Consider the following 115,343-nt stretch of genomic DNA (forward strand, 5'->3'; position numbering starts at 1 on the left):
GGAAGAGATCACCATCCGGACGAAAGGGCAAAACTACACGAAGCAGGACTTCGAGGACATTATCATCGTCAGCCAGAACGACGGCTCGCAGGTTCGGCTCGGCGACATTGCCTCGGTGGAGGACGGCTTCGACCAGAACTCGGACCTGATTACCCGCTTCAATTCCGAGAATACGGCGATCCTGAACATCTTCCGCACGGGAGACGAGCAGGTGCTCGCTATCGAGGACCTCATCAAGAAGCATCTCGACGAGGAAGTCCGCCCGGCACTTCCGGCGAACTTCGGCGTCGCAATCTGGCAGAACCAGGCGGAAAACCTCCGGAGCCGACTCAACCTGCTGATCAAGAACGGTCTGCTGGGTCTCTTCCTCGTTATTATTGCGCTGTCTCTGTTCCTCGCTCCGCGCCTGGCGTTCTGGACGTCGGTCGGTATCTTCCTGTCGTTCATCGGCACGTTCATGGTGATGCAGTACCTGGACGTGTCGATCAACCTGCTGTCTCTCTTCGGCTTCATCCTCTCCATCGGAATCGTTGTGGATGACGCTATCGTCGTGGGGGAGAACGTCTTCTCCGAGCAAGAGAGCGGGCAAAACCCATTGCAGGCGGCGATCAAGGGCACAAAGCGGGTCGGGGTCCCCGTGATTTTTGCGGTGTTGACGACGGTTGCTGCGTTCATGCCGCTTCTCTTTGTGTCCGGCACGATCGGCAAGTTTCTTGGTGACATCCCAACGATCGTCATTATCGTGCTGCTGCTGTCGCTCGTGGAGGTGCTGCTGATCCTGCCGAACCACCTCTCGCACGTGAAGAAAAACGACAAGCCGTCGAACCCGGTCGCGCGGTACATGGACCGGGCCCGCCTGTGGGTGGCCGCCCGCCTGAAGCTGTTCATTCGCGGTCCGCTAACGAAAGGGCTCGCGTTCGCAACCCGGCGATACGGACTGACGCTTTCCATCGCGATCGCCATTCTCATCGTTTCCTTCAGTTTCGTCGCGAATGGCTACATCAAGTTCAACTTTTTCCCGCAGGTGCAGGGCAAGCTCGTCACCGCCCAGCTGGAGATGCCCGCGGGTGTGACGGCGGAGGAAACCGCGAGAGTCACACGCGAACTCGAAGAATCGGGGCGATCCGTGCTCCGCGAACTGGAGGAAGAATCCGGACAGCGCCTGGGCGACAATGTCTACGTCACGGTTGGCCAGCAGCCCCGCGCGAACAGCGGACCCAACAGCGCAGGCTTCAACGCGACGAAAGCCAATATCGCCGAGGTCAGCTTCGAGCTCATCGACCCGGAGGAGCGCGATGTGACGTCGACGCAGTTTGAGGACCAGTGGCGTGAACGAACCGGAACGCTCGCGGGCGTCCGGTCGCTCGCCTTCACCGCCAACGTCGTTCAGGTCGGCGAGCCGGTATCCGTGCAGCTCTCTGCGTCCACGTCTGACGAGTTGGATCGGGCCGTCGCCGCTGTTCGAGATTCCCTCCAACGCTACGAAGGCGTTTTCGACATTCAGTCGGACCAGGAGCAGGGAAAACAAGAGGTGGAGCTTCGCCTCAAACCCGCGGCTCGAACGCTTGGATTGACGCTCAGTGACTTAGCCCAGCAGGTGCGCGCGGCGTACTTTGGCGTCGAGTCGTACCGTCTGCAGCGCGGCCGCGACGAAGTTCGCGTCTACGTTCGGCTGCCGGACGAGGAACGCAACGCCCTCAGCGACCTCGACGAATTCCGGATCCGTGCACCAAACGGGGCCGAGGTCCCGCTGGAAGAAGTCGCGACCGCCTCGCTCGGATTTGGCCCCTCGCAGATCAACCGTCAAGATGGGCGGCGCGTGATTACCGTCACGGCTGATGTCAACCCGTCTGTGACGACCGGACAGGAGGTGACGAGCAGTCTCACGGCCAGCGTGCTGCCGAATCTGCAGGAGTTGCTGCCGGGGATGACGTACCAGTTCGGCGGTCAGCAACGCGAGCAGCGGAAGGCGCAGAGCTCCCTTGCGATCGGATTTCTCCTCGCGCTGTTCTTCATCTATGCACTCCTTGCGATCCCCTTCCGCTCGTACGCGCAACCGCTCATCATCATGAGCACCATCCCGTTTGCCTGGATCGGCGCCATCATTGGTCACCTGGTCCTCGGACTGTCGCTCGGCCTCCTTAGCGTCTTCGGCATCGTCGGACTTTCAGGCGTTATTGTGAACGACGCGCTCGTGATGCTCGACTTCGCCAACGAGGAGCGTGCAAATGGGCATGACTGGGAAGAGGCACTCATTCGCGCCGGGCAGGCTCGCTTCCGCCCGATCCTCCTCACGTCGGTGACGACCTTCCTCGGCGTCTTCCCCATCATCATCGAGCAGAGCGTCCAGGCGCAGTTTCTCATCCCGATGGCCGTCAGCCTCGGCCTCGGCATCCTGTTCGGCACGTTCGTGCTAATGTTTATCGTCCCGGCCCTCGCCATGCTGCAGGAAACGATCGCCGCCTTCGTCAGCGAACGGATGCTTGGACGCGAGCGGTCGCTCGACTCGTTCGGTCCGTACGCCGCGCAGAGCGGTTCGTCGCCGGAGCCGTCGGCAGCATAGTACCTACTTGCACCTATACTGCTGATAAACGTTAATCAAACTAAATTTCAATAAGTTGACTCGTATGAATCCATTTATTATACTTAATTCCATCGCAACATATAATATATGTATTTCATCCATGATAGACTGGTTTAAAGTGTTACTGCTTTTCGTTTTGCTAAGTATCGGTTTGGGGTCGATGCGACTTGCTTCTGCACAGTTAGCCGGTGCAAGGTCCATGAGTACGAGTGACCCGAACCTCAACTCATCGTGGGATTGGACCCAGTGCAGGCGCATCGATATATACGCCACCAGCCGCACCTCGAAATACCAACCTCTTCTGCCGTTTTGTAACAACGACTCACCTGTATTTGTCGATATCACATCAGGCGACGTCGAACCGTCAGACGGCTGGAGATTGATGTATCGAGATTTCGGCACGAGTAGTTCTAGGTCCTCGGAGCCTAGATTCATCCTCTACAATCGCTACACAGGCGAGGTTCGAGTTTTCCTCTTCAACACAAATAGTTCTGGATCGTATTCGCGCGCTCTAGCCTCTGTCAAAATCGATAACGCTGGGAGCAGTCAAAATACTATCCCGCCCTATCAACTTCTCGACTTCTACAACACCAAGGAGGTTGTAGCCCCCATAAACTACGTTAACGAGCGATGGGTTTACTTTACTTTTTTTGCCAAGGACTACATCAAGAATATTGGAGATAGTAAATTTACAGATGCTATTTTCGTGTTTGAGGTTTATGGAATACAGGATACCTCCTTCGACTTTAGTGGCGGCATTACGCTTAATGCTGCATATTCCAATGACGGGAACTCAACCAATTTCTTCAGTAAAGCAGGAAGCCTGCTTAGTGCCATTGGTGGAGAGCCAACAGCAAACTTCATTCGGCAGTTCAAAAATACAGGTGAAGTCGAACCGCCCGAAGATCCGAAAAGCACTAGGAACAGGATTATCGAACTCGCCGCTGCCGGTCTTGAAAGCTATGTTCCTGGAATCGGGCAAGTTGCAGGTGCTATTGGGAGTTTCATTGGCGGAACCTCTAGTTCGCGTCTCACGCAATTAAGTGGAGATATTACACTTAAGGGGACTTCACAGTCGATCCGTAGCAACCTGAATTTCTTCACGAATCGTATCCCTGGCGCGCAGCGATCTAACAACCAAGGCGCTCCGCTATTTGACGATCCTCTTGGCGTGTACTCGTTGTCTGGAGAACCAATTAAGCATGACTTCTCGACAATTTGTTCATACTACTACTGTACCTTTAACCTTGACATCTATGGACAAAGCGTCAGCTTTGACGTCAACTCTCAGCAGTTAGTTGGTAGCAGTAGTGCGACAGTGGATGTGTCGTACGCAATCACGAACGAAATCACAGGTTTCGTCAGGGAAGGAGGGGCTTATCCATCAGATGGGTATACATCAGACCCTACCGACTTCAATATTAGATGTAGCGAAACGTATCAACTCGATGAGTGCAATATCGGGCGCTATAAGAAAGTTGTGCGTGCGACAGTAACCCCAGACCCTCTCCCCTCTCCAGATTTCGTTCCAGTTGAGATTTTCAAAACGACACAAATCGCCGCTGGTAATTACCAGGCGTACGACTCTGGCAATACACAAACGTACAGCAAAAGCCCATCGGCAGATGATTCTTCAGCCCGAACAAAACAAGTTGAAATCAAACGGAAAGGAAACGCTCCGAAACAGACTATGATTGTAGGAAATTTTCCGAATCCCACACAGAGTCGTTCAACGATCGAGTTTAAACTCAGCAATGCAGGGCCTGTACGGATTGACGTATTCGACATGATGGGTCGACGCGTCTACACAGTAACAGACAAATCTTACCCAATAGGAAGCCACCGAGTCTCTGTTGATGTCACTGGCCTGTCTAGCGGCGCATATCTGTATCGACTTCAGACCGAACAGACATCTGACAGTGGTCGGCTGACGGTCATTCGCTAACCGGCACGTTACACTTGTTGGTCACTCAGTTACTACCCATCGGGATCTGTTAGGGCAGCAGTACGCTATTGCTCCTAACGGATCCTTCTGACGCTTCTATGAGTCAATGTGAAGGTACGCGACTGACACTTACCATCGAAGAACCCCACTTCCAAGTCAGAATGCTAGGTCGCGTGGGCACCTGACTTTTATATTGGGGTGATGTACGTTCTGGCAAAAACTGGGGTTGACCACGGCCACCGGGAAGCCCACCGCTGCGAGAGCCGCAGCTACCGCATGCTCCAAGCCGCCGGTTGCCTCCAGCACGAGAAGCTGGGCTGTGGATGGCGTCAGTTGGTCGAGCACATCGTCGATGCCTTCGGGTGTGTACGGGAATCGACCGATCGCCCCGTCCACGGTGACGAGGTCCAGGTAATCCTTGGAGATATCCAGTCCGTAGTATGGCATACCGTATCCGACGGTTGATCCAGAGCGAAGCTCCGGATCGGTTCATGAAAGCCCGTCCTGAACGCCCCTCCTTGTCACCTCCGAGCTCCCCGACATCCGGCGCCGCGGGCTTCATCAACTGTTTGGGCTTCAGTACGGAAGGAGATGCTGCACCCTTGCTCAAAAACGGTCTCAAGGACCCAGGTGTGATCGAGCTACAGCACCGTGTTTAAGATACAAGGTGTGAAAGTTCGTCACGCACTGTCGAGGGTGAGGTCGGCGATAATTTCTTCAAGTTCCAGCATCGCAGCGGTCCCGTCGATCAGGTTGCCGAACTCCAGCAGGTCTCGGTGTCGGTAATGCACGGTCACCGGGCCATTGCCGGTTGTCGCGCTCATCTCCCACACGTCCCCCGGATCTGCCTCCGCTTCTCCGATTGACTGGAAGACGGACTGTACGACGGGCAAATCGTCCTCTGTTAGCAGGAACGGAATGCCGCGAAAGGTGACCTCAATGCGGTCGCAGCAGGCGCAACGAATGGCCGAACCGTGCGCGGTCGTGAATAACGTGGAATCAGACATGCCTCAAGCGATTGTGAGCAGCCAGACGTATGATTATGGGCTTGTGATGTTAATTTAGACTGGTTCTAAACAAAATGCAATCGATTAAAATGAGAGGGGAGCCGACAACCGAGTGCGCCCACGACTTCGGGGGCCAGATCAATGCCCAGGGCCCTCGTCGATTGTAAATGGTACATGGTTGGTTGGATTATCCTCGGTAGGCATCCGGCATAATGCCCAATCCCGAATCTTCAATCCTCAATCCTTAACCCCCAATCCGTCCAACGCGTCCACGATCAAACGCTTCAACGCACAAACGTATCATCGCCTCACATCGAACCGCCCGTTTCGACTGGCCCGTTCATACCCGTCGGATCAGGCGGCGATCGTCTTTTTTACTTCCAAATAAGGTTCATGTCATGTTTTGATAACATGGAAGATTGAAATTACATGGAGTCACATGATTTTTCCTTCTCCTTCCCCTTCACTTCAAGGGATTTGGGCGATTCGACATGTGCGTTACGTGACTGTTGGCTAACTATTACAGCGGAGTAAATAACATCTCACGACGCCTCAAGAATCCACCTTATGAACCTCCGCTACCGATTTCTGGCCTGTCTGGCCATAGCCTGTCTTTGGATGGCACCGTCCGTCCTCGCACAGGGAGTCACCTCCGCCTCTCTCAATGGATTGGTCGTCGACGAAACCGGGGAATCCCTGCCCGGCGCGAACGTCGTCGCCGTTCACGAACCTTCCGGCACACAGTACGGCGTGTCGACCCGCTCTGACGGCCGCTTCGCATTCCCCTCGGTCCGCGTCGGCGGTCCGTACACCGTGACCGTCACTTTTGTCGGCTACGAAAGCGTTCGCAAAACCGGCTTGCAGCTCCGCCTGGGTCAGGAGCGCTCGCTCGAGTTCACGCTCTCGCCCAAGACCGAAGAGATGGACGAAGTCGTCGTATCCGGCGAGTCCGACCCGAATGCCGATCGCGCTGGTGCCGCTACGGCGGTAAATCAAGAGCAGATCGATGCGCTGCCAACGATCAGCCGCTCTACGCAGGACTTCACGCGCCTCACGCCGCAGTCCGACGGACTGAGCTTCGGCGGTCGTAACACGCAGTACAACAACTTCTCCGTCGACGGCTCCATCTTTAACAACCCGTACGGCCTCGACTCGCCCGTGCCCGGCGGCCAGACGAATGCGCAGCCCGTCAGCCTGGACGCGGTGGAGCAGGTACAGGTCTCGATCGCCCCATTCGACGTGCGCGAAGGCGGATTCACCGGTGCCGGCGTGAACACCGTCACCAAGAGCGGGACCAACGAGTTCAAAGGGACCGCCTACTACTTCACGCGCAACGAGAACTTTATCGGCGACCAGGTTGCCGACACCAAACTCTTCGAGTCCGACCTGTCGTTTGGACAGTACGGCGCGAGCCTCGGCGGACCCATCATCGAAGACAAGCTCTTTTTCTTCACGAACGTTGAAATCGTGCGTCGTGATGATCCAGGGTCGACGTTCCGAGCAGCCGCTCCCGGCGTGTCCGGTGCCAATGTGTCTCGCGTGGAAGCCAGCACAATGGACGCGATCCGCGACCGCCTGATCGACGAATTTGGGTACGATCCCGGCACGTACGGTGAAGGTTACAAACTTGCGACCGAGAACGAGAAGTTCCTCGCGAAACTCGACTACAACATCAGTCCGGGCAACACGGCGAGCCTCCGATTCAATTACCTGAATGCGGCCCGCGACCTGAACGCGAACCCGGTGGCCTTCTTCCAGAGGGGGCCGAGCACGACCGCTCTCCCGTTCTCCAATTCCGGTTACACGATCAATAATAAGATCTACTCGATCGTCGGGGAGACGAATCTCACCATCGGAAACCGATTTGCCAACAAAACCATCGTCGGGTTTACCGCCTTCCGAGATAGCCGCGATGCGTTCAGCCCGCGCCCGTTCCCGACCGTGGAGATCGCGCAAGATGGTCAAAACTATACAACAGCCGGCTTTGAGCCGTTTTCTGTCAACAACCTGCTCGATCAAGATGTCATCCAGTTCACGAACAATCTGAGCATCTTTGCCGGCACTCATACGATCACAGCCGGCGTGAACTACGAGCAGTTCATTTTCAATAACTCATTCAACCTGTTTGCCTACGGCAACTTCGCAGCACCGGCACAGGTGGGCGGCACCCGTTTCCTCTCGATCGATGATTTTTTCGACTACACCGATCCAGCGCTCGCCGGTACACGTCCCTGCCTGGACGACGACGGCAACCTGATCCAGTATCCCAACGATCCGGCCATCGGCTCGGACGGTTTTGTTGAGAATCGGAACGCGTGCTACCTCGATCTGAATGGCTTCGCCGACCGCGCGTCTGGTGACTTTGCCCTCGACGAAACCAACGTGGCACAAGCAGCGCTATACGTGCAGGACGAATACCGTCCGACCGAGGACCTGAAGCTCACGGCCGGCCTGCGCGTCGACCTTCCACTCTACTACATGGACATCCCCACGAACCAGGCGATTGCAGACCTGACCTTCCGTAACGGACAGCGCCTTGATACCGGCGACCTGCCGGATGTCGCGCCCCTGCTCTCGCCGCGCCTCGGCGTCAACTGGGACGTGTTCGGTGACCGTAGCACGCAAGTCCGCGGCGGCACCGGTATCTTTACGGGACGCCTTCCGTTCGTCTGGATCGGCAATCAGGTCACAAACCAGGGCTTCGATGCCCCGGGCTGCACAGGTGACGGATGCCTCGGCATCGTGAATGGCCTCGACGAGGACTTCACCTGGCCGCAGGTTTGGAAGACAAACCTCGCGGTCGACCAGCGCCTTCCGGGTGGTGTGATCGCGACGGCTGAGTTTCTCTACAGCAACGACATCAACGCCGTCATCGCGAAGAACATCAACTTGCCGAATTCGACGGGCACGTCCACGCTTGACGGCCGCCCCGTCTTCGGCAACGCAACCGGCGATCCCACGGCGGTCAACTCCCGTGTGCAGGGCGCCTACGTGCTGGACAACAGCGACGAGGGCTACGAAGTCACCTTCACCGGTGAACTCAAGAAGTCGTTCGACTTCGGTCTCGACGCGCAGGCTTCCTACACGTACACGAAGGCGAAAAACAAACTGACGTCGACAGAGATCGCCCAGGTGCTCTTTCAGGGCAACCCGATCGCCGGCGACCCTAACAACCCCGGGCTCGGCTTCTCCGAGTTCGGCCTGAAGCACCGCTTCGTGGCCGCGGCGAATTATCGCTTCGACTACGACTTCGGTGGCTCGGGCGTCGCGACGACGATCGGCATGTTCGCCGAGATCGCCAAGGGCGACCGCTTCAGCTACATCTACGGCGGCGACTTCAACGGCGACGGTGTCGGCAACAACGACCTGCTCTACATCCCGGAGAACCCGGCGAGCGAAATGACGTTCGCGCCGACCTCTTCGATGACGCCCTCCGAGCAGGCCGCAGCCTTCGACGCGTACATCGCCCAGGACGACTACCTGAGCGAAAACCGCGGCTCAATCGCGGAGCGTAACGGCGCGCTGAGCCCGTGGTACTTCAGCATGGATCTTCGCGTCGCACAGGAGTTTCGCCTGAATGTTGGCGACACACCCAACCGCGTCCGCGTCTCCCTGGATATCCTCAACGTCCCGAACCTGCTGAACTCGGACTGGGGCGTGCGAGAGACCGTGCAGAGCAATGCACCCGTCAGCGTCGTCGACAACGATGCCAACGGCCCGGTCTTCCAGTACGTCGGGACGAACAAAACCTTCCAGCCGAATCCGATCCTGGATTCGCGCTGGCGCATGCAGCTGGGCGTCCGCTACATCTTTAACTAGCGGTCCCTGAGAACCACCCGTCGGCCACGAGGCCGATGCAATAACAAACGGCCCGGCGCTGGCAACAGCGACCGGGCCGTTTCTAGGTTGAAGGGTGAAGGTCGAAATGCGAAGTGATGCGTCGTGAGTGGTGTGCGGTGGATTGCATTCTATTCCGAGGGAATAATCCAAACCCCAGTCAACAAGTCCACGTCACAATCGCCAATCCTGAATCCGTAATCCCGAATCGAACGAACCAACACAAAAACACCGTCTTTACAGTTCTCTACGATTTCGCCACGGGCTGCGCGCAGGCGCACCGTCCCCGGTCGCAGCAGCCACTTCCGTCGGCTTGTCGTCGCTCACGGCCTCATACAGCGTCGCAGCGAGGGCGGCCAGGTCATCCTTCGAATCGGCGTCGACCGACAGCGCGTCCGGCGTAAAGTGCTGGTCAACGAAGTGGGTTGAGAACTGCCCACTTCGGAAGGCGTCGTGCTCCATCGCAAATCGACAGAACGGGATCGTCGTCTGAACGCCAGCGACCTCGTACTCGTCGAGCGCACGCACCATCCGGCGGATGGCCGATTCCCGGTCTTTGCCCCAGGATGTGAGCTTCGAGATCATCGGGTCGTAGTGAATCAGGACGTCCCCGCCTTCCTCAACCCCCGAATCGACGCGCACACCGAAGCCGGACGGAGCGGCGTGGCGATGCAGCGGTCCGGGGTCCGGCAGAAAGTTGGATGCCGGATCCTCCGCATACACACGACACTCAACGGAGTGGCCGTGGATCGACAGATCGTCCTGCTGGATGTCCAGTTCGCGCCCTTCTGCGACGCGAATCTGCTGTTCGACGAGATCGATACCCGTGATCCATTCCGTCACCGGGTGCTCCACCTGTAGACGCGTGTTCATCTCCATGAAGTAAAAGTTCGCGTCCGCGTCTACGAGAAACTCGACGGTGCCGGCATTTCGATACCCGCAGGACTTCGCAGCGGCGACGGCGGCTCCTCCCATCTCCTCGCGCAATTCCTCCGACAGAATCGACGACGGCGCTTCCTCGATCACCTTTTGATGACGACGCTGGATCGAGCACTCGCGCTCGAAGAGGTGGATGGTGTTGCCGTGCGCATCCGCCAGAATCTGAAACTCGATGTGACGCGGCTGCTGAATATACTTCTCGATGAACACACGGCCGTCGCCAAACGCTGAGGTGGCCTCGCTCTGTGCCATTTCCATCGAGCGCTTGAACCCTTCCGCCTCCTCCACGACGCGCATGCCTTTCCCACCGCCGCCCGCCGCAGCTTTGATCAGCACCGGATACCCAATCTCTTCCGCCACTCGTGCACCCTCCTCCGCATCGGTCACCGCATCTGTGGTGCCTGGCGCCATCGGCACGCCCGCGTCTTCCATGAGTTGACGCGCCGCCGTCTTATCTCCCATGGCCCGGATGGCCTGTGGCCCCGGCCCGATGAAAATAACGCCCGCCTCCTCACAGGCTTCTGCGAAGTCGGCGTTCTCCGACAGAAAGCCGTAACCGGGATGGATGGCATCTGCGTCGCTGCGCTGCGCGACCTCCAGGATTTTGCTCTGGACCAGATACGACTGGTTCGCCGCGGCGGGCCCGATGTTGTAGGCTTCGTCCGCCATCCGCACGTGGGGCGACGGGCGATCCGGATCAGAGTATACGGCAACCGTCTCAATGCCAAGCTCACGACACGTGCGCATGACACGGACGGCAATCTCGCCGCGATTTGCGACGAGGACCTTGCGAATCTTGCGGGCTTCAACCGGCGAATCAGTCATTTCGTCTCGAACTGCGCAGTGGCATGGATTGTGTTCAAGTAATGGTGACGGGCTTGTATCCCGGAAAGCAGGCCAAGATCGACGATTCGTCTGCAGAATCGGCGGATTTCTGTCGTCGTCTGCTGCATCATTCGTCAGACTGGCAGCCAATCTGGCAGTCTGCACGTTCCAGCCACGCTGGAAAACCTGTTTCTTCGCTCATCAAGGCGTGTCGCACAGATATGCCTCAGACTAAAGACTACTACGACATACTGGGCGTCAGCGAGGACGCAAGCCAGTCGGAGATCAAGAAAGCATATCGCTCCCTCGCACGCAAGCATCATCCGGATCGCAACCCGGATGACGCCGCCGCCGAGGAACGTTTCAAGGAAATTCAGGAAGCGTACTCGGTGCTCTCAGACGAGGAGAAACGCCAGCAGTACGATCAGCGCCGGAAGTTCGGTGGCTTCGGTGGCAATGGCTTCGGCGCGGGACGTGGCGGAGCGGACGTTCGCTTCGAGCAAGGCGACTTCGAGGATATCTTCGGTGGGCGCGGTGGACCTGGCGGCCGTGGCGGCGGCTTCGGAGATATCTTTGAGAGCTTCTTCGGAGGGGGCGGCCGATCTCAGGCCCGAGCCCGCGACCCGTTTCAGCAGCAACGTCGGCAGCAGGCGTCACGAGGACACGACGTTGAAACGACGCTTCGCCTCTCGTTCCGTGAGGCCCTGCAAGGAGGCAAGCGGCAGGTCAAACTGCCGACGGGCGAGACCATCCGTCTAAAGGTGCCGCAGGGTGTGAAGGACGGCTACAAGGTGCGTCTGCGCGGCCGTGGCCAACAAGGGCCCGGCGGGCAGGGCGACCTGTACGTGACGTTCCGCGTTGGCGATCACCCGCGGTTCCACCGCAAAGGCGACGACATCCACCTGACGGAGTCTGTACCCGCGTTCGATGCTATGCTCGGCACCACGCGTCAAATCCCTACTCCCTATGGGCAGAAGATCAAGGTGACCATCCCACCGGGCTCGCAACCGGGAGAAAAACTTCGTCTCAAGGGACAAGGCGTCAAGACCGACAGTGGGCAGGGAGACCTGTACGTCGAGATCGACATCCGCATTCCGGAAGACCTGACCGACAAACAGAAAGAGGCATTGCGTGCAGCTGCCAAGGATGCGGGCGTACTCTAGCGGTGCGCCGTTCGCTCAAACGAAGGCCGTCCGGACTCATCCGGGCGGCTTCTTTTTGTGCCATTGAAATGGAGCAGAAACCCAGAGATTCGCTTTTCCAATTGAGTACCACCCTCGCACAGAGCTTGCTGGACCATTTTACCCGGTTCATCACCACACCGCACGACCGGATTGCATGACCCGTTACTTTCCCTTCCTCGCAGCGCAATCGATTGTTACTGCCTGTAGTTCATCTAAACTCGCAACGGGTCGTGGGCTTTTTTCGCAAACTTGGACACCTTCTAGTCAATCACTTGCATTCACCTTAGCTGCCCCTCATATTTGAGCGGCGTATGCGTCGTACCGCGGACATGTTTACGCGTGTCGGGATCCGCATTCGACGCCTCCTCTCTCTTTCGTGTGCTCATTTGTGTCGGGCACGAACGACGGTCGTCCGGGGCTTCCGCCCTCGCATCATGGGCACTCTGGCCACGGACTGCGAAGCCGCACGTCATCGTTCTCTATTCGGATTGTCTTGCCCGTCTGCACCTGTTCTTTTCTTTCGCCTTCTCGCGCATCCATCGCGCTGGGATAGGCCATGATCTTCTTTTGATCGCTTCTTCCCCGCTACGACACGGCATCTTCTCCACCATGACTGATAAACCCAAGAACGTTTTTCGTATTGACATTGAGCCTACGGACGAGCATCCGGATAGGCATCCGACGCACGGCTGGCAGGTTCGCATCAAACGCCAGAAAAAACAGCACACGAAGTACTTTTCGGACAAACGATTCGGGGGACGCGAGGAGGCACTCTCGAAGGCAGTGGCATACCGGGATGAGTTGCTCGAAACGTTGCCGGATCCAATGGACCCCGTTCGCCGCTCGGCCGAAGCCCGCTCAAAGACCGGCGTGATTGGTCTCAACTTTTGCTGGAAGGATGACGGCAGCGGGACGCCGAAGCCGTACGTTCAGCTGAGCTGGCTGGAAGGCGACGGCACGCGACGCAGCGCGGCCTACTCCGTCCGCAAGTGGAACCTTCGTCGAGCCGTCTGGAAGGCATGCGTCCGGCTTCACAAGGCGCGCGAGGAGCACAACAACGAGGTCGACGAGGTCAACGACATGTTCCAGACCGCGTACCCGAACATCAAAGAGCAGTATGACCTTGGCCCCGACGGCAACGGGGTCTCTGAGGAGGAAATGGAGAAGTCGACAGCCGAACCGGAGGTGGCTTCAATGGATGCGTGAATATACATCTTCGATGGATGAATATACATCTTTGATGTATGAGTGTGCCTCTGCGAGGCATGAGTGTGCCTCAGTGAGGCATGAGTGTGCCTCAGTGAGGCATGACTGTGCATCCTTGATAAGTCCACGTTGTACGTAGCATGCACCGCGCACGTCCTACTGGGATGTGCGCGGTTTTTTGTGGGATCATGTGCTACGTCGTATGTTGACGGCCGCCTCGGTACACCGCTCGATTTTTCTTCCCCTCTCCGTCGCGCTATGTCTTCGCTGGTATCGGATCTTCGTAATGCGCGTTCGGGCACCGTTCTCGTGCAGTGGATGCGGGGACTTTCACTGCCCTTCCGATCCGTCGCTCTGCTCTGGCGACATCGATCGCTCTGGAACTGGGCTGCGGCGCCGGCAATCATCGGTATCCTCCTTTTTACCGGCGTGGCCGTGGCCGCCGTCGCCTACTCCGACGACCTGCTCGCCCTGTGGTGGACTCAGCCGACCTCCGAAGGGCTCTGGGGCGGCATCCTTCTCCTCGGATGGATCATCCTCTATGTGATCTTGATGCTGCTTGGTGTAGCCGGTGCCTACCTGACGGCCCTCCTCCTCGGCGGCATCGTCGCCAGTCCGTTCAACGATGCCCTCTCCATCCGCGCCGAAGACATCCTCACCGGCGATTCGCCTTCTCCCGATGAGGTCTCGATGTGGACCGGTCTCGGACGCTCCCTCGTGAGCACGACGGCTGTGACGGTCGTCTACGTCCTGTGTGCGGTCCCGGTGCTGGCCCTCAACATCATTCCATGGATCGGCCCGCCCGTCGCAGCGGTCCTGCACGCCGGACTTGCGGCGTTCTTTCTCGGCCTCGAGTACGCCGATGTCGCCCTGGCCCGCTACGGACTCCGGTGGAAAGAAAAACTCGATCTGCTCAATCGCCACCGTCCGCTGGCGCTGGGCTTTGGCCTGAGCACGAGCCTGCTGTTCTGGATCCCGCTTCTGAACCTGGTGGTGATGCCTGTCGCCGTCGTTGGAGGGACCGCCCTGGGCCTCGCGCTGCATGAACCGAAATAAGGACGGGGCACTAGGATAAAGACGGCCTCAGATCGTCCGGCCCTCTACATTCCCGATCGCTCCTGAAGAAACCGGGCGGTGTAGTCATTTAGCGCGTGCGGATCCGCGTCAAAATGACGTGGTTTCGCCTGTGCGACTTCGGTGTCCCTGCGGGTCATCACAGTGATACAACGACTCGCGTTCAAATTGACCTCCTCCCTCGTGCCGTGCCTGACTCCAACCACGACACATACCTCGAGCAACGCGGCTTCAAACCGGAATGCAGCCTGCGTATCTTCGACCGGTCCGAGCGACGCGACCTGAAGCGGTACGGCCACTGGTTGCAGGCACTCGCCGATGGCACCATTCAGCCGGAATCGGAGGACCAGGAGCAGTTCGTCGACCTCGTCCATAACGACGAACGCCCGAACCCTGAGGAGGGAACGGGCGCATACTTCGCCGATCTGTGGTGGCGCTATCAACACCGCATCGAATGGGAGAAGGATAAGGCGAAGCACTAAATTCGAAGTGCTAAGTCGTTTGTTGTCGGTCGTTTGTGTTGAGCCAACCGAAAGAGAAATTCGCCCAACATACAAACGTACGAACGCTCAAACGCATCAACGTTGCTACGCTGCCGTATTCGCGCGCTTGCGCTCCTTCGGATCGCGGTGACGCTTGCGCAGACGAAACGACTCCGGCGTGATTTCGATCAGTTCGTCGTCACGGATAAACTCGATCGCTTCCTCCAGCGACATGTCGCGCGGCGGGGCCAGTCGCTCGAGCTCTTCACCGGCAGCGGCCCGCATGTTCGTCAGCTTCTTCTCCTTCGTCATGTTGACATCGAGGTTCTGCGGACGATTGTTTTCGCCCACGATCATGCCTTCGTAAACCCGTTCGCCCGGCGCGACGAAGAACTCGCCCCGATCCTGCAGATTGAGGAGCGCATAGGCTGTCACCTTCCCTTTCCGATCGGCGACGAGAGCCCCGGTGGTGCGATGCGGAATCTCTCCTGCCCACTCGCCAAAGCGCTCGAAGCGATGCGTAAGGAGACCGGTGCCCTTCGTGTCCGTGAGGAACTTGGACCGGTAGCCGATCAAGCCACGGCTCGGCACCTCAAAGACGAGGCGCACTCGCCCACTTTCCTGGTGCTCCATGTGCTGGACCTGCCCCTTCCGTTCGCCGAGGCGCTCCATCACGACGCCGACGTACTCGTCTGGCACGTCGATCTCCGTCCGCTCGTAGGGCTCGTGCTTCGTGCCGTCGATCTGCTTGGTAATAACCTGCGGCATACCGACGCACATCTCATACCCTTCGCGCCGCATCTGCTCGATCAGGATCGCCATCTGCAGCTCGCCGCGGCCGTACACGAGGAGGCGCTCCGGCGTGTTGGTGTCCTCCACACGAATCGCGAGGTTGTTGCGTGCCTCATCGAACAGGCGATCGCGGAGCTGGCGAGATGTGACGTAGTCACCCTCCTGGCCGCTGAACGGACCATCGTTCACGCGGAACTCCATCGACATCGTGGGCTCGTCGACGTGGAGCGGCTCCATCGGCTCCGGATCCTCCGCGGTCGATAGACTCTCGCCGAGACCAATGCCCTCCACCCCGGCGATGGCAACGATGTGGCCGGGACCGGCTTCTTCGGCTTCGACCCGAGACAGGCCCTCGTAGGTAAACAGAGCGGTGACTTCCGCCTGCTCGAAGGAGCCGTCGCGATGGCATAGGCTAATCTTTTGCCGGTTCTTGAGCGTGCCCTGCTCGACGCGCCCGACGGCGACCGGACCGAGGTAGTTGTCACGCTGAACGCTCGTTACAAGCACCTGAAGCGTCTCATCGGCAACCCCCGACGGAGCGGGGACCGTGTCGATGATCGTTTCGAACAGCGGGCGCAGATCCGTGAGCTCGCCATCCGGTTCGGTGGCACACTGTCCCTCCGTCGCGACGGTGTAGAGCACCGGGAAGTTGATCTGCTCCTCCGTTGCACCGAGATCAATGAACAGGTCGTAGATCGCGTCCAGCGTCTCGTCCGGACGTGCATCCTTCCGGTCGATCTTGTTCAGAACCACGATGGCAGGCAAATCCAGCTCCAGCGCTTTTTGCAGAACGAAGCGCGTCTGCGGCAGCGGACCTTCAGCAGCATCCACCAGGAGCATGATCCCGTCGACGAGCCGAAGCGTGCGCTCAACCTCACCGCCGAAGTCGGCGTGCCCCGGCGTGTCGACAACATTGATCTTGAAGTCCTCGTAGCGAAGCGCCGTATTCTTCGCCATGATGGTGATGCCTTTCTCTCGCTCCAGATCCATGGAGTCCATCACGCGCTCCTGGACCTCCTCATTGTCACGAAAGGTACCGCTCTGCCAGAGCATGGCGTCGACCAGCGTGGTTTTGCCGTGATCGACGTGAGCGACAATAGCGATGTCGCGAAGATTCTGTTGCTGCATGGGGACGAGACACGAGGGGCGAAGATTGCGTACAGCCTATGTCAACGTCCGCCCTACTCGATGTTTCCAACCGAGATGCGCGTTTGTTACGAAGATGGCAGGCCAGATCGTGTGGACGGACCGTCCAGGATCGGATGCGTCTACTGTTGAAAGGGCTTATTGGCTATAACAAAACGTGCTTCGATGAGCGAGAGCGAGCGATGCGGCTCAACGCCGAAACCAGTCGGTGCAGCGCCCCGGAGGAAGTGCCCTTGGGGTGCCGCACGCAGTTCCAATGAGGGCTGGTTAGGGCCTCTTAGTTGCGTGGCTTCCTCGTGCGCGTGATGACCGGCATCGCGTCGTCGTACACCAGATCTACGAGTCGGGATGCGAGATCTTCTCGCCGTTCGCCAAAGTTCTCTCGGATCGTTTGATTGTTCAGGCTGACGACCACAGCATCTCCGGCTTCAGCCAGCCTCGGAAACGATAGCAGAGAGGCGAAGGTGTCGATCGTGTTCAGATTTTCCCGGCGGGGCAATCCGCCGTTCATGAGCACGTCTCTGGCGATCGGATTGTCGGTTCGCACCGTGAAGATGGAGATGTCCTCCTCATTTGCATTGGGCGACCGGTAAATGAAGTGTAGCTCCTCGATCGTCTCGATGAAGTCATCCTCGACGACGGCAAACTCATACTGGATAAACACATGCGTCGCGCTGACGAGACCAAGCCCTGCCTCGTACAGGTCGTCCTCCAGTTCGCGGAGCGATTGCGTGGAGTCGCCGGGCTCTCGGCGGACGGTAACCGTGTCACTGGCCGACTCGAACGCCAGGACGAGAGAGTCGAGGAGGGCATATGCGGGCCCGTCCTCCTCGATGGGCTTCAATACCTCCACTCGCTGGCTCCAGCGCTGGGCCTGAGCCGGAAGAGCGGTCGCCCAGAGGACCAATATGCCGGCCACGAGAGCTATGGGCAGCTGTCGGCGGATGCTGATCTCGCGAAAGAATGTTGACATAGTGCGGGGTGGCAATTTGGGTCGGCGTGGAGGGGTGCAGGATAACGATACGTAAACTCACACCGTACCGCGTGCTCGTATCGACCGGAGTGACCGATTCCTTTTTCTTCCCACCACTTCGTCCTATTGCCGCTGACGGTATCATCCTCAGGCGCATGCAAAAAGAATCGGCAGAGAGCGGTCCGCCCTCTGCCGTCTCGACCCGATATGAGGTGAATGATTCCACCCGTGCCATCCACCTATTGTTGATCGGCAAGGATGCGGGTGTGATAGACCTTGTCCTTGTCGTAAATAAACGCTTTAAGTTGGCGCATGAGCACTTTCCGACGCTGATCAAACCCCTCTCGCAGTTTCCGTTCAGCCACGCTGATGACGCGGACATTCTGATCGAGTGCGAGAGAAGGAAAAGAAATCTCATTCACGAAGTAATGGACGGTATCCAGGTTTCGCTCGTCCGGGATCCCCGAATTCCGCAGCACATTCGCAACCAACTCGCGTTCCGCGTCCAGGTAGAGGATCGGAATATCCCCTTCGCCTGAAGACGCCGGTCGGTAGATCAGCTTGATGTCCTGGATCTCCTCGATGAACTCATTGTCGACGACCTCAAACTCGTAGTCGATAAACAGCCGATTCGCGCTGTAGAGACCAACGCCTTCCTCCAGGAGAGAATCCGTCAGCGTCTGGATGTCCATCAACTCTCCCTCCTTGGTGCGCCGCACCTGCAGTGTGTCGCTATTCCGCAGTCGTGCCGCGACCGTATCGATGAATGCGCGAGTCGACTGCCCCGGATTCACGTCCGTCATGACCGTCGCCCGTTGACGCCACTGCTGCGCTTGTGCTGGCTGCAGCGCGCTCATGAGAAAAACACCCATCGCCGCAAACGCGACGATCCGAAAGAACCTCGTGCGGGTCCACTGATGCGTAGCGCGGAGGAAGGATTTCATAACTGATCGTCCATCCGTTCGAAGAATACCGTTCGTGTCCGTTTGTGCGCGGTATTCTTCGCCGACCATGCGGTTTCCCGTCCGCCCAAGTCGTTGAATGACTGTTAGAAATGCTGTGCGCGCTCCGATCCGTTGATTCACAGCACCGGTTGTCTCCGTGCTCCCGCCGCCGGGAACCACATCAAGAGTTCAGAGCCACACCTCCCCGACGCACCGGCCCCGCCGGAAGCTGGATCGTAAAGGTGCTTCCTTCTCCTTTCGTACTTTCCACGTCGATTGTCCCACCCATGAGATCGACCAACCGGCGCACAATCGTCAATCCCAGCCCGCTCCCCTCATGTGAGCGTTCCGTTCCGGTGGACTCCTGTCGGAAGGCGCCAAAAAGTTGAGGGATCGCTGACGGAACCATCCCGATCCCCGTATCCTGAACGACTACAACGACCATGTCATTCTCGGCGCGCACAGAGACGTTGACGCTTCCGCCTCGCTCTGTGAACTTGATCGCATTGTTCACCAGGTTGCCCAATACGCGGAAAAAGGCCATGGCGTCGAGCTGGCCTTCGACTGCATGGTCCGGCATCTCGACATGCAAATCGACTTCTTCCTCCTCGGCCCGAGGCTCCATCAGGGTAATCACCTCGCGGACTTCCTCGATGATGTTTACGGGCTCCGGGTTGAGTTGAAGATTCCCGGCCTCCAAACGCGACAACTGGAGCACGGAGTCGAGCGTCTCCATAAGACGGTGCCCGCTCCGAGAGATGAGGCGGGCAAGCTCATCGTGCGGCGATTGCGCCTCCGTCGCAAGTACATCCGCGAAGCCAAGAATGGCCGTTAGCGGCGTTCGGATCTCGTGACTCATATTCGCAAGGAACGCAGACTTCAGCCGGCTCATCTCTTCCGCCTCCTCCTTGGCTTCGACGAGATCCTCTTGATACTGCTTCTGCCGCATGGCCAGGGCAATCAATCGGCCCACCTCGCGGGCAATGGCGACATCGTCGAAGGTAAAGGCATCCGGTTCATCATGTGCGATATTCAGGGCACCGACCGTGCGATTTTCCACGATCGCGGGAACGGAAATGAAGGACTGAATGCCCATTTTCTCCAATCGATTCAGGAGCGGGGACGACGTCGACAGTGTGTTGAGATCAGACACCCAACCGTCCCGACCGTGCCGAAGGTCATCGTAGGTGTGAAGCCACTCCAACGACAGCACGGTACCCTCATCGATCTCCTCATCACCGGGACTGCGTACGGCCAGCACCTCCGCATACCCTTTCTCTTCATGAAACGCGAGGATGGATGACCGTGTCTGCGAAACTGCGCGGGCGAGCGTATCGAGCGCGACCTGGCAGACGGTTTCAAGATCCGTCGTTTGAAGCGTAGCCTGGCTGATGTCGCTCAGAATTCGTAGTCGCTGGGCCGCAAACCGCAGTACATTCTCCGACTCGACCTGCAATGTCACGTCACGAGAGGATGCTACGTACTCGATTCCCGCATCCGTCTCAGGATCACGAACGAGACGACCGGTCACCTCCAGCCACACGTAGTGCCCATCCTTGTGCAGGAAGCGGACACGCTCCTTGATGCGTGCATCTTCATCAAGGGCACGCCCGATCTGTTGATACAGTCCCAGATCCTCCGGATGCGTGATGTCGATAGCACGCGTCCCCATCAACTCCTCCGGCGTGTAGCCCAGTACGGACTCGACCGAGGGAGAAACGTAGTGGTACGTCGAGTCCATCGCATGGCGCGTGACGATATCGACGGAATGCTCAGCCAGAACGCGATAGAGTTCCTCACTCGCTTCCAGCGCAAACTGCGTCTCCTTGAGGTCTGTGATGTCGACAATGATGTTGTCGTAGAACCGTACATTGGCATCTTCACCGTACGCCGGAAGACTCGTAAGAAGCCCCCAGAACGACGTGCCGTTACGGCGTCGAAAGTGGACCTCCTCCCGATGCAAGAGCCCTTTCTCGCGGCGCTTCTCACGAAGCGTTTTTGCGTGCGAAGGGTTTACCAGTAACTGATCCGCATCGGTCGTACGCAGTGTTTCCGCCGAATACCCGAACAGACTGACCATCCCGGCGTCCGCCGCGAAGACGCCGTGCTCGGAAGTGCTACGATAGCGGCCAACCGTCTGACCAAGATCCCCGACCGTATCGACCGGTTCGCCGACTTCACTCGTTCGCTGGGATGCCCGCTCGACAGAACGATTGGGCCCAACCACCTGCTCCTCCGACGTCTCAATCCGATCGTCATCCCGAGAGACAAACGGAAAAGAGGTCCGCGTCAGAACGAAAACGACGGCGGGCGCCCGCTCGGTCGACGCATTGTGCGTTGATGGCCGGTGTGGATCGAATTCCACCCACTGAAGCGGTCGATTGGGACGCATCAGTCCTCGGATGAAGGAGCCGCTCTCGCCGCTGAACCCAATCGGATCATCGGGGGAAACGGCTCGGCCGTCCGGGCACAAACACGGACCGACCAGCTCGTGCACCGGACGCCCGACGGCCTCTTCCGGTACGCAGCCGAACATGGCGGCCGCTCCATCGCTGCACTCAAGGATACGTCCATCCGACGCACAGACCAGCACACCGTCGGACATGGACGCCACGACGCTATACCAATCGATATCGTCCATCCAAGAACGGCCGTCCATGAGTCACAGCTTCCAGAAGAGGAGACGACGCAGAGATTCGGGAAGGTGCCGCACGATCCTGACCGCGGATTCAACGACCATAGAGTCTTTTCTCACGAATACAAACCCCCGAACGGTCGTCCGTACGGACTTCTTCGGTTGGCTCGGTAATATAGGAGGCCGGCTACTCACATTCATCTCGGTAGCGAGAATAGCGGCCAAGCAGCTTTACAGCGCCTCGGATGGAGCGCGGGAGAAAGGGAGCTCGGGCGGTCCGTACCGTTGGATGGCCGAAGGCTGTCCGGCAAACGGGTTGTGAACGTACAAGAATGGTCATCCTGGACGCCTTCAATTTCCGGGCGTGATCGCGTACGATGACGGTGGAGCGCAATGTATCCAGAGGTCACGCCCCGCGTGGGAGAATCTATCACGTCAATCATGCGGAAAGCCGCACGTCGTACGTGTCCATCCGGCTTGACGGTCACGCGACCCATGTGTATCGTGTACCTGCCTGACGATGTCGTCTACACCGACGGCCACGTAGGGCCTACGGACCGATCTTGCCTTCTTTCTACGTGGTCTTCTGCGGGAGACGAAATGCAAGACCATCCGCCCGAGCCTTTGTTTTGCCATTTCCTCATCAGATGATCTACCGATGATGGCTACGTCCGCTGTGCAACCGATTGCCCCCCCTGATTCAAATCCTGTTTTTTCGGACGCATTTTGGAAGCGCTTCCAGGACGACGAGAAGTTAACCCAATTCGTACCTCTTCTTACCCTCGATTCTGAGGGTACAGTTCAGTCGATAACTCGCTCGGCACGGTCTCTCCTGGAATACGGACCGTCTCAGACCTTTGACCCTTATTTTTTCACGCACGTCCACGGACGCAACTTAAGGCGCGTCATGCAGGACCTCGCGCACATGGTCTGCCAACGGAAACAGCATGCTCGCTGGCTTCTTCGCCTTCGAACGGGGACCGGCCGGTGGCGGTGGTATAGAGCAACGGCCCTGAACCGACTGGACGCCCCGCAAGAACGTGTCTTCGTCCGCCTGGAACGGATTTGACGAACCTCCCAGTGACATTTCAAATGCAAAACGGCGGACCCGGGTCGGATCCGCCGTTTTCTGTTGTGTGGAGGCATCCCGTACTGCGGCCCCAGCCCCCTCCGAGTGCGATGTGCGCAACCGGCGTCGCGGCAATCGCGGAACAGATTAGTCGGCCGGATGAAGTCGCTCAGATGCAGAGATCGAATCTGCCGCGCACGTCGGGGGAACGCGTGGGGAGTCAGCAAAAGAGACATCGCGCTCCATCGGGTGCAGCGCAGGTCGGTTGAGCGTGCCTGCAATCTTGCGCAGACTTGGCAGTAACGATGGAGCTCCGTACGCACGAGAGACGCAAATGTCGGCCCCGGCCTCCTGTGCGACGGAAGGCGTTAGACCAGTCTGAAAGGCGGTTGCCACGAGAATTCGGGCATCCGGACACTGAGAGCGGAGGGCTCGAATCGGGGCATCGCTCGCTCCGGCAAGACCCATCAGCACAATGTCCGGCTTCTTCCTGGACAGATCGTGCATCGCGGACTTGTATGTAGCAGCCGTCCCCACAATGGTTAAATTTGCCATTGGTCCCACAAGAAATCGAAAGCTCTCGCGGACCGCTGGATGCGGCTCAATGATGTAAATCCTGCGCGCCATATTTTCGTCTTCCCGGCATCAGCGCCATAAAATTAGAACTGCGTTCTCCATCCATTTCTCCAAACTCTGTGCCACCAGAGTCGACAACGTGAAGTTACGTACTAGTCGCCATGCAGGCATTGGCGTTTCATCTTGAACCACACCGCCTGAGTAACGCGGTCATTCTTCCCAGACCAGACGGTACGACCCACGAAAATCGTCTTTTGGAGGCGACGAGGACGAATTTGGATTCATCCAGCCCGCGTGAGGTGCATCTCGCCTTCGCCCGAACATGTGTATTTAATGATCAATCTCACACATTATGTGATTTATTGTGATCGCTACCCGAGTACGGGGTGTTGTGTCATCATATCAAACACCGTGTCCGCTAAACACGCATTGTGTGACGCCATCGAAGAGAAGACAATCGATCATGCGCCCGTGGATGATAACGCGCGGATAGCCGACGGTTACACTTGAGTTACTCCCTCTCGCCCTCTGGCTCTCTTTGTCCATGACCGCTCCGCATTCGTCGTCCAGTCCATTCGCTGGTGATGCAACCGTCAGCGAACGCGTACTGCTATTGCTGCCGGGCGTATCTCGAACACCTTCAATCCAATCGACGCTCGATGACGCTAGAATTTCAACGGAGAGCGTCGAGTCCATCGAGGAGTTGTACGCGGAACTACGGCATGGGGCCGGAGCGGTCATCGTAACAGACGAAGCGGTGACGGAACATGCCGTCCAGCTCTTACTGCGCACGCTCAGTCGCCGACCGCCGTGGTCCAATTTGCCGATCATCGTGCTCACCCAGCGGCAGCCTCAGTCGCTTCCCGGGCTGGGCACACTCGACCTGTTCACGTCTGAAACGGGAGGCAACCTGACCGTTCTGGAATACCCGGTGCACCCCGTTACACTCACATCCGTCGTACAGTCCGCGCTCCGCGCCCGAAGACGTCAGTATCAGGTCCGCGATTTACTTGAGTGGTTGGAGGAAAAGAACGCAGCACTCGAAGCCAGCGAGGAGGCCCTGAGAGAAGCGAATCGCACGCTGGAGCAACGGGTCATGCACCGCACAGAGCAGGTCCGCGAGTTGGCCATGGCGGTCACCTCCGCTGAGCAGCGAGAACGCAACCGGATCTCCCACATCCTGCATGACCACCTGCAGCAAATCATCCACAGCGCGAAGATGTGGGCGGAACTGGCTATTTCGGAGCCCGAAACGCGTGATGAGAGCCTTCCGCGTATTGTAAATCTACTCGGCGAAGCGCTCGACACCACGCGGTCTCTCACCGTCGACCTGAACCCGCCAGTGCTCGAAAAAAAGGGACTCGCTGCGGCTCTCCGCTGGTTATCCGACCGGTTCAAAAACCGACATGGTCTCACCGTTCACGTAGAACTCGGCGAGGACGTAGACGTGCCCGACAGCAACATACAGAACCTTCTCTTTCAACTCACGCGCGAGTTGCTCTTCAACGTGGTCAAGCACGCCGGCGTGGAGGAGGCCACCGTTCGCGCCCAAATGATTCCGGCTGGAGACGTGCGCCTTCAGGCGCCGTTGGGGCACGATACAGGTCCTAGGGAGCTACAGACTCAACTGAACGAACATCAACAACACATCCGGATTGTCGTCGAGGATAGAGGGACGGGCTTCGACCCGCAGAGCCAGTCTCCCATCGGACAGGGCCTCGCGAATGTCCGCAAGCGTCTGGAGCTTGCCGGGGGCCACTGCGAAATCGAGACCACTCCCGGCGACGGTACGACCATCACGGTCACGGCACCCGTACAGCAAGCGCGCACCCGATCGGACGCGTCAGCCTCGGAGGAGTCGTAGGCTCGATCAGCTCCCTCTTGCACGTCACGTAGACGTGGGCTCTTCTTCGATCGTATTGAGCGCTGCGACCGAACCTCCCGTATGGATCGCTGCGATCGCCCGCGCTACCCGTCCCGATGCATCGCACACCTCGAGCTTGGCGTGAGCTTTTGTGCCTTCCAGACGAAACGGTGGGATCGTGTTGGTCACGAAGGTGCGACTCAACAGATCAGTGCCGATATTTTTCGCCGCGTTCCCGACGAAGACGCCGTGCGTCGCGACCGCATAGATCTCCTCCGCTCCCTCTCTCGCACAGGCCTCCGTCGCGCGGTGAATGGTTGTCCCCGTGCTGATCAGGTCATCCACGATGACCGCCACACGTCCGTCCACGTCGCCGACCAGACTTCCGCCCGTCAGCCGATTGTCCTGGCGAACTTTTTCTACGAATGCAACCGTCACCGCACGATCACCCCGCACACGCAGGGCCTTTGCAAAACGGTGAGCCCGCTTTACTCCGCCCTCATCCGGTGAAATCACGACAACCCCTCGTTCCCCAACCTCCCGAAGCACATGGTCGACGAGCAACGGACGAGCCTCCAGGTGATCGGTACGGACGCGGAAGGCATTCTGAAAGGCAGCTAGATTGTGGACATCCATCGCCAGCACCCGGTCGACCCCGACCGCTTCGACCATCGCCGCCAAATAACGGGTCGTGACGGGATCACGTGGCTTCGACTTTCGGTCTTTTCGCTGATAGCTGAGATACGGGAGCACCGCCGTCACGCGTGCCGCGGCCGCATCGCGCAGAGCCCCGCAGAAAAAAGCAAGCCGACAGAGCTTGTCATTCACGCTCAACTCGGGCGCGTCGTACATGGACTGCACGACATACACGTCTTTATCACGCACATTCGTGAGCGGACGCGTCGCGTGCTCTCCGTCGTCAAAATTATCTTCTGCGTGGTCTGAAAGCTCGGTGCCAAGGGACGTAGCAACCGAGCGACCGAATGCACGGGTTTCACTGAGGGCAAACAGGCAGAGGTCGTCCGTCATCAGTAACGTTTGAAAGCAAAATGAGGGCGAAGCACGCACGTCCACAGTGTACAACCCGCCGCGGTAATACTGAATCCAAATGATCGTGTCCGGATTCCGTGCCTCGGATGTAGGGTCGATTCGATCGAAAAAGGGGAAGAGACGCAGGAATCAACGTCTTCTGACACTTTCACAACCTGTTTGGCGGATGGATCGCGAAAACGTGAGCGCCGTCTTTTATGGTGATTCGCAGGCCTGAAACGGGGAGCCTTTCACAATGACGTAGTCGACCCGGCTCGCGAGATCAACCAAGCCTCGTATTGCAAACGGAGCGAGGACCGACCGGCGGGAGGTCCGTACTGTTGGATCGCCGAAGGCTGTCCGCCAAACAGGTTCTCACGTCTGCGAAACGCTTCCACAGATGATCTTGACCCCGACATTGTCATTTGGATTTGGTGTAAGTGTCGATCAGGCTTCACTGAAGACGATGATTCTCGTTCCGCAATCGCCTCGCATTGTCGGCGGACGATCGAATCGCGAATCGCCGAGCAGCGGTTTCGGAACCGGGATTGAGCGACGCAAGACACCTCAGGGTACGCGTTATGCGTCGGCCTCGGCACGCATGTTTACGGCTTGAAGTGCCTTTTGCGTTGCCTCTGTCGCCACACTGCTCGCGCCGCGAATTTCTTGAAGTGATGTGTGAGCCTCCTGCAAGAGTCGGTGCGCGTGCTCAAGCGAATCGCGTTCCAGAGCAATTTCACCGCGGATCCTCTGGAGCACATATCGACGCCAGTGCTCCTGGGCAGGGAGATCTTTGGCGTACAAGCGCGCACGACCTGCAATAGAAGCGGCACGATCGAGATCCCCGACGGCCGTAGCAATGTCTGCCCGAAGGAGACGCCCCCGAAAGAGTTCGACCTCCGACGTGTCGTCCTCTGTGCGGAAGTGACCTAGAGCCACCGTGGCTAGGGAATCAGCATCCTCATGACGCCCTTGCTCCAGCCGTAGTCGCCCCATCCGAAGAAGGACATCTCCACAGTCCGCGTTCGGCTTCTGGTTCAGAGACCGAAAGGCGTCTCTACTTTGCGTCAGGACACCTTCTGCATCACTCAGACGGCCGAGATGCAAAAGGGTGGATCCATACTCTGCCTGCAGACGGGCTATTCTTTGGTCTGGGGCATCGTGAACGACCTGCATCATCTCCAACGCTTCCGCAAACCGTCTACGGGCCCGGGCGAGGTCGCCTTGTTGATGCGCGTTCACCGCCAGATTGTGCAGTATGAGAGCGGTCTGAGGATGTGGGCCATCTCTTGTTTGTTTCTCCATGTCGAGCGCACGCAAAAGCAGCGAATCCGCCGATTTATATTCGAACTGATTCGTGTACAGGCTACCCAGGTTGCTCATCCATCGAGCTCGCCTCGGATGATCTCGGCCGTACAGCGCGGTTCCCTCATCCAGAAGCCGAATGTACAGGCTTTCTGCCGCAGGATAGGCTCCTCGCTTGGCTTGCAGGATCGCAAGGTTGTTCAGGTTTGCGATCCGCCCCGGATGTGGACCGTCTGTGAGTGAATCGACGAGATGGAAAGACCGGCGCTGCACGGGCAGGGCCTCGTCAATTTTTCCCTGTGTCTTGAGAAGTGCAGCCAGATTAAAAAGAAGCTCCGCGGTCAAGATATTCGCTGTGTCCTGCCGGCTCCGATGCGCGCGGAGAGCCGTTCGAAGGCGCTGCTCGGCTGCCGGGGTATCTCCCAGCTTCCGGAGAATGAATCCGTGAAACATGAGTGCCTGAACGACGGTCGAGTCCGATCGCCCGCGGACGGCACGACGACCGGCTACGACGCGCTCCATCAACGTATCGGCCGCCTCGTATCGACCCTGATCGCGTTCGAGCAGACCGAGTGCCGACATACTCTTGAGTGTGGCCGGGTGGTCGTCGCCCCGCAGACGGGTCCGAAGCCGGACAGACGTCTGTAAAAGGGCTCGAGCCTTCTCAAATTCGCCAAGGCGACGGTAGGTCTGCCCGAGAACGTGCGCCATCTGACCTTTTACGGACGGGTCATCCAGCGTCTCAAGCCTCTTTTGTCCCCGCTCGAGGAGCATACGAACGGACACCGTATCACCGGGTGCCAGATTGGGGTCGGCTGCTTCAAAAAGCCGCACGAGAAAGGCAGATACCTGCTCCGCTTTCTCCGCCTGGCGCTGGGCTGCATTCCGTTCCTGAACGATGACACTGGCAAAGGCGAGGGCGAGACAGATGACCGCCACACCCGTTGCCACGCCCCATCGATTTCGCCGAACGAACTTTCGCGTTCGATATCCCCATGTTGCCGGGCGGGCTTCAATCGGTTCCGCGTCTTGATAACGCTGCAGGTCGCGCCGCATTGCATCTGGAGAGGCATAACGGCGGTCAGGTTCCTTCCGTAGCGCCTTCAGAACGATGGTGTCGAGGTCCCCTTTGAGGCGATGGGCATCGCCTCCTGTCGCTGCTCCCCGCGACGAGGGTGCCTCCGGAGGCGTCTCCAGAATCTCTTTGTCAACCTGACCCCGGCTTTTGTCTCCTTGACCGAACGGCGGAGTACCCGTAAAGAGCTCGTAGGCGAGCACGCCGAGCTGGTAGGTATCGGTGGCAGTTGAGATCTCACGTTCCGTGATTTGCTCTGGCGCCGCATAGGCCGGCGTCATCAGGGCGCGCCCGGTCTGCGTCACAGGTCGCGTTACCGGCAGGTCGCCACCGAGAATTTTGGCGATTCCGAAGTCCAGTAGCTTGACGCGTGGCCCCGTCTCCGTCTCGGTCACGAGCACGTTCGACGGCTTCAGGTCACGGTGAACAATCAGGTTCTGGTGAGCTGCGTAGACAGCAGTGATGACTTGCGTGAGCAAGTCTACCCGCTCGCTCATTGTTAACGCGTTGTCATCCGCATAATCGGTGATGGGCGTACCGTCGACAAACTCCATCACGAGGTATGGACGACCGTCTTCGGTCACCCCTCCATCGATGAGGCCAGCGATGTGCGGATGATCGAGGCTGGCGAGGACCTGTCGCTCCGTCCGGAAGCGCGTCTCCGTATCAGGGGAGACGATGCGCCGGCGAAGGAGCTTTACAGCAACGGGACGCTCGAACGCGCCGTCCGCTCGCTCGGCACGATAGACGACGCCCATTCCACCGGCGCCGATCTCCTCAAGAAGTCGGTAGCGTCCGACGACGGGTTGATTCTCCGCCACCGTTCGTGCACCCAAGCCGACGAATGGAAAAAGGCCTTGTCGGTGGGCGTCGTCGCCCGGTTGGGATGTACCCAGCCAGGCGGCCGCCCCTGCCTCCTCGTCGATTTTCCCATCTCGGAGTGCGTAGTAGAGGCTTTCCACCTCGGACCGGAGTGCCGGCTCCCCCGAGCAGCGACTATCCAGCCATCCCCCTACATCATCCGGGGCCGCATCCAGAAGGTCATTCAGAATCTCCTTCGCACGCTCCCACTGCGTTTCGGTCATTGGATCGGTACGGTGAGACTGGTTACAGCAAACAGACGAACACAGGTTTAGATGCGGAATCAGCCGTGTCTGGTGGCGCTTCCCGAGTTAGCGTCTCGTGACGTTGGTTTACCGCTTGCATGTGCGTCCATCTCTCGGTTCAGCCACGCACGTGCGGTGCGCCAGTCACGATTGACCGTGGACGACGACACACCAAGAACATCGGCGGTCTCTGCGATCGTGTAGCCGCCGAAGAAACGGCACTCGACCACCTTCGCCATCCGCTCATCCTGCTCTGCAAGACGGTTGAGGAGATCATCAACAAGTACGACATCCTCCGGCCCAAGGTCGTCCCGCAGTGTTGCCTGCTCCAGATCGATGCGCGTACGGCTGCCGCCCCGTTTGTCGGCTGTCCGACGCCGGGCGACATCCACCAAAACTTGCCGCATGGCGCGCGCCGCCACGGCATAAAAATGCTGGCGATCCTTCCACTCGACCGCATGATGATCGACGAGCTTCTCGTACGCCTCGTGCACCAGTTCGGTGGTCTGAAACGGGTGATCGTGTCGCTCGCCGTGAAGCTGATTATGCGCGATCCGTCGGAGCTGATCGTACACAGCCTTCATGAGATCATCCAGAGCATCCACGTCGCCACCACCAAGTAGTTGAAGAAGCTCGGTGACATCACGGGATTTATCGCTCATAGAACACCTTGATATGCGCTGTAGACCGTGGACGAATGGACGGGAAGACATCGGTAATTGACAGGTCTTCACCGCTTTCAGCCCCCGCACCGTCCTGCTTAAAGGAGTCATGCGCCGACTGGAGACCTTCATAACGACCTCGTCCAATGGAGAGTCGATGTCTACAAACACCTCGTTACTCCTTCGTACATCAACCTCCCACTACGGCTTCTCGGTATGTTCACAAACCGAGTGGGAGAAGCGATCGCTTTTTCGCGCATTAACCAGAGGCATGTCGCGGTCTACGAACCTGCTTGACAAAGCGCGACCGTGCCGAGGAATGGCCTTTGACCAAGGACGTGATATTCTGCCTCTGGCTTTTGTGATCCGTACGCCCAACAGGAGGCGAAGGCCGTACAGCCTGGACCGATGGATCGGTCATCTCTCACGGAATTATGGATTCGACATCAGATTCCTGTACGTTTAAACTCGACACGCAAGGCACGGGCTGACAACCGATCGACGGCTGCCGCTGCAAAAGCGGTACAGACCACGGGAATCAAGCGACCCGCCTGGTCCCTACCACAGCACGCTTCCCTCACTTCCCCTCTTCCCCTACATGTTCAACCTTACGTCTTCTGTAGCGGTCCGACGCGGCCTCGTACGCGTTGTATGCATCTTGCTTTTTGCTGCCGCCCTCGCCCCCGCGCAAGATGCGTTGGGACAGCGAAGCGAGCGGGCCCTCACCCGGCACGATGTGCGCGACTACATTCGCCTCCGTATCGATATCCATCAGAAGCAGGAGGAGATGAAGGCTAACGCTGATCAATACGACGGCGTGATCCACGCGTTCTTTCAGTGGCAGTCCGAATTTCTTCAGGAGCGAGGCCGCACGCGCAAGAGCTTCGAAGCGCTCGAAGAACGAATCATGCGTGCCGAAACAGCCCTAGAGATGGTTGCCGACTCCGCTGAATACCAGGCCGAACGCGAGCGAGACCTGAAAAGCATCGAGATGTCGAAGCACATGACCGAGTCCGAGAAGGAAGAGATGCGCGCTCAGATGGCACGCATGGACTCGATCCGTCAGGCCCGGCACATCGATCCTACGCGCCGAGACTGGCCGGCGGTGCGCCCGTACGTTGAGGCCCTCGCCCACATGACCGACTACATTGCGCTCAATCGCCCCGACCCGCCCAACCTCGACAACTTCCCTCCGGCGCGTCAATAGTTTCGCCGCTGTCGGCTTTTGCGGGGACGACTTTTTAGACGGTTCGACGGCCCCGCGTCCAGGCTCTCGAACAAAGACGCGTCCGCGGTCAGCGCACGACCGTCAGTTTGGTGGTCTTCACATCGCCGCCGCTCTTGAGCCGCAGGAAGTAGACGCCGCTTGCGAGGTCAGACACGGTGAGCGTGCGCTTGTGCCTGCCGGCTTCGACTCCCGAAGCGACAGAGGCGACGCGGCGTCCGAGCACGTCGTACAGGTCGAGACGGGCCTCTTCGGCCTGCTCCGGGATAGCAAACTCGACGGTGGCGCGCGTCCGGGCCGGATTGGGATAGGTGCCCAGCAGCCGTGCCTCGTTCACCGCTGATCGGTCGATCACAATCGGATCAGACACACTCTTCGAACCGTCAACGTCGATCTGCTGAAGGCGATATGCCACGGAGTCTGCTGCGAACGGAAACGTCGCATCCTCGAAGCGATAGGCCTGCGCCTCCGTCGTGGTGCCGCCGGACGCACGGCTTTCCACAAAGCCTACCTCTCGCCAGGGCCCCATGCCGTCCGATTGCCGCTGGACCCGAAAGCCCGCGTTTCCGGACTCCGACAGGGTGCGCCAGGTCAGACGAACCCCGTCTCCATCGCGCACGCCAGAGAAGTCGGCGAGTTCGACGGGAAGCGGGCTCGACGCACCACCGAGCGTCCACCGGCTGAAGGTGGTAATCCCCGAGAGGGTGACCGTGTTGTCCCCCGTCGATGCCGTACTACGGGAGTCCGCACCTTCCGGCGTCCAGGATGCTCCGCTATCGGTCGACCGAAAGAGCTCCAGGTCCGGCTCTGCGAGGCCATTCAGCTCCGCATCGTGGTAGGTAAACGCGAGCGTCGCATCGAGTCCGCTGCCGCCCTGTGTCGAAGAGACGTCGTAATACCGGCGGATCGACGTGTTGCCGTTCGAGGCGGTTTGCACGGCGTGACCGCGCGTGATGGTGACGTCCCCAAGATCTGTAGAGGCTGTGAGGATCGCTCCCAGGCCCGCGGGATTCGCCGACGCAGGGTTCGAGAGGTCGCGTGTTGCAATGAGGATCCCACCTGCGACGCGGCCCGCGGAGACTTCATTCAGACGAGCCGTCGCGTTGACCCCACCGAGATCCATTTCACCTCCTTCCAGGTCAAGGACAGCACCGTTCTGAACCTGCAGGGTCGCACCACTTTCGACGTTCAGGGTCTGAGCGGTGGCTGGCCGTATGTGAAAGAGACCGAGCGCCAGAATCGTGAGCGCCGTAGAGAGCGTCAGCGACAAGACGGAAGAGACGTGTCGACGCAAAAATTCCATAAGAGCGTTGGGAATGAAAATACAAAAGCTGTTGGACATCGAGATGAGCAGACCGGGCAAATCAGGAGCGGGCCTGGGGAACACGTTCGGTTCGGCGCGACAGGAGGAGACCGCCGATGCCACCAACCGCGCAGGCCAGAAGCATCGCAACGCCCCACGGTCCCATCATTCCAGCTAGGTCCGGCGTCGGCGCCTCGACCTGTTCTTCCAAGGCGTTGAGGCGCTGTTGAATGGCGGCGTTCTCCGCTTTGAGCGCGTCGAGCTGTGACTGCTTCTTCTGAAGTTTGGTCTGGAATCGTCGCTCAAGAGCTGTTTCGTGCCCCATGCCTACAGCGGCCACCACGGTACCGGTACCCTCCGTGGCTTTCTTCGCCCACGCTCGGCCGGCCACGGGACCGTGTTCGTCCATCCGGTATGCTTCCGGCGCGACGGCACGGGCCGTTCCGTCTGCTTGACCGCTGGCAACAAGGAGATCTCCCACGGAGACCGTACCTCGCACCTTCACGGGGACCTGTCCGATGAAGGCCACCGGAACGCGATCGCCGCTGGCGTCCGGCTTGACATTCCCCGTCATCGCCGCCTGGTCGCTCACGATCATGAGTCGGTCTGCACCGTTCGTGTTGAGCTTGACCTGACCGCCGCGAACAGCCACCAGATCTCCAGCTTCAGGACGGGACGCACCTGTGGCGACGGGCAGTTCCTCCGCGAAGTCAGCGCCAGCAGAGGTATAGTTGACACCGCCAGACCCATTGCCCTCGACTGTGCCGACCGTCGTGCCCGACCCGTCGTAGAAGCTAACGTAGGTGACGCCGCTCCCCGGATTCTGCGGTCCCGCCTGCAGACCGAGGACGTCGGGTTTGGAGCCGCTGCTCGTGTTCTCGAAGAGCACCATGTTGGCCTTGGGGCTGTCACCAACGCCCGCGTTGCCCTTATCCTTCGCGACGTAGAGGCGAAGATCTTCCGGATCGGAGGGGCCGACCGCGAGATCGCCATCCCTCTTCAGGACCATAGCATCAGCGCGGCTACCGGAGGATCCGTTACCAGCCACGAGTAAGCTGGCATCGCTTGACGTGTTGGCACTGTTGTATGAACCGATCGAGACAGAGTGATCGGAGGTCGCGATCGTCGACACGCCCATTGCTACGGCAAATTGGCCACTGGCCTCCGTTTCTCTACCAGACGAGAGAGATGCAGTACCACTCGCAGTCGCACGATCTCCCACCGCAAACGCGCCGTACGCGCCGCTTGCCGTCGCATAATTTCCCATTGCAATGGAGCCAAACACGCCGCTGGCGGTCGACGCATTACCGATGGCGAACGCGTGGGACGCACTGGCCGTCGCATGCTGCCCTATTGCGGTGGAAGCAAAGGCGCTAGCCTCGGTGTCGTATCCGACCGCGAAGGAGTGATGCCCAACATTTGATGCATTCCATTCAGAACCGCCGGGATCGGTTATTTCTCCTGCACGGAATGCAGCTTTTGCCGGATACCACATCAGGCGGGTTCCGGCCCCTTCTGCCGGAATCGAATCATTCTCGGTCCCGTCGTCAACGTACGTGCCCGGAATGTAAAACCCTCCGTCAGCGTTGAGCTGGAGACGAGTATCTCCGTTACCGTTTTCAATGGTCGTTGTCGGGGTCTGCCCATAGGCCACGCTCGTCAGAAGCAGCGAAAATGCGAACAGTAGAGTCGCGCGTATAATCGTGCGCATAGTATGGAAGGAGGTGGAAGAAGATTTGCACGCGAAAGACGGAGAGACGGATTTACAGACGGCGTCGCACGAACAATCCTGCACCGAGCAGGCCGACGACGAGGACAGCCAGTAGACCTGTACCAGATTTGGTCAGGCCGGCGAGAAACGAATGACCTGTTTCAGACTCAAGGCGCGCCATCCGTTCTTTCAGATGAGCGAGTTCTTGCTGTTCTTTCTCGACGCGCTGAAGCCGCTGTTCCAGCGAGTCGATGGTTGACTGCTGCTCCTGCATGCCTTTTATGAGGACAGCTGTCAGCTTCGAATACGAAAGAGAGAGATGATCGTCTTCCTTGCCGCTGACAAGTGCAGGAAACTCTTTCTGTACGTCCTGCGCGATCAGACCGATCTGGTCACCGGCGGGATGCGTCGACTGATTTTTAAACTGAAAGCGAACGGGACGAAGCCGCGATAGCTTCTGCAGCGCGCCGTCGCCGAGTGGCTGAATCGACGATTTGAGGCGGCGATCCGAGCTTTCGGTGAGCGAACCACTGATCGTCATATCGCCACTTGGATACAGCACCAGTGCGTCCGACGGCGTGCCCGGAGTGCCGTTTCCGGCCACGAACAGTGGACCCGTGAACGGGTCCGAGTCATCATTTCCCCGGTTTTTGTCGTTACTCGCGCCGATTGTGAGTGAGTTCGCCGTCGCGGCGGTCGTTCGAAGTCCCACTGCTGTCGCAGCGAAGGCCGTGGCACGTGAAAAGTTGCCCATAGCTACCGCCGCCTCAGCCGTTGCCCTCGTTTCTCGGTTCATCGCCACGGAATAGTCACCGCTGGCCGTCGCGAAGCTACCCATCGCTATGGCAGCCTCTCCGCTCGCGCTCGTGATTTCACTTTCGCTCTGACCGGGCCCACCGATCGCAACGGAGTGTTCGCCCGTTGCTTCGGTTCTGTTGCCCGCGGCCATCGAGGCGATGCCACTTGCCTTCGTGTTCACCCCGAACGCAGCAGAATAGTCTCCGACATTGGGCGGATCCCAAAACACATTGTAGTCCGGAGCAATGAGGGGATCGATGTCGAACACCCGTCCGGCTCGAACGGCGGCCTTCGCCGGGTACCACATCAGCCGCGTCCCCTGGCCCGTGGTGGGAATCGAGTCCGCCGGCGTCGCTGACCCAAATGCTCCGGGGACAAGCAAACCTCCGTCAACATTCACCTGCAGACGGGTATCCCCGTTGTCATTCTGGATCGTGGTCACAGGGGATGGACTCTGCGCCTGTGCGGGCACCGAGCAAAGAAGAACGATTGCTAGAACGGCGAGCAGCGGACCGCAAATGGGCCCATCGGTGAGCAGACGACGAGAAGGCAGACGGGTCCCGAGGGAGGTCATAATTGGCAGGCGGAGCAATTCGAAGGAGGTAACGGAGCGGCACCGAAGCGGAACGAGCACGAGCACCATGCCTCACGTAGAGGCTCGCGTTCCACCTGGGTAGCGCCGGGGGCTAGATCGAAGGAGAGCCCTGATCTAGCAAGTACTCCTCCAATGGGTAATGCGTAGCGCCAATCAAACCTCTCCCACTACAAATGTAACGGATCCGTTATCCCATTTTTATCCTTCCTCGTCTTCCATAGAGCCACTCTCGTTATGCACCTCTGCTGTCAGGCAGCCTGCCTTCTCAGAATCTTTGGTGCAGGCAATCACACAGCTCCTTCGGGAAGCTGTGTGCACGCTCGTGACTCGACGCACAGGCTATCAACGACGATTGTCCGTAGGTCTTGCTTACGGATGGACGTTCTTCTTCCTCAGCACGGATGACGGCAAGCGCCTTTGGTGATCAAGCGACCTGGCTCGACAGAGAGAAGAGATGCTAGACTTATCCGAATCTAATCTACTCAGAGCCGTCTTGCTCAGAGTCAGTCGCGAGGCCACAGAAAAGCGCCGAGCTCAAGGTTGAACTCGGCGCGGCGGGAACGACTCTAAATGTGCTGTGGTGCGGTCTCAACTGTTCTTGGCACTGAGCGCCTTCCGCACCAGCGCATCCGCGGACTGCACGCCCGGATCGTCGCGAAGTGCCTTGCGGATCGCGCGCTCGGCGTCCGCGCGGCTGAAGCCTAGCTCACGGAGCGCCTCTAATGCATCGGCCCGAGCGCTCGCGCGGGCTTCCGATCCCCCCGTCAGCGGAGCGCTGCCGTCGAACACATCGAGGTCCTCGAACCGGTCGCGCAGCTCAACGATTAGGCGATCCGCGGTCTTGCGGCCCACACCCGAGATTTCGGTGAGCCGGCTGGAGTCGCCTTCGACCACGTGATCCCGCAGCTCGGTCGGCGTCATCGCGGACAGGGCCGACAATGCGAGTTTCGGCCCAACGCGGGAGACCCCCAGCATCGTCTCGAACACGGCTTTCTCCGCGGTCGAACTGAACCCGTACAGCGCCTCCGCATCCTCGCGCAGGTAGTGGTACGTGTGCAGCTTCACGTCCTCGCCTTTCTTGGGAAGAGAGTCGTACGTCGACGTCGGAATCTGGACTTCATACCCCAGACCATTCACATCGATAATGACGGACTCCGGACTCTTCTCAACGAGGGTGCCAGATACGTAGGCGATCATGTAGGAAAAGGGGCGTGCGGGGAAATGAAGGTGCGTGTGCGTCAGGGTAGGTCGCGCAGTCACGTACGGACAGACGCCGGAAGCGTTGCCGGTAAAGGATCAGGCGCGTTCAGCATGCTGCGAGTGAAGCCGGGACAGAGAACCGTACGAAAAAAGCGCCTGCTGCCGCGAGGGCAACAGGCGCCTGAATTCCGCAGTGCGTCCTGCTCAAAACGACCATTTCGCACTTCGACTTTCGACCTTCCAATTTGCTACGCCGTTTGTCCGGCTTCGACGTCTTCCAACTGGAGGCCCTGAAGCCCCATTGCGTCGTACGTCGCTCCTTCGAAGGCGGGATTCGTGGACTGCAGTTCGTCCATGATCTGCTTCGGCCCCTTCTCGTAGTCCATCTCGGATCCGAGGCGGCGAGCAATCTCCGGGAGGCTCTCCCAGCCGGGCTTGCAATTCACCCGATTGCTCTCATTGTGCCAGCGGTCGAACGGCGTGCCGTGTTCATCTTCGCGGCTCTTGCCCATCTCGAGCATCAGCGTCCGGTTGACGCCCTGGATTTCCTTCGCCGGGCGCACGCGCTGAGCGCGACCATTCTGGTTGATGTAGGTGCCAACCGTTTCGACAACCATGGCCGCCGGGATCGCTACGTTCGTTGCCGGCAGCGTCTCGTTCGTCGTGTTGTAGTAATGGAGGATGACGTCGACATCCGCAAGCTCGTCGACCGAGCAGAGCCCCGAGCCGACGAGATCATCTTCGAGAACATAGACCGCATCGTACTCGCCATTCGCCAGTTGCGTGCCGAGCAGCTCCGTATCGACAGCCGTCATTCCGAGGCGTTCACAACCCTGAGCGTTTGGCGTCTTGTCATCCGTGATGAGCCAGTCGTCGCCGGCGCCTTTTTCGACGTGCGGAATATACTGCGGCGTATCGACGCCGAGCGCCTCCGCGAGCTGAACCAGCAGATAGTTGTCCTCGACTGTGGCGTTGGCCGAGCCAAGCAACAGCGTGCGCTCCGGATCGGCTTGGCCGAGCATGGCCGCTGCGCGTGCGTAGGCCTGTTGCCAGGACACCGACTGTAGCTCGCCCTCCTGACGCACTTCCGGCCCTTCGGGACGATCCTCGTTGAAGCGATCGTAGATGAGGCGGTCTTCATCCGGCAGCCAGTACTCGTTGACGTTCAGGTTCTGGCGAGGCGTAATGCGCAGCACCAGGTTGTCGCGGACCCAGTAGTGGCAGTTGGCACCCGTCGCGTTCGTCGTCACAATGGACGGCGTCGAACTCATCTCCCAAATCCGCGCCTTAAAGCGGAAATCCGTCGCGGTAAGCGCGCCGACCGGGCAGATATCGATCGTGTTCATCGAGTACGGATCGTCGAACTCTTCGCCCGGAGCCGTAACCGGGTAGTTCTTGACGCCGCGCTGGTTGATCGTCAGCTGGCAAGAGCCCGAGACCTCTTCGGTAAAGCGCGTGCAGCGCGTGCAGTTGATGCAACGCTCCGCATCGAGCGTGACGCGCGGACCGAGCTTGACGCGCTTGGGCTTGTGGACCTTGCGGAATTCAAAGCGCGACCCTTCGGGGCCGTACTTGTACGCCTGAATCTGCAGCGGACAGTGCCCGGCCTGGTCGCAGATGGGGCAATCGAGCGGGTGGTTGATCAGGAGAAACTCGAGCGTGTCCTTTTGCGCCTCCTCGACCTCCTCGTTGCTCCGCTGGGTCTTGACGACCATCCCGTCCTGCACATCAACCGTGCAGCTGGCCTGCATCTTGGGGAAGAACTGGATGACCGGCTCCCCGTTTTCGTCTGTTTCGACCTCTCCCGTGGAGCGGTCTTTCTTCGGCATGCCAACCTTCACCAGGCACTGGCGGCAGTTGGCCGGGATCGACATCGCCGGGTGGTAGCAGAAGTGCGGCAACTCGATGCCCTGGTCCAGACAGAACTGGAGCAGCTTGTGCTCCCCTTCATACTCGTACGTCGTTCCGTCGATGGTTACGGTAGGCATAGTCGGTCCAGTCGGTTCGTTGTGCCGGGACAATGCCCCAGCCGGGGTCGATAATGTGGGATACGGTAACGTACGGCAGAGACGGGTTAACGCTCCACCATTTCGTTACGGATTCAAAGGATGTTCCGTTTTTCCAGGCGTTGCAACTGCCGGTTCCGTCTCGCACCGTGCGTTCCGTTCGGAACGAAAAGCAGTGCGAATGCGCGGGCTAACGATCAGTTAAGGCGATACCTCGGGCGGCGATCTGAACCTCAACGCTGTCGGGGCGCGGCGCACCGTCGGCCTCGTAATGATCGCGTTCCCGTTCGGGGAGTGTGTGAACACGCACTGTGCCCTTCACGACCGCGGTACCCGTCGCCTCGGTCGGAAGTGTGAACGCGTATCCGCCGCTATCACGGTGCGGGACAAACACACGAACCGGCGGCTTATCGCCAGCATCCATGGCCATCCAGCACCCTTTCTTCTGACATACCTGTGCGATACGGCCCCGCGTGGTCACGGACTCACCGTCGTACGCGGTGGGTCGTTCTGCGATGCTCGCAACATCCACCGCCGCATCCGGGTCAACGCTCTCACCGAACGTTTTGTCCACAGGGATCGGCCCCGGGTCGTCCGGATCCGTCGCCTCCGGTTCACTCCGGCAGCCAGCAAGCACCAGTAATACCGACACCGTCAGGATCGTAGCATACAGGCCAGAGGCAACACGAAGCTTCATCAGCGAATACCGGTCGAGTGGAATTGTCGGTCGAGTCTCTCGTGCATCGCTGTGATAGAACAGCACGTAGAGTCCGCTATCAACGTCAGTTACGCTTCGGTCGCGGGTGCAGCACTTTCCGTTCCGGACGACACATCCGCGCTGACCGGGTGAACGGACGCTTTGCACTTCGCTTCAAACTCTTCGCGGAAGCGCTTGAGCGTGTATTGCACCGGCCACGCGGCGGCATCAGCGAAGGCGCAGATCGTCCGGCCTTCCATCTGCCCGCAGAGATCGAGCAGCAGGTCGAGGTCGCGCATCTGCCCTTCGCCCTCATCGATCCGCGTCACGATATTCTCCAGCCAGCCCGTTCCTTCACGGCACGGCGTGCACTGCCCGCAGCTCTCGTGCGAGTAGAAATGGGTCACACGGCGCAGGTAGGACACCATGTCGGTATCCTCGTCGAGCACGAGCATGCCAGCCGTACCCATCATCGATCCGGCTTCTCGAAGGCTCTCAGCGTCCATCGTCACGCCGTCGCACTGATCCGCGCGAAGGGGCGGCGTCGAGCTTCCGCCCGGGACCAGAGCCTTGAACTTCTTGCCGTTGCGCATCCCGCCGCAGACCTCATCGATGAGGTCGGAGATCAGCATGCCGGTCGGGTATTCGTAGACGCCCGGCCGGTTGACGTGACCACTGATACCGTACAGCACCGGTCCCGGGTGCTTCTCCGCACCGGTGTTGGCGAACCAGTCCGCGCCCTTCTCGATGATGAGCGGGACGCAGGCGAGCGTTTCGACGTTGTTGATCGTCGTCGGCTTGCTCCACGCGCCAACCTGTGCGGGGAACGGGGGCTTGTAGCGAGGATAGCCACGCTTGCCTTCGAGCGAGTTCAGCAGGCTGGTCTCCTCGCCGCAGATGTACGCACCGGCGCCCTTGTGGATGACGATGTCCATGGAGAAGTCTGTCCCCATGATGTTGTCGCCAACCAGGTTCTGGTCGTAGAGCTTCTCCAGTTCCTTCTCCATGTGCTGGATCCAGTCGGCGTACTCGCCGCGGACGTACACGTAGCAGGCGTCGATCGACATGGCGTACCCCGCAATCAGGATGCCCTCAAACATGAGGTGCGGGTTGTACTCCATGAGCTGCCGGTCCTTGAACGTGCCCGGCTCGCTCTCGTCCGCATTACAGGCGAGGTAGCGGGGGCGATCGTCGGGCTCCGGCATAAAGCTCCACTTCATGCCCGTGGAGAAGCCGGCGCCACCGCGACCGCGGAGACCGGATTCCTTGACCGCATTGGTGACATCGCCCGGCTCGATCGCTTTCTCCTCAAGAACCTTGCGGAGACGGTCGTAGCCGCCCTCGTTTTTGTAGACCTCCAGCTTGTGCAGGTCACGGACTGGGGGCAGGAGGACGCGTTCGTAATTGCGCCAGTCCCCGGCTTTTGATTGCGGACTCCCGTTGGTGGCTTCCATGGATCAGAGGTTGAGTCTCGGGTGGGGAATGTCGGTAAAGGTCGGAAGGTCGGTGTGGCCGTCGTCCCGCTAGGTCAGGCTGCGGTGTCCGCAGTGTCGGCCGGGGTGGAATTAGGGGGCGCTGGCAGGTCGGCGAGGACGCTGTAGCAGAGTCGCTTCTTGCGCCAGTCGATGTACACGTAGGCGGCAATGGCCATGTGAACCGCGGCAATAGCACAGGCCGCTGCAATCACGCCGATGAGTTCGATCGGTTCGAGGTTGTTTACGCGGCGAAAGAACTCGTAGAGCCCTGCGGTCGGGAGCACGACGGACATCACCGTCATGATGATGCCGAGCGCGTACACGTACGTCTTGCTGTCCTCCAGCGACCGGAAGCGTCTCTTAGCGTAGGGTACGTCGCCCCCACGAAGTCGGTCGGCCGTGTCTTCATCCGCCCCCAGCGCATCGACCAATCTCACGCGTGCTGATGCGCAGTCGTCGAGGTCAGGTGCACCCGAAGGATCGGAGAATGCGCCAGCGTCAGATGCGTCCATGAGCATACCGGATCAGGTACGGCGACGGCGTCGGTGTCTACTTGATCGCTTCCGAGCGCGGCTGCGTCTTGTACGTCTCCGTCGTCTCAGCATCGGAACGGCGGTTGCCGCCCATCTCGTCTTCGTCCTGCGGCAGGGTTACAGACGTAAACTTCGGCATCTCGCCTTTCTTCAGTTTGTCCACCAGTTCGTCCACCTTTTCCTTCGTGAGGTTGTGGACGTACGGGCCGTTCGTGACCTGCATCATCGGGGCGGAACCGCAGCAGCCGAGGCATTCGACCTCCTGCAGCGTGAACATGCCGTCGTCGGTCGTTTCGCCGGCGTGGATGTCCAGTTTCTCCTCCAGGTAGTGGAGAATGTCGTAGCCACCGGTAAACTGGCAGGTGAAGCACGTGCAGACGTCAAGGACGAATTTGCCCTGCTCCTCCTTGTAGTACTGCGTGTAGAACGTGGCAACGCCGAATGCCTTCGAGAACGGCATGTCGAGCGTGTCCGCGCAGAGCTGGATCACCTCCGGCGGGAGGAAACCAAACTTCTCCTGCGCGATCCAGAGAACCCGCATAATCGCCGCGTCCGGCTCCGGGTACTGGGCCTTGTAGCGATCGATCTGCTCTTTCTCCTCATCCGTCCAGACGAGCTCGTCTTCAGAAAAGACGGGATCTGGATTCTGGTCCGGAAGCTCGACGACCGGCCGCTGAATGTCGAATTGACTCATGTTGTACGCGCGAAGGTTGGGAAGAACGAATGTGTGAACGTGTGAACGTGAAGGCCCTCCACTCCTTCAGACACTCACACATGCGGACTTATTTGTCGGCTTCGCCCATCACGGGGTCAATCGAGCCGATAATGACGACGGTATCTGCGACGAGGGAGCCCTCCATAATGTACTCCATGCCCTGCAGGTTGGTAAACGAGGGCGCATTGATCCGTACGCGGAAGGGGCGGCCGGTGCCGTCGCTCGTCAGGTAAAAGCCGAGTTCGCCTTTCGGACTCTCGACCGCGTGGTACGCGTTGGCCCCCTTCGGCGCCTGCGTGCCCACATCGGTGTACATGAAGTCGTGAATCATGCCTTCCATCGAGTAATAAACCTCGTCCTTCGATGGATACGCCTGCTTGGCGTCGTCGGCGCGGACCGGGCCCTCCGGCATCCGGTCGAGGCACTGCTCGATGATTCGAATGCTCTGCTCCATCTCCTCCAGGCGGAGGAAGTACCGGGCGAGGCAATCGCCTTCCTCGCGGATCGGGATGGTGAAGTCGACTTCGTCGTACTTGAGGTACGGCTCGAAGCGGCGAATGTCGTACTCAACGCCGGAGCCGCGCAGGTTCGGCCCGGTCATACCAAGCTCGATGGCCTCCTCCTTCGTGATCCGGCCGACGTCCTTATTCCGCTCGATCCAGATGCGGTTTCGGTTCAGGAATTTCTGCCAGCGGGCGAGCTCCTCCTTGAAGCTGTCGCAGAAGGCGCGGATAAGCTCGAACGAACGCGGCGTCAAATCCGACGCCACCCCGCCAATGCGAGAGTGGCTGACGGTAAACCGTGCACCGGCAACCTCGTCAAAGATCGAGTAGATGTCCTCCCGCTGCTGGAAGGTCCAGAGGAAGCCGGACACCGCGCCCGCGTCCATCAGACCCACACCGAGCCAGAGGCAGTGCGACGAGATTCGCGCCAGCTCGCACATGATCATGCGAATCCATTCGGCGCGCTCCGGGATTTCGATGCCCGCGAGTTTCTCCACCGCCAGGCACCAGGCGACGTTGTTGGAGTAGGGCGACAGGTAGTCCATGCGGTCGGTGTACGGCATGAACTCCTGATACGTCTTCGACTCGGCCAGCTTCTCGATCCCGCGGTGCAGGTAGCCGATGTCGAGGACCGCCTTCTCGATGGTTTCGCCGTCGAGCTTGACGACGCAGCGGAGCACACCGTGGGTGGCCGGGTGCTGCGGTCCCATGTTGAGGATCATCTCGTGCTCGAGCGGATCGACCTCCGACCATTCGGTCGCGGCCATCCCACCGTCACCCTCCGCCGCGCGTTTTTCCTCGATCCACGCGTGCTTGGCGTCGAGGCGCTCGTAGATCTTCTCGTTATGCTTCGGCCAGAAGCGGAACTTGTCGCCGAAGTCGAGACCGGGAAATTGAGGGGCCGTGGCCATGGGGAGTTGCTATTGGCGTGTGGTGCGTTTCAACGCTCAGACGGTAGCGCGTCTCGAACGTTCGTTATTCGTTATCCGTGTCGTCGGCGTAGTCCGACTTCGGCTCCAGGTAACTTTTCGTGGGCTTCGAGCCGTGTGCTGCGGCGAAGGGGTCCATCGTGAGCTCGCCCTCCGGCGTCTGCGGTGGAAGCGGAAGCGAACCCGGAACGCCGAGAAGCGGAAATTCCTTGCGGAGTGGGTGATACTCGAAGTCCTCCGGCATGTACATGCGCCGCAGGTCCGGATGCCCGTCGAATTTGATGCCGAGCATGTCGTAGGCTTCGCGCTCGTTCCAGTTCGCGGCGCGGTACACCTGCGTGACGCTCGGCACGCTCAGATCGTCCTCCTCGATGCGGATCTTGACACGAATTCGTTTGCCACGCTCCAGCGAGACGAGGTTGTAGAACATCTCGTAGCGCTCGTCCTCGGTGAAGCGGTCGATGCCGCCACAATCGGAGAAGTAGTTAAACCCCAGATCGTCGCGGAGGAACTGGCAGACCTCGCGTATTTTCTCCTTCTCAACGAAGACCGTGTCTTCGCCCGCGTAGGTTTCCACGTTCCAGACGACATCGCCAAACTCGTCGACGAGGGCCTTGATGACGTCCGGGATCCGGGTTGCCCCCTTGGCATGTGGATTCGACTCCGAGTCGTCGGCCCGGGCCTCATCCATCGGGGTGTAGTAGAACTTCAGCGCTTCGTGCTCGCGCTTCTCTTGTTTCGGCTGTGCGTTGCGTTCGTCGTCGCGCATGAACGGGTGCGGGCGCGAATGGAAAATGGTGCGAAAGGGGGCAGCGTCGGATCCGCTGTGCTACGCCTTCATCGGCGCCGTTTTCGACTTGCGGGTCGCGTCGTCGGCTTTGGCACCGGGCGCTTCTACGATGAAATTCGGCGTCTTCGGCTTCTCAAGCTGACCGGGGAACTTGCTGCTGTTCTCGTGCACGATCGGTGCGCGCTCGACCAGCGGGCCGTCGGTGTAATCCTGCAGCACCGAGTACTCGTTACGGATTTTCTCCTGGATGTCCATTAGTGCGTGCAGGACGGCTTCCGGCCGCGGCGGACATCCGGGGATGTAGACATCGACCGGCAGGAAGTTGTCGATACCCTGAACGACGCCGTAGCAGCGGTGCATCCCGCCCGTCGACGCGCAGGCTCCCATCGCGATGCACCACTTCGGATCCGGCATCTGGTCCCAGACGCGGCGGATCGCGTGGCTCATTTTGTAGGAGCACCAGCCGGCGACGATCATCAGGTCGGCCTGACGGGGAGAGAACCGCATGGCCTCACTCCCGAAGCGTGCCGCATCGTACTTCGGTCCGGCAAACGCCATCATCTCGATCGCGCAACAGGCCAACCCCATAGGCATCGGCATCAGCGAGTTGGAGCGCGCCCAGTTGAGAACCGCATCGACGCGTGTGGTGAAAAAGCCCTCACCACCGGACGGAGTCATTCCAGCCATGATAATATCTGCATTGGTGTAAATATCGGCGCCTGCTTGTACGACACCGCATGACCCGAAGATGCATGAGCAGGTCGAATTCGGGGCAACCGTGCGATGCGTTCGGTTCCCGGCGGACGGGCCGGGTGCGGCGATGAAAATCTCGGCGTGGGGGGTGAAAGCGAAGGGGGCGCCGTTGGAAAACGAGGGGATCCGTTGCGCCAGACCGCTTCCGGCCCTGAGCACTGCTGGTATGGTCAGTGCCGTTTCCCTGTTTCAGCCAAGAGTGAAACGAGATCGGCCATTACACGGCCTATTCACGGACTGCTGCCGATCCGGGCGGCCGTAAGACGCGCCGGCCTTCCGCCTACTGCTCGAAGTCCAGCCCACCTTTCTTGATATCGTAGACGAGCCCGATCGCGAGGATGGCCGCAAAGATCGTAACGACAATCATCACGCCGAGGGCTGCTCCACCTGCGATGAAGTCGTGGAAACTCACCGCCCACGGATACATGAAGACGACCTCGACGTCAAAGACGATAAAAATCATTGCGACGAGGTAAAACTTCACGGAGTACCGTTCGCGGGCACTGCCGATCGGATCCATCCCACTCTCATACGGCGACTGCTTGATGCGATTGGGACGCTTCGGCCCCACGAGCTCGGCCGCCTTCAGCAGTGTGAGGGCGAGGCCGGTGGCAATCGCAATGGTGATGTACAGCGGGATGAAATCTCCAAACATGACTCGGAGCGGGCAGAAAACCAGGAAGGTCCATCGGATAATCGCACCCATCGTGCGCCCCGCCCAGTCAGGCAGGATCGGAGCAGGCGTTCCGTGACGCAAGGATGCGATAGGCAGGTATGCATGGTACGCATCTGCTTCCACGGGTGCAAAAGCCGCACCTCTCTGCATTCCGAAGAGCACATGAAATGGGAGTCTGGCAATGCGAAGGGCTAAGTGCGAAAAGGAGAATGTGAATGGTCGATTGTGGATTGAGGATAGTGAATTGGACCGATCTTTCGGGCGTGATGCAGTCCTCCGCCTCCGGAGTCTTGATTGTTTGTCGTCGGTGGTTCGTGGTCTATGGGATTGGCTTCTAAGCGCGCAGATACGTTTGAACGTTTGCCACCCGATCGTGCCTCCACCAGATCGCCGTAACTCTCAATCCCTAATCCGCAATCCCAAATACGTAATCCTCAATCCTTAATCCGTAACCCCTAACCCAAAATCCCCAATCCTTAATTCGCAATCCCCAACGTCTCAACGAATCAACGTTCTAACGTTGTAACGCAAAAATGCCAGGCCCGACCGGGGCACCCCCGACCGGACCTGGCAATCCCTTCGCACTTCAAATTTCGCACTTCGCACTAGAAGCTGTATTGCATCCGGCCGAAGACGGCCAGGCCGAGCTCCGGTGCACCGGCGAATTCTCTGTGCTCATTGTTGAGGATATTCTTGCCTGTGACGTCGACGCGCAGACCCGGGATCGACTGCACCTTGTAGCCCATGCGGGCGTCGAGCAGGAAATACGAGTCCACGGACCCGACGTACGGTCCGGTTTCCACCGGGAAGCCTTCGACGTAGTTACCGGTCATCCCAAACGAGAAGCCGTTGTCGAAGCGGTAATCGAACCCGCTCTTGAATTTGAACGCCGGAGCATTGAGCGCGAGGCTCAACGACGTGTTGGTCTCGTCGAGCTCTTCGTTGTCGAAGAAGTCATCGCTCAGGAACGACGTGTTCGCGAAAATGGCGAACGCATCCGTTGCCTGCAGTGTCACGGAGATATCGGTACCGTAGTACGACACCTCACCGAAGTTGCGGTAGCTGAGGAAGCCACCCACCTCATTGCCCGCACCGCCGCCGGGAAGGACTTCCTGATCCGGTTGGATGATGCCGGTCGGCGTGTCACCCAAACCATTTCCAACGACCCCACCCAGAAGGTCGGCAACGTCCCCGGGAGCAAGGCCACTATTCGCCAAATCGTTTAGTAGGCTTTGCACCGTACCATCGCTCGTCGTGCCAAAAATCTCATCCAGTTCGCCGGCAACATCAGCCGTCAGTCCCTGTGCCTGCAGGTACGCGAGCGGGCTTTCGATCACCAGCGGACCGACGAAGTCTTTTTTCGTCTCGTAGTACCCGTCGATCTGCACGATGAGTCGATCAGAGACAATACCCTTGTAGCCGACCTCAAAGGTCTGCGTCGTCGTCTGTTCAATCGGAGCGATATCAACCGGCCCATCGACGACCGAGTAGCCCTGTGCACTGGCATCCGGAATTCCAAACACTACGGCCTCGCCGTTTTCGTTCACCGTGCGACCGCCGAAGAAGCCAAGTCGGTTGGGCTCCTGGGCCATGTAGCCGAAGAGCGATCCGAGAAGACCAATTTGCTGTGACGTCAGACCCGCACCGGATAGCTGTTGCTGCACTCCCTGTGTAAACTGCCCCGTCTGCGGATTCAGGGATCCCTGCGCAACTGCAGCATAATACGGCAGGAGAGGCAGATTATTCACGTCCAGATTCAGCCCGAAGAATCCCTGAACTGGAAACGAGTACTTGATCTCATTCGACTGGCGGAAATTGTCGAACGTGTACCCGTCTGCCGCGCCGAGCCCCCGGAAAACAAGGTCAAACCCACCGGGCAGCGGCTGCCGCTGTGCTTCTACGTCGAGGAAAAGCGAGTTGGTACCGGGCGAGGAAAACGAACGGTTGTAGCTTCCTCGCAACGTGTTCGTCGGCGTCGCCTTGTAGACCAGCGCGACACGCGGCGACAGTTGCACCTCCTCCACCACGTTGTTGTAATCGGCGCGAGCGGCGAGCGTGAGTGCAAATTTCTCGCTCAGATCCGTCGTCGTCTGCGTATATGCGCCGTACTCCTGAATCAGATCGTCGTCTTCGTTTCGCCCGACGATCTGACTGTTCGTTCGCGGCACCGTGATGTCACTGTCGGCACCAATAATAACCTGCGTGCTGATCGATGAGGCGCTGAAGTCATACTGAATCTGGTTGTTATACTGCACGCTCTGGTCGCGCACCAGGTTGCCGCCACCGTACACGTAGGTGTCGGGGCCGCCGTCGTTGACGTTGATGTACGACTGCGCGAAGAGCCCGCCCGACTGTACGCGCAACTGGCCATAGTAGTAGCCGAATCCTTCCGCCTGCAGCGTACCGATCCCGGACTGCACAGCACCCGTCAGTTCGGCGTAGCCACCATTGAGCGAGATCGTCGTATTGTCGCCCGGCTGGTACTGCAGCAGGCCGTTCACATTGACCTTGCTGTAGATGTCCTCGCGACGGAGCCGGGCTGCGTCTGCCTGACCGTCGCCATCCGTATCGATGCGATCGAAGCTGCGCCCCTCGAGTGCCGGATCATCCAGGTCCTGGTACACGCGGTAGCGGGAAATCTCGAGCGAGTCTGGGCGATCGTTGATGTCAAGCTCCCAGTCCTCGGCGCGGGCGTACTGCCCCGTGACCTTATAGCCCCAGTTATCGCTGAACGTACCGGCGTGGCGGAACTGCCCCCCGAAGAACTGACGCGACCCACCCGATACCGCGACGGTCGTGCCGGGATAGTTGAACGGGTCCTTCGTGAAGTAGTGAATCACGCCGCTGTCGACGCCTGGTCCGTACAGCGCTGACCCCGGTCCGCGCACGACCTCCACGCGCTCGACGTCGACCGTCATATTGGGCATGATGCTGTGCACGTTCACGCCGAGCGAGGGAACCGACGCCTGCCGATAGTCGGTCAGCACGAACGCGGAGCCGCTGAACGCCTCGTTGAATCCACGAAGCACCACCTCGCGCCGGTCGATGCCGGTCTGCGCCATGTCGACACCTGGCGTGGCGCGGAGCACTTCCACCGACGAGGTCGACACCGTCGCCTCGATCTCATCCGGCTGCAGCACCGAAATAGAGGCCGGCGCATCCAGTATCTTCTCCTGACGACGCGACGCCGAGACGACGACCTGATCCAGGCTGGCCGTCTGAATCTTGAGCGCCACAGCGAGCTCGGCCATCTCGCCCTCTTCGACTGTCACCGGCAGCTCCTGCGACTGGTAGCCCACGAAACGAAACTCCACCAGGTACCGACCGGGATCGATACCGGAGATCGAGTAGGTGCCATCGGGATTGGTGGCGGTGCCGCGGACGATGTCGGGCGAACCTTCTGCTCGAACGGCAATGTTGGCGCCAACCAGCGGCGATCGGTCGTCGGCGTCACGAACCATGCCCTCGATTCCGGTTTGCTGGGCATAAGCGATGTCAGGGGCACCGGCCATCCAGAGGAGCAGCACCAACGCTGCGAGCCACGGGGGGACGAAGGGGGTCAAACTCACGCGTGCGTTCATGTTTGCTAGTATCGAGGGGTCAATCAACGAATCCGGATTGTGGAGAAAAGCGCTTCCTGCTGACGTTTCGATTCGGAAATATCGCTACAGGAAACGGGCAGACGTGGGTATGTAGGGAAGCGAATGAAATGCGTAATTCACCATGCGACCGCACGACACAATCTTAGTGACGGCGACAACTCTATGTACGAAATGAGAACTCCACAATCAAAGAAACGTGAAGATTCTCCCGGTGTCCGAGCACGACCACCATTCGTTTTGCCACGATGATGGGCGTTTAGATGGAGCACGGATGAACACGATCAAGCTTTGAGGGATCCAGGTCGCCCGTAAAGGTGTGGAGGATCAACCCGGGTCTTTCTGGACCATTCTCTAAAAGAAAGGCCCCCCGGAAATGAACACACTGGATAGCGCCACAGAGGACCGCTCCCGCCACGCGATAAAGTTCCTTCCCAACCCAGCGCCGAGGGTCGATTCGTTTTGTCATTGCCAACGGCGCACGCTGCTTTTCACCGAACCGGCAACGTACGTCGGAGCAGCCGAACGACGTTGCCGCCCATAATCCGACGGATTTCGCTTTCGGAAAACCCTTCTTCCAGTAATGCGTCCGTCAATACAGAGAGTCCGCCCGCATCGAATGGGGGAGTGACCGTCCCATCGAAGTCGCTTCCGAGGGCGACATGCTCCACGCCGACGAGATCGGCAACATGACGCATTGCTCGCGCAATCGCAGATGGATCGGTGCTGCACACGACCGACGGCCACGTCCCGACGCCAATCACACCATCTCGGGCGGCGATGGCGCGAATCTGCCGATCCGACAGGTTGCGCGGCGTATCGCACGTGGCACGGACGCCGGTATGTGACACAACAACCGGGCGATCGGTCATCGCCAGAACCTCGTCGATCACCTCTGTCGAGGCATGCGCCAGGTCGATGAGAAGCTTCCGCTCCTCCAGCCTCCGCACGACCGAGCGGCCGAACGGCGTCAGTCCTCCCTTCTCCATTCCGGTCGCCGATCCGCCAAGTCCATTGTCGTGCAGGTGAAGCAGGCCCATCATCCGGAAGCCGGCATCGGCCAGCACGTCCACGTTGTCGATATCTCCCTCCAGCGCGTGCAATCCCTCGATCGCGAGGATACCAGCAACCCGGTTCGGCTCATCAACCCGGGCCATCATGGCGTTCTCCAGATCTGCCTGCGTGCGAACGATGGTGAGCTTATCGCCAGAGCGGTCGGCAAAGTCATGCAGGCGCTTGGACTGATAGAGCGCGCGCTGCAGTAGACTCGTCCACGTCCCGATCGGCCACCGCTGGGCGGCCACGAGGTAGGTGATTTGATCCGAATCGGACGGCGTGCCCTGGTAGCTTCCCGTCGGCACCTTCGTCACGACCGAAAAGGTCTGGAGTCCGACATTTCCGGTTTGAAGCCGATCCAGATCTGAGTGGCCCCGCTCGTACGACGACAGCAGATCTCGATTCCAGAGTAGAAAATCGTTGTGGAGGTCCGCCACCATGAGACGCTCGTGCAATGCCTTACCGGCATCCGACGCCCGAAACGGTGGCTCAACACTTGTATCGTTGTACCGCGCATCGACGAGCGGCGCGACGACGAAGAAAAACCCGATGACAGCCAGAAGCAGAAGGACGGAAACGACGTACGCAGCAACTCGAAGCATAGACATTTTTCGGCATCGTCCGGGGCTCACGCGAAAACGAGTGGTTTCGCGAACATACCGCTTCTTTTCCTGAATTGCAGGTGTTGTACCACATCGACCCGTTAGTTCTGCATCGCCAGATCTGAAAGTGTCAGTCGACGAAGGGTGTAATACTCGACCCAGAAATTACGGAGCGTTTGCGCATATGCGCGCCGGGCCTGGTCTTTCTCACGCTGCGCGTTGAACAGGTCCGTGATGCTGATTTTACCGACCGTGTAGCGATTCCGAGACACCTCAAATCGGCGGCGCGCGACGGTCGCCGCCCGTTCCGCCGTCTGCACCTGATCGCGAAGCTGCTTCACGCGGAGCACCTGGAAGTACACCTCGTCCTCCAGCTCCTCGCGCTTCCGTTCGTTATCGATGCGCGTGCGCTCCAGCTCAGCCTCCGCCGCTTCCACGCCCTCGCTGCCCCGCCCCCAGCGGTACAGCGGCATGCGAAAACTGATGCCGAATTGCTGCTGATCCAGCGGATTCCGGTACGCATCGTCAAGGGATGGCGCCGACTGGTTGAGCCCGTATCGCGCGATGAGCGTTGCCGAGAATCCGGTGCGTCCCTTCGCCTCGGCGACGTCGCTCTGCGCCAGCACCATCCCCCGTTCGAGTTCGGCGAAATCCGGGCGTCGTGAGCGTGCCCGCTCCACGGCCACGTCCGGCGAAATCTCAACCGGGGGCAATTTTTCGGGCGGCCGAGCATGTGCTAGACTTCGCGCCTCCCTTCCAAGCGTGCGCTGAAGAGCCTGACGCGCCTGCTCGAGCTCGATCTGAGCCTCCTGCCGGGCGGTCTTCGCATTCAGCAACTCCAGCTCCGTCTGTAGCAGCTCGTTCTCGGCAATGCGTCCGATGTCGAATCGTCCCTGCGACAGCGTGTAGATCGTGTCGTTGACCGCCACGTTGAAGTCCGCAATCTCTGCGTTGATTTGCGCGATGTAGAGCGCGAAGTAGCGGTCGGCCGTGGTCACGGCTACGCGAGCGAGATCCTCATTGAGCGTCTTATTCGCGACCTCAAGCTGGAGCGGAGCGAGGCGGCGACCCCAGCGGTCGCTATTGTACTGAAAAAGCGGTTGCTCCAACCCAATCGAGAATGGCGATGTCTGCCACTGCTGGAAATTGGCACGGTCCCCAAACTGATTTACGCGGCTGAGCCCGGACCGAACGTTGATTTCCGTTCCGGTCCACGGGAGGACCTGCTCCAGGCTCAGGTTTGCTCTCGAAAAAGTCCGGCTCTGCTCAACGTAGCGGACGGAACCATCATCCTGAACGACGTCCGTAATGGATCGCTCAAGTCCCGGTGCGCTTCCGGTTAACGCAAGTGACGGAAGATAGGCAGCCTGCGTCGCGTTGAATTGCGCTTCATCTGATCGGTATGCCAGTCGAGCCGAGGCGGCAGCGGGGCTCTCCGACTGTGCGCGGGCGATGGCCGCCTGCAGCGAAAGGGAGTCGGACGATGCCGGACGTATCTCCGAGCGGAGGGAGGGCTGCTGTGCCCACCCGTTCACTACGCCGGGGAGAAGACAGACGAAGATGAGAACAGACACTCTCATATGAACCGGGACGAAGCGAATACGGGTAAACACGGGACGTTCGGGCATGCGCGGATGGTTTCGCGTGCCGACGTATTATTCGTGGCGAAGAGCGACCACCGGGTCACGCTCCGCGGCCCGCTTGGCAGGCAAGTAGCCGAACAGGAGCCCGACGCCAGCAGACACCACGAAGGCGAGAAGCACCGCGGGTAGCGTTACGATCGTCGGGATGTCGGTCGCAGCCTCGATGCCAACGCTAATAGCGATTCCGAGGCAAATGCCCACCACGCCGCCAATGCTCGAAATCGACAGCGCCTCGACCACGAACTGAACCGTGATATCCCACTGCGTCGCCCCGACGGCCCGACGAACTCCGATCTCACGGATGCGCTCCATCACCGACGCCAGCATGATGTTCATGATGCCGATGCCACCGACGATGAGCGAAATCGACGCAATGGCGGCGAGGACAACGTTGAAAACGGTTTGCGTGCGACGCTCCTGGGCAAGTAGTTGCTCGGGGACGACGACCTGGTAGTCGACGACATCATTGTGCCTTCGCTTCAACATACGATCGACCACCTCCGCTACAGGGCGAACGTATCCCGATCCCGCCGTGCGGACAACCAGCCGGTCGATCTGATGGCCGACCTCCATCTCCGCCCCTCGGTAGCCGCGCCGTTGCGCGAAACGGGTCGAGTTGGCATCGCGAGCGGCCGCCTCAAGATCGCGACGACTCAGGCGCGACCGGTCGACATACCGGGTAAGTAGCGTCGACAACGGCGTGTAGATATCGTAGTCGTAGTCGCGCAACCCCAGCGACTGCCGACTCTCTTTTGACAATCCCCGCGGCTGCATGACCCCGATCACGGTCAGCCAGATGTCACCCACCTTGATTCGTCCGCCGATCGCTTCCTCTTTGGGGAAAAACCGGGCTTTGACCTTCTGCCCGATGACGGCGACAGGTTTTGCGGTGCGAAGATGGTCGTCCGTAATGGCCGTTCCCTCCGCGACGTCAACCGACGAATGGAAGTATGCCGGCGTCACGCCCACGATCTTCGTCGTGCGTCGAATCCCCGCCTGAATGGCGGTCGTCTCGAAGACCGTTTCCGGACTGATGCTTTCCACCCCTGGCACGATGTCCTCGATGCTTCGAGCATCCGCAAGCGTGAGTCCGGGTGAGTAGGGGCGCGAGCCGTCTTCTTCTGCATCGTCCTCCGATACCGTGCCCTGCTCCTGCTCGACGATCGGCGTGACGATGACGTTCGTCGCTCCGAGAATGCGAATCTGCCGCAGGATCTCCTGCTCTGCGCCATGACCGATCGCGAGCATCGCGATGACCGAGCCCACCCCAAAGATGATACCGAGCGAGGTAAGAGCGGCGCGGAGCTTGTTTTGCGCGATGGCCTCGAACGCGTTCGTAACGTTGTACGTCAGTTTTTCTAGCACGACGAAGAGGGAAGCGTTGACTCAGTTCGGGAGGGACACGCTACCTGCTTCCGCCGGGGGGCGGCAGAGGAGAATTGACAAACAGCGCCCCGGTCCCCCCGCTGCCAGACCCATCGGCGGACGCCGAACGGGCGTCCTCAGAACGCGGTTGCGCAGCCTTCAATCGGTGAAGAGGCAAATCCGACGTATCCCGTGGGATGGAAAGAAAAATTCGATCCTTCGGCTGCACCCCCTGCTCGACGATGGCGCTGTTGTCGTTAATCAGTCCGACGTTCACTTCCTGGCGCACGACGCCGCTGCCTTCGCGGAGAAAAACATACGTCAGCGAGTCGCCCTCTGAATGCAGCGTTTCGATTGGGACGTGAAGCGCGCGCTCCCGCTGTGCGACCAGGATCGTGTTGCTCGTCGTCATCGCTGGGCGAAGCGTCGAGTCCGACCCGGCAATCTCAACGATGACCTCGAACACCTTCGCGTCGCTGTTTGGGCGCTGCTGACCGATGTTCGCTACTTTCGAGACCCGACCGGACAGCTTCTTGTCCGGATCGGCATCGAGCCCGATCGTGACCTGTTGCCCCGGCTGCAGCTTCTGAACGTCGACCTCGTTCACGAACGTCACCGACTCCATCACCGACAAATCCGGCAGCGTTGCCACGACCGGATCACCGTAGCGCGTGCTGCTTCCCTCCGTTACCTTATCGCCCTTCCAATCACGGTGATAGACAACCATTCCAGACGTGGGCGCACGGATCGTGAACTTGTTGCTCAACTCGTTCAATTGCTCCATCTGCCGCCGGTCTTCAAGCAACTCCGCCTCCACCTCGCGCATCGTCGCCTCCGCTCGCCGAACCTTCGTCTTATAATTGACCTGGGCCTTCTCATAATCGCGCTGCGCGCGCTCGTACTCGATCTCTGCCCGGCGCTGCACGGACGGGGCCTCGTACTGCGACTGCTCTTTATTTAACTTCGCCTCCTCCATCACAAACCGGAGGTCGACGATGGCATCACGAGCCTCGCTGAGGGTAAGCGTCGTATCCAACTGCGCCTGTTCGAACTTCGAACTTGACTTCTGGAGACTGAGCCGCGCCTCTTCCGTTTTCTCCTGCAGGGGCGAACGGTCCAGCTCTGCCACAAAATCTCCGGAATCAACCTCCGTTCCTTCATCTACAAGCTTCGCAATCTCCATTTCAAAAATACGAACCCGACTGGCCCCCGACGGGCCCTTGATCTGAACCGAGTTCTTCGCCTGGAGCTCACCGGTCGTCGTCACCTCCACACGAAAAGGTCCCACATCCGGCGTCGTAGTTAACGGCTTCGACACGACACCTTCGTCGCCCGTCCACCACCCAACGCCGACTAGCAGGACAAGCACCAAAAATCCGATTGCGTACGTACGTCTTTGCATCGGTCGTTCACGCGGCAACACGGGGGTAAAGATGGGAATGCGCACAGGACAGCGTCCCTCGCGCCGTCGTCAATACGCAGGCTATACATCGACAAGACTTCTGCCGAACGATACTCTGCCATGACCCGCCCACAATTTCGAGACGAGTTGAATAACACAATTAGCACAGCAGTCCTTCTGACAAGTATACCATATAAACGTTCCACAGAATCTTTCGGCTAAGCTCATACACTGTATGTATTTCTGAATAGAGCATTAGCGCACAATAAAATATCCAATCATCACTGCCCGCCGGGTAGACTTCTACGTAGTTTACTATGTCGAGGCGACAGGCTCTCCTTGCCGGACGGGTTCGGGTTGCGCGAGCTTGATCCAGCCTTCGGATACCGGCAGGAACTGGCAGAAAGACGCACGGGTTGGCGGACACGAACCTGTCGGCCTTCCCCCTCTCTCCCCGACGGGCCCCGGTTCGTTCCCGCTTTTCGTACAACTGTCCTTATGCGTCACGACTCGCTAGACGCCTCTCTCCCCGGTCAACGATTTAAAGTTGGAGACTGGACGGTGGAGCCGTTGCTCAACCAGGTGACCCGCAACGGAGAGAAGCATCGACTGGAGCCGAAGGTGATGGATGTGCTGTGCCTTCTGGCCTCCAAGGTGGGAGAAACGGTTACCAAAGAGGAGTTCATGGACGTCGTCTGGGCAGACACCGTCGTCACGCCCGACGTCCTCTCGCGCTGCATCTCGGAGCTCCGCAAGACCCTCGGCGATGATTCCCGAAATCCGAGGTATGTCGAAACGATTCGAAAGACCGGGTATCGCCTGATTGCCCCGGTCGAACCGCTCCCGTCGGATGCGTCGGATGCCACGTCCTCGTTTCGCACGGAAGAATCGGGCGTGGAAGAGCCCGACACACCGACGGACACAGCACGGAGAACCATCTCATCGATCAGCCGGCCACTTGCGTCGAGCGACTCGATTCTCACGTCGCCGCACACGTGGGTTGTCCTCGTGCTCGTCCTCATCGCTGCCGGCGTGATCGCATGGCGCGTGCTGCTCCCCGCCCCGCCAGCCGGCCCGCCGCCGCAGCCGACGCCGCTGACGAGCTTCCCCGGACAGGAGCTATACCCGGCGCTCTCCGCCGACGGCGAACGGACGATCTTCGCCTGGAATCGTGATGACGAGCCGACCGCCCTCTTCCTTCGTCAGGCCGGCGCGGAAACACCCCTTCAGCTGACAAACGGTCCACTCGACTGGTCACCCGCATGGTCACCCAACCGACGGTTCCTCGCCTTTGCCCGGGAAGAAAGCGGTCGAAACGGCGTGTTCGTGGTCCCATCCATCGGTGGTAGCGCGCGCCAGATTGCGGATCTCGGCGTTCGGGAGATCGACCGTGTGGCGTGGTCGCCGGACACCTCGGCCAATCATCTCGTTATTTCCGCTCAGATCGGCCCGTTTCGCCCGTACGCACTCTTTCTGGCCCCCCTCGACCGCGATACCCTCGTTCAGTTAACGTCGCCCCCAGCGCAGAGCCTCGGGGACCGGCACCCTGCCTTTTCTCCCGACGGTAAGCGCGTCGCCTTCACGCGTAGCCTTTCCACGCAGACGCAGGACACCTACCTGCTGTCGCTGTCGGACACGACCATTTCGCGCGTCACGCAGGATAGCTCGGTCATCACGGGACTGGACTGGCTGACCACAGATGAGCTCGTCATCGCTTCCCGCCGGGGTGGTTCGTCCGCCCTCTGGCGCGTTCCGCTGGACGGCGACGATCCGGCCTGGCTCACCGACGCCGGCGAAGGGGTCGATATTCTGCATCCATCGATCGCACGGGATGTCGGCCAGATTGCGTACGCGCGACAGATGCTGCATACCAACATCTGGTCGCTTCGTGGCACGTCGGCCGAGGCCCTGATCTCGTCAACGCAGTGGGACTCGCACCCTGACATTTCACCGGACGACGAGCACGTCGCGTTCGTATCCCAACGATCCGGGAGTCCGCAGGTCTGGACGGTGGCGGCCGACGGCGAGAGCCCGTCTCAACTCACCTCAATGCGTTCGACCGCCATCAGCACACCACGGTGGTCGCCTTCCGGAGAGAAGATCTGTTTCGTAGCGAGGGAAAACGGTCGGTCGAGTCTCTTCCTCGTTGATGCTGAGGGAGGACCTGTAACGCGTCTTACCTCGGCTGAAACGGTGGACCGGATGCCGCACTGGGGTCAAGATGGCCGGCACATCTACTTCAGTTCCGCACGCAAGGGTGCATGGTCCGTCTGGCGGATTCGCGTCGAGGACGGAACGATCCAGCGGGTGACTCCCTTTCCGGCACTCGCCGCGCAAGAGCATCCGGACGGTTCTTCGCTGTACGTCGTTCGCCCCGACACTCTTGGCATCTGGCGCTATCCGCTTCGCGAGACCGTTGTCGACACGGCGAGCTCCGATTCTCTCGCGGTCCCCTCCTCCATTCTCGACACGTCTGCAGCACCGATCCGTGTCGTCCCGGATTTTTCGCCACGCGAATACGCTAACTGGCGCGCTACGAATGTCGGGGTCGTTGCGCTCGATCGTTCCCGCGATCAGATCACCGTGCGGCGGTATCCTCCAGGCGGAGGTGAAGGCATCGTCCTCCACGTGCTGGGTCACGTCCCTGAACACCCGGCTCTGGCGGTATCACCCGACGCGCGATGGGTACTTCTTTCCCGTCACGACCAGCGGGAGAGTGATATCGTCTACCTCGATATGGACTCGGACGAGTAGAACAGCTCGCCCTTTTTGACCCGATTGCGACCGGCTCGCGGTTTCCTCTTTCTCCGCGACCGTTTCTTTATTCCAACATTCTAACCCGCGCTTACTCTTTCCTTAGAACCTTTAGGTTCATGAGGATTGCTACTGAATCTACTGAGCGCAGATTTAGGATGTCAGATCGCAAAAGTCTTAGGTCGGCGAAAAACGAATCATCAGGCGAATTACGGCAAACCATTCGGCCATCCTAAGAGCATATCCGCGAACGGCCCGGTTGCAATGAGCGACATCAAACGAGATATACCTGCAACACTCGTTCCGTCCTTCTACCGTACCGCTTATAGCGACCGTCATGCCTGCACATTCCGCATTGCAGTCCCGACTCACTTTATTCACCGCGTCACTGATCGCGACGATCGTAGCTGCGCTCGTCCTGCTGCCCGTCATGGCTCATGCACAGAACGAAGACGAGCCTCGTAAGGACCGGTCGAATCAAGCCACATCCGATGCTCGCATGCAAGATGCAGCACAATCGGGTACCAAGCCATTGCTTGAAACGCTTGAAGAGAAGCAGTCCTACAGCACGTTCGTCGATGCGATGAAATCGACCGGTCTTGCCAACGCGCTCAGCTCCGGCGGCCCGTACACCATCTTTGCACCGACTAACCAGGCGTTCCAATCGCTCGATACAGACCTGTCCAGCCTGAGCGACCAGGAGCTTGTCACGATTCTTCGTCGACACATCGTGGTCGGCAACGTACCATCCGGTAAGCTCAATGGGCAGTCGACGCTTCGCGTGACGACGGGCGATCAGCTTGCTATCGGTGAAAACGGTGCGACGGTCGGAGACGCCCGCATTGAAACGCCCGACATCAAAGCGACCAACGGCGTCGCGCACGGTATCGATAAGGTCCTGATGCCGGCGGCGAACGAAGGCGGAGAGCAGGTGCGTCGTCCGTCCGAGAAACCTCCGATGGATAAACCGGAGAAGCCCGAAGAAGACACGTCCACCGCTGGGACTCCGCCGATGATGAGCGACCTTCGGATGCCAGCTGTACGGATAGACACGACCGAAAAAGACACCACGGAGAAAGACACGACAGACACGACCGATGCCGTCATCGGCAGCATCGCCGTCGATCGTCAATCCCTTGCGGACGCCGGCTTGATGCGTTAGCTCACGCATCTTCGGCTTAGCGTCCGTACGTCGCCCGGTCTGGAGTATCGGGTAACGGCTACTGGAGAGAGGGCCGTTACCAGTCTCCGACCGGGCGTTTTTTATCTGCATCGTCCGCGGGTCACCGCGATGGTTGTTCTCACATTCCCCTACATGAGACACAGATCATGAGCCTACACGTAAATCCTTCGCCCCGTACTTCTCGTGCCCGGATCGTCTCGGACCTGCGACTCACCGGAGCACGGTCAACGTCGCCATCGATCACGCCGCGTCGCGGCTCCTCCGAGGTGACCGTTCAATTCGCCGGCATCTGGGATAGCAGCACACGCGACACCGTCCTTCGAGCCATCGGATTCGTAGAAGATCAATTCACCGACCTCTTACCGCAGGACGATCCCCGCTGGGTCATCGTTCGGAGTCGGACGCCGAAAGGCTTTCACGTTGTGGGACATCGCGTCGGCATCTCGGCCGTCTTTGAACACACCGACGTGAACGGGCTATCACTCGCGATCCGCCACCATTTCACAAGCCGCTTAAAGGCATAATCAGATGCTCGCCCTGGATCCGGCCTGCGGATTTCTGACGAACCCGACACGTGTCTCGACAACACGCCGCGAGTTCGGACCCGTGGTACGGGGGCTAAGGTAAGGACAGCGTCGTATTTGCTTCCCTCGACCTGTCTGCTTCATGCCCGACGCCTCATCCTGGATTGTTCTGAAGTTCGGTGGTACGAGCGTTTCCACGCCGGACCGCTGGAAAACCATCGCCCACATTGCTCGACGCTATCGCGATGATGGAGTCCGCCCTCTCCTCGTGTGCTCGGCATTGTCCGGTATTTCCGACAAGCTGGAGATGCTTGCCGATCCCGATGCGGAGGCGGCGCCGGACGATGTACTGGCTGCCATCCGAACTCAACACCTGGAATTGGCGGAGCGCATCGGCGTGGATGGCGAGACCACGCTCGGTGCTAGTTTCGCTGTGCTCGAGGAACGAGTTGAGGCAGTGAACGCGTCCGGCCGAATCCACCCGCAGCAGCACGCGGAGATTTTGGCCATGGGCGAGCTCATGTCCACGCGACTCGGAAGCGCCTTCCTCGCTACGCAGGGCCTCACACCGCACTGGATGGATGCGCGAGAGGTCCTGCGGGCTGAGGATGAAGCCCACGTGGCTCCGGCCCGACGCTATTTGTCGGCAACCTGCGCCGCGTATCCCGACGGTGTCCTCCAGAACCACCTCGACGGCCAGGACGCCGACGTTTTCATCACGCAGGGCTTTATCGCGAGCAATCCCGTGGGCGAAACGGTTCTCCTCGGCCGCGGAGGGTCGGATACATCCGCCGCGTATTTCGCCGCCAAGCTCGAAGCAGAGCGGCTCGAAATCTGGACGGATGTCCCGGGCATGTTCACCTCGAACCCGCGCGACATCCCGTCGGCTCGCCTCCTGAGGCAACTCACGTACGCCGAAGCCCAGGAGCTGGCGACGATGGGAGCGACGGTCCTCCACCCGCGCTGCCTCGCGCCCGTTCGGCGATATCAGATCCCGCTCCACGTCCGCTCGACGGACGCACCAGACCTGGAGGGAACGGTCGTTTCAGATGCCGTGCCGCACGACGGTCCTGAAGTCAAAGCCATCTCGTCGAAAGATGGAGTCACCGTCGTCTCGATGGAGACGCTTGGCATGTGGCAACAGGTCGGATTTCTGGCCGACGTCTTCCAGATTTTCAAGCACCACGGACTCTCGGTCGACCTCGTGGCCACATCCGAGGCCAACGTCACGGTCACGCTCGATCCGATGGCGAATGCGCTCGACCCGGACGTGCTCGACCGGCTCCTTCACGACCTCAGCGCGTACTGCGAGCCGAAAATCATCGAGTCGTGTGCGGTGGTGAGCCTCGTCGGCCGTCACATTCGTTCGATGCTGCACGAGCTCGGCCCGGCCTTCGAGGTCTTTGACGAACAGAACGTACATCTCGTATCGCAGGCTGCCTCGGATCTCAACTTCGGCTTCGTCGTCGACGAGGACCAGGCCGAACGCCTCGTGCGACAACTCCACAGGCAGCTCTTCGCCACTCGAGCCCCGGACGCGACGTTTGGACCGAGCTGGCAGGAACTCTTTGACGCCGAGCCCTCGAAGACGAGCGGCGCCTGGTGGCGCGATCGTCGCGATGAGCTGCTCTCGATCGTGAAAGCATCCGGAGAGCCGTCGTACGTCTACGACGAGGACACGCTGCGACGAAACGCACGCCACGTCCGACGCCTCGGCGCACTCGACCGGACCTACTACGCGGTCAAGGCCAACCCGCACCCGCGTGTGCTGGAAATTCTGGCTAACGAGGGCATCGCCTTCGAGTGTGTCTCGCCTGGTGAAGTGCAGCGGGTACGTGAGGTACTGCCCGATCTACCGGCGGATCGCATCCTCTTTCAGCCCAACTTTGCGGCGATCCACGAATACGCGGACGCATTCGACGAAGGCGTCCACGTGACGCTCGACAATGTCGAGCCGCTCGCGCGGCACCCGGAGGTCTTTGCCGAGCAGGATCTGTTCGTGCGCGTTGATCCCGGCCGGGGTCACGGGCATCATCGCCACGTCCGAACGGCCGGGGCCCAGTCCAAATTCGGCATCGTCCCAGACGAACTGCCCCGCCTCCGCCGCCTCGCCAACCAATGCAACTGCACGGTCCGCGGACTGCACGTTCACGTCGGCAGCGGCATCACAGATGCCGGCACGTGGCCGGATATCGCCGGTTTCCTGGCGTCGCTTGCCGCCGACTTCCCCAATGTACGGACGCTCAACGTGGGCGGCGGGCTCGGCGTACCCGAACGCCCGAACGCAACCCCGCTCGACCTCGGCATTCTGGACAAGCGCCTCAGCGAGTTCAAACAGCAGCATGCGTACGATCTCTGGATGGAACCCGGTCGCTTCCTCGTTGCCGAGGCGGGCGTCATGCTCGCGCCGGTGACCCAGACGAAATCGAAAGGTTCAGTCCACTACGTCGGACTCGGAACGGGCATGAACAGCCTCATCCGTCCGGCACTCTACGGCTCGTACCACGAGATCGTGAACCTGTCGCGCCTGGGCGAACCGCTCTCTATGACCGCGGACGTGGTGGGACCTATCTGCGAGAGTGGCGATGTCCTCGGCCGCAGCCGCCGACTACCAGACACCATGCCGGGCGACATCATCCTCATCGCAACGGCCGGAGCCTACGGCGCGAGCATGAGCAACCACTACAACCTCCGTACGCCGGCGCGGGAAACCATCCTCGAGACGGTTTCGGCCTGATCATGCATTTTCCAACAGCGGCACGCTGCTCGAACGGAGCAGAACGCCATCCGGTCGAAGACGAATCCTCCCGTCATCCACTCGATGCTTTCTTTCGGCGCGTCGAAAGACCAAAGGGCAGGTAGATCGGGCAGGAACCGACGCTGCTGGTCAGTATGAAGGCAATCGCGATAATGCCGAGGATGGTGGCGGTCAGACCGGAGATCTGACCGGTAACGTAGAGCACACCGATCAGCACGGCGATGCTCACGCGAATGATTCGGTCGAGGGTACCCATGTTCTTTTTCATAACAATCGGCCTTCCGTGGGTGAGAAAAGATGGACTCGTATCACACCGTCATTATACGAGGCTTTCGACGCCACGATCTGTGATCTGTGTCACATAGACAACGTCGCGGGCCCGCTGTACCCTATGACCGACTCTGACGCTTAAGAGTTGCAGCGTTGATTTCCATTCTCTAGCATCTACGCTCCGCACCGCAGCCCTCATTCGCTCTGGCGAACGAATTGACGCATGAGGCGTGCGAGGTGGATGCCTCTCCTGCTCTGCCTCCCGGACGCTTCCTTCTCCCTGTGGTCGATAGCTACTTTACGTTGCGCGCCCTCGTCCGTGAATGGCAAACGGACCTCATCGGCACGACCATCATCGACGCGTACTCGCAGTCGAAAAATGAGCTGACGCTCGCCATGGCCGATGGAAAAAACGAGTGGATGCTGCGAAGCTCGATCCAGCGGCCGATGATCTTCATCTTCCGCACGGACCGCTACTCCAAAGCGCGCAGGAACGTCGCCACCCTCTTCCCAGACGCCTCCGACCGGAAGATCACGGATGTCAGAATCGCCGATCGCGACCGGATGCTCTACCTCGACCTGGAGGGTGGATACCGGTTTCAGTGGCAACTCTTCGGGGCCCGCGCCAACGCGTTTCTGATCGACGAAAACGACAGGACCGCCGAAGCCTTCCAGAATGACGAGAAATATTCGGGGGACGAGGCACCCAGTCCACGAGCCGCTCCCATGCCGGAGACGTTCGCCGACTTCGAGGATCGCTGGCGCACCAATAGAAACTCGACGCGGCAGGCGATCCAGTCGGCCGTGCCTCTCTTCGGCCGGCTCCCAGCGCAGGAAACGGTTTTCCGCGCGGGCGTCGAGACAGACGACCCGGCCGACACAACCGAAGACGAACGCCGGGCTCTCTTCGACGCGTCGCAGGACCTGATTGCCGACTTCGAGAACCCGTTGCCCGTCATCTACGGCAGCGGACAGTTCCCCGACGCGTTCGCCCTCGCCCCGATGCACCATCTAGACGCGAATGGCGCCAAATCGGAGACCTTCGACACCGTCGATCACGCGGTGGCTTCGTTCGTGAAACGGAAGCTGGCCGAACGGCACTACCACCGGCTGTACGACTCGCTCGAGAACGCACTCCGCGAAGCCGCCGAGCATTACCGCGAGAGCGCGGACCGCATGCTGGAGGAGCTCTCGAATGAAAGCCGAGCCGACCGCTATGAGCGCTGGGGACACCTTCTGATGGCGCAGCAGAACGCCGTCGATCCGGGCGACGAGGAGGTCACTCTGCCGGATCTGTTCGAGGATGGACAACCGGTCACCATTCCGCTCGACCCCGCGAAGTCGGTCGTCGAGAACGCCCAATATTACTACGCTCGCGCCCGGCGAACCCGGCGATCTCGAGAGGAAGCCGAGTCCCGTCTGGAGGAGACGATGGAGCGGGCCGAGCAGGCGAAGGCCCTCCACGATGAGATTTCGGAGATCGACACGCTCAGCGGCATAAAGGACTTTCGCAAGGAGCGGGAGGCGGATGTCGCGCCGTTCGTCGATCGCCAGGACACGAACGTCGATACCTTTCCCTTTCGGCGCTTTGATCTGGGCGACGGCTTCGAGGTGTGGGTGGGCAAAAATGCACGGCAAAACGACGAACTCACCTTCCACGTGGCGCAGAAATACGACCTGTGGATGCACGCTCGCGGCGTTCCGGGCTCCCACACGGTCTTGCACCTACCCAACCGCGATGCCGAACCCGGACGGCGCCGAAAGCACGTCGCCGCATCGATCGCCGCCTACTATAGCAAGGCGCGCGGCAGCGGCCTCGTGCCGGTCATGATGACGCGACGCAAGTACGTCCGCAGCCCCAAAGGTGCCGCACCGGGGGCGGTACGGGTTGATCGGGAAGAGGTGCTCCTCGTCGAGCCAGGACTTCCTTAGGGTTCAGGGTTCAACGTTCAGGGTTCAACGTTCAAGACAAACCACCGTCGCACGGCCGTGCGACGGTGGTTTGATACGTTCATAATCTGCTTGGCGGATGGATCACGAGAAAAACTGAGTGCTAAGGTTCACGTCCCAGGTCATCGTTCGCCACGGACGCAGTCGACACGGTGAGCGACATCCACGACGTCTCACTGTTGTGATCGTCGAGAGGACCGACCGTCGGGACGTCCGTTCCCTTGGGTGGCCGGCAACTGTCCGCCAAACAGATTCTCACCAACCAACGAGTTAACGTCACGTCCAACGGTTCAACGGTACAACGTCTTAACGACCCAACATCTCAACTCACAATCCACAATCCACCATTCACAGTCGACCATAAAGAACAGAACGCGAGGCCTGAATCTTGCGTAATCACTGTGCGGAATCTCCCTCTATTTTGCCAGTTGCTCTTTTCTGAATGACCGTTAGCAAGCGCCTTATTTACGTTGCGGCCGGGCTCGTTGGGCTCGCCGCTCTCCTTGCCGGAATCGGCGCGTGGATCGTCTTCGGCCCGAACACCCCGGCATACGAGGGCGAACGCACGGTCACAATTCCCCAGCGGGATTTCGACGCAGCCGTGGACTCCCTCGATGCCGCCGGTCTGCTAGCGTCGGAGTCGACGTTTCGCCTGGTTGCGAACGCTACCGGCTGGGACCAGCAGATCAAGCCGGGCCACTACGCCTTCGCCTCGGGCGTCTCATCGTACGACATCCTCGACACGATCCGGAAAGGACTGCAAACGCCGGTCCGCGTAACCATTCCGCCCGGGCGTGGTCCCCGCATCGTGGCCGCGGTGATGGGGCGCAACCTGAAGTTCTCGAAGGATGACTTCCTCTCCACGCTTCACGACAGCACCCTTGCGCGCGAGCTCGACGTAGACCCGGGTCATCTCTTCGGATACATGCTTCCGGCGACCTACGAGTTCTACTGGCAGACGCCCGCAGATGAGATCGTCCGGCGCGTCAAACAACACTTCGACGCGTTCTACCAACGCGAGCTGGCCGATGCCGCAGCCGATGTCGGACTCACGAAGCTCGAGGTGCTAACGCTCGCATCCATCGTGGAATGGGAGGCGTACGTCGAGGAGGAAAAGAAAACGATCGCCGGCGTCTACATGAATCGTCTCGAGGATCAATGGCCGCTGCAGGCCGACCCGACGATTCAGTACGTGCTCATCGATACGAAGGGAAGCCGCACGAGCCGCGTGCTGTACGAACACCTCGAAATTGAGCACCCGTACAACACATACATCAACGGCGGCCTGCCGCCCGGACCGATCACCAATCCGGCACGATCTACCCTTCGGGCGGCGGCCAGCCCGGAATCGCACAACTACTACTTCTTTGCTGCGGACGGCTCGGGCGGACACCGGTTCAGCCGAACGCTCCGCGAGCACAACCAGGCGGCCCGAGAATACCACAGGAAGCTGGACGAGTGGGAGCGCGAGCGGGAAGAACAGGAAGAATAGTCGACCCCCCACTGCGCGCAATCCGTGGCTACAAGTGTCGAAACGTGCGCGCACCCCAATCAAAAGCACCGCCGCCCCTGACCAGGACGACGGTGCCGCGACGTGTATCGGTTGTTTGCTTCTGAGGCGTGTCGCTAGAATTTAAACGTCATGCCGAGCATGAACAGGTTGCGCACCAGGTCTTGCTGAATGGTCGGCGGCGCATACACTGCAGTGTCGAGCGGCGGCTGGACGTTGCCGAGATTACCAGTCGCGGTCGTATTGTACGGTTGAAACGAATCGTCCATCCGCTCCTGCATCCAGCCCACATCAATGCGAAACTGATCGTTGACCGCGTAGCCGAGTCCGCCGGACACATACAGCCGGTCCCGTTCCGTCGAGTTAGCGACCGCACGTCCTTCGCGCGGATCCGGACGGTAGGCCAGTCCACCTCGAAGGGCCAACCCCTGCTCCAGTCGGTACTCCACGCCACCGCGCAGGTTAAAGACGTACGAGTAGTTGTCGTCGATAGCGTCCTGGATCGAGGCAACGCCAAACGCAGGACCCGTCGTCGCCTCATCGACATCGAGTTGCGACCAGTCCACAAACTCGACATCAGCGCTCAGCAGAAGGTTGTCGGTGTCATACTCCATACCTGCACTCAGGCGGAGGGGCGTTCGCGTTTCATACTCGATCCGCCCTCGTCCTTCCGACTGAAACGTGTTGTCCATCCCATAGGACAGCACGCCGCCCTGGTCGAACGTCGTCTGGACGGCTGCCAGCGTGTACGTCCGATCCACCGAGGTCCATGTCGGAGACTCGAACGACACCCCGAACTTGATCGCGTCGGCGAGTTTTGCTGAGACGCCCAGGCGCATGTTGAATCCAACGATATCGTCCTGATATCCGTCCCGATAGAGGATCTGGTCGAGTCCCGTGTAGACCGTATTCCCGCGGATGACCTCGTAGTTGTCGTTGCCGCCCTGATCGATCTCGATCAGCTCCTGTCGAAATTCGTAGGAGCCGAAGATAACGTTCGCACCTCCACCGACCATAACGTTTTCGGCCGCCTCGAATGCCGCACCAAAAGCTACCTCGTTGATGCTTCCATCCCGGTTCACTTCGCCGATCTGACGGATTTGCGTCCCTGGAAAGACCGCTGGTTCGAAGGGATAGTCGCCGTTTTGAAAGGCTCCGTTGAAAAACTCGATGGCCCCACCCTCATAAGCGATGAACGCCCTCGGCGACTCGAAGAAGTCGATTTCGCCCGTCGGGAAGCCAACGTCCTGAATGTTAGGCAACAGCGAACCGGTGACCGACGTCCCTTCGGCCTGCCCCTCGTACTCCACCTCCTGTGTAAAGTCTGCCGAGCGGTGATAGGACGCCGCAAAGGTCAGACTGCCGCGAACCGTCGGCACCTTGTAGACGGCATCGAAGTTCGAAAGTGTCGTGTTCGGAGTGCTGGCCTCCAGATCGAAGCCGGAACCCGACCCCGGAGGTTGATAGGCCGCGTTGGTCTGCGCCGTCAGAATGCTGAATCCTCCGCCGGCCTGCGACGACGACGCCCAACCAAGTCCAGCCGGGTTCGTGTACAGCGCGCTGGCGTCGCCCGTACCGGCGACACCTGCACCGGCGCGCCCGATCGACCGAGCCGTCACACCCGGAAGACGTTCCGAAAAGCGAAAGATGTCATCCGCATCCGGTACGTCGGTCCGTGCGTTTATCAGGCCGCGATCGCGCACCTGCCCGACGGCCGGTGCCACATCGGCCACCGCGAACAGGAGAAGGACGAGCGTTAGACTCGTGCACCAAAACCACTGCGAGCGGCAAGAGCCTGAATCATCGGAGTACTGTGTGTCGGTTTTCATAAGTCGATTGAAACCGGTGGGTTACAGACAAGGGGAGTTGAAAGCCAAGGGCATAGAAAGGGCCCGTGGCACGAGTACACGGGCCCGGATGAAGCGTCACGTAGCGGTCCGCTGACCGTGCGAACCAGTGTTCACTGTGCGGGACTAATTGTCGTTATCGCGACTGGAGGACCGACGCTTCGATGAGCGGTCGGAGGAGCGGCGACTGCGACTGGAGGACGCTCGACTTTTCGAGCGCGTCCGGCGCGACGATTTTGCCTTGCTCCGGCTGCGAGAGGTACGCGATGTCGCCCGGCTACGGGTTCGACGACTCCGTGACTTTGACGCGCGGCTGCGATCTCGCGTTGAACGGGTTCGAGCAGAACGGCTGCGTGTTTTTGTGGCTCGGCTACGCGACTTCGTTGCCCGGCTCCGCACGCGGCGAGACGAACGACTTTTCACGGCATCGTCGGAGCGCCGGGACTCGCGGGTCGTCCGGGCCGAACCATCGGAGCGCGAGCGCCGCGTCCGGTCGTAGCTACGGGAACGGTCGCGGGAGCGGCTGCGATCATAGCTCCTCTTATCGTCGCTTCGACGGGAGCGGTCGTAACTTCGGTCGTAGCTGCTCGAGCGATCGTAACGTCGAGACCGATCATAACTACGTGAGCGGGCATCGGAGCTCCGGGACCGGTCGTAGCTCCGGTCATAGCGTGTCTCCGAGGATGCGCCCCGTCCGACGCGGCCGGATCCTGTTCGGACGATCCCACGCTTGTCGTCGCTTCGCCGAGATCGTGCAGAGCGCGATCCATCGTCCGAGCGTCCACTACGCCCAGTACGAGCGCGTGAGTTGTTGCCGTCGTCGCGAGACGAGCGGGCATTACCCGAGCGGCCAGCATCACCGCGGTCGCTGCCTCGGTTGGCGGATCGACCCGCGCGGCCAGAGTTCGACGAGCGACCCGTGCGAGCAGCGCTCCGATCATCACCCGAGCGGGAGCTCGAGCGGGCAGATCGTCCGTTACTGCCGGAACGGCTGCGGGTGGTGCCGGCGGATTGACCGTCGTCGCCGCCGCGCGCACTTCGTCCTACGCGACCGCTGCTACCGGAGCGGGATGTTGCAGATCGTTGTTCACTTCGCGCGCTCGATGCTGAGGAGCGACCCGTCCGGCCCGATGTCGCGGTGCGGCCAATACGTGCGGTTCGGACGTTGTTGTCCGTCTGGCGGCCCGCCGTTGCGCTTCGCCCGGTGCGACCCGTGTTCGTATTGCGCGGAACCGTGTATCGGTCGCGATCGCGGCGGTAGTTGTAATAGCCGTCGCGGTACCCGCTATAGTAGTAATCGGACGGTCGATACCAGCGGTACCGATTCCGCTGATAGTACAGGCCGTTCCAGTAATAGCGACCGGAGCCGTAGTAGTAGCGCGAATAGGAGTAGTAGGGGGAATATCGATGGTACGGCCGGCGGTAATAATTGTAGTACGGATCGCCCCAGCGGAACGACACGGAGAAGCTTACCCCGGAATAAAACGGATCGTAGACGAAGGGGTCGTAAAACGGGTCGTAGTAGATCGGGTCATACAGCGTCAGATACCGATAATGGCGGACGCGATACCGATCGTAGGCATCATGTCGGTCGTACCGGCGGTCATATTCGCGACGGTATTCATCTGCATATCCTCGATCCGCGTACACCCGATCGTCGCGGCGCTCCTCCTCGACCGTGGCGAGTTGCGTATAACACCCCGTCAGACTCGTCGCAGCTACGAGAATAGCAAGAACACCCGCCAGGTGGCGAAGTCCTCGAAATGTGGGAGTCGGTAATCGTGTCATGATGGGGCCTCGCATGTGAGCCGCGATCCGTTTTTCTTAGTTAATGCTTAGACGCATTTGTTTTCCCAAAAGTTCGCGAGATGGGAAGGCGTCAGATCTTTCACTTTCTTAGCCGCTTCATCACCGAAGAAGGTAACATGGCTTTTGATCCGGAACGGACACACCGTCGCATCACCGGCGTCCCCTGGTCCGGTCTACTCTTCCTACCCGGTCGTACCGAGCCCGTTGGCGATAGCATTGACGGTCAGCAACAGCTTCAATAGCAGATCCTCATTCTCGGCCCCCCGACCCGCTCGCCATTCTCGAAGCAGATCGACCTGCTGATGGTGAAGCCGGTTGAGCCCTTCCTGGCGCAGGTTCAAAAACTGCTGCACATTGGGCCGCTTCTCCGCCAGCGAACCGGAGTAGATGCACTCAAGCATTCGGCGCGTCCGATCGTACTCGTCTTCGACCTTTGTCATGACACGCCTGCGGAGGTCGTGGTCTTCCACGAGTCCGGCATACTGCCGCATAATCTCTGGATTCGCCGTGGCCAGGCTCGTCGCGACGTTGCTGATGATGTAGTGCAGCGGCGACCAGATGAAGTTCTGCTCCTTCACCGTCTCGAATGCATCCGGGTGTTCGTTCTGCAGCCACTCCAGTGCCGTCCCGGTGCCGTACCAACCCGACAGGTAAAAGCGGGCCTGACTCCAGCTGAACACCCACGGAATCGCCCGCAGGTCGGCGATGGTCTGCTTGCCTGTTCGGCGTGCCGGACGCGACCCGATCCGGCTGGCTTCGATTGCGTCGATCGGCGTCGCCTTCCGGAAGAACGGGACGAATCCATCTGTATGGATGAGACGCTGGTATGCCGCGCGGCTCTTCGCTGCCATGTCGTCGAGCGTCGACTCCAGTGCGTGCTTCTTTTTTCGAGTATGACGCTGCCGAGCCGTGGCGCCGGTGGTGCCGGCGATCAGCAACTCGAGGTGGTAGGCGGCATTCAGCCGGTTCGCATACTTCTGTGCAATCGTTTCGCCCTGTTCGGTGAGTCGCAGATCTCCCTGAAGCGAGGAGTGCGGGAGCGCGTTAATGAATCGGTGCGTCGGTCCGGCGCCCCGGCTGATCGTTCCTCCGCGTCCGTGGAAGAAACGAACACGCACGCCGTGCTCTCTTCCGACACTGGCGAGGGCATCCTGCCCACGATAGAGATTCCACAGACTCGAGACGATGCCGCCGTCCTTGTTGCTGTCACTGTACCCGATCATCACCTGCTGCACGGGCTCGGTGGTGCCTTGCTCCTCCTGAAGGTGGGCGAGACTCCGCTGCGTAAGCGAGTGCGATAGGAAATCGTCCAGGATGTCCGGCGCGTTGTGCAGGTCGTCGATTGTCTCGAAGAGTGGCACAACCGGGAGGCGACACACGAGCCCGTCCTCCGTCTGCGCTGTCAGACCGGTCTCACGCGCCAGGAGGTACACCACGAGGAGATCCGAAAGGCTCCGCGTCATACTTATGATGAGCGCCCCAATTCCATGCGGACCGTACTGTTTGATGTACCACGACACCTCTCGATAGGCATCGAGAACCGCCTGCGCCTGCGGCCCGAGCTCCATGTCCGGGTGCGTCAGCGGGCGCGGCGAGGACAGCTCCTCATTTAGAAAGTTGAGGCGCTGAGCCTCATCCCACTCGAGAAACGCCTCACCGTCCATGCCAGCCGCCGACATGAGCTGGGCGACGGCCTCATCGTGAAACTGGCTGTTCTGCCGGATGTCGAGTGCGGCCAGATGGAACCCAAACGTCTGAACGGTTCGCAAGACAGGATCAAGATCACGGTGCGCGATGCGATCTGCCTTGACGGCCAGAAGCTGCTCCCGCAGAAAAGACAGGTCGTCTTCGAGTGCATCGGCTGCGTCGTAGGCCTGCGGATGATCGGACAGCGCCCCATCCTCGATCGGAAGACGTGCGATCATCAGGTTGACGAACTGACGCCACGGTTCGTCCGGATTCCGCTCCACCGCATGCCGCCCTCTTTTCCCAAGGGCATTGGCGACCGCCTCGACCTTTGCGTGGAGAGGCTCCGGCGGATCTTGCAGGAACTCCGACAGGCTGAGCCGCCGCGTTAGGTCCGTCAGCTTTTCCTTGAGAAGCTGCAGCGCGTTGATCCGAAGCTCAGCGAGCGTTTCGCGCGTGGTGTCGGACGTGACGAGCGGGTGTCCGTCCCGGTCGCCTCCCACCCAGTTGCCGAAGCGGAGACTCGGCTGACCATCCGGACGATCCAGAAGGTCCGCATCGAAATCCATCTCGTCCCACGCCACCCTCAGCCGGCGATCCAACTCCGGGAGGGCGTCGGGGAAGACATTGCGGAGGTAATGAATGACGTTGCGCCGCTCCGACGCCAGATCTGGCTTTTCCAAATAAATCTCGCCGGTCCGCCAGAGGCGCTCGAGCTCCAACTTCATCGACTCCCGAATTTCGCGGCGCTCGGACGGCGTCCACATGTCGTTTTCGCGCTCCACGAGCAGCAGGTATATCCGGCGGTGATGCTCCAATACAGTTGCCCGTTTGGCTTCCGTCGGGTGCGCGGTGAGGACGGGCTCCACCCGCACATCCTCGAGTACCTCCGCGATCTCTTCGCCCGATAGGCCTCGCTCCTTGAGGCGCTGTAGATTTTGCTGCCACAGGCCCGAGACGTTGGCCAGTTTGCCCTCATGCTCAAGGCGACGCCGAAGCTGGACCGCCGCATTTTCCTCGACCATGCTCAGGAGTTGAAACGCGATCGAGTAGCTCTGCGCGGTCCGCCGTGGGCGGCTCGTCTTTCCGGCCGACTCGCCCTGTTCGCTCCAGGGCAACCGCTGAGCGAGTTTCTCTTCGCCGAGCTCCCGCAACACCTCGCGGAAACAATCCATCACAAACTGCAGATCCTGATGAATCTTCTCCGCGCTCTCTTTAAGCCGTGTACGGGGAATCATGGGCTCGGTCGCGTCTTGAATCGAGGGCATGTGAGTCGTTCGAATCGACCGTTTATCTCCCCCGTTCCGCCCGTAGCGCGACGCGTTCGTATCTTAACGTGGAGGCTATGCAAACTGGATTCCTTCACCGGAATACACCTTGCGACGTGACAAGCAGAGCGACTCAGAAGTTTTCCTACATCAACGGTTTCCGTTGTCCATGTCAGCCGCGATGAGCCAGCGGCCGTCCGGTCCCCGCTCCAGCGTGAGAATGAACTTGCCCGCATCCGGCCACTTCGGCGTCGACGTGTAGCCTCCCACAATGTAGGCGACCGACCCGGATTCTTCGTACGATAGCGCACGCAGGTGCAGCCGCCCGCCGGACTCCCGGTAGGCCTCTTCGATGGCCTCGCGTCCCCGCACCGGCGGGTGACCGGGCCGTAGCACGAACCCATCCTCCGTAAAGAGCACCGCCAGAGCCTGCGCGTCGTGATTGCGCCATGCCTGCTCGTAGTCGCGGAGCACACGGTCGAACTCGGGCGGTAGCGTGATGGACGCGTGTTGGTTCGTCGCCGAGGAATCCGCCTCCTGGGAGAACGCAGTAGACACCGAGATCAGGCTGCAAAGCATCACGATCAGAAACGTGCGCATGGGAAGCATTCGATCATGTTCATAGAATAAACAGTCGTGTCAGAGAAACGTGGCGCTATTCGGCCAGGCGAGGGCGCAAATATCGCCGGCTCGACGACACAGAGGCGAGCCCGAGAATAGCCAGCCCCAGCAGACCGTATATCGGCTGGAGCGGCGGAGTGGGCTGGTAGCCGATCACCAATATCTCGACGCCGATCCAGACGACGAGGGCGAAACCGACGGAGAGCGAAGCAAGCCACGCCCCCTGCCAGCGCTGCCGTATGCCGTACCAGACCACGACCGGGTACAGGCCAAGCACGATAAAGAGAATGACGCCCGGCATCAGGTAGGAATCAAACGGGGAACCGTCCAACCACTCGATCGGGATGGCGAGGGACGCACCGCTCGGATCGAGGATCAGACCGATTCCACCCGCGAGGCCGCTCACACCTTGGAACAGAACCGCTGCGGCAAGGAATCGAACGGATACGGGTCGTCTATTTTCAGTCTCCATGATCGTGTGATTCGGGAATCGAGGTCCGGGTCCGAAACGCTATTCCTCATCGTCTGCCTGCCAACTCCGGTGTAGTGGGCAGTCCGTGGGGTCGCTGAAATACCCGCAGTCGTCGCAGCGAACGACACCCGGTTCGTGGCTCAGGTTCGTCTTTACGACGAGCGAAGCGGCGCGGCGACCAACCTCCGGGCGAATCCGGTGGCACTGACCGGGCGGGAGCACCGCCGTCTCGTATTGCTTCACCTCGCGGGTCTGCAGAGCGCCGTCGTCGAGGTACTCCATCGTCAATTGACCCTGGAACGTGACGTAGACCTCGGTGCTGCCGGGATGATAGCCGGGGACGGCGGCTTTGGGATTGTCTTCCGGAAGGACCGACAGCAGCACGCCAACGTCTTCACTCCCGAAGCAAAAGTCGTTGTCTACCCGCGAGCCACAAAGGTAGACAGCCGACTCCCCGCTCGCCCGCATCCCCTCCAGTAAAACGTCGAGGCCGTGGCCGTCCGACGCCAGCGCCTCTCGGATAAGCTCCGACTGCGTCTCGTAGCGTTCCTCCTCGCTCCACTTCTCCATAGTTCGATGCTATTGACTGGATGAGAGATCGCGTCCGAGTGGTTTATGGCAGCGTCGGCGCATAGTAAGGAAATAGCAGGTCAGCGCACGTGATCGCACAATCCACCCGAGGCGTACGCATTGTCCCTACCGTCGCATGGCCGTGCGACGGTAGGGAGGTCACATCGACCGGTCTGCTGCGTTCATCTCCAACCGGCGAAGCCAACATTTGCATCAACCAGAAAGTAGACTGCCGATTGCTGCAAAGACAAGAAGTGCGGGAGACTCGCTCAAGCACAAGATCACGTATGGACGAGAGAGGACGACCAGAAATAAACCTGCTGGGCCAACTCACACGGAAAAGAGATGGCTATTGGCTGATCTGTAAGCAGTGCGTGTCGCAGCAATCACTCCGCTTCTCCGGGTAGCACAAGCTCATCTAGCGAAACAGAAGACGGACCCGATCGCCGTTTGACCCGGCCTGTCTCGCGCTCGCCACATTGTAGCCAACAGCCGGCAGACTATATTACAACCGAATGAACTAATGTATAGTTTACCTTCTTATGTCGTACAATAACAAGTACAACAACCCCACCTACTGAACCTCGGCATAGAAACGGGAGACGCTTCCCTCTGTCTTCTGCTATCTTTCCTGGCAGACGGTCCCGCGCGGTGTGCACATCCCGGCGGATCCATTGTTCAGCGAACGCACCGGCCCGCACCAAAGGCTCTCTTCGCTCCAATCTGATTTGCGCTTCATGTCCATTTTTTGCGCTCCCGCACGTGCTGCCCGTTCGATGGCTCTCCTGTGGATGCTCCTTCTTCCATTCTCGTCCGTTGCCCAGACCCAGACGATGACGCCGTCCTCGGAGAGTCGCCTTCTGATCGAACAGGCGTCGAAAGTAGCCAACCTCTTCAGCGACAACCCCAGAGAGAGACTTCGGGAAACGCTCGGAGAGCCGGAACCGGACGTTCCGGATGCAGACGCGGACAGCTATCGTCGACTGTTTTCTCCCGGCTTCCTGGCCAACGTTTCTAGCGTTCAGTTGACGACTATCTTTACAGAGTACCACCAAAAGTATGGCGTTGTCGACGACGTCCAGCTCCGACGCGCCGAAAATACGACGACCGGATCCTTCTACTTTGTGTTCAGTGAGGGATTTCGCATTCCGGTCAGGACGTTGAGCATCGAGTCGCGTCCTCCTCACCGGATTACGGGACTGTTTTTCGGACCTGCCGAGCCCGTTCAGCGAGCGTCGTCTCTCGATGAGATCACCGACCGGTTTGCAGAGCTACCTGGCCACGCCTCGTTTGTCGTGGCCCGAACTGATTCAGCAGGTCGTTCGAGCGTCCGCCTGGAGGAGGAGACACAGGATGACGGCGCGTTGAGCATGATTGCCTCATACCAGGAGAAAAACTCGCTGGCCATCGGATCTGCTTTCAAATTGTACGTGCTCGGCGCGCTGACGGCGGACATTGAGGCGGGCCGCCGGTCGTGGGACGACGTAATCATGTTGACCGAAGATGCACGGTCGTTCCCTTCCGGATTTCTGCACACGTGGCCTGGCGGCTCTCCGCTCACGCTCCGCACACTTGCCACCCTCATGATCTCGCAGAGCGACAACACAGCCACGGACGCCCTTATCCGAGAACTCGGGCGACGCGCCGTTGAGGAGATGCTTGAGCCAATGGGCCATGCATCGCCGGGCCAAAACACTCCGTTTCTCACGACGCGGGAGTTCTTCGCGCTGAAGCACGACTCGACGCAGGCCGACGCGTACGCTGCCGCTGCCGTCGAGCAAAAACGCCAGATGCTCGACGGCGAGATCGCGCAAATGAGTCATGAGGACATCTCCATCCAGTTTGCGAGCCCCAACCGAATCGACACGGTCGAGTGGTTCGCTTCCGGCGCCGACCTCGCGCGGGCTCTTGCCTGGTTCACGAGGGACACCGACGCCCGCACGGTCGCACGCGAGATCCTCTCGGTAAACGAGGGCGTGGACTTCGAGAACGACTGGACATACGTCGGCTTCAAGGGCGGCTCCGAGCCCGGCGTGATGAGCGCAAACGTTCTCCTCCGCTCCCCGAACGGCCCATGGTACACCCTCAGCGTGGTGCAAAACAACGCGGAGGCCGACATCGACCCGTCCTCCCTCTTTAGCCTCGCAAAACAGGCTGCTCAGCTTGTCTTCGAAGCGTCAACCGACCGCAAAGACTGACCGCCTTCGCAGGCGGCCTCCATTCTGAAAGAACGGTCTCTCCCGGAGATTACTCGACGGCCTGAAGATAGCGACTGGAGGCGAAGTAGAGCCGACCGTCGCGAATGATCGCTGTCGAGCGGACGCCGTCTTCTACAGCAACCTTCCCGATCTGCTTGCGCGTCTCTGCGTCCACGGCATAGAGGCCGCCGGCTCCCCCAACGTAGAGGACCCCACCCGAACTGGCGAGGGCCGTGACGTACGGTTCGACATCAAATTCTGCCTGCCACAGTTGCTGGCCGGTGTCGGCCTGAAGCGCAGACAGACACGTGCCAGCGTCGCAGGACGTCCGGTAATACAACACGCCGTCGTACAGGGTCGGAGAACGATGAATCGCCCCCGAAAGGGAGGCCTGCCATTGCTCCTCCCCGGTACTCTCATCGAATGCATACAGGCGCCCCTCCATGTTTGCCGCGTAAACAGTTCCCTGGGAAACCACCGGAGAGCCGATCGGGCGCGTCTCAACGTCTGGATGCACGCTCCACGTTACGTCGCCCGAGTCTAGGCTCAGGGCAAAAAGCTCCGCGTCGCCATTCATCACGTAGAGCCGCCCGTTGGCGAGAGCCGGCGCATGCTTGACCTGGCTCCCCGCGTCGAATCGCCACTGTTCCTCCCCGGTGGCGTGATCCAGCGCGTACACGTGGCCGTCGAGATCTCCAAACAGGACGATGTCACCATGGACAATGGGATCGCCGCTAGCGAGTCCCTCTTCATATCGCCACATCTCCTCCTGCGTCTCCACGTTCACGGCATACAACGTGCCGCCGCTCCCGAAGAAGACAATGCTATCGGCGAGGGCGGGTGCATGCTCAATGCTGGCCTGCGTGTCGAACGCCCATTTCTGCTCCCCCGTCGATCGATCCACCGCGTAGAGGTGGCCGTCGTAACTTCCGACATACACCACGCTGTCGCCAATCGCTGGGGCCGACTCAATACGTCCGTAGTCGTCCCCCGAGCGTCCCGGCGCCTGAAATGTCCACACCGAGGTGTTCAACGTGGGAGCTGCGCCAGGATACGCCCCCGTTCGCTTCAGGTCATTGTCTGTAATCGTCGGGGTGACGGTACCCGAACTGCACCCGGCGAAAAGCAATCCGACGGCGAGTACGACGAGCAAACGCCCGCTGACGAGAATGCGAATTGGTGATATCATCGTTCTGGAATAGACGTGACAACCATAGCGAGCGTCGCAGTGTGGCAACCGGACGTGTGGGAAAGACTGCAGACCGTAAGACGGTGAAGCGAGCAGGGACGCGGTACCGACGTGCGAGGGACACTCGACAACACTCCGACTGGGCTGCACAATCAATGGTAATAAAACGTTGTGCGATTTGTAAACAAATGGCACCGCTGATGAGGCAATGGAGCGCGAATGCTCGTTTCGGCGAGCCGTCCTGGCAAGAACAGCCCCCTCCATCCCCGCCGCGGATGGTCTGCTGAGGTCCGGGGCGGTCGCGCTGACGCAATTCAGGCTACCGTCGCGCGGCCGTGCGACGGTAGGGTCGCGCTTCATGTCAGGACAGAATCGCGAGGCTCATGACTGAAGTCGTCCAGATCAGGGACATGGATCAGGCCATGCTGAAGCACGCGGACCAAATGCATGTTCATATTTGACCGGGGTGTCCATCCAGACCGTTACGCACGATGTTCACCTCTGCATTCACTCAATCCTTCATGTCCCATAACGCCTCTGTCGGCGTTCGATCATCGGACGAGGTGAAGGCGAACCAGAAAAGCACTTAGTATAGGCGCGTCCGCAGATCCTTCAATGAAATAAAGCTTGGCTGTGTCGGCAAAAACGATCGCGCCGCGAGGGGAAAATACGCCGCCTGAAGACCCAGAGCCATGCCGCAAGCACGATCAGGATGGAGCCTCCATGCACGGGCCAGCGCCACCAGCCATGGACAACATCCCGGCGCCCACTGAATTGATCGGGTGAAAACCGAGGGGACGCTAATTTTGACCAGACCAAAAAGGCATCGCCCATAGGTAACCGCCCGCCCAGATAGCGCTTTTCTCCCTGAAATGTCAAAGGAAGGCCGAACGCCTCGATGGTCTGCTCAAGGGCATGCGCAAACATCCTGTCGCCGTAAATCTGCGCCGTCCCGAGGCCGACAATCGTAGCCGACGCCCCCATATCCAGCACCACCGGTCCAGAGTCCACATCTCCCGTTCCGGTCGTCCCGCGCGGGTATTCACGCACGCCGGGCAGCCCGCCGCGCATCGTCAAAAACTGTCGGCGAAACCGGCGGTAATGCTGTTTCGCAACAGTCGAATCGATCTCCCTCAACAGCCGCAGCATAAGGACCTGCGACGACCCTCGCGCCCCTTCCACGACCGTTCCCGCCAAATACGATGTGGAATCAGGCCCATTGCCGGATCGAGTCGGCGTCTCACATCCGAGAGCCATCGGCTCACGACCGCTGCGTATTCCGAGGGGTACATTCGGTCATGAAGATGAAGAGCTGAGATCGCCACCATGGCATCGGCGGGCCACGCCGCGCGACGATAGGACGGAAGAAATGGCGTGTCCTGATTGCGAAACGCCTCGGCAATCTCCCGGCCGTTCTTCTTGAACCGGTGGACCTGAACCGAATTGCGCCGGTCCCGTCGTTCGAGGATATCCGTGGTACCCCACTGCATAGCCCCCAACGACAAGGTATCTAACTCCGTGTTCGCTCAACAACCTCAAAAACTCTCGAAAGTCGCTCGGAAGCCGGATCGTAGTCATAATTGAGTTGACGCATCAGTTCAATGGCGGCGAGTCGCTCTTCCGGCGAACAGGATTGCCAGTATGCACGATCATCCGACTGCTCCGAGAGCGAGGTGACGGAAAAAGCTGACTTGTTCAGTTGAAACGACTCCTCTTCCATGGGGAATATTTTTTTGACGTGGAAGCATTGCGCCTTCCCTTACCTCCCTACGCCCGCGAGGCTCCCGAAGAAACATCCCAGAGGACCTAAATTCCATTTTTTGAGACGCATTCCCTCTCGCCTATCCTTACCATGTAGATAGTCATATTCGCATCGTTCTTCTGCAGGCCCTCCTAGCCTGCTGTAGATGCCGGACGGGGGGGTTCGGTCCCAACTCTGTCGGTGCAAGCGGCGACCAAGACACTGGGGGCAATGAAATACAGAGCGCCACTTGGCGTGTCGTACATGCTGGGAGCTTGCCTATGCCGACGGATCTGCCCTGTTTGCCGAGGCAGTGACCGGTTTCGTCCGGTAAAACAAGACAGCCAGCAGCGCCGCGACGACCAGGAAGACGCCGAGGTAGCCGACGATCCCGATGTTGCGCAGGCTCATGTCGCCCGTGACCACGCCACTCAGTCCAGCGAGGGCGAGCACGCCGCTCACGATCATCAGCACGCGGATGGAGGTGGCCAGGCGGCTGCCGCTGAATACCGGCGCAGCGAAGAGCATCGACAGCGCGAAGAAGACATCCCACGCCAGGATGTCGAGGGCGTAGGCGACGGATGGCCACTCGAAGCTCGCGAACAGGGAGAGCTGCGACAGCTCTGCAAACTCCGGCTGGCGACTCAGGGTCAAGATGACGAAGTGGACCGAGGAGGTCACCCCGGCCAGTATAGCCATAAAGACGACCGACGTAAGACTCATCGTCTTCGCCCGCGGCGGCGCCCACGCATGCACCACGACCATGAGAGCCACCATCGCCGGCATCATCGCGAGGATCAACACCTCGAGCACGGTGAACATCGGCTCGCCGATGGGCTGCTCCGGGGATTCGAGCGAGAGGAACCCGAGGACGAGCGTCACGGCGTAGGCCAGCTGCAGAACCACCACGCTCACGGCCGAGGCAATTCCCAGCCGACGCGCTGTTGCCGTAAAGTCGGGAGTCATGTCGATCTCCAGATCGGGTCGAGGGGCAAGACAGGAGGCCTTTCCGCCACAGAACAGGCTTATGCCACCACAGAAACGATCTGTCCGTTTTCTGCTTCGCGCACGGCGTCTACAATCACAGGTACCAGTGGCAGAAGCGTCTCGGATTCGTTCGTCGGCGCGGAGATCGTCACAACGGCGAGATCGTATTCGCCGGGATTCTGCTGGTACTCAATACACTGATCCATCGTAAGCAGTACATCGAACTCCTCCTGCGCACGATTGAGCAACTCTCCATTCTTGATACCTGCCCATCCACGTTTAGGAACCGTCACCACGTCAACGCCTTGCTCTATGAAACGCCACTTGAGCTTGCGGCGGAATGTTCTCGTCGAAAAGAACCGTCATGTGGCAGGCGGTGGCGGCTCTTCGGCAAGAACGGACTCTTCCGCGAGCTGCAAAAACGCTTCCGCCTGCTCGCGCTCGACGCTCGGAAAGTCATCGAGAAACTCGTCGATACGCTTTCCATGGCGGAGATGCTGAATAAGCGAGTCGACCGGGACGCGCGTCCCCGTAAAAACAGGGGTCCCGCCCAAGATCTCTGGGTCTCGATGGAAAACGTCTTCGCGTTTCATCGCATGTCCTGCAGGATGAGGAAAAGGCATGAGGCACGGATAAAGATCTGACGTGCCCTGCCTGTCGATGATTCGAAACGCTCGGACCTAGAGCCGAACGGTTATCTCGTTCAGCAACGTTCGCCTCGCCCTCCATCAAGCACACGGGAAATCACGTTGGATCAAACGATACTCGACCTCTGCGGCGGCGAAGGCAGACAGCATGTCGCGATAATCGGGATTCAGCACGGGACTCGTTGCTGGAGGAATGTGCTTCGTTGTAGGAGCCTGCTTCTTTAAACGCCCAGGCTTGCTGGGTCAACGGTCACACCGTCTGAATGCGTTCCGCTGGCGAATGCGTTCGAACATCGTCGTTCGACCGCTGCTCCGCAACGTCTCGCACGGTTATCTCGCGACGCTTCATGGCAGCCTACGATTCGTTGTGAAAATCAACGACACGTCCCAATCCATCCGCCAAACAGGTTATTCAAACCGGTAGTCCCAGAAAAAGATCAAGGACCGCAGCCTGCTCGGGGTGCCAACGGACTCGATACTCCTGCTCCGTTTCCGGCATCGTGAACCGCAAGTGTCCTCTCGGGCGCCTTCGGGTCCAGGATGATGCGATCATGCCGCCTCATTCCGAAGAGGCCTCATGCTGCGTCACTTCCCGAACCCAGTCGCTCAGTTGGGCCAGCACCTCCGGCGCGATCGTTGTTTCGCTCACCGCGTCGTCGCTGGACCGTGCCGCTTCGACCGGTCGAAGAAAGTGGTTTAGGCCCTCGACGGTTCGAACCGAGATAGTATCGGACGGGCTTTCTACGAGGGCGGCGCGCATCGGGCCGGCGTTTTGCCGAGGGAGCACACCCAGGTCCTGGCCTCCGAAGAAAACGAGAATGGGCACGTTCACCTGCCGGAGCGCCGGACGCGGATCGTAGCGGGTAAGGTCCCTGAACCACGGGTGCGTATTGGCTTCCACTTTTAGTTGCAATCGGTCATCTCCGCCCTCTTTTTCTCCCAGAATAGTCCGAAGCTGTTCAGCAACATCCGCGGAGTCTCGGTCGGAACGAAGAATATCGAACACCCGGCGCGACTGGTCATGGATCGAATCGACCTCGACCGCCGACGCTCCCGTGGCGTCGGCGAGCCGCGCGTTCTGCCCAACGAGGACCTCGTAGCCGGTCACGCTCGGCGGTGCAAGCAAGGCGAGGAAAGCTACCTCCTCGAATTGATTGTGGACCCAGGGCGCAATCATCCCGCCCATGCTGTGTCCGATCAGACCAACCTTCGTTGCATCAACGCCCGGCTGTTCTTTCAAGAAGCTCAGCGCTGACGCCGCGTCTCGGGCCAGATCTTCAAGGTCCGCCGCGTGAAGATGTCCACCCGACTCGCCCGCACCGCGCATATCGTACCGTAGAACGGCAAAGCCCCGGCGGGTCAGGTGGTCGGCGAGAACGTGGAAAAATTTAAGTCCACGATGCTCGTAGTCACGATCATTTCTTCCTGTCCCGTGCAGAAGCACGACGGCAGGATGCGGTCCGTCCTCGTCCGGCCTGGAAAGGGTTCCTGCGAGTTCCACCCCGCCCGCGTCACTTTTGAATTTGACCTCCTCGGTGCGATAGGGGTACGTCTTATCGGGATGCTGGGGACGCGATGAAGTCGTCGATGCCGCCTCACCGGCACCACCCTTCTCGATCGGTGTCAACGTGAGGGTCGCCGAGCGATCGCCCTGAGTCCACGTGCCCTGGATGACCTGCTCTTCAAGCGACACAGCACCGTGAAACCGGGCACCCATCTGATCAGACTGCAGAAAGAGACTGTCGCCCCGGAGACGCGTCTTGGAGAATGGCGCTCCCATCTGGTCGGCACGGTCGGCCAGAAAGCCGACCAGCGACCCGTTTGCACTGCGCTCTAACCTGATCACCGGGCGAAAGTACGCCTCCTCCGCCGACCAGGCGCCTGCGATTGTAGAATCGGACCGCGCCTCCTGTGATGATGCAGGAGTGGCAGCTATGAGGAAGAGACCTGCGACAAAAAGAAAGAGCCGCTGTGAGAATGGAAAAGTCGTGCGCATCGCGTGCACTGTTCGAGTCGCTTTCAGACAAGTGTGACCTCCTGCTTCTCCGGGACAATTCTCGGTCCGCCACTCGCCCAATCGGATGAATGCAGACAGGGGATCAATGAGTCTTAAATGTCTAAATAGTGACCAATAAACACAAACAACCTGCTAGTAATCTATGCTTTGTGACTGATTCTGTACGAGCGTCTCGCTACTCCGTCCCTCCGCCCTGTATCGTCGCGAGAATCAGACCCTTTGATGAGGGAGGTCGGGGCACCGATGGACTGCGCCGGGGATTCGAGCACGTGGCCTGCTCCCACGTACGCGTACGGCTCCCCGTACCACGTGACTGAACCTCGCATCTCGAAACGAATGCAAGCGGCCATTCAGGCTATCCATAGAAGCAGTTGTATTCATCTTCCTCGACAAGTCGCAGGAATTCAGGCAACTCCTGCACGATCGGGTCCGGTTCATATCCGTACCACTTCAGGTCCGCTCGCTGCCAGAACACGCGCCAGTGGTTCGTTGTGCGGACGTAGGTCGTCTTCGCGACCGCTTCTTCGATCTTCTCCCCCGGCCTAAACATCGACGGGCGAATTTCGAAAATGACCACGCTCTGTCTCTCGATTCGGTAGCTCAGGTCGACCTTGTCTCGAATCTCAGCAGGCGGCCGATTCCTCTCGATGTATGCATCGAGGATCGACTCGTAGGTGGCGAGTTCTTCCGTGGAAAAGGCCATCGGCGTGTTCGTACGGTCCTGATGTTGGCTCAGATGTGGGTGCCTCTGCGACTCCAGACATTGATGGGGGAGGTGGCTCAGACGTATGCTCCCTGGTTTTGCCCCCTTCGCTAGCTTGTCATGACGTAGCACTGCTGTCTGAAAACGTGTCGCGAGCTTCGCACTGTCAGTTGAGATCCGCAGTAACGTTGTTCTGCAGAGCCGAATATACGCCGCGCTACGATATCGCACCACCGACGACGTTCAAAATCGGCTCGGGCCATGCCGATAGCACGTGGTTCGCGACCTTCCACCCTATCCTGCTGGCGATTGCAGGCGGCCGATCACATCGATCATCGCCGGCGACGTGTCGGTGTGGTGATGGACCAGCTTCCACTCTCCGGATTCGCGCCGGTAGATGTTCGTCACCCGATGCTCCAGGTCGACCGCGTGCCCGCCCATCTTGAGCTCGCCGTGCTCGACGCCAATTTCGTACGCCAGATCACCGATCACTTCGATGTGCTGATCTTTCAGGCGGATCTTCCCGTCACTGGATATTTCCGCCACCTGATCGAAGGACTTCCTCACGGCATCCCACCCGACTTGCCGACCGCCGATCGGATGCATCGTCGTGACCGATGAGCCGTGCGACCAGCTGTCCGCCAGTGCGCCGCGCTCTCCATTCGCCATCCGGTTCAATCCATTGTAGAACCGACTGGACGCGGTCCGAACCTCGTCTTTTGCTGACATAATGTGCCTCCTTGTGTTGATGTCTGCGGCGGGGCGCGCGATTCCAACCATCCTCCACATCACCAACTCATCAGGCCGCCGTAGCGCGTGGTTCTGAGGATGGCGAGCCCCCGACCCGATCTACGGAACGGCCCACTTAATCAATATACGCACCGCGCTTCGAAGGTCTTGTCGCCGTGGAGAGCAAAGACGAGTACGCCAAGGGCCACGGACGTCTATCCACTGATTTCGGGCTGGGCGCCGACCTGGCCGGGCACAATTAGTTGAGTTGAGCAAGCACTTAATGGATGCCGTACTTCAGCATTGCAACGGCGAAACCCAACACCAGGATGACCACTGGATATACGGGCCTATGACAAAATTTATTCTTCAAAGAGTTCAGGGTCTTGTTCGGAGAGACCTCACTTCTTTGAAAGCTCCCTGACCTCACTAACTTTTTCAGCCAGTGGATCAGCATTGTACCTGCTCGCAAGATCATCTATATAGGTATCGTCAACGCCTACTAATCTTAGGGCGCAGTGAGCCACGTAATCACCGGCATGGGATGTTTTCTCCAACACAAGTTCTCTCGGACCTTTGATGAATCCCAAAAGAATAAGAAAAGCCGGTATAACTAGTCCCGCCACATCTACTATCTCCGAGTACGGAGACGACGAGACACAAATACGAAGGTAAATCAGAAGTACGATCGGAACGACGGCCACGATTCGCACGAGAGCCCGGAAGACTCTTCTCACCGTGCTCACGGCATCCTGAAGTATCTGGGCAGACTGCCTAGCATCGTTCAAATATTGACCGGTATCGGCAAAGGAGATGGATCTGAGGTACGCTGTCTCAACGATGTAGTGGTCTAGCAAACTTTCCGATTGTTCGAGTCCACCTAAAAGAGATTCTTGAGTGATCCTCGAGAGATCACCATCAACCAAATGTAGCGCGAGCCTGTCGAGATCCGAATGAACGCCTGAAGAGATGTCTTCCTTGTCCTGATTCGCCAGGCAGACTGAATCACCGAACAGTTCCTGAATTATGAATCGTGCTTGAGGCGGATGGGTTGCGCAGTAGCGCTCAAGGTTGTTCTTTTCAGCCTCGAAGTCTAGTTGCGCAAAAGCGCATAAGTCGATGAGATGATTGCTGTAGTGCGAAGTGCGCTTTGAATCTCTTCGACGATGTTGCTGAATAATGCTGGAGGTGGAATTGGACAAGTCATCTTCATTTCCACAAAATGCCGCTGCACATATTTTTTCTGTATCCGTGACTTCTCTTTCGTCCAACTCTGGACATTGCTCATCACACAGATAGGACGCCAGCCATTTTTCTTTGGCACTGGCCCTCAATTTCAGTTGAGTCCTTTTCTTTCTCAGTTCATCAATGAATAACATAAGCCTGAATCATATAAACCAAGGGATTCCGCTCAGGCGATTCATCATCGCAGGATCCCAATTCGGGACCTTCCTCAGATCAGAGGCCACACGTGCCATTTTCTTTGGATATGACACCGTGACCGGCGTTGAGGGCGGAATGAAACTCAAGTGCGATAAGTTTGAGAACTCAACTATCTGACGCGTTAAGTCATCGAAGTTAAACTCTTCATAATCCCCTCTCCGATCTAAACGGAGAAGAAACGGCCGCTCTTTACCGCCCCCCATTTGCAAGAGTGACTGACGTGTCGAGATCCGAATTTCAAAAGATTGGTTGAAGCTGTCTACTCTGCCATCTTCGAATAACCTGTAGGGATGGTTCTCGCTGATGTGGATGATGACATATTTAATGTTGAATGGGGATAGTGAATCCGAATGGATCGCTTTTTCTATCGCTTTAATCTCGCGCTTACGGCTGGCTTCCTTGAACAGGTGGAGCACTAACTCAATCGTCTCCCCCTCAGCAATCCCTTCAGACTGTAATGCGTTCAAAAGCGTTTGTGACAAGTAATCCTGTAAGTCATCAGCGTACTCGTCCATACTGCTCAACTGATGGCACTCTCCCAATAGGTATCTACCATCATGGGTAAAAACATTGGCAAAGCCAATGATGTAATCGCCATCTTCATCAGTCGTGGCTCCCACTCCGACCACAAACTGCTTTGATCTCTCGGCAGAACGGCGAACAGCCCATGCGGTACCGCCTAGCTTGGCATAAATATTTAACGCCACATTGGCGTTAATCATTCTTCTATCTTCATGCACGGACTCAATTGTAATGTCCTGTGACGGCGTTGCCTGATTGAGAAGACGCGCCTTGATTGTGTGATAAGGAGATCGGCGGACCGGGAAGTTCTTCAAACTCTCAGCCATGATAGGAACAGCCAAGTCAAAAGAAGACGCGTCAAAGTCACGTAGAAACTTAGCTATACCAGCGGTAGAGGGTTCAAAAGTGTGGATCGATACCTCAACCTGAGAGAGATGGAAAAGGGATTGCAGCTTATCCTTTAGGGTTCTCGAATACTGTACCGCTTCTTGCTCTCTACTTTCAGCTGCCAGTAATGCTATCTGAATAACCTTCCCCTGAAACTTGTCGTAGGAATACGGCCGCAGTCGTTTGACAGCGTCGTTCAGATATTCTCGGGATTTAGGCTTTCTATCATTGTAGAAGAGGTTAACAGGCCGTCTTATACTCCTTACATCAAACAACTTCGACGGCAGAAGAAATGGGGTAAATGTGTCGACACACAAGGAGCCTGGAAGGTCTAACAGACTTCGAATATTGTTTAAGCGGTGGGTGTGGATTCTGAAGTTTCTAAATCGAGCTCCCTGCGCATAAAACTTGTCATCATACTTGTTATATTGGTCTATCTTTCCAAGATGAGCCAAATATGCCAGAACATTCCGCTTTGAGGCATAAACTTCATCACTGTCATCCTGTTTTTGCCAACTGATATCAAATTCTGACAGCGGAGCCGCATTATTAGCGTCTTCGGAATCTAAAAATTCATGTCTAAGATAGGTCTGTACCACAAGTACAAGGACCGGCTCTGATCCAGAAGTGCTATATAACGGTCGCGGCGTGTATTTCAGCATCGGGGTGACTTTCAGGAGACCTACTGACAGTGCCTTCTGCTTTGACATGGGCACCTCCCAACTTCCATCATATGCGTTCCTCCGGGCTCCCGGCGTACGCTCTGAAAAGTAGCGGTGGATTGACTCAGCTGCGATTTGAGCGAAAACAGGGGAATGACTTCGCAAACTGATCTCAGCATCGTCGAAATAGTCAGGCAATCCAAGAGAAGAAGATCCACTGGTTATTGCGTAGAGATGATCATTTAGCCGATAGAACCACACATCCGGGAAGTCTTCCAGACAGGAATCCCAACGTTCCTTGCTGTAGTCGGCTTGAGGAATAGTGACAGTTCGGTTGTTGAAGCTGATCTCCAACGCGTTTAGAACTAACCCCTGTCTTGCATTCGAAGAACTACGATTTTTAAACGCCATAGAGAGAAACCCCTTTAGACAAGGTGCAATTAAGCGGTCCAAGATGTGTCAGGTACTAGGACTTTCATCGCTCAAAACTTTCTGACACTGTGATGTAGTTTAGGATATGTGAGTGTGATCCTTAGTGCAACTCGTGAGCCTCTCCTCCTAGTTCAACTGGTTAAAAGTAGAGAGTTGGCGGTGTTTGGGTAATGTGCGTCAAGGTACATCTCGGGCGACAGCCCGTCCCTTCCGCCCCCTGTGAAGACACGCCGTATCCGTTGAATTACGCGGGTGGTGCCGGTATATTGCAGGTCGGTTCGGCGATAGGGTCGTTCGTTGCGTAAGACATTCCGCAGCGCGGCCCTTTGTGCACAGCAGTCCGTCGCACAGTCGGGCGCTGGTCCGTTTGTCCGGTCGCACCTCTGCAGGACAGCCCGTCGCCGGTCCGTCCGCTTTCCACGCTCCCATCGTTTCACCCTTCCGCCGCATATGGCAGACGCAGTTACGCCCCGCGAAGAAGACTATTCGCAGTGGTATCTCGACGTCGTTCGCAACGCGAAGCTGGCCGAAAACTCGCCGGCCCGCGGATGCATGATCATTCGTCCCAACGGCATGGCGCTGTGGGAGAACATGCGCGAGGCGCTCGACGGGATGTTCAAGGCCACCGGCCACGAGAACCTCTACTTCCCGATTTTCATCCCGGAGCGCTTCATGGCCCGCGAGGCCAAGCACGTGGAGGGCTTCGCGAAGGAATGCGCTATTGTCACGCACTCGCGCCTGACGACGAACGAGGACGGCGACCTCATCCCGGACCCGGAGTCGAAGCTGGGCGAGAACTACATCGTCCGCCCGACCTCGGAAACGATCATCTGGGACACGTACTCGAAGTGGATCCAGTCGTACCGCGACCTGCCGCTGCTCTACAACCAGTGGGCCAACGTCGTCCGCTGGGAGATGCGGCCGCGCCTCTTCCTCCGCACCGCCGAGTTCCTCTGGCAGGAGGGCCACACGGCGCACGCGACGAAAGAGGAGGCCATTGAGGAGGCCGAGCGCATGCTGGACGTCTACGCAACGTTCGCGGAGGAGTACATGGCGATGCCGGTCATCCGCGGGCGGAAGACGGAAAGCGAGCGCTTCCCGGGCGCCGTCGACACCTATTGCATCGAAGCGATGATGCAGGACGGCAAGGCGCTGCAGGCGGGCACGAGCCACTTCCTCGGGCAGAACTTCGCGAAGGCGTTCGACTGCACGTTCACGAACGAGGACAACGAGGTCGAGCACGTCTGGGCCACGTCCTGGGGCGTGTCGACGCGGCTCGTCGGCGGACTCGTGATGACGCACTCGGACGATCAGGGCCTCGTGCTGCCGCCGAAGCTGGCGCGGGATCAGGTGGTCATCGTGCCGATCTACTTCAACGACGATCAGCGCGCCACGGTGCTGAAGGAGGCCGAGCGGATCAAGCAGGAGCTGGCCGACGCCGGCATCCGCGTGAAGCTCGATGCCGACGACAATCAGAAGCCGGGCTGGAAATTCGCCGAGTACGAGCTGCAGGGCATCCCCGTCCGCCTCGCCATCGGCCCACGCGATGTCAAGAACGAAAACGTCGAGATCGCCCGCCGCGATACGAAGGAGAAGAACATCGTGCCGCAGGAGGGCATCGCGGACCGCGTGAAGACGATGCTGGACGACATCCAGACGTCGCTCTACGAAACCGCGCTCGCCCGCCAGGAGGAGATGACGACGACCGTGGACGACTACGACACGTTCAAGGAGGTCCTCGAGGAGAAAGGCGGCTTCATCCGCGCGCACTGGGACGGCACCGCCGAAACGGAGCAGCGCATCCAGGATGAAACGAAAGCCACGATCCGCTGCATCCCGCTCGATCAGGAGGAGGAAGAGGGCGTGGACATGGTCACCGGCAAACCGTCCAAAGGCCGCGTCCTGTTCGCCAAAGCGTACTAAACGTTCAGGGTTCAGCGTTCAAGGTTCAATGTTCGCGGGGCACGGCTTCATTCGGTTGGAGGCTGTGCCCCTCGTGGTTCGGTTCAAAGTGCAAGGATTTGAGTTCAACGTTCAGGGTTCAGGGTTCAAAGTTCAGAGGAAGGAGACGCTGATCTTCACCCGGGCATTTCGCAGTTCGAAATCCCCACTTCGCATTTCCCCTCACACCCTCATACTTTCATACTTCCGCACTTCCAAACCTCCACACCTCGCCCCCAGTGTCCGAATCGCCTACGCCCACCTGCCCGAACTGCGGTGCCCCACTCGACGGGCCGTACTGTTCGCAGTGTGGTCAGCCGGGAGAAGACCGAATCGGGCCGCTCCGGCAACTACTGGCCGACTTGGCCGATGAGCTGTTTTCGTTTGACACGCGACTGGTGCGCACGGTGAGAATGCTGGTGTCGCGGCCGGGCGGGCTCACCGTTGCCTACCTCGGCGGACGTCGCGCGCCGTACATCCGGCCCTTCCGGCTGTTTGTCGTGTCCGGTCTTCTGCTCTTGCTTGTGACGAGCCTTGGGCGAAGCCTGACGGACACCCGCGGCGTGCCGATGCTCAAACCCGTGGTCAATGTCGACGTGTCAGATGATGAGATTCAGAAGATGCGCGCCGAGGCGGACTCCATCCGCGCAGCAGGGACCGTGGTGACATCCGTCAAAGCGGCATTCGTCGAGGGAACCGCACGGGCCGCCGAGGATCCCGAGCGGATCAACCGGATCTTTCAGGAGCGCCTGTCGATCCTCGCGGCGATGCTGCTACCCGCGTTCGCCGGGCTCCTGCAACTCCTGTTTCGCAGACGGTTCTACGCCGAGCACGTGATCCACGCCCTGCACCTGCATTCCTTCCTATTTCTCGCGACCAGCACGTACCTGAGCGTCGCCTACTTCATCCGCCTGGTCGACGCCACGCAGACCGCGTCGGTGCTTTTGCCTATCGCCGTCGTCGCTTTGGTCGGAACGCTGCTTGTATATGGTTTCCGCAGCCTCCGCCGCGTGTACGCGGAGCCGTTCCGGACAACCGCGTGGAAGGGCGGACTCCTTCTCCTCCTGAACGGCATCGTCTTCCTGGCGGCGCTCCTGATCTACCTCTTCGGCACGCTGCTCATGGCGTAAACAGTTCAACGTTCAGGGTTCAGCGTTCAGAGTGCATCGTTCGACGGGCTGCCGAATAATCTGAAGGGAATGCCACTGAAATCGCAAAAAAACCGTCGCACGGCCGTGCGACGGTTGATGCCTTCGAAAATAAGGAGGGCCGAGCATCGAACCGGAATAGACGATTCAGGATGGTCCTGAGGTGTTACCGACGTTACCGAGGCCACAGGGTTCAACACCTGTTCGGCGGACAGCCTGTGGCCATGCAAGGGGACGGACCTTCTGTCAGCCGGTCCTCACTGTGGTCCCAACACTGAGGCGCCGTAGATCTCTATCAGCCATGCCTACTGCGTCCGTGCCAAACGGTGACCCTGGTCCGCACTGGAAACAGGACCGCTCATCCTGACTTCTTCGTACCCCATCCGCCAAACAGAACCTGTTTGACGGACAGCCTTCGGCCAGGCAAGGGGACGGACCTCCTGACGGTCGGTCCTCGCGATGATCCCATCGCTGAGGCACCGTAGATCTCTATCAGCCATGCCTACTGCATCCATGCCAAACGGTTACCCTGGTCCGCACCGGAGACAGGACCGTTCATCCTGACTTCTTCGTACCCCATCCGCCAAACAGAACCTGTTCGGCGGACAGCCTTCGGCCAGGCAAGGGGACGGACCTCCTGACGGTCGGTCCTCGCGATGATCCCATCGCTGAGGCACCGTAGATCGCTATCAGCCATGCCTACTGCATCCACGCCGAACGATGACCCTGGTCCGCACCGGAGACAGGACCGTTCATCCTGACTTTTTCGTACCCCATCCGCCAAACAGAACCTGTTCGGCGGACAGCCTTCGGCCAGGCAAGGGGACGGACCTCCTGACGGTCGGTCCTCGCGATGATCCCATCGCTGAGGCGCCGTAGATCTCTATCAGCCATGCCTACTGCGTCCGTGCCAAACGGTGACCCTGGTCCGCACTGGAAACAGGACCGTTCATCCTGACTTTTTCGTACCCCATCCGCCAAACAGAACCTGTTCGGCGGACAGCCTTCGGCCATGCAAGGGGACGGACCTCCTGACGGTCGGTCCTCGCGATGATCCCATCGCTGAGACACCGTAGATCTCTATCAGCCATGCCTACTGCGTCCGTGCCAAACGGTGACCCTGATCCGCACTGGAGACGTGACCGTTCATCCTGACTTCTTCGTACCCCATCCGCCAAACAGAACCTGTTTGACGGACAGCCTTCGGCCATGCAAGGGGACGGACCTCCTGACGGTCGGTCCTCGCGATGATCCCATCGCTGAGGCACCGTAGATCTCTATCAGCCATGCCTACTGCATCCATGCCAAACAGTGACCCTGGTCCGGACTGGAGACGTGACCGTTCATCCTGACTTCTTCGTATCCCATCCGCCAAACAGAACCTGTTTGACGGACAGCCTTCGGCCATGCAAGGGGACGGACCTCCTGACGGTCGGTCCTCGCGATGATCCCATCGCTGAGGCGCCGTAGATCTCTATCAGCCATGCCTACTGCATCCATGCCAGACGGTGACCCTGGTCCGCACTGGAGACGTGACCGCTCATCCTGACTTCTTCGTACTCCATCCGCCAAACAGGTTATCACGGTTCAGAGGACCGACTGATTTCCAGGAGGAATTTCGCAGTTCGAAAATAGAACTTCGCACTCCTCTTCCCCTCCCTCACCCTCTCCCCCCCCATACATTCATACTTCCACACTTCCACACCTCCAAACCTCGAAACCTCCACACCGAAATCCGGAACGGATTTCGACCCCGTGCATCTCAGCAACATCTAACGTAACTTGCCATTTACGGGTCATAGGGCGCGTCGTCCCCGCCACGCGCTCGGCTCTCCGCACTCTGTCGCTGCATCGGATTCTCCGGTCATGAGTTCTACCGATTCCTCTTCTTCGACGCCGGACGCTGGTAAGCAGGCGGACACGCCTCGCCCGGACGCCCATGAGGAGCCCACCGGGGACAACACATCCGGGGATGGGTCGATGGACGAGAACATCTCCACCCTCGAGCCGGCACGTGATGCGACGTCTTCAGATTTTGCCCCAGACTCTTTGGCCAGGAGACTTGAAGCCATTGGGGAACGACAGGTCCGGGCAGATGCTGAACCGAAACTGGAGTCTTCGATAGCGGGTTCTGACGCCACATCGGATGCCGATCCCGACGAGGTGACTCCGGCGCCCGAACATTCCGACCCTGAGCCGGCGGACGCGGAGCCCACAGCATTCGAAGACGCTTCATCAGACGATGAGGCCATGGCCGACACAACAGACACGGAAAATATCGACGTCGAAGATACCGAGACCGACACGCCAGCACCCCTCGGCGAAACGCCACCGCGCAAGCAATGCGCCAACTGCGACACCCCGCTCGTCGGACCGTACTGCGCCAACTGCGGGCAGCGCGCCGCCGAACGGATCGTGCCGCTCCATGAGATGACGCAGGAGTGGGTCGAGGACCTTTTCGAGTTCGACCTGCGCATCTTCCGGACGCTCCCGACCTTTTTCTTCAAGCCAGGCCGGCTGACGAAAGAGTACGTTCAGGGCAAGCGCGTCCGCTACGTGCGGCCGCTCCGCCTCTACCTCGTCGCGAGTTTCATTCTGTTCTCCGTGCTCGCGTTCTCGGACCTCGCGACGATCGACACGGAGGAGTCCGAAGCGGCGGTACCCGATTCTGCTGCAACAGCGGCCCTCCAGCAATCGGGCGCAACGCTCGATAGCCTGGCGAATGCAGCACCGGCCGCGTCGACGAATGACTCGGTCTACACGAGACTGCAGTCGATCCGCGAGACCATCAACAATCGAGACCCGGATGCGCCGCTGGATACAGCCGCTCTGCTCGGTAGCCTCCGCGATCTCGAAAACGTGGGCCAATTGTCGGAGACCGATCAGGCTAACATCGACCATCTTACACAGGCGGCCGTGGCACGGGCGATGACGGCGGAGACGCAGACCAACGGCGGGAGCAAGGGCAACGGCCGGAGTGCACTCGCCCATCAAGTCGCGGACAACATCAACATTAGCCTGTTCGACGACCCGCAGCGCGATGCCGAGGCCGAGGCGTTCGTCAAGAAGCGGCTGGTCCAGACGATCGAGGATCCGAACGTCTTCATGCGGGGCATGGTCGACCGGGCGCCCTACGTGATGTTCTTGCTGCTGCCGATCTTTGCGCTGCTCCTGAAGCTCCTCTACGCCCGCCGTGGCAAGCTGTACGTGCAACACCTCATTTTCGCCCTGCACTTCCACGCGCTCGCCTTTCTGGTTTTCGCCGCCGCGACCGGCTTTCTCATCACAGACTCCGCGACGCTCCACACGATTGGCGGCTGGTTCCTCCTGCTGCCGTTCGTTTATCTCTTCATTGCGATGCACCACGTGTACGAGCAGGGTTGGCTGAAAACAGGAATCAAGGTGACCCTGCTCCTCGGCATCTACAACACGTTCATAGCGATCGCGATGGTTGTTCTGGCGATTGCGAACTTCCTTCTGCTCTGAGCCCTCGGCCGGGCGCTTTCCGGCACGATGTGTGCCCGTTCCCATTCCCGTGTAGTACATGTAGCGTAGCGGATCCGTCCACCGCGGCCTCCGTACGTATTCTGTCTCTGTTCTCAAGGCCCCCTCTGCCTATCTGCGCGACCGATACGACAGCCTCTGTTCGACTCAACCCCAAAGCGTGTCATGACGCCACGGATGATGGCCGTGTGCACGCGTAAATCCCGCTTTTATTGGATGGGTCGACGCTCCTTACTTTTTCTGACCGCTGTCGCCGCGTGTCCCTCTGGATCGCGGTTTCGTTCGCCGTTCTGCATCTGCTCCTCCCCCGAATGACTCGTATGTCTGTTCGCCTGCTTCGCGCGATCGCCTGGAGCGCCGCTGTAGGTCTGTTCATTTCCCTCTTCGCCCCCACGGCCATCGCTCAGACCGATGGCTTCGTCGCGGGAACGGTCCGCGATGCCAGCAACACCCCGATCCCCGGCGTAACGGTCCTCGTCCGTGGCACCAATTACGGCACGGCCACCAACGAGGATGGCTATTACCGGATGACGCTCCCAGCCGGCCGGTACGCGCTCCGCTTCTCGGCCGTCGGCTTTGCCGCCCGCACCGACTCGGTTGTGGTTCGACGCGGTGAAACGACCGAACTGAACGTCGAACTCGAGGACGCCGTCATGGAAATGGAAGGCGTCACCGTCGAGGAGGAAGGCGCGACAAAAGACGCCGGCGTGTTCAGCGTGGACCCGGAGGACGTGCAGTCGATGCCGACGCCGTTTAAGGACGGCTTCCGTGCGCTGAAGGTCGTCCCAGGGGTCGCGACCAATAACGAGTTGTCGCAGCAGTACTCGGTGCGCGGCGGAGGGTACAATGAAAACCTCATTTTCCTGAACGGCTTCGAGGTGTACATGCCATTCCGCCCGCGTCAGGGCGAGCAGGAAGGACTGGGCTTGCTGAATCCCGACCTGGCGCAGTCCATCACGTTTTACACCGGCGGCTTTCCCGCGCGCTACGGCGGAAAGCTCTCCTCAGCACTGGACGTGCAGTATCAGGAGCCGGAGAACGCGCCGATCCACGGCTCGGCCTCGATGTCGACGCTCGACGCCTCAATCCACGCGGGCTCGTCGGCACTGGACAACTCGCTGAGCTGGACGATCGGTGCGCGCCACGCGCAGCCCGGCCGATTCTTCGGTACGCAGGACCTGAAAGGCGAATACGACCCGCGTTTCAGCGACGTGCAGGGCGCGGCTACCTACCGCCTCGGCGGCGGACACGAGATCGAAGCACTCGGGATTTACGCCGATCACCAGTTTGAGCTCAACCCGACCGAGCGCCGGACCTTCTTCGGCATCATCAGCCTGAACCCCCGGATCGCGAACAACCAGTTCCGCTCCCTCTGGTCGGACCTCGCAGGCGCCCGAACGGACGGCTACACGACGCGCTTCGGTGGCGTTCGCCTACGGTCGCCCATCAGCGACAAAATCGAGTTGTCGCACGCTGTCGCCTACTACAGCACGACCGAATCGGAGAACTTCGACATCACCGGTGATGCGGACGTGTACGAGGTCGACCCGACGGCCGGTGCGAACAACCCGGAGAACTACAACCGGCTCAGCAACTCGCAGCACACCAACTTCGCCGACAACAGCGTCGATGTCGAGACGCTCACGGGCCGCGGACGGTACCGCTACAACCTGGCGCGCCACGCTCTGGAGGCCGGGTGGCACGTCCGCTCCCTGCACTTCGACGACCGGCTTAACGAGAAGACCGTGATCGAGACGGGCCGCGGCGACGACTACCGACGGATTGTGGTCGACAGCCTGAGCGATGCGGCGACATTTAACGAGATGCAGTCGGGCTTCTACGTCCAGGACGCCGTCGACGTCCTGCCACAGCGGGGACGCTTTGTCGTCACCGGTGGCGTACGAACCGACTACTACACGTTCAACGACGAGTGGACGGTCTCGCCCCGCATCTCGGCGACCTTTCAGGCGAACGAACAGCTGACGCTGACGGGCTCGTGGGGCCTCTACCATCAGAAGCCGATCTACCGTGAGCTGCGCGGGTCGGCGGAGGCCTCTCCGGATGTCCCCGACGGCGGCGTCATCGACGACCTTCTGAATCGGGACCTGAAGTCGCAGCAATCCTCGCAGTTCGTTCTGGGCGGCGAGTACTTCTTCCCGTCGCTTCGACTCTACCTGCGAACCGAAGCGTACTACAAGGACCTGTCGAACATCGTCAGCTACACGATCGACGACATTCGTGTCGAGTACTCGGGCGAAAACGACGCCGATGGCTACATCGCCGGGTTCGACACGCAGATCCGCGGCGAGCTGGTGCCAGGACTGGAGAGCTGGTTCAACTACAGCTTTATGATCGCGCGTGAGCGCTTCAAGCCGCAGTTTCAGGACGAGTTCAACCAGGGCCTCGTCCCGCGCCCAACCGACCAGCGCCACACCTTCTCCGCCTTCGTACAGGATTACGTCCCGGGCGACAAAACGTGGAAGCTGCACATGCGCGCGCTCTACGGCAGTGGCCTGCCCTACACCCCGCCGGTGCCCGGCCCGGATGTCAACGGTCAGCCGACGCGCCAGCCCGGCGACCGGATGTCAGCCCGCATCACGGCGTACAGACGCGTGGACATCGGGGCAACAAAGGAGATCACCGTGGTCGAGGACGGCATCGGACGAACGCCCGTCAAGCTTGACCTCACCCTGGAGGTGCTGAACATGTTCGATATGGATAACACGGTGACGTACTCGTGGGAGGGCGACTGGACGCGCGTCCCGAAACGCCTCACGCCCCGCACGCTGAATGCCCGCGTCCGGCTGACGTTTTAGGCGTCCGGTGTCTGCGTCGACGTCGGAGACCGTCTTTTCAGGCGAAACGCGTTCCACGTCACGAGCCCGCTACTGCCAGCCATGACGACCACGGCGGCGATCGGGTGAAGGAGGCCGGCCACAGCCATCCCGAGCCCGACGGCGTTGTACCCGAACGTCCACCACAGATTCTGGTGAATGATGCGGCGTGTTTCCCGGGCCAGCATGAACAGGTCCGCGACGACATCCGCATCCGGGTGATAGAGCGCGATGTCCGCTGCGTCGATCGACACACCGGCGCCGTCCGTCCGCGCCATGCCCACATCGGCCTTCGCGATGGCTGCCGCGTCGTTGATCCCGTCGCCCACCATCGCGACGACAGCTCCTTCTGCCTGCAACTGCCGAACGCGGTCGGCTTTCTCCTCTGGCGTCACGCCCGCCTGAACCGGCACACCGAGCATTTTCTGAAGCCGCTCCGCTGCCCCTCCCCGGTCGCCTGTCATCACAAGGGGCCGCACACCCTTTTCCCGCAGCCGGTTCATTGCCTCCCTCGCGCCGTCGCGCATCCGCTCCGTGAGCGTTATCACGGCGACCGCCCGATCACCAACCACAACCGTCACTGCTGTGCGCCCCTCGCTCCGCGCCCGGTTCCGGCGCGTCTGAAGCGGAGTTGGCATCCGTGCCGACAGCCGCTCGACGATTCTGTCGTTCCCAATTCCAACGCGGATGCTTGCCCCACCAGGTGCCGTCCACGTCCCGATGACGCCCGCCCCGGGGATCGTTTCCGCTTCGGTGATCGCATCCGAGCTGACCTGCGCCACCTGCTCCTGAATGGCGTGTCCGATCGGGTGTCGGCTCGTCGCTTCCAGGGCCGCAGCCAGGTGCAACACACGCTCCTCCGTCCACTCCGCCGTATCGGCTACAGTCGCGTTCAGGTGTCGTGCCTGGCGGGCGTCAACCTCCCACCCCGAAGCGGGTGCGGATGGATCCACAAACACGTCGACGGACGGAGCGTCGAGCGCCGTCAGGGTGCCGGTCTTGTCGAACACAAACGTGTCCGCCTGCGCGAGGTCGAGCAGCGCATCACCATCCCGGATCAGAATCCCATCTCGACTCGCCTCGCCCAACCCGACGACGAGAGACAACGGAATCGCGATGCCGAGGGCACATGGACACGTGATAAGGACGACGCTGAGAGCCGTGTAAAGTGCTTTCTCGAAGCCCGCGGCTGCGTACCACCCGGCAAACGTGGCGAGCGCCAGCACGATGACGCCCGGGATCAGCGTGCGCATGATGCGGTCGGTCAGCCGCTGCAGGCGGGGAGGACTCGCCAGCGCCCGGTGCATCATCTGCTCAATGCGGGCAAGGCGCCGGTCCTCCCCGACGGCCACAGCCCTCAACACAATGGGGCCGTCAACCACGGATGTCCCCGCGTACACCTCGTCGCCCGGCTCCCGCACCGCCGGCTTTGCCTCACCGGTCAGGCTGCTCTCATCGACGTACACGCTCCCTTCCTCGATCACTCCGTCGACCGGGACGATGTCCCCGGCTGCCACACGAACGACATCGCCTTGCTCGATCATTCCGACATCGACGTGCCCGCGCGATGGTCGAAGGCGCTCGTACGTTGCTTCCGGGACATCGAGGAGGTGACGGAGCACAGCGGTCGTTCGCCCTTTTGCGCGAGCCGTCAGGTACCGTCCGAGCGTGTAGATCGCAAGCAGCGTGACCGCCGTCTCGATGTACACGGGTCCCGTGCCGCGAACATAGCTCACCGCGCTGACAGAAACAGCACTCGACGTCCCCAGCGCGAACAGGACGTGCAGTGACAGGCGCTGGTGCCGAAGGTCGGCGATGGCGGACCGGGCGACGGGCAGGCCCAGCAGAAGGAGCGCCGGGACCGCGACGAGGAGGAGCACCCAGTGCGCCGTTCCAACATCGTGCTGAAGCTCTCGGAACGCCGCAAACCCGTACTCCGAGCTGACCGCCAGACTGAGCACCATCACAAAGGCCGCCATTAGCAAGCCCGCAAATACGCGGACGAGGAGATGGTGCTGCCTCTCGTCAACGATCGCATAGCCACGGGCTTCCGTCTCCCCGAGCATGCGGCATCCGTAGCAGCAGTACGTCGCCGTGGCGGCCGACGAAGACACCGGTTCGCTCCCTACGGGCAGGCCGCAATGGTCGCAGTAGTCTGGCATCGCACGTTCAATTGTTCTGACCGTCGATTACCGACGTCCGCGCATGTGCTGCGCCATGGAAGCGTAAGCACGTCGTTCCCCCGAACGGTCGCCACGCATGAATCGGAGCGCCGCTGTTGCGTCCTCCGTCGCCGTCGTGTCGTTCGAGGTGCCCGCATCATCTTCGACATCGCCCACACCCATGTTCTCCGGCTGCTGGAGCTCCTCCGCCGTCCACGCCTGCACCCGGCCCTCCGTCGCAGACCGAACGGATTGCACCTCTTCACCCGTCACCTCCGACGCGCTGTTGTCCCAGCTCTGCCGCACGTGCGTAATCACGGCGGCGATTTCTTGATCACTGAGCTGGTTGCCCCATGCCGGCATGTTGCCGTTGTAAACATTCCCGCGCACCTCAACCTCACCGATCATCCCCTGAAGGAGAATGCGGATGATCTGCCCCTTGTCTCCCGTCACCCATTCGGCCTGATTCAGCGGAGGAAACGCCCCGGAAATTCCCTCGCCGTCCGACTGATGGCAGGTCGCACACCGGGAGCTGTAGATCTGTGCACCGTCCACCTCAACCTCCTCCGGCTCGGTCGTCGTTGCTACGACCGGATCGGAGGACTGCAGCCAGGGATCGGGGCTAAAGTCACCGGTGTAATGGCCGAGGTAGAACGTGCTGAAGAGCACGACCCCGAAAATCACCATCCACAACCACATCGGCGGCGCCTCCATGCCCTCCGGCGGCAGAGACTGCTCCCGGAAGAGAGGCGCCAGCATATCGATCGGTTCCGGCGAGGACGCCTCGGAACGCGCCCCCTCATCCGCGGCAGAATTGCGCGCGTTCTCGGAAGACTCTGGTGGAGTTGAAGATTCGTCAGGCATGAACGAGCGGGGTAGAAAACGGGAAAAGATTCCGCTGGTGGATGCAACGGCGTCTTACTGGCTTGCGCCGTCCTCATTCAGCGGCTGAAGCTCCAGGGTCATCAGGTATTCGTACAGATATATCGCCTCGTCCTTCGCCACGACCACCTTGCCCTCCGGCGGCGCATATTCCGGATTGATCGGTACGGTGACATCGGACGGCAGGACGTTGCTCCGGGACTTCACCTCAAACATGTACGGATAGGCCGGCATCACCGAGCCCGGGCTCACGGAGCGAGGCTGATAGAGGTGCGCGAGGTGCCAGTCGCGACTCGGCTGTCGGCTGGCGATGTCATGCAGGTCCGGGCCGGTTCGCATCGAGCCAAGCTGATGCGTGTCGTCGTAGACATAGTCGCCGGGAAAGGACGGGCGCGACCCCCAGCCCCGACGGATGTCTGCGCCGAAGCCTTCCGGACGAACCTGTTGCGAGTGACAGTACAGGCATCCGTCTCGGACGTAGATGTCACGCCCACGTTGCTCCTCGAACGTATAGTCGGCCGTCCCGGGCGTCGGCTCAATGGTCGACAGCTGCAGGCTAGGAATGAGCGCCAGCGCCGTATAGCTCATCGAGATCGCCGCGAAGGCGCCGAGGAAGATGAGAAGAGAACGAGTCATGGCAAATGGGAAATGCGAACGTCGAAAGGCGAAGTGGAGAGCACGACCTACGAGGGGCGGTCAGAGACCCGGGCGTTCGGCGTCGTCGTCCGAGCGCGCAGAGCGAGTGGCGCCAGAAGGCGTCGCTGTCGTCTCTGCTGAGCTGCCATCACCCGCCCCCGAGCCGAACATGCCGGCCGGTGCCGGATGAAAATAAACAGGCCCCTCACGTCGTGTACCACTTCGCGTGATAATCCGGTACATCAGGTAGGCGAAAACGAAGTGTCCGATCGTCATCAGCGTCCCGGCAACGGTTCGGACGGCCAACCACGGCTTGGTGTCTTCGACGATGGTGAGGAAGTCGATCGACGGATCCAGCATCTGGATTCCCTGAATCACGCCGCCAATCGTCAGGCCGGTAAAGTAGGCGCCGACGCCGAGACCGGTCGTCCAGAAGTGGATGCTGATGAGCCGTGGGCTCTCCCATTCCCAGTTCATGGCGCGCGGCATGATGTAGTACATCGCCCCGAAGACGATCATGGTTGCGAACGCGTAGACGCCGAGGTGCGAGTGCGCGATGGTGTAGTGCGTAAAGTGTGTAATCTCCTGCCACGACCGCAGCGACTGCAGTGAGCCCTGCAGACTCACGACGGTGTAGCTCATGGCGCCGAAGACCACGAAGCGGAGCGTCGGACTGTACTTCAGCTTTTTGAAGTGCCCGACCACCGTCATGTGGTGGTTGACAGCGACGACGACCACCGGCACAATCATCATGACGCTGAACACGATCGACACCGTGACAAGCCACTGGGGGGCGGGTCCGCCGACGAGATGATGCACACCCGCCCAGTTGTAAAACAGCGCGAGCGTCCAGAAGCCAAGGTACGAAAGGTGATAGCTGTACACCGGCCGGCCGATCACCTTCGGGATGAAGTAGTACGCCGCGGCGAGGCCAACGGGCGTGAGCCAGAGGCCAAGGATGTTATGGGCGTACCACCAGTTTACTGTTGCCTCCGGGACGCCCTGGTAGATGGGTAGCAGAACGGCAATCAAAAGAAAGGGCGTCCACAGCATGGATGCGCCCAGGTACCAGACCGAGATGAAGAGGTGCTTCACGCGGCGGTGCCGGAGCGTCCACACAAACGGCACGACAACCAGCAACATGGCCGGGACGATAAACGCGAAGGCGTAGTACGGCATCTCCACCCATTCAATCGCGCGGGAGTGGCCGATCAAGATGCCGATTGTGCCGAGCACCATTCCCAGATTCCAGAGGGCGGCGCTCAACATCAGCATCCAGCGCCCACGCAGCTTGGTCTTCAACAGCCGCGCCCACAGCCATGTGGCAATACCGATGCCGCCCATCGACAGCCACCCGTAGATGACCGTGTTGAGGTGTGCCGGGCGGATCCGCCCGAACGTGAGCCAGCCAGACTGGACGAGCCAATCGGGCATCTGAAACTTGAGGCTTGCTATAATCGCGAAGATCGACCCGATGAGTAGCCAGAACACGGAACTCCCGACGAAGGCGATCACCGGCAGGCGTGTCGACCGATCGACGCCGCGGCGCCAGTTGGCTTCCAGTGTGTCCGGGGACGCCCCCGGCGGCAGACCGGGTGTGGAAGATGGAGGAGTGACGTCGGACTCTGGCATGGTGAGTGGATCCGAAACGAAGTGGAGGGGCAAAGAAAAGCGGTGCTGATACGCTCAACGAGGTCGTAGAGGAAGAGACGTCTAGCCATCCTCCCACTCCTCAGGATAAAAGACATGATCCTGCGGCTCCCCCACCGGTTCGTCTTCGTCGAAGATGACGTATGCGCCCGAACGAAGATTGTCGAAGAGTCCGGCTTGGTACGCGCGCCACAGAATCGTCAGGGTAATGGTCGCTCCGATGATGAGGAGCCCTAGGATCACAGCAAGCGGGAGGTACGACATGAGCGCGAGGGGTTTTAGCCAGGCGGAAGCGGTGCAATCGTCATGCGATGGGAGAAGACATCAGCGGTTCTGCATGCTGTCCCGGCGATGGCATCGGGTGCACGACCGCCTGCGGCTCTGCATCGGAGGGAGCGCGCTGGTCCATGTCTCGCAGGACGTAATACAAGATGACGCCGAGAAACAGGGCGGACGCCAGAAAGAGCGCCAGGACAAGACCGTTCGTTGCTCGCTCAATGTTGAAAGACGATTCCGACATGCGATAACACCTCAAATAGGTGATGACGTGTCATGACAACCTATCAATCTCACGTAATGCACTGGCTGAAGATCCGGTCGTCACGGATCTCCGCCCCAAAGGAGTATAAATTTAACGCAACTCAGCCTGGACATCCCTAATAATGTCATGTTCTGCGCATATCTCATCAGGAAAAATGCGGCTCCCACGCGTCGAAAAGCGTAGACGGTACCGGATCACGTCCCAGGGGCGACGGAACGCGTAGCGATTGTGGATCCGAATCGGTCGGGGTCCGGCGGTCGATGTCCATACGAATGTAATACAGGACGACCCGAGAAAAAGAGCAAACGCTAAAAAAGAGCACGGACGAGACCGGTCGTTGCCCACTCAATGTTGAAGGGAGATTCCAACATCATTTCGGTCGAGACGATTTTTCGGCACTTCGCCCCTATATTCCGCGTAAGGAATAACCGTCCGGTAACTCACGCCCGTTACTCGAATCGCTAGACCTTCTTACCCCAATCTTAACAACCGGAAACAAAGGAAATGGTCGGGTCACAGATCCCTTTTGCGGTCTAGCCTCTCTCGCCTCACGCGCAGATCGGTCGTTCCTGTGGTGAAGATGGCCGGAGTCACACCCGGCGATAACTGCTTCTTGTACGTGTTATAGACACGTACACGGCGTACACGCGGGGATCTTGGCCGCCCAATGTGCAACGTAGGAATTAGAAAAATCGGATGAATGGTTCGGCACCAGCCTTTACGTCATCGTTTCGTGGCGCGAATGTAACCCCTACAGATCGTAGTCGTCTATAATGGTTTTTGATTTCCAAAATATTGCAACGTAGGCAGGCGTTCGACGTATAGAAGGCGCTACTTCTCTCTCCATCTTCCCACCTATCCTTCACCCAACTAAATGCCATGACCGACGAACTCGTCCCGCGTGCGCAAATCGAGCGGGCCGCCCAACGATTTAAAATATTGAGCGAGCCTGTGCGTCTGGAGCTGCTTAACCAAATGCAACTCCAGGGCGAGCAAACTGTCAGTGAACTCGTCGAAGCCACAGGGCATCGTCAGGCCAATGTTAGCAAACATTTAGGCCTGATGGCCAGTGAGGGCCTTCTCGATCGCCGCAAAGAAGGGCTTTATGTCTACTACCAGATCAGCGACCCCACCCTATCGGCCCTTTGCATGCTGGTCTGTGGCCGCCTCCGAGAAGAGACTGTCGCTGTCGAGTAGATCCCTGTCCCACCCTCTCTCACAGGGAGCAGCATTCGAAGGCGCATCACCGCCGTTCACTCTGATGAACCGGCTGATGCGCCTTCCTATTATTCGGGCGTATCTAACGCACACCAAAGATGGCCAAATGTCCACACCGATTACGGATTTCCCCCATTTCTTTCCAGCAGGACGCCCCCTCAGTCGCGTAAACGAGCCGTCGCCACAAACATTCTTCCCCTGATCAACGCGTGCCCACTACGGCACCAATGTTGTACGTGCAGCGGAGATGGAGGGCCAAAATGAAGCGCCTCCCTCACGGTAACTGCGATTCCACCCGTCGTGTATCTGCTGCCGGAAGGAAGCCGTCGTCGTTGCCGACAGCGATGATTCGTTCACGTTGCCCGATCGTGCGAAGACCGGTGCGCCTGTCATGACAAACATTTCCACGATTACCGATGCCGTTGGCTGTGGCTTAGTTATCGTCACACAGGAAGATACGGTTGCGTCGATGAACCCTCGCGCCCGGCAGCACCTCCGCATCCAGCCTGCTGACGAGGAGGCCCTGGATGAATCGGGATCGATTCTCGACATGCATATCGTTCGACCCGCCACGTCCTCCGTCTTCAACTCACCGGTGCCGATCACGCCGTGGGATGGAAGGCAACCAGCCAATGTGGAGTTGGCAGCGGATCCAGCGGAACGTGCGCCGTCCGCAAACCTGCGCGAAATGATCCATCGCGCCCGTAGCTCGGGACAGCGTGTCACTGAAATCGGTCATCTTTCCTGGGCGGCTCCGGGCGACAGCGATTCTGACCAGCCCCATACGTCGCCGCCCCTCGCGATTTCCGCCGCCCCGGCCGACAACCACGTCGTGATTACGCTGCAACGCACCCAGGCGGCCGCCCCTACGCAGACGCGGTCCAACGATTCGTTTTCTCAGGATGTAACTCTCGCCGACCGGCACCTTGACATCCTTGAAATGATTGCCCAGGGCGCCTCTCTGTCGACAATAGCGGGAGAAATCGTTCATCTCGTCCAGAGCATCGCCCCGTCGCTCACGGGCATCGTTCTCCGTCACGACCCGGACTCCGGCACCCTCCGCCACGCAGCGAGTCCATCGATTTCGCCCAATCGGACCGCCCCCCTCGAGACGGGCGTCGCCATCGAAAGCTGCACATTGTGTCACTCTGCGGTAGCAACCCGATCGCGGGTACACCACGACCTTGGCGACGCTTCGACACTGCAATCGATCAGCTCTACCTGGCAGCCCTTGCTCGATGAAGTTGACGCTGCGACGGGATGGAGTCTGCCGATCATGAAGTCGGATACGGACGTGCTCGGCGCCCTCATCGTGCTCAGCCAGAACTCGCGCTCCTCCTTTCCCCTCTCGCGACGCCACGTTGATCTTGTCACCCACCTTCTTCGCATCACCCTCGAACGAGATCGACGCCGGGAAGCATTACGCCTCAAAAATGAGCAGTTTCGGCAACTCACAGAGAGCATGCAGGAGGTGTTCGTCCTCCGCACGACCGATCAAATTCTTTACGTGAGCCCCTCTTTCGAGGACGTGTGGGGGTGTCCGCCGGACTTTTTGTACGAGGATGCGAATGCCTATGAGGACGATATCCATCCAGACGACCTTCCTCGCGTGCGTGCGTCATACAACGTGATCGTTGAAGAGCAGAGGCCCATCGACATCCGATACAGGATGACGCGACGCTCCGATGGGGAGACGCGCTGGGTATCCGCCTCTTTCCATCCGGTCCAGAGCAGCGACCACGACCCTCGCTTTGCCGGAATCATTCGAGACGTCACCGAAGCACACGAAAACAAGCTTCAACTGGAGCAGTCCGAGGAAACGTATCGCGACCTCATTGACCATGCGTCAGACGCCATCTACGTCCAGGATGCCTCGGGGAGGTTTCTAGACCTGAGTCGCGGTGCCATCGAGATGTACGGGTACTCGCGGGAGGAAATGATCGGCCAGACGCCAGCCTTCGTCAGCGCGCCCGGCCGCAACGACCTGGACCTTCTGGATGAGCGTTTTAACCGTGCCTTGAACGGAGAACCCCAGCGCTTCGAATTCTGGGGAGAGCGCGCCGACGGCTCCGTTTTCCCCAAGGAAGTTCGGCTGCAACGTGCCACATACTTCGGTCAGCCCGTCGTCGTCGCATTCGCTCTCGACATCACGGACCGCAAAGCCGCTGAAGAGGCCCTTCGAAATAGCGAGGAACGCTACCGCCTCGTCATCCAGAACATGAAGGAGGTCGTGATGCTTCACGACGTCGACGGGGAAACGTTATGGGCGAGCCCGTCCGTGGAAGATGTATTCGGCCTGACCCCGGCTGAAGCGAAAAACCAGAACATCTTCGACATCATCCATCCCAGCGATTTAGGCAAAGTCGAGTCTCTCTACGAGGAACTGGCTGCCGGGACGTTTCAGGGACCGATCACATATCGCGTCCAACATGCCGACGGCCACTACATCTGGTTGGAAACGCTTGTTCAGGCCGGGTACGACGAGAACGGCTTGGTCACGCGAATTCAGTCGTCGTCGCGTGATGTGAGCGATCGCGTGCAGCGTCAGCGTGAACTTCGCCGGGCCAAGCGGGAAGCAGAGGATGCCGACCGTCTCAAGTCGGCCATGCTCGCGAACATGAGCCATGAAATCCGGACGCCGCTAACCTCCGTCATCGGTTTTGCCGAGATCCTTCGCCACGAGGTCGCCCCGGAGCACCGACGGTTTACCGAGCTCATCTACGACGGAAGCCGCCGACTCATGCAAACGCTGGATTCCGTTCTCCAGCTGTCGAAGCTGGAAGCCGGACTGGTGAACCTGGACGCATCTCCCATTAATCTAAAAACGGAGATCCAGGAGACCGTCGACCTCTTGCGCCCGCAGGCCGAGCGAAACGGCGTGGATCTGCGCGTAGACCTGGAGAGTGACAGCCCGGTTCGAGGCGACTGGGACCAGGGAGCGATGCACCGGATCCTCAATAACCTGATTGGCAATGCGATCAAGTTTACGGATGAAGGCGGAGCGGTAACCGTTCTCGTGCGCACGTCCGATCAGACGGTTCGCCTTATGGTGCGCGACACCGGGATCGGAATTGACGCATCCTTTCTGCCGCATATCTTCGAGCCATTCAAACAAGAGACGGGCGGCCTGCGGCGCCGCTACGACGGAAGCGGTCTGGGCCTTGCGATCGTCCAACGCCTCGTCGAAATGATGGACGGCACCATCGACGTGGACAGCGAAAAAGGAGCAGGAACAACGTTCACGATTGCGTTGCCACTCAGCGACAACACCGGTTCATAGTCGAACCTGAATCCGCGGCTGCGTCACGAACGAACGCACCCATGAGAGCTCTATCCGTTTCCCGGATGGAGCTCTTTGTCTTCTACATCAGGCGATAGCAACCAGGCCGATAAGCGTGACAAGCGTCCGCAGGGAATCACGCGCACTGCTGTTTGTGCACAGATGGCTCTGCTCAACTCGCATATTCTGCACGCAGAATCTTCACGGCCAAGTGGACGATCCGCCACTCATCCTGTATGTTCGTTCCGGTCGGTTACCCGGATCTCCCTCGACCGATTTGTGGAGGCTCCCACTCCGCGACGATGCAACCTGAGCATCGTCCTCTGCCCTCTACACGATGGCCGCGTCCCTGTCGCCGGCTCTCTTGCCCTCACCCGCGCCACTGCCCGACTCCGCCAACGACCGTATGCCTTCGAATTTCCCCATTGCGGCACTCGACCTCGCTATTATCGGAGGGTATTTCCTGATCGTGTTCGCGATCGGATACGTCATCGCCAAACGCACTGAAACGGGCGATGACCTCTTCCTCGCTGGGCGCAGCCTCGCCTGGGGAGCGATCGGCTTCTCTCTCTTCGCCTCGAATATCTCCAGTACGACGCTGATCGGCCTGGCCGGATCGGCGTACACGACGGGGCTAGCCGTGTCCAACTACGAGTGGATGGCCGGCGTGGTGCTCGTCTTCATGGCGATCTTCCTGATCCCGTTCTTCATTCGGTCGCAGATCTCGACCATCCCGGAGTACCTGGAGAAACGCTTCGACGTCCGGTCCCGAAAGTACTTTTCGGCCCTCACCATCTTCACTAGCGTGGTGATCGATACCGCGGGAGGCATCTACGCCGGTACGATTGTGATCCAGACGTTCTTTCCAGACCTGATTCCGGCTTTCGGGCCGGAGCTGGACTTCTACACCGTCTGCTTCATCCTCGCGCTCATAGCGGGAATCTACACGGCCGCCGGTGGACTCGCGGCCGTCGTCTATACCGATATCATGCAGGCGGTCATCCTGATCATCGGCTCGATCATGATCACCTACTACACGTTCGAGCAGTTTGACTTCTCCTGGGCGCAGGCCACCGCACAGCTTCCGCAGGGCCACCTGGATCTCATCAAACCGATCGACGACGACTCGCTTCCGTGGCTGGGCACGCTGATTGGCGTCCCCATCCTGGGTTTCTACTACTGGGGCCTCAACCAGTACATCGTCCAGCGTATCCTCGGCGCGAAAGACCTGAAGAACGCCCGCTGGGGCGCGATGCTTGGCGGCGGCCTGAAGCTCCTCCCGCTCTTTATTATGGTGCTGCCGGGCGCCTTCGCCTACACGCTCTACCCGGAGCTTCCGAACGGCGATATGGTCTTCCCGACGCTCGTCACGGACCTGCTCCCGGTCGGCATCGTCGGGATCGTGCTCGCTGGACTTGTGGCGGCCATCATGTCGAGCATCGACTCCACACTCAACTCGGCGTCCACGCTTATCGTGATTGACTTCGTGAAGCCCAGCAAGCCGGACATCACGCCGGAAGACACAGCGCGGATTGGCCGCTACACGACCTTCACCCTCATGCTCTTCGCGGCTCTCTGGGCTCCGCAGATCCGCGAATTCCCGGGCATCTGGGACTACCTCCAGCAGATGCTCTCCTTCCTTGTGCCGCCGGTCGTCGCGATCTTCCTCCTCGGCATCTTCTGGCAGCGCGTAAACGGAACCGCCGCCTTCGGTACGCTTCTCGGCGGACACGTTCTCTCGCTCTGCGTCTTCCTCTTGTCCACAGACGGGCTCATCTTCGAGAATGCGGTGATCGACCTGCACTTCACCATCATCGCCGGCATCCTGACCTTCCTCTGCATGGGCCTCGTTGTGTTCTTCACGCTGGCAACCGACGAAGAGCCAACCGCGGAGCAACTGGACGACCTTACCTGGAGCGGCCGAGCGGTCGAGGTCAAGGAGGATCTACCGTTCTACCAGGACTACCGCATTCAGGCCGCCTTCGTGCTCAGCCTCACGGTCGCTATGCTCGTGGTCTTCTGGTAAAGCGGAAAGAACCTGTTCGGCGGACAGCCTTCGGCCATCCAAACGGACGGATCTCCCGGCGGTCGGTCCTCGCGACCGTCACAACACCAGGCCTCGTTCATTTCGCGGACCGTGTTTACTGCGTCCGTGCCAGAGGATCACCATCCAGTCTGCGAATAGACATAAACGACCAACCTTACTTTTTCACGGTCCATCCGCCAAACGGGTTGTCGCAACCCGAAACACAAAACAGCCCCGAATCGCTCGACGGCGAACGGGGCTGTTTCGGTTTAATCACGTCCGAAAATGCGACCACTTGAATCCTCAACGGCATCACGCGGACCGGCGGTGCGCTCGTTCGGCGCCGCCTGTCTCGGACGCTGCATCCGAGGCGACCGGCGGCGCGTCAGACCGGGGCGACACACCCGGCTCCTGCTCACGCTCGGCGACAAGAGGATCATTGCCACACTGCAGACAGCGGTAATACCCACTCAACACGCGGGCCATCCAGGGCGTCTTCTCCTCACAGTGCGGGCAGTGATCGTAATGCTTCTGGTAATGCTTCGAGGATCCTGCCGAGACCGCCAGATACTTCTGGCGAAGGTGGCGAAAAAGCTTCATACGGTGGTACGGGATCGTTAGGGGAAACCATCGAATCAGGCCGAAGTCTACGTCAGATTCCTCCGGCATGTCGTGGTCTCCAACTTCGCCTCCCAGCCCTCCGTTCGGGCTCAAAGCGCCTGAAAGGGCTTTTGATAACCGTTTCTTGGCAACAAACCGCTTCCAGGCGCTCGCCCGTCGCACGGCTGTAACATGCACCGACGAGAAAATCGGTCACCGTCACGGTATGAAGCCGAGAAATGGTACCGATTCACGACTCGATTCCGCAGGGCGAACCCGGTGCTTACGGGTCGGCCGAACCTGCTCTGCTCAGCCCCGCACGTCGTCGTTCGGGTACGTTAGCCCCCACGCTGCGCGCATTGCGTCCATCGTTTCCATGATTGCGATCGACTCGTCGAGCGGCATCACCGGGCTCTCCGTCCGCCCGTCGCGAAGGCAGTTGCAGACGTGGGCGATCTCGAACTGATAGCCATTCCCCTCCGGTGTCGTGCCGACCGTCGACCGCTCGCCATTTTCTTGGATCCAGGTAAAGGGACGCCCTTTCCACCAGTCGCGATCGTTCCGTAGACGGCCCTTTGCTCCGGCAATCGTGAGCCCACGTCCCGCGTCGGCGCGGAAGGAGGCGTGCCAGATAAACTGAGGCCCGTTGTCGTAGGAAAAGATCGCCGCCGATTGCTCGTCAACCTCCGTCGGCCCCATCTGCGCGGTCGACATGACATCGTCCGGTGGACCGAACAGGTCGAACGCCAACGCGATCGGGTAGACGCCGAGGTCAAGGAGCGTTCCTCCCGCGAGATCTCGGGCGAAGAGTCGGTCATTCGGATCCGTAGGCCGCAGCGTGCTTATGTCCGCGACGACGCTGCTAATGGAGCCCAGATCACCGTCCTTAACCATCCGCCGTATCCGGCTCATCGTCGGGTGGAACCGGGTCCACATCGCCTCCATGAGGAAGACGCCGGCCTTACGTGCGGCAGCGGCCATTTTTCGCGCCTCTGTCGCGTTGACGGTGAATGCCTTTTCGCAGAGCACAGCCTTGCCCGCCTCGATGGCGAGGCGCGCATCCGCGGCGTGGCGGGAGTGCGGTGTCGCGATGAACACGAGGTCGACATTGTCGTCGTGAACCACAGCCTCGTACGAGTCGTGCGCGACCGGCACATCGAACTCCGCCGCAAACGAGTCGGCCGTCGACTGGCGCCGCGACCCGATCGCAGCGATTTCGGCGCCGGGGACGAGCGGGATATCGGCGGCAACGAGACGGGCGATCATGCCCGTACCGAGCATGCCCCACCGAATGGGGCGAGGAGAGGAAGACGCAGGCATGCGTAGTTGAGGGCGGTATCTGTTCTAGAAAGGTCGAACGGGTGGCTGTCGATGAGCGAGGCAGGCCCGGCTATCAATGGAGGTGCCCGTCATCGTGCGGCGGGACGGCGTCACCAATCGGCAGCCGAACGGTGAACGTGGTTCCCTCCCCGAGCGTGCTGTCCACATCGATTTCGCCGTCGAGGAGCTCCGTAAGTCGCTTCGCGATGGCAAGTCCCAGACCGGACCCCTGCTTGTTCATGCTTCCAGGCCCTCGCGTGAACGCTTCGAATAGGTCATCGAGAAACTCATCTTCAATCCCGACGCCGGTGTCCGACACACGAATGACGACGTGATGATCCTCCGTTGCGAGGTTTACCGTCACCCGTCCCCCGTCCGGCGTAAACTTGAGGGCATTTCCGATCAGGTTATCGGAGATCCGGTGCAGATAGGCTGGATCAAGAACGGCGTAGATCGACGCACTGGGGATGTCCCCGACGAGCTCGATGTTCTTCTGAGTTGCCTGGGGTCTGAAAATCTCAATCGTTCCCAGAAGTTCGTCCGTTACGTCGATGCGCTGAAGGTCGGGTTCAATCGAGCCGGATTCGATTTTCGACAGGTCGAGGACGGAATCGATCGTATTCAACAGTCGCAGACCGGACCGTTCGATCAGCGAGATCCGCCCCTGTAGCTCCTCCGGCGCCTCCATCGACAGCAGCTCTGTCAGATTCATAATGGACGACAGCGGCGTGCGAACGTCGTGGCTCATGTTGGCGAGAAACGACGACTTGAGCCGGCTCGCCCGCTCCGCCTCCTCCTTTGCCTCCTTCAACTCGCGCTCCCGTTGCACTTGCTCGGTAATGTCGATAATGGAGAACACCACCTGCTGCACCTCCTCGTCTCGGGGCCCCATCAGGGGCGCGCCGCTGACCGAAATCAGGCGTTCCTCTCCGTCTGCCCGAACGAGACACAGCCGCAAGTCCCTCACCTGCCTCCCCGTCTCGACGATGTCGTAGAAGGGCCAGGCGTCTTCGTCGATCGGCGAGCCATCGAGCGCCTTTAACGTTCCAATCTCACTCTGATGCTTGCCAATCGCGTCCTTCCCGATCCCGAGGATCTCCTCCGCTCGCGGATTCGAAAAGGTGAACGCTCCCGTTTTTGCATCGACTGAAACGATTGCTGCCACGCTGGTGCCGACGATCGCGTCGACGAGATTCTGTTTCCGATGAAGGTCCCGCTGTGCCTCGATACGCTCGCTGACGTCCTTAAAATACACCGAGAGTCCGCCACGGAAGGGGTAGGCGTGAACCTCAAACCAGACGTCGAGCGGTGGATAGTACTCGACGAACTCGACCGTCTCCTGCTGTTCGACGGCCCGCTCGTATTCCACCTGGAATGTCGATCCAACGGCATCGGGGAAGGCATCCCAGATATGGTGACCGAGAAGATCTTCGCGTGACGCGTCCAGCATGTGTTCGGCTCGAGCGTTCACGTACGAAAACCGGAAGTCATCGTCGAGCGCAAAGAAGGCATCGGTAATGCTCTCCAGAATGCGCTTCGTTTGCTTGCTCGAAGCGCGGAATGCCTCTTTTGACGCGTTCAAGTCCACCGCAAAGCGGCGGAGACTCAGTTCGTCCATCACCACGCCGGCCATGTCCGTCAACGCCTCCCGGTCGCCGTCATCGAAGTCGTCATGCGGCTTCTGGTCGATCAGGCAGACCGTGCCGAGGCGATGTCCGTTGGCAGCGATGAGTGGTGCACCCGCGTAAAATCGGATGCCGGGCTCTCCGGTCACAAACGGGTTGCTCGCAAACCGCGGATCTTTTTTCGCATCCGGCACAACCATCACGTCGTCCGACTCGATGGCATGCGCGCAGAACGACACATTGCGAGGTGTCGAGCGCGCCGACAATCCCTGGGCGGCCAGACACCACTGCTCGTTCTGGTCGATAAAATTAACCATCGCAATCGGCACGTCGAAGAGCCGCGTTGCGAGTCGAGTAATTCGACGAAAGGCGTTGGCAGGCGGAGCATCGAGGACGTGGTATTCGTCGAGCGTCTCAACTCGCCGGCGCTCCTCCTGCGAGGACTGGTTTAAAAACTGAAGAGCTTCCATGGACAAACGGCGATAGCACAAATGGAAAACAGCACGTCTCTTACCGTCGCAGCACGTGATCCACTTCAGCGGACGACAAAAGCCGGCTTGTACCCGGCGGTGAACGACATGCCGAGCACGTATTTCGGGAAATAGATGTTAAGGTCAGATCACCCGGCGACGACCCAGACTGGGATTGGGGACGCTCCTGAGACTCCCTCTACATCTCGAAAGTACAGTCTACCGGATGCTATTGACGAAATGCAGATCGAATGACGTAACGGACGTAATGATCTGGGAAGTGCCCGAAAGATGTGGGCATTAGGGCCAGCCATCATGCACGTGATTTAACATCAGGCTGGCAGGTTCATTCGATCTCGCAAGTTCGCCTGCACGGCGTCGCGCCGGTTTTCCAGTGCGGAGCTGATACTGACGTCGTACGGAGGATCAGCCAGATCCAGCTGGCGAAGCCGTTCGGGTAAGGCTTTGACCTGCCGAGCGGCTTCCGCCCGGATGTCATCGAGCGGTCGGGGCCGTCCTGCCTCCGTACGTTCGCCGTCCTTCATGACACACATTAGTAGCGGCGTACCATCCTGATCACCTGCCTCTTCTGCGATGCAGATGACGTCCTGCGTGGCTTCGCCGTCGTCGAAGAGGCGCATAACCTGTTTCCGCCCAGGGAGATTCGACTTGTCCTTGGCCAGTTTCATTCTCGGCGCGCCATCATAGCCGCTCAGCTTGTAGGCGCTGTCGAGATACGGTTGGTCGGCCATCGTTCCCATGCGCGTCCCGACACCGAAGCCGTCGATCGGT

At 59.6% G+C, this 115,343-nt stretch carries 80 protein-coding genes (2 of these 80 running past the window's edge); 23 read left to right on the forward strand and 57 right to left on the reverse strand.

The window, feature by feature from the left end; translation table 11 throughout:
• Together CRI94_RS10825 and CRI94_RS10830 are read left to right on the forward strand one after the other, a co-directional pair.
• Positions 1 to 2,563, forward strand: the 3' portion of a protein-coding gene (locus CRI94_RS10825; RefSeq protein ID WP_098075726.1) for an efflux RND transporter permease subunit. It extends 659 nt beyond the left edge of the window; the window shows 2,563 of its 3,222 coding nt (coding positions 660-3,222); the start codon falls outside the window, past its left edge; it ends in the stop codon at positions 2,561 to 2,563.
• A 64-nt stretch (positions 2,564 to 2,627) separates the two neighbouring features.
• Positions 2,628 to 4,529 (forward strand): T9SS type A sorting domain-containing protein, encoded by a 1,902-nt coding sequence (locus CRI94_RS10830; RefSeq protein WP_098075727.1) that lies wholly within the window; start codon positions 2,628 to 2,630, stop codon positions 4,527 to 4,529.
• A gap of 156 nt (positions 4,530 to 4,685) precedes the next feature.
• Here CRI94_RS10830 and CRI94_RS10835 read toward each other — a convergent pair whose 3' ends face one another.
• Together CRI94_RS10835 and CRI94_RS10840 are read right to left on the reverse strand one after the other, a co-directional pair.
• Positions 4,686 to 4,976, reverse strand: a complete 291-nt coding sequence (locus CRI94_RS10835) for a hypothetical protein (protein WP_098075728.1) — start codon at positions 4,974 to 4,976, stop codon at positions 4,686 to 4,688.
• Positions 4,977 to 5,209: 233 nt separating this feature from the next.
• Positions 5,210 to 5,536, reverse strand: a complete 327-nt coding sequence (locus CRI94_RS10840; protein WP_098075729.1) for a hypothetical protein — start codon at positions 5,534 to 5,536, stop codon at positions 5,210 to 5,212.
• A 567-nt stretch (positions 5,537 to 6,103) separates the two neighbouring features.
• Here CRI94_RS10840 and CRI94_RS10845 point away from each other — a divergent pair.
• The gene (locus CRI94_RS10845; protein ID WP_098075730.1) at positions 6,104 to 9,355 is read left to right on the forward strand and encodes a TonB-dependent receptor; all 3,252 of its coding nucleotides are present in this window, start codon (positions 6,104 to 6,106) and stop codon (positions 9,353 to 9,355) included.
• A 255-nt stretch (positions 9,356 to 9,610) separates the two neighbouring features.
• On the opposite strand, the gene accC is transcribed toward CRI94_RS10845, so the two are convergent.
• Complete coding sequence (accC, locus tag CRI94_RS10850) at positions 9,611 to 11,137, reverse strand: acetyl-CoA carboxylase biotin carboxylase subunit (protein ID WP_098075731.1); 1,527 nt, start codon at positions 11,135 to 11,137, stop codon at positions 9,611 to 9,613.
• Between the two features lie 221 nt (positions 11,138 to 11,358).
• On the opposite strand from accC, the gene CRI94_RS10855 reads away from it, so the two are divergent.
• The 4 genes from CRI94_RS10855 to maoP all read left to right on the forward strand — a co-directional run bounded on the left by CRI94_RS10855 (position 11,359) and on the right by maoP (position 15,083).
• Positions 11,359 to 12,300 (forward strand): DnaJ C-terminal domain-containing protein, encoded by a 942-nt coding sequence (locus CRI94_RS10855; protein ID WP_098075964.1) that lies wholly within the window; start codon positions 11,359 to 11,361, stop codon positions 12,298 to 12,300.
• Positions 12,301 to 12,930: 630 nt separating this feature from the next.
• Positions 12,931 to 13,527: an AP2 domain-containing protein gene (locus CRI94_RS10860; RefSeq protein WP_098075966.1), complete on the forward strand. Its 597-nt coding sequence runs from the start codon at positions 12,931 to 12,933 to the stop codon at positions 13,525 to 13,527.
• A gap of 258 nt (positions 13,528 to 13,785) precedes the next feature.
• Positions 13,786 to 14,583, forward strand: a complete 798-nt coding sequence (locus CRI94_RS10865) for an EI24 domain-containing protein (protein ID WP_098075732.1) — start codon at positions 13,786 to 13,788, stop codon at positions 14,581 to 14,583.
• A 206-nt stretch (positions 14,584 to 14,789) separates the two neighbouring features.
• Positions 14,790 to 15,083 (forward strand): DUF413 domain-containing protein, encoded by a 294-nt coding sequence (gene maoP, locus CRI94_RS10870; RefSeq protein ID WP_179862261.1) that lies wholly within the window; start codon positions 14,790 to 14,792, stop codon positions 15,081 to 15,083.
• 105 nt (positions 15,084 to 15,188) lie between these two features.
• On the opposite strand, the gene typA is transcribed toward maoP, so the two are convergent.
• The 5 genes from typA to CRI94_RS10900 all read right to left on the reverse strand — a co-directional run bounded on the left by typA (position 15,189) and on the right by CRI94_RS10900 (position 23,269).
• Entirely contained in the window at positions 15,189 to 17,003 is a 1,815-nt protein-coding gene (typA, locus tag CRI94_RS10875; protein ID WP_098075734.1) for a translational GTPase TypA, read from the reverse strand.
• 295 nt (positions 17,004 to 17,298) lie between these two features.
• Positions 17,299 to 17,994 carry a hypothetical protein gene (locus tag CRI94_RS10880; RefSeq protein WP_098075735.1) on the reverse strand — a complete coding sequence of 232 codons (696 nt, stop codon included), beginning with the start codon at positions 17,992 to 17,994 and terminating at the stop codon, positions 17,299 to 17,301.
• 239 nt (positions 17,995 to 18,233) lie between these two features.
• Positions 18,234 to 18,938, reverse strand: coding sequence for a hypothetical protein (locus CRI94_RS10885; RefSeq protein ID WP_143815370.1), 705 nt, complete (start codon positions 18,936 to 18,938; stop codon positions 18,234 to 18,236).
• 181 nt (positions 18,939 to 19,119) lie between these two features.
• The gene (locus CRI94_RS10890; protein ID WP_098075737.1) at positions 19,120 to 21,597 is read right to left on the reverse strand and encodes a PAS domain S-box protein; all 2,478 of its coding nucleotides are present in this window, start codon (positions 21,595 to 21,597) and stop codon (positions 19,120 to 19,122) included.
• A gap of 1,192 nt (positions 21,598 to 22,789) precedes the next feature.
• Positions 22,790 to 23,269 (reverse strand): response regulator, encoded by a 480-nt coding sequence (locus CRI94_RS10900; RefSeq protein WP_143815371.1) that lies wholly within the window; start codon positions 23,267 to 23,269, stop codon positions 22,790 to 22,792.
• A gap of 493 nt (positions 23,270 to 23,762) precedes the next feature.
• Between CRI94_RS10900 and CRI94_RS10905 the strand changes: the two genes are divergently transcribed.
• Positions 23,763 to 25,082: a sensor histidine kinase gene (locus tag CRI94_RS10905; RefSeq protein ID WP_098075740.1), complete on the forward strand. Its 1,320-nt coding sequence runs from the start codon at positions 23,763 to 23,765 to the stop codon at positions 25,080 to 25,082.
• A 24-nt stretch (positions 25,083 to 25,106) separates the two neighbouring features.
• On the opposite strand, the gene CRI94_RS10910 is transcribed toward CRI94_RS10905, so the two are convergent.
• The 3 genes from CRI94_RS10910 to CRI94_RS10925 all read right to left on the reverse strand — a co-directional run bounded on the left by CRI94_RS10910 (position 25,107) and on the right by CRI94_RS10925 (position 30,259).
• Complete coding sequence (locus tag CRI94_RS10910; protein WP_098075741.1) at positions 25,107 to 26,111, reverse strand: ribose-phosphate diphosphokinase; 1,005 nt, start codon at positions 26,109 to 26,111, stop codon at positions 25,107 to 25,109.
• A gap of 579 nt (positions 26,112 to 26,690) precedes the next feature.
• Positions 26,691 to 29,576, reverse strand: coding sequence for a serine/threonine-protein kinase (locus CRI94_RS10920; RefSeq protein ID WP_098075743.1), 2,886 nt, complete (start codon positions 29,574 to 29,576; stop codon positions 26,691 to 26,693).
• Positions 29,577 to 29,635: 59 nt separating this feature from the next.
• Positions 29,636 to 30,259, reverse strand: a complete 624-nt coding sequence (locus CRI94_RS10925; RefSeq protein WP_179862262.1) for a sigma-70 family RNA polymerase sigma factor — start codon at positions 30,257 to 30,259, stop codon at positions 29,636 to 29,638.
• 598 nt (positions 30,260 to 30,857) lie between these two features.
• On the opposite strand from CRI94_RS10925, the gene CRI94_RS10930 reads away from it, so the two are divergent.
• Positions 30,858 to 31,466 carry a hypothetical protein gene (locus tag CRI94_RS10930; protein ID WP_098075745.1) on the forward strand — a complete coding sequence of 203 codons (609 nt, stop codon included), beginning with the start codon at positions 30,858 to 30,860 and terminating at the stop codon, positions 31,464 to 31,466.
• 88 nt (positions 31,467 to 31,554) lie between these two features.
• Here the strand turns inward: CRI94_RS10930 and CRI94_RS10935 are convergent, their stop codons facing one another.
• The 18 genes from CRI94_RS10935 to CRI94_RS11020 all read right to left on the reverse strand — a co-directional run bounded on the left by CRI94_RS10935 (position 31,555) and on the right by CRI94_RS11020 (position 55,835).
• Complete coding sequence (locus CRI94_RS10935) at positions 31,555 to 32,787, reverse strand: T9SS type A sorting domain-containing protein (RefSeq protein ID WP_179862263.1); 1,233 nt, start codon at positions 32,785 to 32,787, stop codon at positions 31,555 to 31,557.
• A 61-nt stretch (positions 32,788 to 32,848) separates the two neighbouring features.
• Positions 32,849 to 34,498: a hypothetical protein gene (locus tag CRI94_RS10940; protein ID WP_098075747.1), complete on the reverse strand. Its 1,650-nt coding sequence runs from the start codon at positions 34,496 to 34,498 to the stop codon at positions 32,849 to 32,851.
• 52 nt (positions 34,499 to 34,550) lie between these two features.
• Positions 34,551 to 35,870 (reverse strand): tail fiber domain-containing protein, encoded by a 1,320-nt coding sequence (locus CRI94_RS10945; RefSeq protein ID WP_179862264.1) that lies wholly within the window; start codon positions 35,868 to 35,870, stop codon positions 34,551 to 34,553.
• Between the two features lie 609 nt (positions 35,871 to 36,479).
• Positions 36,480 to 37,088, reverse strand: coding sequence for a Holliday junction branch migration protein RuvA (gene ruvA / locus CRI94_RS10950; RefSeq protein ID WP_098075749.1), 609 nt, complete (start codon positions 37,086 to 37,088; stop codon positions 36,480 to 36,482).
• Positions 37,089 to 37,339: 251 nt separating this feature from the next.
• On the reverse strand, positions 37,340 to 39,079 hold the full coding sequence (locus CRI94_RS10955) for an NADH-quinone oxidoreductase subunit G (protein ID WP_098075750.1): 1,740 nt from the start codon (positions 39,077 to 39,079) through the stop codon (positions 37,340 to 37,342).
• Between the two features lie 208 nt (positions 39,080 to 39,287).
• Positions 39,288 to 39,794, reverse strand: coding sequence for a DUF4920 domain-containing protein (locus CRI94_RS10960; RefSeq protein ID WP_098075751.1), 507 nt, complete (start codon positions 39,792 to 39,794; stop codon positions 39,288 to 39,290).
• Between the two features lie 89 nt (positions 39,795 to 39,883).
• Complete coding sequence (nuoF, locus tag CRI94_RS10965; protein WP_098075752.1) at positions 39,884 to 41,248, reverse strand: NADH-quinone oxidoreductase subunit NuoF; 1,365 nt, start codon at positions 41,246 to 41,248, stop codon at positions 39,884 to 39,886.
• A 74-nt stretch (positions 41,249 to 41,322) separates the two neighbouring features.
• Positions 41,323 to 41,781: a hypothetical protein gene (locus tag CRI94_RS10970; protein ID WP_143815373.1), complete on the reverse strand. Its 459-nt coding sequence runs from the start codon at positions 41,779 to 41,781 to the stop codon at positions 41,323 to 41,325.
• A 37-nt stretch (positions 41,782 to 41,818) separates the two neighbouring features.
• Positions 41,819 to 42,496 carry an NADH-quinone oxidoreductase subunit NuoE family protein gene (locus CRI94_RS10975; RefSeq protein WP_098075754.1) on the reverse strand — a complete coding sequence of 226 codons (678 nt, stop codon included), beginning with the start codon at positions 42,494 to 42,496 and terminating at the stop codon, positions 41,819 to 41,821.
• Positions 42,497 to 42,584: 88 nt separating this feature from the next.
• Complete coding sequence (nuoD, locus tag CRI94_RS10980) at positions 42,585 to 43,931, reverse strand: NADH dehydrogenase (quinone) subunit D (RefSeq protein WP_098075755.1); 1,347 nt, start codon at positions 43,929 to 43,931, stop codon at positions 42,585 to 42,587.
• A gap of 64 nt (positions 43,932 to 43,995) precedes the next feature.
• On the reverse strand, positions 43,996 to 44,718 hold the full coding sequence (locus CRI94_RS10985) for an NADH-quinone oxidoreductase subunit C (RefSeq protein WP_098075756.1): 723 nt from the start codon (positions 44,716 to 44,718) through the stop codon (positions 43,996 to 43,998).
• 60 nt (positions 44,719 to 44,778) lie between these two features.
• Complete coding sequence (locus CRI94_RS10990; protein WP_098075968.1) at positions 44,779 to 45,426, reverse strand: NADH-quinone oxidoreductase subunit B; 648 nt, start codon at positions 45,424 to 45,426, stop codon at positions 44,779 to 44,781.
• Between the two features lie 346 nt (positions 45,427 to 45,772).
• The gene (locus CRI94_RS10995) at positions 45,773 to 46,147 is read right to left on the reverse strand and encodes an NADH-quinone oxidoreductase subunit A (RefSeq protein WP_098075970.1); all 375 of its coding nucleotides are present in this window, start codon (positions 46,145 to 46,147) and stop codon (positions 45,773 to 45,775) included.
• A gap of 626 nt (positions 46,148 to 46,773) precedes the next feature.
• Complete coding sequence (locus CRI94_RS11000) at positions 46,774 to 49,737, reverse strand: TonB-dependent receptor (RefSeq protein ID WP_179862265.1); 2,964 nt, start codon at positions 49,735 to 49,737, stop codon at positions 46,774 to 46,776.
• A gap of 521 nt (positions 49,738 to 50,258) precedes the next feature.
• The gene (locus CRI94_RS11005) at positions 50,259 to 51,431 is read right to left on the reverse strand and encodes a dipeptidase (protein WP_098075758.1); all 1,173 of its coding nucleotides are present in this window, start codon (positions 51,429 to 51,431) and stop codon (positions 50,259 to 50,261) included.
• Positions 51,432 to 51,526: 95 nt separating this feature from the next.
• A complete protein-coding gene (locus CRI94_RS11010) occupies positions 51,527 to 53,053 on the reverse strand; it encodes a TolC family protein (protein WP_098075759.1) in 1,527 nt (508 codons plus the stop codon).
• Between the two features lie 27 nt (positions 53,054 to 53,080).
• Positions 53,081 to 54,433 carry an ABC transporter permease gene (locus tag CRI94_RS11015; protein WP_098075760.1) on the reverse strand — a complete coding sequence of 451 codons (1,353 nt, stop codon included), beginning with the start codon at positions 54,431 to 54,433 and terminating at the stop codon, positions 53,081 to 53,083.
• Positions 54,434 to 54,473: 40 nt separating this feature from the next.
• Positions 54,474 to 55,835 (reverse strand): efflux RND transporter periplasmic adaptor subunit, encoded by a 1,362-nt coding sequence (locus CRI94_RS11020; protein ID WP_098075761.1) that lies wholly within the window; start codon positions 55,833 to 55,835, stop codon positions 54,474 to 54,476.
• 498 nt (positions 55,836 to 56,333) lie between these two features.
• Here CRI94_RS11020 and CRI94_RS11025 point away from each other — a divergent pair, with 498 nt between their 5' ends.
• The 4 genes from CRI94_RS11025 (at position 56,334) to CRI94_RS11040 (ending at position 63,033) form a co-directional block, all read left to right on the forward strand.
• Complete coding sequence (locus tag CRI94_RS11025) at positions 56,334 to 58,589, forward strand: winged helix-turn-helix domain-containing protein (RefSeq protein ID WP_098075762.1); 2,256 nt, start codon at positions 56,334 to 56,336, stop codon at positions 58,587 to 58,589.
• A 337-nt stretch (positions 58,590 to 58,926) separates the two neighbouring features.
• Entirely contained in the window at positions 58,927 to 59,751 is an 825-nt protein-coding gene (locus CRI94_RS11030) for a fasciclin domain-containing protein (RefSeq protein WP_098075763.1), read from the forward strand.
• 167 nt (positions 59,752 to 59,918) lie between these two features.
• The gene (locus CRI94_RS11035; protein ID WP_098075764.1) at positions 59,919 to 60,296 is read left to right on the forward strand and encodes a hypothetical protein; all 378 of its coding nucleotides are present in this window, start codon (positions 59,919 to 59,921) and stop codon (positions 60,294 to 60,296) included.
• Between the two features lie 142 nt (positions 60,297 to 60,438).
• Complete coding sequence (locus tag CRI94_RS11040) at positions 60,439 to 63,033, forward strand: bifunctional aspartate kinase/diaminopimelate decarboxylase (protein ID WP_098075765.1); 2,595 nt, start codon at positions 60,439 to 60,441, stop codon at positions 63,031 to 63,033.
• Positions 63,034 to 63,106: 73 nt separating this feature from the next.
• Here CRI94_RS11040 and CRI94_RS11045 read toward each other — a convergent pair whose 3' ends face one another.
• Positions 63,107 to 63,310: a YgaP family membrane protein gene (locus CRI94_RS11045; protein WP_245846164.1), complete on the reverse strand. Its 204-nt coding sequence runs from the start codon at positions 63,308 to 63,310 to the stop codon at positions 63,107 to 63,109.
• A 251-nt stretch (positions 63,311 to 63,561) separates the two neighbouring features.
• Between CRI94_RS11045 and CRI94_RS11050 the strand changes: the two genes are divergently transcribed.
• Both CRI94_RS11050 and mltG read left to right on the forward strand, forming a co-directional pair.
• Positions 63,562 to 65,256 carry an Rqc2 family fibronectin-binding protein gene (locus CRI94_RS11050; RefSeq protein WP_245846165.1) on the forward strand — a complete coding sequence of 565 codons (1,695 nt, stop codon included), beginning with the start codon at positions 63,562 to 63,564 and terminating at the stop codon, positions 65,254 to 65,256.
• A 460-nt stretch (positions 65,257 to 65,716) separates the two neighbouring features.
• A complete protein-coding gene (gene mltG, locus CRI94_RS11055) occupies positions 65,717 to 66,766 on the forward strand; it encodes an endolytic transglycosylase MltG (protein ID WP_098075767.1) in 1,050 nt (349 codons plus the stop codon).
• Positions 66,767 to 66,900: 134 nt separating this feature from the next.
• On the opposite strand, the gene CRI94_RS11060 is transcribed toward mltG, so the two are convergent.
• The 6 genes from CRI94_RS11060 to CRI94_RS11085 form a co-directional block, all read right to left on the reverse strand.
• On the reverse strand, positions 66,901 to 68,613 hold the full coding sequence (locus CRI94_RS11060; RefSeq protein WP_098075768.1) for an OmpP1/FadL family transporter: 1,713 nt from the start codon (positions 68,611 to 68,613) through the stop codon (positions 66,901 to 66,903).
• Between the two features lie 144 nt (positions 68,614 to 68,757).
• Complete coding sequence (locus CRI94_RS11065) at positions 68,758 to 70,419, reverse strand: hypothetical protein (RefSeq protein WP_143815374.1); 1,662 nt, start codon at positions 70,417 to 70,419, stop codon at positions 68,758 to 68,760.
• Between the two features lie 203 nt (positions 70,420 to 70,622).
• Positions 70,623 to 73,394 carry a phosphoenolpyruvate carboxylase gene (locus CRI94_RS11070; protein WP_218919383.1) on the reverse strand — a complete coding sequence of 924 codons (2,772 nt, stop codon included), beginning with the start codon at positions 73,392 to 73,394 and terminating at the stop codon, positions 70,623 to 70,625.
• Positions 73,395 to 73,544: 150 nt separating this feature from the next.
• The gene (locus CRI94_RS11075; protein WP_218919384.1) at positions 73,545 to 73,994 is read right to left on the reverse strand and encodes a YybH family protein; all 450 of its coding nucleotides are present in this window, start codon (positions 73,992 to 73,994) and stop codon (positions 73,545 to 73,547) included.
• A gap of 55 nt (positions 73,995 to 74,049) precedes the next feature.
• Positions 74,050 to 74,487 (reverse strand): hypothetical protein, encoded by a 438-nt coding sequence (locus CRI94_RS11080; protein ID WP_098075770.1) that lies wholly within the window; start codon positions 74,485 to 74,487, stop codon positions 74,050 to 74,052.
• Positions 74,488 to 74,526: 39 nt separating this feature from the next.
• Entirely contained in the window at positions 74,527 to 75,057 is a 531-nt protein-coding gene (locus CRI94_RS11085) for a cupin domain-containing protein (protein WP_098075771.1), read from the reverse strand.
• Positions 75,058 to 75,794: 737 nt separating this feature from the next.
• Here CRI94_RS11085 and CRI94_RS11090 point away from each other — a divergent pair.
• Entirely contained in the window at positions 75,795 to 77,255 is a 1,461-nt protein-coding gene (locus CRI94_RS11090; protein ID WP_098075772.1) for a serine hydrolase, read from the forward strand.
• A gap of 49 nt (positions 77,256 to 77,304) precedes the next feature.
• Here CRI94_RS11090 and CRI94_RS11095 read toward each other — a convergent pair whose 3' ends face one another.
• The 11 genes from CRI94_RS11095 to CRI94_RS11145 form a co-directional block, all read right to left on the reverse strand.
• Positions 77,305 to 78,444, reverse strand: coding sequence for an outer membrane protein assembly factor BamB family protein (locus CRI94_RS11095; RefSeq protein ID WP_179862266.1), 1,140 nt, complete (start codon positions 78,442 to 78,444; stop codon positions 77,305 to 77,307).
• A 612-nt stretch (positions 78,445 to 79,056) separates the two neighbouring features.
• The gene (locus CRI94_RS11100) at positions 79,057 to 79,593 is read right to left on the reverse strand and encodes a hypothetical protein (protein WP_143815375.1); all 537 of its coding nucleotides are present in this window, start codon (positions 79,591 to 79,593) and stop codon (positions 79,057 to 79,059) included.
• Between the two features lie 361 nt (positions 79,594 to 79,954).
• Positions 79,955 to 80,164, reverse strand: coding sequence for a hypothetical protein (locus CRI94_RS17700; RefSeq protein WP_179862267.1), 210 nt, complete (start codon positions 80,162 to 80,164; stop codon positions 79,955 to 79,957).
• Between the two features lie 300 nt (positions 80,165 to 80,464).
• Positions 80,465 to 81,151 (reverse strand): hypothetical protein, encoded by a 687-nt coding sequence (locus CRI94_RS11110; RefSeq protein ID WP_098075776.1) that lies wholly within the window; start codon positions 81,149 to 81,151, stop codon positions 80,465 to 80,467.
• Positions 81,152 to 81,210: 59 nt separating this feature from the next.
• On the reverse strand, positions 81,211 to 81,378 hold the full coding sequence (locus CRI94_RS17705) for a hypothetical protein (protein ID WP_179862268.1): 168 nt from the start codon (positions 81,376 to 81,378) through the stop codon (positions 81,211 to 81,213).
• A 156-nt stretch (positions 81,379 to 81,534) separates the two neighbouring features.
• Positions 81,535 to 81,765: a DUF433 domain-containing protein gene (locus tag CRI94_RS11120; RefSeq protein ID WP_098075778.1), complete on the reverse strand. Its 231-nt coding sequence runs from the start codon at positions 81,763 to 81,765 to the stop codon at positions 81,535 to 81,537.
• A gap of 613 nt (positions 81,766 to 82,378) precedes the next feature.
• Positions 82,379 to 83,815 (reverse strand): alpha/beta hydrolase family protein, encoded by a 1,437-nt coding sequence (locus tag CRI94_RS11125; RefSeq protein WP_098075779.1) that lies wholly within the window; start codon positions 83,813 to 83,815, stop codon positions 82,379 to 82,381.
• A 376-nt stretch (positions 83,816 to 84,191) separates the two neighbouring features.
• Positions 84,192 to 84,539: a DUF3024 domain-containing protein gene (locus tag CRI94_RS11130; protein ID WP_098075780.1), complete on the reverse strand. Its 348-nt coding sequence runs from the start codon at positions 84,537 to 84,539 to the stop codon at positions 84,192 to 84,194.
• 294 nt (positions 84,540 to 84,833) lie between these two features.
• On the reverse strand, positions 84,834 to 85,268 hold the full coding sequence (locus CRI94_RS11135; RefSeq protein ID WP_218919385.1) for a YybH family protein: 435 nt from the start codon (positions 85,266 to 85,268) through the stop codon (positions 84,834 to 84,836).
• A 401-nt stretch (positions 85,269 to 85,669) separates the two neighbouring features.
• A complete protein-coding gene (locus CRI94_RS11140; protein ID WP_098075781.1) occupies positions 85,670 to 86,647 on the reverse strand; it encodes a hypothetical protein in 978 nt (325 codons plus the stop codon).
• 9 nt (positions 86,648 to 86,656) lie between these two features.
• Entirely contained in the window at positions 86,657 to 88,735 is a 2,079-nt protein-coding gene (locus CRI94_RS11145) for a Piwi domain-containing protein (protein ID WP_143815376.1), read from the reverse strand.
• A 429-nt stretch (positions 88,736 to 89,164) separates the two neighbouring features.
• Here CRI94_RS11145 and proS point away from each other — a divergent pair, with 429 nt between their 5' ends.
• From proS to CRI94_RS11190, 4 genes are all read left to right on the forward strand, one after another.
• Positions 89,165 to 90,637, forward strand: coding sequence for a proline--tRNA ligase (gene proS / locus CRI94_RS11150; protein WP_098075783.1), 1,473 nt, complete (start codon positions 89,165 to 89,167; stop codon positions 90,635 to 90,637).
• Between the two features lie 257 nt (positions 90,638 to 90,894).
• The gene (locus CRI94_RS11155) at positions 90,895 to 91,785 is read left to right on the forward strand and encodes a DUF3667 domain-containing protein (protein ID WP_143815377.1); all 891 of its coding nucleotides are present in this window, start codon (positions 90,895 to 90,897) and stop codon (positions 91,783 to 91,785) included.
• A gap of 1,884 nt (positions 91,786 to 93,669) precedes the next feature.
• Complete coding sequence (locus tag CRI94_RS11185) at positions 93,670 to 95,289, forward strand: DUF3667 domain-containing protein (RefSeq protein ID WP_098075790.1); 1,620 nt, start codon at positions 93,670 to 93,672, stop codon at positions 95,287 to 95,289.
• 329 nt (positions 95,290 to 95,618) lie between these two features.
• On the forward strand, positions 95,619 to 98,123 hold the full coding sequence (locus CRI94_RS11190) for a TonB-dependent receptor (RefSeq protein WP_245846166.1): 2,505 nt from the start codon (positions 95,619 to 95,621) through the stop codon (positions 98,121 to 98,123).
• Here CRI94_RS11190 and CRI94_RS11195 read toward each other — a convergent pair.
• From CRI94_RS11195 to CRI94_RS11220, 6 genes are all read right to left on the reverse strand, one after another.
• Entirely contained in the window at positions 98,120 to 100,303 is a 2,184-nt protein-coding gene (locus tag CRI94_RS11195) for a heavy metal translocating P-type ATPase (RefSeq protein ID WP_098075792.1), read from the reverse strand. The genes CRI94_RS11190 and CRI94_RS11195 overlap by 4 nt on opposite strands.
• Positions 100,304 to 100,330: 27 nt before the next feature.
• Positions 100,331 to 101,167, reverse strand: coding sequence for a c-type cytochrome (locus CRI94_RS11200; protein WP_098075793.1), 837 nt, complete (start codon positions 101,165 to 101,167; stop codon positions 100,331 to 100,333).
• A gap of 54 nt (positions 101,168 to 101,221) precedes the next feature.
• Positions 101,222 to 101,821 carry a cbb3-type cytochrome c oxidase subunit II gene (locus tag CRI94_RS11205; RefSeq protein ID WP_098075794.1) on the reverse strand — a complete coding sequence of 200 codons (600 nt, stop codon included), beginning with the start codon at positions 101,819 to 101,821 and terminating at the stop codon, positions 101,222 to 101,224.
• Positions 101,822 to 101,881: 60 nt separating this feature from the next.
• Positions 101,882 to 103,453 carry a cbb3-type cytochrome c oxidase subunit I gene (locus tag CRI94_RS11210; RefSeq protein WP_098075795.1) on the reverse strand — a complete coding sequence of 524 codons (1,572 nt, stop codon included), beginning with the start codon at positions 103,451 to 103,453 and terminating at the stop codon, positions 101,882 to 101,884.
• 81 nt (positions 103,454 to 103,534) lie between these two features.
• Positions 103,535 to 103,735, reverse strand: coding sequence for a hypothetical protein (locus tag CRI94_RS11215; RefSeq protein ID WP_098075796.1), 201 nt, complete (start codon positions 103,733 to 103,735; stop codon positions 103,535 to 103,537).
• Between the two features lie 40 nt (positions 103,736 to 103,775).
• The gene (locus CRI94_RS11220; protein WP_098075797.1) at positions 103,776 to 103,991 is read right to left on the reverse strand and encodes a hypothetical protein; all 216 of its coding nucleotides are present in this window, start codon (positions 103,989 to 103,991) and stop codon (positions 103,776 to 103,778) included.
• A 900-nt stretch (positions 103,992 to 104,891) separates the two neighbouring features.
• Here CRI94_RS11220 and CRI94_RS11225 point away from each other — a divergent pair.
• From CRI94_RS11225 to CRI94_RS11235, 3 genes are all read left to right on the forward strand, one after another.
• Positions 104,892 to 105,209, forward strand: coding sequence for an ArsR/SmtB family transcription factor (locus CRI94_RS11225; RefSeq protein ID WP_098075798.1), 318 nt, complete (start codon positions 104,892 to 104,894; stop codon positions 105,207 to 105,209).
• Between the two features lie 412 nt (positions 105,210 to 105,621).
• Positions 105,622 to 108,510, forward strand: coding sequence for a PAS domain S-box protein (locus CRI94_RS11230; RefSeq protein WP_098075799.1), 2,889 nt, complete (start codon positions 105,622 to 105,624; stop codon positions 108,508 to 108,510).
• A gap of 406 nt (positions 108,511 to 108,916) precedes the next feature.
• On the forward strand, positions 108,917 to 110,536 hold the full coding sequence (locus CRI94_RS11235; protein WP_098075800.1) for a sodium:solute symporter: 1,620 nt from the start codon (positions 108,917 to 108,919) through the stop codon (positions 110,534 to 110,536).
• Positions 110,537 to 110,848: 312 nt separating this feature from the next.
• Here CRI94_RS11235 and CRI94_RS11240 read toward each other — a convergent pair whose 3' ends face one another.
• From CRI94_RS11240 to CRI94_RS11255, 4 genes are all read right to left on the reverse strand, one after another.
• A complete protein-coding gene (locus tag CRI94_RS11240) occupies positions 110,849 to 111,205 on the reverse strand; it encodes a hypothetical protein (protein WP_098075801.1) in 357 nt (118 codons plus the stop codon).
• A gap of 240 nt (positions 111,206 to 111,445) precedes the next feature.
• Complete coding sequence (locus CRI94_RS11245; protein ID WP_098075802.1) at positions 111,446 to 112,456, reverse strand: Gfo/Idh/MocA family protein; 1,011 nt, start codon at positions 112,454 to 112,456, stop codon at positions 111,446 to 111,448.
• A 73-nt stretch (positions 112,457 to 112,529) separates the two neighbouring features.
• Positions 112,530 to 114,551: a sensor histidine kinase gene (locus CRI94_RS11250; protein WP_098075803.1), complete on the reverse strand. Its 2,022-nt coding sequence runs from the start codon at positions 114,549 to 114,551 to the stop codon at positions 112,530 to 112,532.
• 332 nt (positions 114,552 to 114,883) lie between these two features.
• Positions 114,884 to 115,343, reverse strand: the end of a protein-coding gene (locus CRI94_RS11255; protein WP_098075804.1) for a nicotinate phosphoribosyltransferase. 932 nt of this gene lie beyond the right edge of the window; 460 of the gene's 1,392 nt are visible here — the last part of the coding sequence; its start codon lies beyond the right edge, outside the window; it ends in the stop codon at positions 114,884 to 114,886.

The organism is Longibacter salinarum (genome assembly GCF_002554795.1).
Classification (GTDB): Bacteria; Bacteroidota; Rhodothermia; order Rhodothermales; family Salinibacteraceae; genus Longibacter; species Longibacter salinarum.

Coding starts and splice junctions, on each gene's coding strand:
- CRI94_RS10830 (WP_098075727.1), top strand. CDS start 2,628: ATGAATCCATTTATTATACTTAATTCCATCGCAACATATAATATATGT.
- CRI94_RS10835 (WP_098075728.1), bottom strand. CDS start 4,976: ATGCCATACTACGGACTGGATATCTCCAAGGATTACCTGGACCTCGTC.
- CRI94_RS10840 (WP_098075729.1), bottom strand. CDS start 5,536: ATGTCTGATTCCACGTTATTCACGACCGCGCACGGTTCGGCCATTCGT.
- CRI94_RS10845 (WP_098075730.1), top strand. CDS start 6,104: ATGAACCTCCGCTACCGATTTCTGGCCTGTCTGGCCATAGCCTGTCTT.
- accC (WP_098075731.1), bottom strand. CDS start 11,137: ATGACTGATTCGCCGGTTGAAGCCCGCAAGATTCGCAAGGTCCTCGTC.
- CRI94_RS10855 (WP_098075964.1), top strand. CDS start 11,359: ATGCCTCAGACTAAAGACTACTACGACATACTGGGCGTCAGCGAGGAC.
- CRI94_RS10860 (WP_098075966.1), top strand. CDS start 12,931: ATGACTGATAAACCCAAGAACGTTTTTCGTATTGACATTGAGCCTACG.
- CRI94_RS10865 (WP_098075732.1), top strand. CDS start 13,786: ATGTCTTCGCTGGTATCGGATCTTCGTAATGCGCGTTCGGGCACCGTT.
- typA (WP_098075734.1), bottom strand. CDS start 17,003: ATGCAGCAACAGAATCTTCGCGACATCGCTATTGTCGCTCACGTCGAT.
- CRI94_RS10880 (WP_098075735.1), bottom strand. CDS start 17,994: ATGTCAACATTCTTTCGCGAGATCAGCATCCGCCGACAGCTGCCCATA.
- CRI94_RS10885 (WP_143815370.1), bottom strand. CDS start 18,938: ATGAAATCCTTCCTCCGCGCTACGCATCAGTGGACCCGCACGAGGTTC.
- CRI94_RS10890 (WP_098075737.1), bottom strand. CDS start 21,597: ATGGACGGCCGTTCTTGGATGGACGATATCGATTGGTATAGCGTCGTG.
- CRI94_RS10900 (WP_143815371.1), bottom strand. CDS start 23,269: ATGGCGCGCAGGATTTACATCATTGAGCCGCATCCAGCGGTCCGCGAG.
- CRI94_RS10905 (WP_098075740.1), top strand. CDS start 23,763: ATGACCGCTCCGCATTCGTCGTCCAGTCCATTCGCTGGTGATGCAACC.
- CRI94_RS10910 (WP_098075741.1), bottom strand. CDS start 26,111: ATGACGGACGACCTCTGCCTGTTTGCCCTCAGTGAAACCCGTGCATTC.
- CRI94_RS10920 (WP_098075743.1), bottom strand. CDS start 29,576: ATGACCGAAACGCAGTGGGAGCGTGCGAAGGAGATTCTGAATGACCTT.
- CRI94_RS10925 (WP_179862262.1), bottom strand. CDS start 30,259: ATGAGCGATAAATCCCGTGATGTCACCGAGCTTCTTCAACTACTTGGT.
- CRI94_RS10930 (WP_098075745.1), top strand. CDS start 30,858: ATGTTCAACCTTACGTCTTCTGTAGCGGTCCGACGCGGCCTCGTACGC.
- CRI94_RS10935 (WP_179862263.1), bottom strand. CDS start 32,787: ATGGAATTTTTGCGTCGACACGTCTCTTCCGTCTTGTCGCTGACGCTC.
- CRI94_RS10940 (WP_098075747.1), bottom strand. CDS start 34,498: ATGCGCACGATTATACGCGCGACTCTACTGTTCGCATTTTCGCTGCTT.
- CRI94_RS10945 (WP_179862264.1), bottom strand. CDS start 35,870: ATGACCTCCCTCGGGACCCGTCTGCCTTCTCGTCGTCTGCTCACCGAT.
- ruvA (WP_098075749.1), bottom strand. CDS start 37,088: ATGATCGCCTACGTATCTGGCACCCTCGTTGAGAAGAGTCCGGAGTCC.
- CRI94_RS10955 (WP_098075750.1), bottom strand. CDS start 39,079: ATGCCTACCGTAACCATCGACGGAACGACGTACGAGTATGAAGGGGAG.
- CRI94_RS10960 (WP_098075751.1), bottom strand. CDS start 39,794: ATGAAGCTTCGTGTTGCCTCTGGCCTGTATGCTACGATCCTGACGGTG.
- nuoF (WP_098075752.1), bottom strand. CDS start 41,248: ATGGAAGCCACCAACGGGAGTCCGCAATCAAAAGCCGGGGACTGGCGC.
- CRI94_RS10970 (WP_143815373.1), bottom strand. CDS start 41,781: ATGGACGCATCTGACGCTGGCGCATTCTCCGATCCTTCGGGTGCACCT.
- CRI94_RS10975 (WP_098075754.1), bottom strand. CDS start 42,496: ATGAGTCAATTCGACATTCAGCGGCCGGTCGTCGAGCTTCCGGACCAG.
- nuoD (WP_098075755.1), bottom strand. CDS start 43,931: ATGGCCACGGCCCCTCAATTTCCCGGTCTCGACTTCGGCGACAAGTTC.
- CRI94_RS10985 (WP_098075756.1), bottom strand. CDS start 44,718: ATGCGCGACGACGAACGCAACGCACAGCCGAAACAAGAGAAGCGCGAG.
- CRI94_RS10990 (WP_098075968.1), bottom strand. CDS start 45,426: ATGGCTGGAATGACTCCGTCCGGTGGTGAGGGCTTTTTCACCACACGC.
- CRI94_RS10995 (WP_098075970.1), bottom strand. CDS start 46,147: ATGTTTGGAGATTTCATCCCGCTGTACATCACCATTGCGATTGCCACC.
- CRI94_RS11005 (WP_098075758.1), bottom strand. CDS start 51,431: ATGTCTATGCTTCGAGTTGCTGCGTACGTCGTTTCCGTCCTTCTGCTT.
- CRI94_RS11010 (WP_098075759.1), bottom strand. CDS start 53,053: ATGCCCGAACGTCCCGTGTTTACCCGTATTCGCTTCGTCCCGGTTCAT.
- CRI94_RS11020 (WP_098075761.1), bottom strand. CDS start 55,835: ATGCAAAGACGTACGTACGCAATCGGATTTTTGGTGCTTGTCCTGCTA.
- CRI94_RS11025 (WP_098075762.1), top strand. CDS start 56,334: ATGCGTCACGACTCGCTAGACGCCTCTCTCCCCGGTCAACGATTTAAA.
- CRI94_RS11030 (WP_098075763.1), top strand. CDS start 58,927: ATGCCTGCACATTCCGCATTGCAGTCCCGACTCACTTTATTCACCGCG.
- CRI94_RS11035 (WP_098075764.1), top strand. CDS start 59,919: ATGAGCCTACACGTAAATCCTTCGCCCCGTACTTCTCGTGCCCGGATC.
- CRI94_RS11040 (WP_098075765.1), top strand. CDS start 60,439: ATGCCCGACGCCTCATCCTGGATTGTTCTGAAGTTCGGTGGTACGAGC.
- CRI94_RS11045 (WP_245846164.1), bottom strand. CDS start 63,310: ATGGGTACCCTCGACCGAATCATTCGCGTGAGCATCGCCGTGCTGATC.
- mltG (WP_098075767.1), top strand. CDS start 65,717: ATGACCGTTAGCAAGCGCCTTATTTACGTTGCGGCCGGGCTCGTTGGG.
- CRI94_RS11060 (WP_098075768.1), bottom strand. CDS start 68,613: ATGAAAACCGACACACAGTACTCCGATGATTCAGGCTCTTGCCGCTCG.
- CRI94_RS11065 (WP_143815374.1), bottom strand. CDS start 70,419: ATGACACGATTACCGACTCCCACATTTCGAGGACTTCGCCACCTGGCG.
- CRI94_RS11070 (WP_218919383.1), bottom strand. CDS start 73,394: ATGCCCTCGATTCAAGACGCGACCGAGCCCATGATTCCCCGTACACGG.
- CRI94_RS11075 (WP_218919384.1), bottom strand. CDS start 73,994: ATGCGCACGTTTCTGATCGTGATGCTTTGCAGCCTGATCTCGGTGTCT.
- CRI94_RS11080 (WP_098075770.1), bottom strand. CDS start 74,487: ATGGAGACTGAAAATAGACGACCCGTATCCGTTCGATTCCTTGCCGCA.
- CRI94_RS11085 (WP_098075771.1), bottom strand. CDS start 75,057: ATGGAGAAGTGGAGCGAGGAGGAACGCTACGAGACGCAGTCGGAGCTT.
- CRI94_RS11090 (WP_098075772.1), top strand. CDS start 75,795: ATGTCCATTTTTTGCGCTCCCGCACGTGCTGCCCGTTCGATGGCTCTC.
- CRI94_RS11095 (WP_179862266.1), bottom strand. CDS start 78,444: ATGATATCACCAATTCGCATTCTCGTCAGCGGGCGTTTGCTCGTCGTA.
- CRI94_RS11100 (WP_143815375.1), bottom strand. CDS start 79,593: ATGCTGCGGCTGTTGAGGGAGATCGATTCGACTGTTGCGAAACAGCAT.
- CRI94_RS17700 (WP_179862267.1), bottom strand. CDS start 80,164: ATGGAAGAGGAGTCGTTTCAACTGAACAAGTCAGCTTTTTCCGTCACC.
- CRI94_RS11110 (WP_098075776.1), bottom strand. CDS start 81,151: ATGACTCCCGACTTTACGGCAACAGCGCGTCGGCTGGGAATTGCCTCG.
- CRI94_RS17705 (WP_179862268.1), bottom strand. CDS start 81,378: ATGGATCAGTGTATTGAGTACCAGCAGAATCCCGGCGAATACGATCTC.
- CRI94_RS11120 (WP_098075778.1), bottom strand. CDS start 81,765: ATGAAACGCGAAGACGTTTTCCATCGAGACCCAGAGATCTTGGGCGGG.
- CRI94_RS11125 (WP_098075779.1), bottom strand. CDS start 83,815: ATGCGCACGACTTTTCCATTCTCACAGCGGCTCTTTCTTTTTGTCGCA.
- CRI94_RS11130 (WP_098075780.1), bottom strand. CDS start 84,539: ATGGCCTTTTCCACGGAAGAACTCGCCACCTACGAGTCGATCCTCGAT.
- CRI94_RS11135 (WP_218919385.1), bottom strand. CDS start 85,268: ATGTCAGCAAAAGACGAGGTTCGGACCGCGTCCAGTCGGTTCTACAAT.
- CRI94_RS11140 (WP_098075781.1), bottom strand. CDS start 86,647: ATGTTATTCATTGATGAACTGAGAAAGAAAAGGACTCAACTGAAATTG.
- proS (WP_098075783.1), top strand. CDS start 89,165: ATGGCAGACGCAGTTACGCCCCGCGAAGAAGACTATTCGCAGTGGTAT.
- CRI94_RS11185 (WP_098075790.1), top strand. CDS start 93,670: ATGAGTTCTACCGATTCCTCTTCTTCGACGCCGGACGCTGGTAAGCAG.
- CRI94_RS11190 (WP_245846166.1), top strand. CDS start 95,619: ATGACTCGTATGTCTGTTCGCCTGCTTCGCGCGATCGCCTGGAGCGCC.
- CRI94_RS11195 (WP_098075792.1), bottom strand. CDS start 100,303: ATGCCAGACTACTGCGACCATTGCGGCCTGCCCGTAGGGAGCGAACCG.
- CRI94_RS11200 (WP_098075793.1), bottom strand. CDS start 101,167: ATGCCTGACGAATCTTCAACTCCACCAGAGTCTTCCGAGAACGCGCGC.
- CRI94_RS11205 (WP_098075794.1), bottom strand. CDS start 101,821: ATGACTCGTTCTCTTCTCATCTTCCTCGGCGCCTTCGCGGCGATCTCG.
- CRI94_RS11210 (WP_098075795.1), bottom strand. CDS start 103,453: ATGCCAGAGTCCGACGTCACTCCTCCATCTTCCACACCCGGTCTGCCG.
- CRI94_RS11215 (WP_098075796.1), bottom strand. CDS start 103,735: ATGTCGTACCTCCCGCTTGCTGTGATCCTAGGGCTCCTCATCATCGGA.
- CRI94_RS11220 (WP_098075797.1), bottom strand. CDS start 103,991: ATGTCGGAATCGTCTTTCAACATTGAGCGAGCAACGAACGGTCTTGTC.
- CRI94_RS11225 (WP_098075798.1), top strand. CDS start 104,892: ATGACCGACGAACTCGTCCCGCGTGCGCAAATCGAGCGGGCCGCCCAA.
- CRI94_RS11230 (WP_098075799.1), top strand. CDS start 105,622: ATGACAAACATTTCCACGATTACCGATGCCGTTGGCTGTGGCTTAGTT.
- CRI94_RS11235 (WP_098075800.1), top strand. CDS start 108,917: ATGCCTTCGAATTTCCCCATTGCGGCACTCGACCTCGCTATTATCGGA.
- CRI94_RS11240 (WP_098075801.1), bottom strand. CDS start 111,205: ATGCCGGAGGAATCTGACGTAGACTTCGGCCTGATTCGATGGTTTCCC.
- CRI94_RS11245 (WP_098075802.1), bottom strand. CDS start 112,456: ATGCCTGCGTCTTCCTCTCCTCGCCCCATTCGGTGGGGCATGCTCGGT.
- CRI94_RS11250 (WP_098075803.1), bottom strand. CDS start 114,551: ATGGAAGCTCTTCAGTTTTTAAACCAGTCCTCGCAGGAGGAGCGCCGG.